The sequence below is a fragment of the Allobosea sp. 2KB_26 genome, assembly GCF_052115715.1.
Classification (GTDB): domain Bacteria; phylum Pseudomonadota; class Alphaproteobacteria; order Rhizobiales; family Beijerinckiaceae; genus Allobosea.
Genome location: NZ_JBFRHE010000002.1, coordinates 285,000 through 400,342, shown reverse-complemented (window position 1 = coordinate 400,342; position 115,343 = coordinate 285,000). Strand labels below are relative to the sequence as shown.

Annotated in this window: 96 protein-coding genes and 2 pseudogenes (1 of these 98 only partly in view); 41 read left to right on the top strand and 57 right to left on the bottom strand. The window is 64.2% G+C overall.

The features are described 5' to 3' along the window. Positions 1–613 precede the first annotated feature (613 nt). Positions 614–802, bottom strand: coding sequence for a hypothetical protein (locus AB4099_RS10020; RefSeq protein ID WP_162768251.1), 189 nt, complete (start codon positions 800–802; stop codon positions 614–616). Positions 803–897: 95 nt separating this feature from the next. Continuing rightward, the gene (locus AB4099_RS10015; protein WP_441477945.1) at positions 898–1,656 is read right to left on the bottom strand and encodes an SDR family oxidoreductase; all 759 of its coding nucleotides are present in this window, start codon (positions 1,654–1,656) and stop codon (positions 898–900) included. Between the two features lie 172 nt (positions 1,657–1,828). Here AB4099_RS10015 and AB4099_RS10010 point away from each other — a divergent pair, with 172 nt between their 5' ends. Continuing rightward, the gene (locus AB4099_RS10010; RefSeq protein ID WP_441477944.1) at positions 1,829–2,053 is read left to right on the top strand and encodes a hypothetical protein; all 225 of its coding nucleotides are present in this window, start codon (positions 1,829–1,831) and stop codon (positions 2,051–2,053) included. 873 nt (positions 2,054–2,926) lie between these two features. Here AB4099_RS10010 and AB4099_RS10005 read toward each other — a convergent pair. Beyond that, a complete protein-coding gene (locus tag AB4099_RS10005; RefSeq protein WP_441477943.1) occupies positions 2,927–3,274 on the bottom strand; it encodes a hypothetical protein in 348 nt (115 codons plus the stop codon). Between the two features lie 254 nt (positions 3,275–3,528). On the opposite strand from AB4099_RS10005, the gene AB4099_RS10000 reads away from it, so the two are divergent. From AB4099_RS10000 to AB4099_RS09990, 3 genes are all read left to right on the top strand, one after another. Next, the gene (locus AB4099_RS10000; RefSeq protein WP_069881075.1) at positions 3,529–3,780 is read left to right on the top strand and encodes a hypothetical protein; all 252 of its coding nucleotides are present in this window, start codon (positions 3,529–3,531) and stop codon (positions 3,778–3,780) included. Between the two features lie 115 nt (positions 3,781–3,895). Continuing rightward, positions 3,896–4,135, top strand: coding sequence for a hypothetical protein (locus AB4099_RS09995; RefSeq protein WP_441477942.1), 240 nt, complete (start codon positions 3,896–3,898; stop codon positions 4,133–4,135). Between the two features lie 677 nt (positions 4,136–4,812). Next, a complete protein-coding gene (locus AB4099_RS09990; protein ID WP_441477941.1) occupies positions 4,813–6,012 on the top strand; it encodes a M14 family metallopeptidase in 1,200 nt (399 codons plus the stop codon). 118 nt (positions 6,013–6,130) lie between these two features. On the opposite strand, the gene AB4099_RS09985 is transcribed toward AB4099_RS09990, so the two are convergent. The 8 genes and pseudogenes from AB4099_RS09985 to AB4099_RS09950 form a co-directional block, all read right to left on the bottom strand. Further along, positions 6,131–7,579: a hypothetical protein gene (locus AB4099_RS09985; RefSeq protein WP_441477940.1), complete on the bottom strand. Its 1,449-nt coding sequence runs from the start codon at positions 7,577–7,579 to the stop codon at positions 6,131–6,133. A 190-nt stretch (positions 7,580–7,769) separates the two neighbouring features. Further along, complete coding sequence (locus AB4099_RS09980; protein ID WP_113516559.1) at positions 7,770–8,138, bottom strand: SpoIIAA family protein; 369 nt, start codon at positions 8,136–8,138, stop codon at positions 7,770–7,772. Positions 8,139–8,322: 184 nt separating this feature from the next. After that, a pseudogene (locus AB4099_RS09975) lies at positions 8,323–8,487 on the bottom strand (IS630 family transposase); the annotation flags it as partial. Between the two features lie 307 nt (positions 8,488–8,794). Then, complete coding sequence (locus AB4099_RS09970; RefSeq protein WP_162768249.1) at positions 8,795–9,052, bottom strand: hypothetical protein; 258 nt, start codon at positions 9,050–9,052, stop codon at positions 8,795–8,797. A 423-nt stretch (positions 9,053–9,475) separates the two neighbouring features. After that, positions 9,476–11,176, bottom strand: coding sequence for an adenylate cyclase (locus AB4099_RS09965; protein WP_441477939.1), 1,701 nt, complete (start codon positions 11,174–11,176; stop codon positions 9,476–9,478). Positions 11,177–11,460: 284 nt separating this feature from the next. Next, the gene (locus AB4099_RS09960; protein ID WP_113516555.1) at positions 11,461–12,693 is read right to left on the bottom strand and encodes an HlyD family secretion protein; all 1,233 of its coding nucleotides are present in this window, start codon (positions 12,691–12,693) and stop codon (positions 11,461–11,463) included. After that, a complete protein-coding gene (locus AB4099_RS09955; protein ID WP_441477938.1) occupies positions 12,686–13,147 on the bottom strand; it encodes a hypothetical protein in 462 nt (153 codons plus the stop codon). The genes AB4099_RS09960 and AB4099_RS09955 overlap by 8 nt, the downstream gene beginning before the upstream one ends. Before the next feature lie 76 nt (positions 13,148–13,223). Next, positions 13,224–13,805, bottom strand: coding sequence for a hypothetical protein (locus tag AB4099_RS09950; RefSeq protein ID WP_113516553.1), 582 nt, complete (start codon positions 13,803–13,805; stop codon positions 13,224–13,226). A 330-nt stretch (positions 13,806–14,135) separates the two neighbouring features. Between AB4099_RS09950 and AB4099_RS09945 the strand changes: the two genes are divergently transcribed. The 6 genes from AB4099_RS09945 to AB4099_RS09920 all read left to right on the top strand — a co-directional run bounded on the left by AB4099_RS09945 (position 14,136) and on the right by AB4099_RS09920 (position 18,287). After that, the gene (locus AB4099_RS09945) at positions 14,136–14,384 is read left to right on the top strand and encodes a hypothetical protein (protein WP_113516552.1); all 249 of its coding nucleotides are present in this window, start codon (positions 14,136–14,138) and stop codon (positions 14,382–14,384) included. Between the two features lie 37 nt (positions 14,385–14,421). Beyond that, positions 14,422–14,913 (top strand): hypothetical protein, encoded by a 492-nt coding sequence (locus AB4099_RS09940; protein WP_113516551.1) that lies wholly within the window; start codon positions 14,422–14,424, stop codon positions 14,911–14,913. 20 nt (positions 14,914–14,933) lie between these two features. Then, on the top strand, positions 14,934–15,725 hold the full coding sequence (gene ppk2 / locus AB4099_RS09935; RefSeq protein ID WP_113516550.1) for a polyphosphate kinase 2: 792 nt from the start codon (positions 14,934–14,936) through the stop codon (positions 15,723–15,725). Between the two features lie 35 nt (positions 15,726–15,760). Further along, positions 15,761–16,819: a sensor histidine kinase gene (locus tag AB4099_RS09930; protein ID WP_441477937.1), complete on the top strand. Its 1,059-nt coding sequence runs from the start codon at positions 15,761–15,763 to the stop codon at positions 16,817–16,819. 9 nt (positions 16,820–16,828) lie between these two features. Beyond that, positions 16,829–17,440: a response regulator transcription factor gene (locus tag AB4099_RS09925; protein ID WP_441477936.1), complete on the top strand. Its 612-nt coding sequence runs from the start codon at positions 16,829–16,831 to the stop codon at positions 17,438–17,440. Positions 17,441–17,606: 166 nt separating this feature from the next. Next, positions 17,607–18,287: a hypothetical protein gene (locus AB4099_RS09920; RefSeq protein ID WP_441477935.1), complete on the top strand. Its 681-nt coding sequence runs from the start codon at positions 17,607–17,609 to the stop codon at positions 18,285–18,287. Here AB4099_RS09920 and AB4099_RS09915 read toward each other — a convergent pair. The 5 genes from AB4099_RS09915 to AB4099_RS09895 all read right to left on the bottom strand — a co-directional run bounded on the left by AB4099_RS09915 (position 18,284) and on the right by AB4099_RS09895 (position 24,707). Beyond that, positions 18,284–19,978, bottom strand: a complete 1,695-nt coding sequence (locus tag AB4099_RS09915; RefSeq protein ID WP_441477934.1) for a SulP family inorganic anion transporter — start codon at positions 19,976–19,978, stop codon at positions 18,284–18,286. The genes AB4099_RS09920 and AB4099_RS09915 overlap by 4 nt on opposite strands. 51 nt (positions 19,979–20,029) lie before the next feature. Continuing rightward, complete coding sequence (locus AB4099_RS09910; protein WP_441477933.1) at positions 20,030–21,649, bottom strand: CYTH and CHAD domain-containing protein; 1,620 nt, start codon at positions 21,647–21,649, stop codon at positions 20,030–20,032. After that, on the bottom strand, positions 21,649–22,578 hold the full coding sequence (locus AB4099_RS09905) for a DUF2950 domain-containing protein (RefSeq protein WP_441477932.1): 930 nt from the start codon (positions 22,576–22,578) through the stop codon (positions 21,649–21,651). The genes AB4099_RS09910 and AB4099_RS09905 overlap by 1 nt, the downstream gene beginning before the upstream one ends. Further along, the gene (locus AB4099_RS09900) at positions 22,575–24,320 is read right to left on the bottom strand and encodes a DUF3300 domain-containing protein (RefSeq protein WP_441477931.1); all 1,746 of its coding nucleotides are present in this window, start codon (positions 24,318–24,320) and stop codon (positions 22,575–22,577) included. The genes AB4099_RS09905 and AB4099_RS09900 overlap by 4 nt, the downstream gene beginning before the upstream one ends. A gap of 111 nt (positions 24,321–24,431) precedes the next feature. Then, the gene (locus tag AB4099_RS09895) at positions 24,432–24,707 is read right to left on the bottom strand and encodes a hypothetical protein (protein WP_441477930.1); all 276 of its coding nucleotides are present in this window, start codon (positions 24,705–24,707) and stop codon (positions 24,432–24,434) included. 332 nt (positions 24,708–25,039) lie between these two features. On the opposite strand from AB4099_RS09895, the gene AB4099_RS09890 reads away from it, so the two are divergent. The 5 genes from AB4099_RS09890 to AB4099_RS09870 all read left to right on the top strand — a co-directional run bounded on the left by AB4099_RS09890 (position 25,040) and on the right by AB4099_RS09870 (position 33,469). Beyond that, complete coding sequence (locus AB4099_RS09890; protein ID WP_441477929.1) at positions 25,040–27,802, top strand: decarboxylase; 2,763 nt, start codon at positions 25,040–25,042, stop codon at positions 27,800–27,802. Between the two features lie 58 nt (positions 27,803–27,860). After that, positions 27,861–29,552, top strand: coding sequence for an aspartate-alanine antiporter (gene aspT / locus AB4099_RS09885; RefSeq protein WP_113518149.1), 1,692 nt, complete (start codon positions 27,861–27,863; stop codon positions 29,550–29,552). 52 nt (positions 29,553–29,604) lie between these two features. Next, positions 29,605–31,227, top strand: a complete 1,623-nt coding sequence (gene aspD / locus AB4099_RS09880; RefSeq protein WP_113518150.1) for an aspartate 4-decarboxylase — start codon at positions 29,605–29,607, stop codon at positions 31,225–31,227. 120 nt (positions 31,228–31,347) lie between these two features. Continuing rightward, positions 31,348–33,030 (top strand): aspartate-alanine antiporter, encoded by a 1,683-nt coding sequence (aspT, locus tag AB4099_RS09875; RefSeq protein WP_441477928.1) that lies wholly within the window; start codon positions 31,348–31,350, stop codon positions 33,028–33,030. Between the two features lie 121 nt (positions 33,031–33,151). Further along, positions 33,152–33,469, top strand: a complete 318-nt coding sequence (locus tag AB4099_RS09870; RefSeq protein ID WP_113518152.1) for a hypothetical protein — start codon at positions 33,152–33,154, stop codon at positions 33,467–33,469. A gap of 362 nt (positions 33,470–33,831) precedes the next feature. Here AB4099_RS09870 and AB4099_RS09865 read toward each other — a convergent pair whose 3' ends face one another. The 13 genes from AB4099_RS09865 to AB4099_RS09805 all read right to left on the bottom strand — a co-directional run bounded on the left by AB4099_RS09865 (position 33,832) and on the right by AB4099_RS09805 (position 54,910). Then, entirely contained in the window at positions 33,832–34,641 is an 810-nt protein-coding gene (locus tag AB4099_RS09865; protein ID WP_113518154.1) for a class I SAM-dependent methyltransferase, read from the bottom strand. A 33-nt stretch (positions 34,642–34,674) separates the two neighbouring features. Further along, positions 34,675–35,355, bottom strand: coding sequence for a peroxiredoxin-like family protein (locus AB4099_RS09860; protein WP_113518155.1), 681 nt, complete (start codon positions 35,353–35,355; stop codon positions 34,675–34,677). A gap of 18 nt (positions 35,356–35,373) precedes the next feature. After that, on the bottom strand, positions 35,374–38,667 hold the full coding sequence (locus AB4099_RS09855; protein WP_441477927.1) for an adenylate/guanylate cyclase domain-containing protein: 3,294 nt from the start codon (positions 38,665–38,667) through the stop codon (positions 35,374–35,376). Positions 38,668–38,857: 190 nt separating this feature from the next. Next, complete coding sequence (locus tag AB4099_RS09850; RefSeq protein ID WP_441477926.1) at positions 38,858–45,481, bottom strand: autotransporter domain-containing protein; 6,624 nt, start codon at positions 45,479–45,481, stop codon at positions 38,858–38,860. A gap of 20 nt (positions 45,482–45,501) precedes the next feature. Further along, the gene (ampH, locus tag AB4099_RS09845) at positions 45,502–46,713 is read right to left on the bottom strand and encodes a D-alanyl-D-alanine-carboxypeptidase/endopeptidase AmpH (RefSeq protein ID WP_441477925.1); all 1,212 of its coding nucleotides are present in this window, start codon (positions 46,711–46,713) and stop codon (positions 45,502–45,504) included. A gap of 171 nt (positions 46,714–46,884) precedes the next feature. Next, positions 46,885–47,865 (bottom strand): LytTR family transcriptional regulator DNA-binding domain-containing protein, encoded by a 981-nt coding sequence (locus AB4099_RS09840; RefSeq protein WP_441477924.1) that lies wholly within the window; start codon positions 47,863–47,865, stop codon positions 46,885–46,887. A gap of 143 nt (positions 47,866–48,008) precedes the next feature. Further along, entirely contained in the window at positions 48,009–48,884 is an 876-nt protein-coding gene (locus AB4099_RS09835) for an ABC transporter permease (RefSeq protein ID WP_441478061.1), read from the bottom strand. Between the two features lie 7 nt (positions 48,885–48,891). Further along, positions 48,892–49,824, bottom strand: coding sequence for an ABC transporter permease (locus AB4099_RS09830; RefSeq protein ID WP_113516010.1), 933 nt, complete (start codon positions 49,822–49,824; stop codon positions 48,892–48,894). Then, positions 49,824–50,549: a glycerophosphodiester phosphodiesterase gene (locus AB4099_RS09825; protein ID WP_441477923.1), complete on the bottom strand. Its 726-nt coding sequence runs from the start codon at positions 50,547–50,549 to the stop codon at positions 49,824–49,826. Before AB4099_RS09825 ends, AB4099_RS09830 begins: the two co-directional genes overlap by 1 nt. Next, positions 50,546–51,538 carry an ABC transporter ATP-binding protein gene (locus AB4099_RS09820; protein ID WP_113515959.1) on the bottom strand — a complete coding sequence of 331 codons (993 nt, stop codon included), beginning with the start codon at positions 51,536–51,538 and terminating at the stop codon, positions 50,546–50,548. Before AB4099_RS09820 ends, AB4099_RS09825 begins: the two co-directional genes overlap by 4 nt. Beyond that, positions 51,535–52,398, bottom strand: a complete 864-nt coding sequence (locus AB4099_RS09815) for an ATP-binding cassette domain-containing protein (RefSeq protein WP_441477922.1) — start codon at positions 52,396–52,398, stop codon at positions 51,535–51,537. Before AB4099_RS09815 ends, AB4099_RS09820 begins: the two co-directional genes overlap by 4 nt. Beyond that, positions 52,395–53,999, bottom strand: a complete 1,605-nt coding sequence (locus AB4099_RS09810) for an ABC transporter substrate-binding protein (RefSeq protein WP_441477921.1) — start codon at positions 53,997–53,999, stop codon at positions 52,395–52,397. Before AB4099_RS09810 ends, AB4099_RS09815 begins: the two co-directional genes overlap by 4 nt. Before the next feature lie 71 nt (positions 54,000–54,070). Then, positions 54,071–54,910: a MurR/RpiR family transcriptional regulator gene (locus tag AB4099_RS09805; protein WP_441477920.1), complete on the bottom strand. Its 840-nt coding sequence runs from the start codon at positions 54,908–54,910 to the stop codon at positions 54,071–54,073. Positions 54,911–55,031: 121 nt separating this feature from the next. Between AB4099_RS09805 and AB4099_RS09800 the strand changes: the two genes are divergently transcribed. Further along, entirely contained in the window at positions 55,032–55,766 is a 735-nt protein-coding gene (locus AB4099_RS09800; RefSeq protein WP_441477919.1) for a glycerophosphodiester phosphodiesterase family protein, read from the top strand. Positions 55,767–55,934: 168 nt separating this feature from the next. Here the strand turns inward: AB4099_RS09800 and AB4099_RS09795 are convergent, their stop codons facing one another. Genes AB4099_RS09795 through AB4099_RS09785 form a run of 3 tightly spaced genes read right to left on the bottom strand, consistent with a single transcriptional unit; the run spans position 55,935 to position 59,322 of the window. Then, on the bottom strand, positions 55,935–57,197 hold the full coding sequence (locus tag AB4099_RS09795) for a class I SAM-dependent methyltransferase (RefSeq protein WP_441477918.1): 1,263 nt from the start codon (positions 57,195–57,197) through the stop codon (positions 55,935–55,937). Continuing rightward, positions 57,194–57,997 carry a DUF1365 domain-containing protein gene (locus tag AB4099_RS09790; RefSeq protein ID WP_441477917.1) on the bottom strand — a complete coding sequence of 268 codons (804 nt, stop codon included), beginning with the start codon at positions 57,995–57,997 and terminating at the stop codon, positions 57,194–57,196. Before AB4099_RS09790 ends, AB4099_RS09795 begins: the two co-directional genes overlap by 4 nt. Then, positions 57,994–59,322 carry an NAD(P)/FAD-dependent oxidoreductase gene (locus AB4099_RS09785; RefSeq protein WP_441477916.1) on the bottom strand — a complete coding sequence of 443 codons (1,329 nt, stop codon included), beginning with the start codon at positions 59,320–59,322 and terminating at the stop codon, positions 57,994–57,996. The genes AB4099_RS09790 and AB4099_RS09785 overlap by 4 nt, the downstream gene beginning before the upstream one ends. Positions 59,323–59,469: 147 nt before the next feature. Here AB4099_RS09785 and AB4099_RS09780 point away from each other — a divergent pair, with 147 nt between their 5' ends. The 6 genes and pseudogenes from AB4099_RS09780 (at position 59,470) to AB4099_RS09755 (ending at position 63,568) form a co-directional block, all read left to right on the top strand. Further along, positions 59,470–60,072, top strand: coding sequence for a hypothetical protein (locus AB4099_RS09780; RefSeq protein ID WP_441477915.1), 603 nt, complete (start codon positions 59,470–59,472; stop codon positions 60,070–60,072). A gap of 31 nt (positions 60,073–60,103) precedes the next feature. Next, positions 60,104–60,475 carry a DUF2147 domain-containing protein gene (locus AB4099_RS09775; RefSeq protein WP_441477914.1) on the top strand — a complete coding sequence of 124 codons (372 nt, stop codon included), beginning with the start codon at positions 60,104–60,106 and terminating at the stop codon, positions 60,473–60,475. 31 nt (positions 60,476–60,506) lie between these two features. Further along, positions 60,507–61,127, top strand: a complete 621-nt coding sequence (locus AB4099_RS09770) for a sigma-70 family RNA polymerase sigma factor (RefSeq protein WP_441477913.1) — start codon at positions 60,507–60,509, stop codon at positions 61,125–61,127. Further along, positions 61,124–61,750 carry a ChrR family anti-sigma-E factor gene (locus AB4099_RS09765; RefSeq protein WP_441477912.1) on the top strand — a complete coding sequence of 209 codons (627 nt, stop codon included), beginning with the start codon at positions 61,124–61,126 and terminating at the stop codon, positions 61,748–61,750. Before AB4099_RS09770 ends, AB4099_RS09765 begins: the two co-directional genes overlap by 4 nt. Continuing rightward, entirely contained in the window at positions 61,747–62,541 is a 795-nt protein-coding gene (locus tag AB4099_RS09760; RefSeq protein ID WP_441477911.1) for a DUF1295 domain-containing protein, read from the top strand. Before AB4099_RS09765 ends, AB4099_RS09760 begins: the two co-directional genes overlap by 4 nt. Positions 62,542–62,545: 4 nt before the next feature. Then, a pseudogene (locus AB4099_RS09755) lies at positions 62,546–63,568 on the top strand (SAM-dependent methyltransferase). Between the two features lie 29 nt (positions 63,569–63,597). Here the strand turns inward: AB4099_RS09755 and AB4099_RS09750 are convergent. The 9 genes from AB4099_RS09750 to AB4099_RS09710 all read right to left on the bottom strand — a co-directional run bounded on the left by AB4099_RS09750 (position 63,598) and on the right by AB4099_RS09710 (position 74,826). Then, positions 63,598–64,011 carry a DUF2177 family protein gene (locus tag AB4099_RS09750; protein ID WP_441477910.1) on the bottom strand — a complete coding sequence of 138 codons (414 nt, stop codon included), beginning with the start codon at positions 64,009–64,011 and terminating at the stop codon, positions 63,598–63,600. A 168-nt stretch (positions 64,012–64,179) separates the two neighbouring features. Further along, positions 64,180–64,911 (bottom strand): outer membrane protein, encoded by a 732-nt coding sequence (locus AB4099_RS09745; RefSeq protein WP_162768185.1) that lies wholly within the window; start codon positions 64,909–64,911, stop codon positions 64,180–64,182. A gap of 324 nt (positions 64,912–65,235) precedes the next feature. Next, positions 65,236–66,180: a GGDEF domain-containing protein gene (locus tag AB4099_RS09740; protein WP_113515965.1), complete on the bottom strand. Its 945-nt coding sequence runs from the start codon at positions 66,178–66,180 to the stop codon at positions 65,236–65,238. A 308-nt stretch (positions 66,181–66,488) separates the two neighbouring features. Continuing rightward, on the bottom strand, positions 66,489–68,738 hold the full coding sequence (locus tag AB4099_RS09735; RefSeq protein WP_113515966.1) for an amylo-alpha-1,6-glucosidase: 2,250 nt from the start codon (positions 68,736–68,738) through the stop codon (positions 66,489–66,491). A 62-nt stretch (positions 68,739–68,800) separates the two neighbouring features. After that, complete coding sequence (locus tag AB4099_RS09730) at positions 68,801–69,853, bottom strand: glycosyltransferase family 4 protein (protein WP_113515967.1); 1,053 nt, start codon at positions 69,851–69,853, stop codon at positions 68,801–68,803. Between the two features lie 42 nt (positions 69,854–69,895). Next, a complete protein-coding gene (locus tag AB4099_RS09725; protein ID WP_441477909.1) occupies positions 69,896–71,143 on the bottom strand; it encodes an MFS transporter in 1,248 nt (415 codons plus the stop codon). A 221-nt stretch (positions 71,144–71,364) separates the two neighbouring features. Beyond that, positions 71,365–72,660, bottom strand: coding sequence for an NRAMP family divalent metal transporter (locus AB4099_RS09720; RefSeq protein WP_113515968.1), 1,296 nt, complete (start codon positions 72,658–72,660; stop codon positions 71,365–71,367). Between the two features lie 230 nt (positions 72,661–72,890). Then, the gene (gene ald, locus AB4099_RS09715; protein ID WP_113515969.1) at positions 72,891–74,012 is read right to left on the bottom strand and encodes an alanine dehydrogenase; all 1,122 of its coding nucleotides are present in this window, start codon (positions 74,010–74,012) and stop codon (positions 72,891–72,893) included. Positions 74,013–74,160: 148 nt separating this feature from the next. After that, entirely contained in the window at positions 74,161–74,826 is a 666-nt protein-coding gene (locus tag AB4099_RS09710) for a DUF1989 domain-containing protein (RefSeq protein WP_441477908.1), read from the bottom strand. A 394-nt stretch (positions 74,827–75,220) separates the two neighbouring features. Here AB4099_RS09710 and ligD (AB4099_RS09705) point away from each other — a divergent pair, with 394 nt between their 5' ends. Next, entirely contained in the window at positions 75,221–77,842 is a 2,622-nt protein-coding gene (gene ligD, locus AB4099_RS09705) for a DNA ligase D (protein WP_113515971.1), read from the top strand. A 72-nt stretch (positions 77,843–77,914) separates the two neighbouring features. After that, positions 77,915–78,703 (top strand): non-homologous end joining protein Ku, encoded by a 789-nt coding sequence (gene ku, locus AB4099_RS09700; RefSeq protein WP_113515972.1) that lies wholly within the window; start codon positions 77,915–77,917, stop codon positions 78,701–78,703. Here ku (AB4099_RS09700) and ku (AB4099_RS09695) read toward each other — a convergent pair whose 3' ends face one another. The 3 genes from ku (AB4099_RS09695) to AB4099_RS09685 all read right to left on the bottom strand — a co-directional run bounded on the left by ku (AB4099_RS09695) (position 78,704) and on the right by AB4099_RS09685 (position 80,339). Next, positions 78,704–79,528, bottom strand: a complete 825-nt coding sequence (gene ku / locus AB4099_RS09695) for a non-homologous end joining protein Ku (RefSeq protein WP_441477907.1) — start codon at positions 79,526–79,528, stop codon at positions 78,704–78,706. It lies immediately after the preceding gene. Between the two features lie 334 nt (positions 79,529–79,862). Continuing rightward, positions 79,863–80,060: a hypothetical protein gene (locus AB4099_RS09690; RefSeq protein WP_441477906.1), complete on the bottom strand. Its 198-nt coding sequence runs from the start codon at positions 80,058–80,060 to the stop codon at positions 79,863–79,865. Positions 80,061–80,147: 87 nt separating this feature from the next. Continuing rightward, entirely contained in the window at positions 80,148–80,339 is a 192-nt protein-coding gene (locus AB4099_RS09685; RefSeq protein WP_113515974.1) for a hypothetical protein, read from the bottom strand. A gap of 210 nt (positions 80,340–80,549) precedes the next feature. On the opposite strand from AB4099_RS09685, the gene ligD (AB4099_RS09680) reads away from it, so the two are divergent. Then, positions 80,550–81,602: a non-homologous end-joining DNA ligase gene (ligD, locus tag AB4099_RS09680; RefSeq protein WP_441477905.1), complete on the top strand. Its 1,053-nt coding sequence runs from the start codon at positions 80,550–80,552 to the stop codon at positions 81,600–81,602. Positions 81,603–81,858: 256 nt separating this feature from the next. Here ligD (AB4099_RS09680) and AB4099_RS09675 read toward each other — a convergent pair whose 3' ends face one another. The 6 genes from AB4099_RS09675 to AB4099_RS09650 form a co-directional block, all read right to left on the bottom strand. After that, positions 81,859–82,275: a DUF1236 domain-containing protein gene (locus AB4099_RS09675; protein ID WP_113515976.1), complete on the bottom strand. Its 417-nt coding sequence runs from the start codon at positions 82,273–82,275 to the stop codon at positions 81,859–81,861. A gap of 123 nt (positions 82,276–82,398) precedes the next feature. Further along, positions 82,399–82,650: a hypothetical protein gene (locus AB4099_RS09670; RefSeq protein WP_113515977.1), complete on the bottom strand. Its 252-nt coding sequence runs from the start codon at positions 82,648–82,650 to the stop codon at positions 82,399–82,401. 178 nt (positions 82,651–82,828) lie between these two features. Then, a complete protein-coding gene (locus AB4099_RS09665; protein WP_441477904.1) occupies positions 82,829–84,901 on the bottom strand; it encodes an ATP-dependent helicase in 2,073 nt (690 codons plus the stop codon). A gap of 133 nt (positions 84,902–85,034) precedes the next feature. Beyond that, positions 85,035–86,048: a DNA topoisomerase IB gene (locus AB4099_RS09660; RefSeq protein WP_441477903.1), complete on the bottom strand. Its 1,014-nt coding sequence runs from the start codon at positions 86,046–86,048 to the stop codon at positions 85,035–85,037. Between the two features lie 30 nt (positions 86,049–86,078). Further along, positions 86,079–86,303, bottom strand: a complete 225-nt coding sequence (locus AB4099_RS09655; protein WP_113515980.1) for a hypothetical protein — start codon at positions 86,301–86,303, stop codon at positions 86,079–86,081. A gap of 72 nt (positions 86,304–86,375) precedes the next feature. Beyond that, positions 86,376–87,092, bottom strand: a complete 717-nt coding sequence (locus tag AB4099_RS09650; RefSeq protein WP_441477902.1) for a fumarylacetoacetate hydrolase family protein — start codon at positions 87,090–87,092, stop codon at positions 86,376–86,378. Between the two features lie 171 nt (positions 87,093–87,263). On the opposite strand from AB4099_RS09650, the gene AB4099_RS09645 reads away from it, so the two are divergent. The 4 genes from AB4099_RS09645 to AB4099_RS09630 are packed head-to-tail and all read left to right on the top strand — an operon-like array spanning position 87,264 to position 90,686. After that, entirely contained in the window at positions 87,264–88,277 is a 1,014-nt protein-coding gene (locus AB4099_RS09645) for an ABC transporter substrate-binding protein (RefSeq protein ID WP_441477901.1), read from the top strand. Continuing rightward, positions 88,274–89,074: an ABC transporter ATP-binding protein gene (locus AB4099_RS09640; RefSeq protein ID WP_441477900.1), complete on the top strand. Its 801-nt coding sequence runs from the start codon at positions 88,274–88,276 to the stop codon at positions 89,072–89,074. The genes AB4099_RS09645 and AB4099_RS09640 overlap by 4 nt, the downstream gene beginning before the upstream one ends. Further along, positions 89,071–89,943, top strand: a complete 873-nt coding sequence (locus AB4099_RS09635; protein ID WP_441477899.1) for an ABC transporter permease — start codon at positions 89,071–89,073, stop codon at positions 89,941–89,943. The genes AB4099_RS09640 and AB4099_RS09635 overlap by 4 nt, the downstream gene beginning before the upstream one ends. Positions 89,944–89,966: 23 nt before the next feature. Beyond that, a complete protein-coding gene (locus AB4099_RS09630; RefSeq protein ID WP_441477898.1) occupies positions 89,967–90,686 on the top strand; it encodes a GntR family transcriptional regulator in 720 nt (239 codons plus the stop codon). 111 nt (positions 90,687–90,797) lie between these two features. Here AB4099_RS09630 and AB4099_RS09625 read toward each other — a convergent pair whose 3' ends face one another. Further along, the gene (locus AB4099_RS09625; protein WP_113515984.1) at positions 90,798–91,028 is read right to left on the bottom strand and encodes a hypothetical protein; all 231 of its coding nucleotides are present in this window, start codon (positions 91,026–91,028) and stop codon (positions 90,798–90,800) included. 316 nt (positions 91,029–91,344) lie between these two features. Here AB4099_RS09625 and AB4099_RS09620 point away from each other — a divergent pair, with 316 nt between their 5' ends. Next, positions 91,345–93,435, top strand: coding sequence for a catalase (locus AB4099_RS09620; protein ID WP_441477897.1), 2,091 nt, complete (start codon positions 91,345–91,347; stop codon positions 93,433–93,435). Positions 93,436–93,492: 57 nt separating this feature from the next. Here AB4099_RS09620 and AB4099_RS09615 read toward each other — a convergent pair whose 3' ends face one another. Then, the gene (locus AB4099_RS09615) at positions 93,493–94,737 is read right to left on the bottom strand and encodes a benzoate/H(+) symporter BenE family transporter (protein WP_441477896.1); all 1,245 of its coding nucleotides are present in this window, start codon (positions 94,735–94,737) and stop codon (positions 93,493–93,495) included. A 115-nt stretch (positions 94,738–94,852) separates the two neighbouring features. Between AB4099_RS09615 and pdxR the strand changes: the two genes are divergently transcribed. After that, positions 94,853–96,343 (top strand): MocR-like pyridoxine biosynthesis transcription factor PdxR, encoded by a 1,491-nt coding sequence (gene pdxR / locus AB4099_RS09610; RefSeq protein ID WP_441477895.1) that lies wholly within the window; start codon positions 94,853–94,855, stop codon positions 96,341–96,343. A gap of 254 nt (positions 96,344–96,597) precedes the next feature. Further along, a complete protein-coding gene (locus tag AB4099_RS09605; RefSeq protein WP_441477894.1) occupies positions 96,598–97,398 on the top strand; it encodes a YggS family pyridoxal phosphate-dependent enzyme in 801 nt (266 codons plus the stop codon). 125 nt (positions 97,399–97,523) lie between these two features. Here the strand turns inward: AB4099_RS09605 and AB4099_RS09600 are convergent, their stop codons facing one another. The 4 genes from AB4099_RS09600 to AB4099_RS09585 all read right to left on the bottom strand — a co-directional run bounded on the left by AB4099_RS09600 (position 97,524) and on the right by AB4099_RS09585 (position 103,163). Then, positions 97,524–98,276 carry an SDR family NAD(P)-dependent oxidoreductase gene (locus AB4099_RS09600; protein WP_113515989.1) on the bottom strand — a complete coding sequence of 251 codons (753 nt, stop codon included), beginning with the start codon at positions 98,274–98,276 and terminating at the stop codon, positions 97,524–97,526. Positions 98,277–98,507: 231 nt separating this feature from the next. Beyond that, positions 98,508–99,686 carry a GAF domain-containing sensor histidine kinase gene (locus tag AB4099_RS09595; RefSeq protein WP_441477893.1) on the bottom strand — a complete coding sequence of 393 codons (1,179 nt, stop codon included), beginning with the start codon at positions 99,684–99,686 and terminating at the stop codon, positions 98,508–98,510. Between the two features lie 163 nt (positions 99,687–99,849). After that, a complete protein-coding gene (locus AB4099_RS09590) occupies positions 99,850–102,630 on the bottom strand; it encodes a hybrid sensor histidine kinase/response regulator (RefSeq protein ID WP_441477892.1) in 2,781 nt (926 codons plus the stop codon). 272 nt (positions 102,631–102,902) lie between these two features. Continuing rightward, positions 102,903–103,163: a hypothetical protein gene (locus AB4099_RS09585; protein ID WP_113515992.1), complete on the bottom strand. Its 261-nt coding sequence runs from the start codon at positions 103,161–103,163 to the stop codon at positions 102,903–102,905. 247 nt (positions 103,164–103,410) lie between these two features. Here AB4099_RS09585 and AB4099_RS09580 point away from each other — a divergent pair, with 247 nt between their 5' ends. After that, positions 103,411–103,707: a hypothetical protein gene (locus tag AB4099_RS09580; RefSeq protein WP_441477891.1), complete on the top strand. Its 297-nt coding sequence runs from the start codon at positions 103,411–103,413 to the stop codon at positions 103,705–103,707. Between the two features lie 141 nt (positions 103,708–103,848). Here AB4099_RS09580 and AB4099_RS09575 read toward each other — a convergent pair whose 3' ends face one another. Beyond that, entirely contained in the window at positions 103,849–105,750 is a 1,902-nt protein-coding gene (locus AB4099_RS09575) for a hybrid sensor histidine kinase/response regulator (RefSeq protein WP_441477890.1), read from the bottom strand. A 256-nt stretch (positions 105,751–106,006) separates the two neighbouring features. On the opposite strand from AB4099_RS09575, the gene AB4099_RS09570 reads away from it, so the two are divergent. The 8 genes from AB4099_RS09570 to AB4099_RS09535 form a co-directional block, all read left to right on the top strand. Further along, entirely contained in the window at positions 106,007–106,921 is a 915-nt protein-coding gene (locus AB4099_RS09570) for a LysR family transcriptional regulator (protein ID WP_441477889.1), read from the top strand. 231 nt (positions 106,922–107,152) lie between these two features. Further along, positions 107,153–107,641, top strand: a complete 489-nt coding sequence (locus AB4099_RS09565) for an NAD(P)H-dependent oxidoreductase subunit E (protein WP_441477888.1) — start codon at positions 107,153–107,155, stop codon at positions 107,639–107,641. Further along, positions 107,638–109,224, top strand: a complete 1,587-nt coding sequence (locus tag AB4099_RS09560; protein WP_441477887.1) for a formate dehydrogenase beta subunit — start codon at positions 107,638–107,640, stop codon at positions 109,222–109,224. The genes AB4099_RS09565 and AB4099_RS09560 overlap by 4 nt, the downstream gene beginning before the upstream one ends. Positions 109,225–109,234: 10 nt before the next feature. Further along, complete coding sequence (gene fdhF, locus AB4099_RS09555; RefSeq protein ID WP_441477886.1) at positions 109,235–112,114, top strand: formate dehydrogenase subunit alpha; 2,880 nt, start codon at positions 109,235–109,237, stop codon at positions 112,112–112,114. Beyond that, positions 112,101–112,943 (top strand): formate dehydrogenase accessory sulfurtransferase FdhD, encoded by an 843-nt coding sequence (gene fdhD / locus AB4099_RS09550; RefSeq protein WP_441477885.1) that lies wholly within the window; start codon positions 112,101–112,103, stop codon positions 112,941–112,943. The genes fdhF and fdhD overlap by 14 nt, the downstream gene beginning before the upstream one ends. Further along, positions 112,940–113,215, top strand: coding sequence for a formate dehydrogenase subunit delta (locus AB4099_RS09545; RefSeq protein ID WP_441477884.1), 276 nt, complete (start codon positions 112,940–112,942; stop codon positions 113,213–113,215). The genes fdhD and AB4099_RS09545 overlap by 4 nt, the downstream gene beginning before the upstream one ends. Before the next feature lie 112 nt (positions 113,216–113,327). Beyond that, positions 113,328–114,986, top strand: a complete 1,659-nt coding sequence (locus AB4099_RS09540; RefSeq protein WP_113516000.1) for an OFA family MFS transporter — start codon at positions 113,328–113,330, stop codon at positions 114,984–114,986. A gap of 282 nt (positions 114,987–115,268) precedes the next feature. Beyond that, on the top strand, positions 115,269–115,343 hold the 5' end (the start) of the coding sequence (locus AB4099_RS09535; protein ID WP_441477883.1) for an ArsR/SmtB family transcription factor. The gene runs 270 nt beyond the window's last position; only the first 75 of its 345 coding nucleotides appear in the window; its start codon is at positions 115,269–115,271; its stop codon lies beyond the right edge, outside the window.

Here is a 115,343-nt window from a genome sequence, read left to right as displayed (position 1 = left end):
CACCGATACTGCGGCTGCGGCGCCATCTCAGCCGTCCGCGTTTGCGCAACCTGAACGGCCGCCTGGAAGCTCCATTAAAGACCAGGAAACGCCATTCCTCACCTTCATCGAGTTTGGGAAGTTCGGCGGATATCGAGGCTGTCATCGCGCCCGGAAACCAGCTGTACGTTGCGCTGCCGCTGGTGCGTCACCGACTGCTGGCCATTGGGCTTCAAGCCGCTCTACCAGCTGACTTCGATGCCGAGCCGCCGCCATAGGCACGCTGGTAGCAGGTGGTGGCAAGGAGCGCTCCCATAATCGCCTCGCGCCTGCCGCGATCGATCCAGCCTTTGGTCACACGGCCGCCTCCGATCGCAAGCAGGATCTGGAGCATGATGCGCCGGGCCTGCCATTGACCATGCTGATTTCGATGATCTTGCTTGTGATGAACGGATTCAGCGGCCGCCGGAGGCGGCCTCGATCACGCGATGGGCGGCGGCGCTGACCAGTGCTTCGGCAAGGCTACGCGACCCTTGCGCAGGCCGTCGCGAGAGAGGAAGGGCGCCCTTGTGCGGCTTAGGCGACCCTTCGGAACTGGTCCGGCTCGAACCGATATAGCCGTCGACGCCCTCTCCTACTGCCGTCTCTTCTTTGGTGCTCCAGGCTTGACCGGGCTCTGCGCGGCGACCGGGTCGCTCGCGGGGAACGTGTCCTTCAGAGCCTTGTCGAGCTGCTGTTCCGGCGTGCTTTCACGCTCGGCCTTTCGCTGCTGCTTCTGCTCCTTCCGGAGGCTTTCGACCGCCGGGGTTGTGTGCTCCCGCATTGCCATGCCTCTGCCGTTGGTGAAACCGATAGACGACGAGGTAACGCCAGCGAAACGCATACGTTCCCAAACAGTGCGGCTCCTCCAGAGCCGCGTCAGGCCAGCCGCACGGAGATGCCTCCATCCACAAGCATCGGGCTTCCCGTCACGAAGCTCGACCGGTCGGACAACAGGAACAGGGCTGCTTGGGCAATCTCCTCTGAACGCGCCATGCGCTTCATCGGGTGCAGATTGGAGACGAAATCCAGGACGGCCGGCTGCCCCTCGCCGCCGCTTGGCGTGATGGTGCCGCCCGGCAGGAGCGCATTGACGCGGATGCCGTCCGCGGCATGCTCGGAGGCCAGCGACTGCATCAGGCCGATCATGCCGGCCTTGGACGCCGCATAGGCTGCCATTCCCGGCAGCCCGCCATTGCTGAATCCGACGAAGGAGGAGGTAAAGACGATCGAGCCCCGCCCCCTCTCCTTCATCACCGGGATCTGGGCCTTTGCGGCCAGGAACGCGCTTGTCAGATTGACCGCGATGACATCGTTCCAGTTGGCCATCTCCATCTCGGCGACGGGCGCCATGCCGCCTACGACACCGGCATTGTTGAAGGCGCCGTCCAGGTGACCGAATTCCGCGAGGGCGAGAGCGACGAGAGCATTGGCATAGTCCTCGTCCCTCACGTCGCCAGCCAGAAACACGACCCTGCCATGGTTTCCCCGGATCTGCGCTGCCAGGGCTTCCATCTCTGCCCCGCGGCGGGCTCCGAGAACCAGCTTGGCTCCTTCGGCTGCGAACAACAGAGCCGCGGCAGCGCCGATTCCGCTGCTCGCTCCCGTGATGATGATCGACTTGTCTTCCAGTTCCACAGCTTGCTCCTCTGATGGTGTCGTCGGGGCGAACTAGCGATTGGCCGGAGGGTGTAGCCACCCGTTTCCTGGGGGCCTGATCGGACGCGCGGCGGAACATGATGTCCGGCGGCATCGTTGTTTCGTCATTCGCGGATGACCGCGAGCTCGGAACCTTGCAGAGGAAAATGCCATGGAAACGGAGACTGAACGACGGGCTGAACGGCAATCGGCGACCCGGGGCGGCGACCCGATCTCTCCTCTCCGCCCCGACGATCACTCGACCAGCCATCCCGCGCAGGAAACGCCGGTCGAAGCACGGCAGGGCTTCCTTGGCCGGCCGGTTCTGAAAGTCCTGATCGCAGGCCTCGTCCTTGCGGCATTGGCCTGGATTATGGTCGCGTTCCTGATCGACTGACCCCCAGTTCGCAGAGGCCCCGGACTGCGCGCCCCTGAGCCGAGGTCTGCCGACGCCTCGCCCGCTCCGATCCAGAAAACAGAAACCCGGCCCCCCATTCGGAGAGCCGGGCCAAGTTTGGGGTCACTAACTCATCTGAACTACGCGCCGCGAACGATTTGGTTCCGATGGCCCATGCGAGATGTGCGCGCTCCGATCCACGCCGCTCTGCCATCAGATTCGCGCCCGGCGACATAGTCGCGATGACGTGATGACGCTCGACTGCGCTGTGATCTCTGGCTGCGACAATGCGTCGTATATTGCGGTTATTGCCGAGGTTGAGGGGGCAATATCGTCTCACCTTTCACGATGAGGTGTAGTGATGACCCATGTACTTCGTCTTTCACTGGCCGCTCTTGTCTTACTACCGCTCGCTGGATGCATGGAACAACAGGCGAGCCGCTCGATGTCCACCCCTACGACAACATCCTCCATCAGAACCTGGCAGTATAAGCCTGCTCCAGACTCAGTGAAGCTGATGGAGGAGCGCACGTTCTGACGGCGCGATCGCGGAGCGGGCCGCACCGGGGTTTGTTGAAGCGATTGGTCCGGAACAGCGTTTCCCTGTGAAATTCTGTTGCCGCCGGATCGTCGTCGCCCAGGCTGAGCGTATTCATTCACCTCGAGACCTTCCCCCGCATTGCTTGCACCATGGCGGCGTCGGGTTTCCGGCCGCAGAACGAGAACGAGCCCGCTGCACCTTTCGGCGCAGCGGGCAAATCCGTGTCTGTGAGTGATCGTGCCCGGCGTGGTTCGGCTCGGGGGGCCCATGACCCAGATCCCCAACCCCCAGAGGACAGGCGCGGCAGGATCTCGGAAAATCCCCGCGCAGCATCAGCGCTGCGTGAAGAAGGTCAGCAGGACCTTGCCCTTTTCGCCGATCAGGCACAGGAACCGCCGCGGCTTGTCGGTGCGGTCGGTCCGCAAATAGGCTTCGCCCATGATGATGCGTGTGATCGGCGTATCCCCGACCTTGGTTTCGGAGGTGGCGATCGTCGCCCCGTCCTCGTCGATATAGATGTCCTTGATCTCCGGCTCCCGCGCCGAGATCGTGTGGAGCGCCGTGGCCTTGCAGGCGACGATCTCTGGTGAGGACGGATTTTCTGCCGGAGCAGTCTGGCTGGACGCCGCGCCCGAGAGCAGCGCCAAGGCAATCAGGCTATGGAAAGTCGAACGGATCATGATCGGCACTCTGTTGAGGTCGATGCTAAACGCATGATCCTGGCGCCGGTTCAAAAATGCCCGACAGGAGACGTCCCACTCTTGCCAACGCACAGGCTCGCTGCGCTATCGCCGCAATCGGTGGGAGCCGCTGTGTTTGACGTCGTCGGTCACCACCAGGTCGGCGGATCGCCGACACGGATGGCCCCGAGATTTTGACTCGCACTCGAGAGAGAACATAACTAGAACGATCCGAGATCGCGGAGATTCACGCCATGAATGTCGACACCTTCATCATCCAGGAATTCGTCACCCGCCGGAAACGGCTGGTGCCAGGCAACAAGACGCCGGCCAAGACCAAGCACCACGCTCTGCGCGATGCGGAGCGGCTCGCGGGGCGGGCGGAAGGCGTCGCCGTCATCCATGTCGTGGCCGATGACGAAACCAGCGAACTCAGCTCGATTGAAGTTCTCGCCCGCCATGGCGCCATTCCCGAGGAATTCGAGGAAGGCATCAGGGCCGCATGATATGTCCCAAAGGGTCTGGGGTCTTAGGGCTTGGAAGACACCGGCCGTAAGTCTCTACCCGCGCACGCTCAGGCTGCATCATGCTCATGGTCTCCCGCAGCCGGCGGTGATCGTTATGCAACCTGTCTACGACGACCTGATCCTTCGCGCGCGCAAAGCCGTCGTGTTTCTCAAGCAATGTGGTCTCGATCACAGCGCCGAAATCGTCGATGAGATGGTCGACGCGGTCAATGAACTCACAGGGAGGGTCTCGCTGCTGATCGCCTTGAACATCTCGCTCCAGACGGGGGAGGACAACGAGGCGGGACACGGCCGGCTGGGAGAGCCTGGCCCGTTGCCCAATCCGGAGAGCTGACCGCTCCCCCAGGCGAGCCCGGCGCCAAGGCGAATCTCAGGACGTTCCCGAGAACCCCTGCTGCAGCGATCGCGCGAGCAAGGGCATCAGGGCCGGAACGTGCGGGCCTGCGTCAGATCAATGGAGAGAGGTCACGCTTCATGCCGCTCCATCAGCGATGTAGAAGCCGATGGCTGATGCACATGCCAGTACGATCGATAGCTCGAGAATGCCCATTGTCGCCCCCGAGGTTTGCTCAGCTTCAACTGCGGCAGCACTGCCCAAGTTCCGCCTCAGCTTCGCCCAAGATGAGAAATTTCTCCAGCCCTTTCGGAGCTACGGATTTCTGGCGCTCTCCAGCAAAGCTGATCGCCAGGGCGAGAGTCCGACGATCAGAAGAAGCGTTGGCAGTGTCGCCGTAGACCGTGCGGCTTCGATCGCCTCGTTATCGGCCAACGCATCGAGGAAGCTGAGCAGCAACATGACCGGGAGAAGTCCAGGACAGGCCTGCGGGCCGTGCCTGGCGCCTGCGGCATGACCGCCCTGCCCCGCAGCGTACGCGCCTGCCTGTCCACCGCAGGCAGAAAGCGGCAGACTACAAGCGGACCCACCCGGGCGGCGGCTCACACGGATCTTGCGTCGGCGCTCGGCCGGGAGCAGATCGTCCCCATCGGCGTACGACACAAGGACCGATCGCCATGTCAGACGAACCGGACGGCCTCGATCGCCGTGACTTCATGAGGGCAACCATTGCCTCGGTCGGCGCGTCGGCTGCCCTTGCTGCCCATGCCAGTCCGGCACGAGCTCAGGCCGCTTCGGCGCCGGCGGCCCGCTCGGCCCAGGTCGCGTCGCGCGGAACGGTCTTTACCGGAGACGTGATCGGCGGGAAGAGGGTCATCAGCGCACTCGACCTCGAGGACCTCGACCCCGGCAGGCACCTTTTCTATTTCCAGGGCGTGCAGATGCCGACAGGGCAGCACTGGTACGTGTCCGTGATCGTCGCCAAGGGAGCGGCGCCAGGCAAGCGCATCGCGCTCATCAGCGGTGTGCACGGCGACGAGATCAGCCCGATGCACATGATCCAATCAGTCATGGCTCAGCTCGATCCGACCACGATGTCGGGCAGCGTCATGGCTGTTCTCGACGTGTCGCGTCCGGCGCTGGAAGGCATGGCGCGCCGCTGGCCCAATTCCGGACGGGGCATAGATCTGATCGACATCAATCGCGAATGGCCTGGAAACGAGAACGGTGCCAGCGCGCCCAGCCGGCATGCCGGCTTGCTGTTCAACAAGCTGTTCAGGCCGAATGCCGATTTTGCGATCGACTTCCACACCGGGACCACCGGAATGGATCTCACGGGATTCCATCTCGCCCGAATGGACCTGCCCGAGGTCAGGGCCATGGCCGAGCTCTATCCGATCGACCAGATATTCGACAATCGCGCCTATCCTACGCTGCTGGCGAACGCCCTGATCGACGCAGGCATTCCAGCCTTCACGCCCGAGATCGGGGCCGCGCGGATCCTGGACCACAGCCTGATCCCGCTCTTCACCGAGGGCACGATGAATGTGCTGAAGCATCACGGCATCATCGCTGGTTCGATCGGGCGCACCGGCCGCGATTCAGGCGTGTTCGTCGCCAATAGCGGGCACGCCATTCTTTCAAGCCATGGCGGCTTCGTCGAGATTCTCGTCAAGCTGAAAGACAAGGTCAAGATTGGGCAGAAGGTCGCCATCCAGCGCAATGCATTCGGCGAAGTGGTCGCGGAATACACCTGCGATGTGGCGGGCGAGGTTTGCGGCCGGCGCACAGACGCCACAGCCGAGCCCGGGACACCACTCGTGTTCATCTTCTATAACACAGCGTCAGCCGAAGCCCCGGTCGACTATTCCGAGTAAGCGGCCAGCTGCCCGATGATATCGCCCCGGGCCGATGGGCCTGAAGCCGGCGGCCCTGGAGTGGAGACCATGAGGTCACGCAGGCACTGCCGGCCGCCAGGCCGGTTCGCTATCGCGCCTATTGGCCGGCAGCGACCAGCCGCATGACTTCCGACATGACGGGATCCTTGCCGGCGGCATAGTCCGCGAAGGTCGGTGCAACCGTCAACGTCGGCTGAAGCGATCCTGCCGGCACGGCATAGGCATAGTTCAGCAGGAAGCACGTCATGATCTGCGAAAGACTGCAGCCGTTTTCCCAATCGTGATAGGCCGTCGTATAGCGCAGCGTCAGTTTCGTGTTCGGCAACAGAGTGGTTCCGCCCTCGCCCCAGAACTGGGACCGGTCGCCCATCGCCTCCCCGATCAGGAGCGCGCGGGAGCCGGCGAAATATTTCAGCCGTGCCGCGGTGCTGATCGCCGCGGAGAAGGTGTTTGCGCTGGTCAGGATGAAGAGCCTGCCACCCGGCGGCAGAAGCTCAGGCAAGCGGCGCGAGAAATCCGCGGTCAGGACATAATCGCCGCCGCGGTTGAAGCGCAGGTCGACGACGGCGTTTCGAATGGATTTCCTGCCCGCCTCGTCGAGCATGTCCGACAGATACCGGGAGGCGGAGACCGGACCCTTGTCGCTCATCCGGTTGATCTGGACATAGAGCAGGTCCTGCGCCGGATAAACATGCCAATAATTCTCGTCGGGGCGCGAGAGATAGAGCGGCAAGGCAACGCCATCGAGGACGTGCCGCCATTCGGCCGCGCCAGTGGCTGGCGCAACGGGGCTGAGATGGCGCTTCGGCCAAAAATTGCCGCTCAACGGCGCCTGGCTGGCAGGCAGCGCAGCGAGCTTCGTGCGCCTCATGCTCCCATCTGCGGTGCGGATGTCGAACATGCTGCTGCTTGCCGTGTCGGCGAGTCCCGCGGCATGGAGAAGTTCAGGCGAGATCAGGACATTCGGCACGAACTCCTTCGACAGATTGGCGGGGCCGCCGACATAGGGGCGCAGCGCCTCCACCAGGGCCTCAGTCGGGCGCTCGTTTGCGCCAATGACCTGCCCCCCGAGAAGCTGACGCTGGCTGTCGGTGGCCGCGATCACGAACAAGCCGTCAGAAAACCATCCCAGGCGAATAGGCGCGGCATTGAAACCATGATCCCCGGCCAACCCGACAATGTTGGTATGGCCGTTATCGGCAAGAGCCACGGCCTTTGCCGTCGCCATCGCCATCGCCGCCCTGTCGAGATCGCCTGCGCGCCGCTCGATCGCATCGAGCGCTTGACCAAACGCCGCACGGGTTTCGTTGGTGAAGCTGCGCTCGACCTCGGGCAGACGCCGCAGATGCGCCAGATCCTGCCGATTCCTTTCGGCCTGTGAAGCGGCGGCCTGAAAATCCGTCTTCGGATAGGGTTTGAGCGTCGGATAGAGAATGAGGGCGAGCGGCAGCAACATGAGAAGAAGCAGCGCTGCTATCGCGATGAGGGAGACCTTGATCCAGCGCCGGCGCAACAACTGCCTGGGAGCATTACCGTCTCGTCGCATTGACCTGGCCAATCCTGTGCACCCTGTCGATCACGCGGCTGTGACATGGCCCCGACTCGCTCCGTCAGCCTGATCGCAAAGGTTGTAGCAGGAGTATGAATACGGCTGTCGCGTGTTGCAATAACGACGCGAAGCCACGGCCTCACCGCCGACGCTCGACGCCGTCGCAGCGGTCGATCAATCGCCGCAATCAGCGTGCGGCTTCGAGCCATGCCAAAGCCTGCGCCCTCTCATCGAAGGGAAATTGCCGAACCTCCGCTGAAACGAAATGCTTGGCGATATGCGGCATGATTTTCAGCAACTCGCTATCGGTCACCGCCGCGATCCGATCGATCTTGCGGTGATGATCCCTGACGAAGCGGAGATGGGACACGAGCGCGCCGAAGCTGTCCCAGCCCGGAAAAGCCCTTGCGCAGATCATCACCCCAGCGAGCCTGCCATGGGATGCGATGAACGGATCGACCTCCCGGGCGATCCGTTCAAAATCGGCTTGTTCAAGCGGTCCGTCCGGCGACAGCACAAGCACAGCCGGGTCGCGCAGCAATTCGAACTGGATCATCGTTCCCTCTCGATCTGGCGTTCGAGGCGGCCCTGCTCATCAGGAAAGCCCTTGGCGTCTTCCTCCGCGGGGAGCCTATCGCGAGTATGTCATGGCGCGCATGCGGTTCCCATGCCGGCGAACCGCCGCTTGCGGGGCCGGCCCTGATAATCGCTGAATCCCTCCAATGGCTCCTGCGCCGCCGGGCGTGTTTGAAGAGGTTCTGGCACTCTTGCGGCTTGAAGAGGTCACAGATGCTGCCGACGGCCTTGCAAAGGGCATCGAAGGTTCTGGTCTGCGCCCTTCGGAGATGCGCCTTGAGCTTGGCGAAGGCCATCTCAATGGGGGTGAGATCTGGGCTGGTTGACGGCGGTTGAGAGGCGGCGCTGCTCACGCACATCCGCGCGTGCGCATTCCGACGCCATCAGCGCGCAGGATCGACCATCATACCGGTCGCCTGCGCCAGACGCTTCGGAGTACCCTAACGAAGGACGACGGATGCAGATCTCGCGACCTGGCGGTCGCATCCACTCCTGGCCAGCCTGCGGGCCAGCGACGTCACCGCATCGTCATGACAACGGTACCGGTGACGCGCCAGTCGTGATCTCCGCCTTCATCGACCAGCCCGGCCAAGCAGCGCGAGAACGGGTCGATCACATCGCGAATGCGATCGGTCATTATGAGTGGTGATGGACGGGCGCTCCGCTATGCCTGAGCTCCCACTCTTTTAACGCATGAAACGCTGCGATATTCGCCTGTCCTTCTTCCATCGCCCTCTGCATTTGGCCGTTATGCATCATGTCGTAGCTTTCATAGATGGCATCCATCGTGCAGCCCTTGGGGCTGTTGCACGAACCCTGACTGGGCAGAGGAACCCAGGCGGCCAATGTGACAGCCGCTACCACAATCGCTGCGCGCGTAATCAGCTTGCTCATCGTCACAGCCTCCATGCTCGGTTCGCGTACTGAACCTAGCAGGCCGCCACGCGAACCGTATCTATTCGTCACCCTGACGCAGAGTATACACCCGCACTGGTTTTGCTCCCTCTGCGGCGAATTCTCGCAGACTTCAAAAAATCGCGAGCGATTGAATAGTAATTTCTTGCGAATGAGCTGATCGATATTTGCCATCGCCTCAGGATTTTCAAACGCGCCATTGCCTTTCTGTAGGTCGCGTGGTTCGGGCAATGCATGAGGAGATCGGTTGAACGGCCACTGGCGGCTCGTACCCCCGCTACCAATGGCGTGCCCGGGACCGAGGGTTTGTCTGCGGCCAATGGCGAAGAGGCTGCCCCAGAGCGGAAACGGTTCAGCTTCGAGCGGGGCGCGTGCCCGACGCGGATTTCGCGGCCCAGCGGTCTAATCTGCGTGGGTGAAACGATGCCGGACCGGGAACCCGGCCAGCCGCGCACCTTCGATCAACACGGCGCGATCCCTTTCGTTGAAATTGCGCTTGGCGAGCTCCGCATCGAAATTGGCGAAGAAGTCGGGGCGCATCTTGAGAAATTGGGACCGACTCGCGCCTGCCTCTGCGTCATGTCCGGCTCGGGCATAGATGAGTGCGGCGACAAAATGATAGAGGGAGAAGCTGGCGAGATCGGCCCGCTGGATCAGTGAGAGGGCCAACTGGTCGTCATTCAGCATATAGGCGGCAAGCGCCTGAACCCCGACATAGTAGCTCGATCGGCCTGGATTGCGCGCAACGGCCTGATCGAGCAGATCGAAGCCGCGCTTCCACTGGCCCGCCTGCGCCAGGCGGCTGCCATATTCTCCGAGCAGTTCCGTGTCGTTCGGGTTGAGTGCCAAGGCGCGCTCGCCGATCCGTAAGGCCTCGACCGGCTCCTGGCTGAAGTACAGGACGGTCATCAGCGCCTGTTGAGCTCGCACATTCTCCGGATCGAGCTCGACGGCACGCAATGCGGCGTTCCGAGCCCGGGAGATCGGATCCGGAGCTCCTGGCCGGCGGTTCAGCTGGAAGCGATCCTCATCGAGATAGAGATAGGACAGCATGGCCCAGCCCGTTGAATAGTTCGGATAGCGGGCGGTGGTCTGTTCAAGGCATTGCCGTGTCGGGACATGCTCGGCTTGACTGAGGCTCTGCTTGTACCGGTAGAAGCGGAGCGTGCACTGGTAGGCATCGAAACTCTCGGGCCTGCCGTCCTCCGCCCTCACCTGCGAGGTGTCGAACACGATCCCATAGGGTTGGGCGACGGCTGTTGCGACCTTGGCGGCGATATCGGATTGGACGCCCAGGATATCACTGACGCGCAAATCCGCGTCATACACCCGGGACCAGAGAATCGCCGCCGTCGCGCCATCGAGCAGGCGGCTGGAGACCCGGAGCCTTCCGTCGGACGTGCGTATGCTCCCTTCAAGCACGAACTCCCTGCCCCTACCTGCGGCCACTGGCGCGGGAACCGCGGAAGGCGTCTTGCTCGGCGCCTCCCGCACATAGACCGACAATTCCTTGAACCTCGCCAGTTGTACGAGCACCTCTTCGGTGACGCCCGCGGCGAGGAGCCCGGCCTCGGAGCCGGGAGAGAGATTGGCGAAGGGCGTTACGACAAGGGCTGGCCGAACCGGCCCGTCCGTCCGATCGCTGCGCCAGACCTGGCTCATCCCGACGCCAACGACGACCAGCGCCATGACGCCGGTCAGCGCCCAGACCCAGGGCGTCCGCGGCTTCGGCCAGGTCGAGACGGCCAGAGCCGCATGCTGCGCAGTCTGCACGTGCCCGGTCGATGGATCGAGTGACCGCCATGAGAAGTGCGGAACGTAGCCGCCCTTTGGAATCTCGATGAGGACGCGATCGCCCTGCCCCGCGACAAAGTAATAGCGCTCCATCGCGCGCCGGAGCCGCCCGGCTTCGATGCGCACAACCGGATCGTTCTGGAGATCGAAATTCGGATCTCGACCAAGAACCTCGGTCGCTATCGAATAGGCCTTGATGCGTTCGGCGCGACCGGCGAGCGTCTCATTGGTGACGTAGATCAGAAATCTTCTGATCCTGTCGGATACCTTGAACTCGGGGCTTGCCAGGATCAGCTCAAGTTGTTCCATGATATCGCTGGGTGATGGGCCACCCCAGTCCGAACTCAGAAAGGCGCTTCCAGAATTTCTCCGCTGCATGGACTTGGCCCCCTCCGACCAATATCTCCAAGTACGGGTCTGAAATCGGTAACGATTTTAGGAAAGCACGCGGGAGCTTACGCCGACCCGACGTGATCGGCCACAATTTTCGTGGTGCCTCGTGCGGCCGCTATGCCTCTGCAAGGGCCAGGAACCGCGAGTTGGCCGAAAGGCGGGCGCGAGAGGAGGATCGATCAGTGGCGCGAGCGGCCGGATCAGTGTCCTGTGAAAACCAGTGTTTGAATGGGCAGGACCAGCGCCTGGATCCTCAGGAGCATGGCATGAACAAGCCCGACCGCATCGACCGCATGAAGCACGATCTTTTTGACGGATCCTGTCTCCTTGGACTCGATGCGATCGTGATTGCTTGAATAGGCATTGGCGATACAGCTGCTGCCTGGCGTCACCCCGTCGAGCCCATCGGGATAGAGCGGCTCCAGAAATGTCAGGATCGTACCGGGCCTTGCCACCTGCTGCACATCGATCAGCTGCTCGCCGCCGCGGAACTGCCCGGCTGCAATAAAGTCCTGCACCCCGGTCACGACCATCGGAATGACGACCCAGGGCTTCGAAATGCAGGTGGCTTCCGCAACCATGCCCACCTTCATGACCTGCGCCTCGATCTGAGAGAAGCCTGCCTGCAGGGAGGATCGTCCGGCCTCCTCGGGGATCAGGACGCCGCCCGGGCGCAGAAGCGGGTTGACGATGTCACCGACTCGAAGGGCAAATTGTTCGACACGTCCGGTCACTCCGGCTCTGATCACGGTCTTCTCAAGATCGACCTGTGCCTGAGCCAGGGCGGCCTGTGCACTCTCCTTCTCCGCCGGCAGCAGCGTCGAGATGCGCGTTTGCGCCGTATCCCGCGCCGCGATCGCCGAATTGACCGCAGCTTCCTTTCCGGCGACGAGGACCTCCAGCCGCTCGATCTCACGCTGCGCGACCACATTCGCGTTCCGTCGCATCAATTCCTGCTTGGTCCGCAACTCATCCTGAGCCTGCTGGAGGTCACTCCTTGCCTCCTGGATCTTGGATTCGTTCGAGGCGAGTTCGGACCGGGCGACAGCAAGCGCGGCCTCCGTCTCGACAATCTTGCGGCGGGCGGTTTCGGCTGCCGCTTCCTGCCGGCTGCTGTCGAGACGGAAGATTGGCGCGCCCTTTTCGACCTTGCCGCTGCCCCTGACATAGACCTCGGCGACCCGCCCATTGATCTCGGGCACAATCGGCACGGTTCTGAAGAACAAGGTCGCGTTCGTGGTCGAGGGGTGATTGTAGAAGATCACCGTGATCAACCCGATGGTCAGCATCGCGCAGGCAGTGATGCCCCAGCGCAATTCGAACCAGACCGAGTAGAGCGTGATCTCCTTGCCAATGCGCTTGCCCTGACCGTAACGACGAAAGAGGTAGTCCGGCAGGATCGTCAGAAGCGAGCAGAACATGAGCTCAAGCATGGGTCGACTCCTTCCGGCCGCCATGAAGCTCGGGCTCGCGATCGGCCGGCGTCTCCCGGGAATCAGGCGAGTCAGGTGGCTCTGTTGATGAACTGCCGCCGCGGCGGGGCGCGGTTCCTGCAATTCGCTCGAGAGCGTGAGCCATGCGGCCGAAGAGGCCGGAGAAGTCGGGCAAGTCGATCAGCGCCAGCAGGAGCCCTGCCACCCAAAACAGATGGACATGCGTGAACAGCGCCAGAAGCCCAAGGACCGCGACGATCTCGAACTGGAGCTTCTGGGACTTGTGTGCCATCCGCTCGGGCAAGGTGTGCAGGCGAAAAAACACCACGCCAACGGCCAGGATCGCAGCGATGAGGAGCACCGCCATCGCGATCATGAGATAGTCGGTCTCTCCCGGAGCCGTGATGAAGGCCGGCAAGGGATGCGGGGCGGCGGGATGAATGTTCGGCGACATGACGGCTTCCACATCCGGCCCTTGTGGCTGGCGTGACGGTATCCGTCTCAGGCCCGAAACGCCAGCCCGTGACCGTTCACTTGAGTGTCACCTGGAACGCTTCGGTAAAGACGAGCTCGATCATGTCGCCGCGCTTCAGCTTCTGGAGATCCGCGACCAGGGTTGGATCCGCAACCGGTAGCGAACGCCGGCCATCCGGACCGTCGATCGTGACAATCTTCTTGGCAGGGTCGAAGCCGTTGAATTTCGCCGTCACGGTCGCGGTCCGGGTGACGAAACGGGAGGGAAGGTTCTGGAAAACCGCATCCGACTTGCCTTCGGAGTAGCGGATGCCGGGCTTGAGTCCCTTCTTGCCCCGGGTGACGGCCGCGATCGCTCCGTCGATCCGCCTGATCTCGAGATTGTCTCCAACCTTGACCTTGGAGAGGTCTCCAAACACCTCGGGTACTTCCACAAGCCAACGGTGGCTTCGCTGTTGCACGATCATCGTGCGATTGGGCCGGTCGACCGCCGCAACCTTGACATTGAGTTCGTCGATGGCCGCCGGGCCGACGCCTGCGACGATGACCGTCTGCGCTGCAGCCGGCTGGCTGCCGGTCCAGGAGGCCACACCGCCAAGAAGGGCGAAGGCAAGCGACCAGTGCTTCAATGTCGACATGTTGTGGCCTCCGGGTTTGCCCGCTTGGCAGCCGCTTCATCCGCCTCTGCGGCCGCGGTTGGGAGCGGAGCTTCGGTGAAGGCGCAACGATAGGCGACGGCCCAGGGGAGCGGGAGTAACTAACGGGAGGTTACGTCCGCACGAGGTTGTCCAGTGGCCGGGACGCCGCTCAATCCGCCACAAGTCCTGCTCCGTCCACCAGATTGAACAGGCCGCACGCGTCGCTTGCGGTCGCGAGGCGGGCGTAGCCTCCCGTTAGTTACTCCCGCCGGCGCGATCTTTCTCCATAGTGGTCGCAACGTAGCGCTCGTCGGCGGGAGTACCGTTGCGATGGATCAGGGCGTGATGGCCGCCATTCGGCATCTTCCGGCCCATGGAAGGTCGATTAAGGAAAGAGCACTCCGAAGCGAGAGTTTTCGTACGCTCTGCGCAGATCTGGCCGAAGCCGAACGCGCGCTTGCGGAATGGGAGAGTTCGCTGCTGCCCATCAGCAAGGCGCGCTGCATCGACTACCGACAGCTCATCGAGAGCCTCGAAGCCGAGCTCAGGGAAGCCCTCGGTCGTCCCGACGGCACGTGACGAGGCAGGCAATCGCGATTTTGCAGAGGAGATGGCAATGTCCCAGACCGCGGCGCCCGGTGTGAAGACCGACATTCTCGCCGACGAGAGTTTCATGTCGGCCGACGATCTGAATGCCTACATGGCGGAACTCGAGATGGCCAAGGCATCCAAGATGCTGAGCGCCATGGATAAGGCCGAGGAGGCGCGCCAAAAGCTCGTCAGAACGCTTCAGGACGAGATCGAGGTCACCCCGGACAAGATCGCCGAGATCAAACAGAGCCTCGCGGTGAAGACGCGGGCGGCCGCCGGGCGTGGCGAGCGCGAGGTGATGGTGATGCGGTTTCCGAGCGCGCTGTGCAGCGACAAGGGCCGCGCGCTCAACAATGCGGAACCGGACTGGCCCAGCACCCTCACCGGCCGGCCGCGCCAGGCCTATGAATTCTGGAAGGAACATCTGAAGCCCGCCAATTATCGGCTGCGCGCGATGATCATCGACTGGCCAGGCGGGTTGCCGGGCGATGTCGCATTCTTTTTGGCCTGGTCCTAACCGAACGGGAGGGCGGGATCATGGATGCCCCTGCCAGCAAGGCCATGAAGCGTAAGCCCTATGAGCGCCAGTTGAAGGACTTTCACGGCGAACTGGTCAAGGTCCAGGAATGGGCCAAGCATACCGGCGCCAAGATCTGCATCCTCTTCGAGGGCCGTGATGGCGCCGGCAAGGGCGGTGTCATCAAGGCGATCACCGAGCGGGTGAGTCCGCGGGTCTTTCGCGTCATTGCGCTTCCCCCGCCGACCGAGCGCGAGCGTTCGCAGATGTATATCCAGCGCTATCTACCCCATCTGCCGGCAGCGGGCGAAGTCGTGATCTTCGACCGCAGCTGGTACAACCGCGCCGGTGTCGAGCGGGTGATGGGGTTCTGCACGGAAGAACAGGCCAAGGCCTTCCTGTTCGCAGTCCCGAGCGTCGAGAAAGTCATCGTCGAATCCGGCATCATCCTGCTGAAATACTGGCTCGAAGTCAGTCCGGAAGAGCAGACGCGCCGGATCGAGGAGCGCATCACCGATCCGCGCAAGATCTGGAAGCTGTCGCCGATGGATCTGAAGTCCTATAGCCGCTGGTACGACTATTCCCGCGCCCGCGACGACATGTTCCGGGCGAGCGATACGAGTTGGGCGCCATGGTTTGCAGTGCGCTCCGACGACAAGCGCCGCGCCCGGCTGAACATCATCTCCCATATCCTGTCCTCGATCCCCTACGAGGCGCCACCACGCGAGAAGATCAAGTTGCCGAAACGCCAGAAGCCGGACGGCTACGAGGATACGAACTTCGCGCGCCACTGGGTCGCGGAGACCCGCTGAAGCGGAACGGGTGAGGCAGCGACAAGGAGGCTACATTGCAGCGCTCCCAGGCGGCACTGGGCGTTCGACTTCCCGCGGGGGCGGAGGCCGCCACGGCGACGTTGCCTGCTGTCCGGCACCGATACCTGATCCTGTGCGGGGTCTTCATACTGGCCGCGATCTCCGGCCTGCTTCTCAATCTCGTCCTCGGCTCCAAACCGGACGGAGTGCCGAATGCAATCAGATACGCAGGCATCACCGCTCGTCAGCCCACCGCCTGGAACCAATATGGCTGGTCGATCGCAGGTGTCTCGATCGCGCTGTTCCTGCAAGCAGTCCTGATCGTCCTGCTCCTGTTCGAACGTCAACGGCGCGCTGCTGCAGCGCGGGAGGCAGGTCAGTTCCTGTCCGAAGCCATAACGGTTGATCGGCGAATTTCCTTGGGAGAAATGTCCGCGTGCATTGCCCACGAACTCAAGCAGCCGCTCAGCGCGATCCTCATCAATACTGAAGCGGCCGAGATCATCCTCAAGAATGCAGCCCCCAGCATCGCGGCGCTTCAGGACATCGTCGCGGACATCAAGCGGGACGAGATGCGCGCGGTCGCGATCATCGACGGCGTGCGCAGCATGATCCGACCGACACTGGCGCCCGCCCGTACGATCGATCTGAATCGCTGCATCCGCGATACATTCCGGCTCGTTTCCAGCCGCGCTGCGGCAAACGATATCGTCCTGAAATCAGAGCTGGACGAGAGGCTTCCAGAGATCCCGGCCGATGCCATCCAAATTCAGCAGGTGATCCTCAACATCACCATCAACGCGCTCGATGCCATCATCGGCCACGACAGTTCTCGACGGGAAATCGTCGCAAGGAGCGTGGCCCGCGGACGAAATGTCATTGAACTGTCCATCATCAACTACGGTCCCTCGGTCCCGCCCGATGCATTGGGCAAGATCTTCGATGAGTATTACACCACGAAGACCGACGGCATGGGGCTCGGACTGGCGATCAGCAGGAAGATCATTCTCGCGCATCGCGGGCGGATCTGGGTGGCCAACCGCGATGATGGCGGGGTTGCCTTCCATATCCATCTCCCCGCCATGAAGACATGAGGGGCCTCGATGCCAGCCAATATCTACCTGGTCGATGACGACATCTCCTTCAGAACCGCCATGGTTCGCTTGCTTGAAGCCTCCGGCTTCCAGGCGAAATCATACGGAACCGGAGCCGAGCTCCTGGACCAGCTTCCCGAAGAAGGAACTGACGGTTGCATTGTGCTCGACGTCGATATTCCGGGCGTAAGCGGCCCCGATCTTCAGATCCGCCTGAATGCAGCCGGATCACGATTGCCGGTGATCTTCCTGACCGGTCACGGCGACATTCCAACCAGTGTCCGCACGATCAAGGCAGGCGCAGAAGATTTCCTGACGAAGCCGGTCACCAAGGACGTGCTGTTCAATGCGATAGACCGGGCGCTGGCCCGGTGTCGCCGCTCCAGGCACGATGACGATGGCGCCGTCTTGCGAGCGCTCCGGCTCGGCAGCCTCACCCCGCGGGAACGCGAAGTCTTCGCTCTTGTGGCGAGAGGCAGGATGAACAAGCAGATCGCTTACGAACTTGGAACCACCATCCGCACCATCAAGGCCCATCGGCACAACGTGATGGAAAAAATGGCCGCACGCTCCATTGCCGAACTTGTCCTGTCTGCGGAGCAACTTGGTCTCATCTCCTAGCCAGGGGGATGACCAGTCCGGTGGCATCAGTGTGCCCTGCCTTGTGTCCGTACAGGTTGAAGGGCCCCCAACGAATGGCCGAGAAACGCGGCGCCTGGCAAATGACGCGTTTCTCGGAGGTCTGCGAAAGCTCTGTGGCAGTCTCGAGAAGAGGGGTTGGACCGCGATGACAACCGACCCGCAGCAGAGTGGTCTCGTCCCACATCCGGCAAAGGGCCTGAAAACCCCGAGAGCCGCCGCCGCCGCGGGAATCCTGTTTTCGGTGCTGCTGCTGACCTCGCTTTTCCTGCTCCTTGATACAGTACGGCTGGACCCGCGGGACCCTGGCGAATGGCTGGGCCCGCAATCTTGGAAAGTCGCGCTCGCACTCAACCTGATCCCGTTCGCGGGCATCGCGTTCCTGTGGTTCGTCGGGGTTCTTCGCGACCGGATGGGGGCAGCCGAAGACAAGCTGTTTGCAACGGTTTTCCTCGGAAGCGGCCTTCTGTTCATCGGCCTTCTCTTCGTCTCCGCTTCGTCGATCGGAGCCATCCTCATCGCCTATTCGGCGCTTCCCAGGGATCTGCCGGGATCGGTGACCTTCATGCTGGCGAGGTCGCTCGCCTATCACCTGACCAGCATCTACGCCCTGAAAATGGCGGGCGTTTTCCTGATGACGGCCTCGACGATTGTCCTGCGTACCGGGATCGCCGCACGCGCAACGGCGATCATCGGCTATATCGCTGCCGCCACCATCCTGATCGGCAGCCAATTCATGGATTGGACCGTGATCATCTTCCCGGTCTGGGTCTTTATCGTCAGCGTCGACATCCTCATTCGGGAAGCCCGCTCGCGGGCGGCCGGTTAGGTCCCCTCGCCTGCTGGAATGACGCGGTGTTCGGTTTCGAAGGCCCCGACGGCATCCTGAAGCTCGTCGAAGATCCGCCCTGGCCCAAGCGCATCGACGAAGCCCGAGCGCCTGAGAATATCCATCGGATCCCGGTGCAGCTCCGCCACCGCCAGCGTCACGCCGCGCTCGGCGAGCGCTCTCTGCAACTGGTCGAACATGACCGCAGCGGTTGAATCGATCTGGGCAATCGCACTGGCGTCGATCACGAGCCAGCGCGTTTCCGGCGGCGCGGCATCAATGATGCTCTCGATCCGGGCCTTGACGTATTCGGCGTTGAAGAACAGCACGTTGCCCTGAACCAGGTAGATCACCAGCCCGGGAACGGGCCGCGCCTCCGGCACCCGATGCAATTTGTAGAAGCCCGGCCTGCCGGCAGCGCGCCCGAGCAGGGCATCGCGCGGTCGCATGTCCTTCAGCAGCAGATGCAGCAGCGTCCCGGCAATGGCGATCACCACGCCGCTCAGCACGCCCAGGCTGATCGCTCCCCACATGCTGATCAGCGCAAAGAGGAACTCGACCCGGCTGATGCGCCAGGTTTCCCTCAAGCCGGACAGGTCGATGAGATTTAACGCCGCGGCGACGAGAATGGCGCCGAGCGCCGGCACCGGCAGCACTCGCAGCGCCTGATTGAGATAGAGCAGCAGCGCTGTCAGCGCGCCGGCAGCGACGAGCCCCGACAGCTGCGATCGTCCGCCGGCCGAGAGATTTATCGCCGTGCGCGAATCCGAGACGGTGACGGGAAACCCGCTGAACAACCCCGATGCGATATTGGCCGCGCCTATGCCGACGAGCTCGCGGTTCGCATCGATCGCAAAATTGCCGCGTACCCCGAAACTGCGCGCGCCAACCAGCCCTGAGCTGACGCTGACGAGCCAGACGGCCCCGGCGCCGAGCACGAGCTCGCGCAGCGGCAAGACCGCCCCAGTGGGAAACGACAGCGCCGGGAGCGTGTTCGGCAGGCTGCCGACGACCTTGATGCCCATCCCCTCGAAATTGAACAGATAGGAGGCGATGGCTGCAACGACGACGACGACGAGCGGCCCCGGGATCGGAAAGCGCAGGCGCGGCAGGGCCAGCAGAAGCGCCAGCATCGCTGCTCCCAGCGTGACCGAAGGCCAATGGATCAAACCCGATCTTCGCAGCAATTCCAGGACGGGGGCCAGCAGGCCGTCGGCATCGATCTTCACGCCGGTCAACCGGCCGATCTGCCCCACCATGATCGATATCGAGATGCCGCTGATGAAACCGATCAGGATCGGACGGGACAGGAAGGCCGCGATGGCGCCAAGCCCGACCGTGCTGGCGAGCAGGCTAAGGATGCCGACAGCTACGGCAAGCGCGGCGGCCGTGGCGACCCGCTCCTCGGGAGAGGCAGCAGGCAGCGCGGCCATGACTGCAGCCAGGACCGTCATAGTCGCCGCATCGGGGCCGAGGATGAGCTTGTGAGAGGGGCCGAAGAGCGCATAGCCGACGAGCGGCAGGATGCTCGCATAGATCCCCACCTCGACGGGCAGCCCCGCGATCGCGGGATAGGCAATGGCGCTTGGGATGGCGACCGCTGCCACCGCAAGGCCTGCGGTCACATCAAAGCGCAACCAGTCGGGCGAGTAGCCGGAGAAGCCGCTCAGGATCGGAAGGCGACCGAACATCGTTGCTCCCTTGTGCCTTGCCCGGCGAGCCCACAGGCTCGGAGAAACGGGCTATGCCGGATCGGAAACTTCCCCCTCGTCGAAATCGAGATCGGCCCGCTCCAGTCTGGAGCGGGCAGCCGCCGCGCTATCAATCACGTCCTTCGTGTCGGAGGCGCGACAGAGCGCAGTTGCAAGGCCGGCGGCGAAGACAATGCGGCCGACCCCGCTGTCCCCGCCCAGCACCTCCTCAGCATAGCTCATGAGCAGGGCCTCGCCGGTCCTGCGATCATTGAGGTCGCCAAGGACGCGCTGAATCGTCTGGAGAGGCTCGACGACACCGGTAAACCTTCGCCGGGGCAGCAGCGCGCCAAAGGGGTCGATCATGTAGCGGAGCTTCTTGGCGCGAACCCGAGCCTCGTGCTGTTCGGATGGATCGAGCCGTTCGATGTGCCGGCAGCGCTTGAGGAACGATTTCAGTCGCGGCCGAAGTGCGCGTCTCAGATAGCGCCCGATCGGCATCTGGAGCAGATCGGCCTGCTCCGGCGTCGGCGAGGTTCGTGCCAGCGCGGCATCCAGCGCGCCGAGCAGGTCGAGGCTGAGATCCAGGGCTGCCGGCGACCTGAGATAGGCGATCGCCGCTTCACGAGCGTGCTTGCCCCGGGTTTCAAAGACCGCTTTCAGATCCGCAACGCCCGGGGCGCTGCCATAGCTCGCGCCAAGCGCGGCCAGGAGGCTCTCGCAGAGGACATCGACCTCGCGGGATTCACCGAGAAACTGGGTCAGCCAGCGAAGTCGCGGCGAAAGGTCATTATCACCTCGCCATTCCAGGGCCGGCTCGAACAATGAGGCGAGCGCCCGTATCCGGCGAATACAGACCCGTGCCTGATGCAGCGCCTCAACGCCGCCGCCCGCAGCAAGCAAGGCAAAATTATCGAAAAGCCCGGTGAGGCAGGTGGAGAACGCGCTCCGGATGGCCTGGCCGGTGCTCATGCCCGGCGTGACATCGAAGGACAGTTCGCTGACGGCCTCCTGTTCGGCATCGCCTCTCAGCCGGAAGCCCCGCTCGCCCTTGGACGACAAGATCGGCAGCGAGGGCACGACAGCCGCCAGATCACGGGCACAGCTCAGGAGCGCGGCCGGCGTACCGCTTGTGAGCTCGAGCTCGGCCTCGCAGATCGGCAACGACCGGTCGTCGCCCTGGATCTCTCCGATATCGAGCGCCAGTTCCACCGTCGCATCGGGGCGCACGATGACGAAGGTCCTGCGCCTGACCTGCGTGCTGAAGACCGGTCGCAAGTTGTTCAGGTCGCGGTCGCCCAGCACATCGCACAGAGGCGTCCCTGCGAGCGTATCCTTCGACGGTGCATCGGCCGTGACGACAGATTCCCACTCGCCACGCAGGATCGCTCCGGCGCCACTTGACTTGACCGTCTGGATGGTCTTCCGGCCATCATGCCGGATGCGAAGCGAGTAGCCCTTGCGCCGCAGTTTGAGCTTGGGGGTATCGAAGTAGACGGAGTGCAGACGCTTTGTCCTGCCCTTCCCACTTGTCCCCAACGCCTTGGCCGCCCGGGCATAGTGCTCGAGGTCCCCACTCATGGGAACGAGTTTCAGCTCGACCTCGCGATTGTCCGGCATCATCGGCCCCCAGAGCCATTCCCGGTCGTGTCCGCCAGGGTGGACCGCCATCAACCCTGCGGCACAGAAACCTTCTCCCAGGTCTTGTCGGGGTCGTATGAGCGCATCCGTGTCGCGATCCGGCTGGTCCTGGGCCCAAGATCCTTCTGATACACCGTTCCGTCGTGGTTCACGATGAAGCTCATGACGCCGGAATTGCCATATTCGGCGGGATAGGCGAGCAGGGCGAAGCCGCCGATCATCTTGCCGCCGACGACATAGTCGAGGCTTCCACCAGGTGCCGCGGCCCCCTGGCGCTTCAGGATTTTGTAGAAGTAGCCGTGATAGGGCGTCTTGACCTGCCCGCCCTTATAGCCTTCGCGCTCGGCCTGCGCGGCGAGAGCGCCGAGCGGACTGGCCTCTTCCCCTGCCCCCGTGGCCCAATACAATCCGTCGCGCTTCCCGGGGCGGCTCGCGACCCGCTGGGCATAGGAGCCCGCCCCCGCGCCGGTTCTGTCCTTGCCCGCATACTCGTTTTGAGCGTCGACATAGGCCAGGCTGACCTGGATCGCATCGAGTTCATTGCGCCCGAGGCGCCTGAACAGGATTTCCTTACGCCCGGCCTCGGTGTCGAAGCGCCACTCACCATCCTTGCGCAGGATCGGGATCGGGAACGGGAAGTCATTCTGACCGACGAGCAATGTCGCCTTGTCGCCGTCGACCGTGACCTGGTGCTTGGCCTGATAGGCAGAGAGAAAGCGCTCCCTGTCCGCCGCGTCGGCGACCTCGTCGCCGGAAAAGACGATGTCGCGCCCCTTGAGCCCGAGAACGCCGAGCATCGGGCCGGTCTCGCTGGTGCGGACGGCTTCCACGAGGGCTGCGGCAGCCGCCTCAGGCGTCTTGAAGCGCTGTTGTGCGCTGGCTGCTGACATCCCGACCAAGGTGGCAGCCGCGATTGCAAGGCTCAGCGATAGCCGACGGATCCGGTCGAGGCGCATCATGGCAACGTACCTCCGGACGTCTCCGGGACAGTGGCGCGACATCCTGCCGTCGCCAGGCATTCATGGCGGATGGTTCCGGTCGGGACATGCGAACCGGATGCCAGCCACTGATCGTAGGTCTGGAACGGCACTCCGATGCGCTCGTAATACACTCGCAGGAAACCGTCGGCGCCCCGTGTCACGGCCTCGGGCGCGACCTCCTGGACCTCCTGCGCCATCACGCCGACATAGCGCCTGTCGCTGCCCCGGTAGGCAAATCGGTAGAAGCCGATGCCATTCCAAAGCCGGCCGAGCTCGACGATATGATCCTTGAGCGCGATGTCGGAACGGCGACCGCCGCCGCCACCCCGGCCGCCGCCTCCGCGGCCACCGCCGCCAAATCCGCCCCCACCCATGCGCGCGCCACCGCCGCCGCCCATGCGGGCCCCGCCGCCGCCAAAGCCGCCGCCTCCCATGCGTGCTCCGGCATGAGCAAAGCTCGCCTGTCCGCGCTGGGCTTGCAGAGTGGCAGCTCTGCCGGGCTGCATGTTGCCGAAGGCATTGTCGCGGCGCGGCGCGGCCCGGTTGACGTTGCCGCCGCTGGGACGATTGGCCTGCGCGGGCCGCTGTGCCGGCCTTTGCGCATTCGGACGATTCTGGCGCGCCCGGTCGGCAGTGGCAGGACGGTTCCCGGCCCCGCGATCGGGACGCGCAGCACCGGCGCCAGCATTGGGGCGATTGCCCGCATTGGGCCGGTCGGGCCGATTGGCCCCCTCCCCGCGATCCGGCCGGTTGCCAGCTCCGGCATTAGGGCGATCGGGCCGGTCAGGGCGGGCCAGATTCCCGTCCCGCCCGCGAAAGTCCATGCGTCCGTCGCTCCCCGGACGAGAGGTGTTGGCAAAGCGCTGCTGAACCTGCGAATTGCCGTATCTGACCCCCTGCCTGTGCTGGGGGTTGTGCTGCCAGTGCGTCACGCGATCGCGGTTGATATTGATGTTGTTGTTGTTCCAGTTGATGTTGCCGCCCCAATAGCCGCCGGTCGCCCAGCGGCCGAGCGCGTAGGCGGTGCCGAAGGCGAGCCCGGTCGCAACGACGCCGGCCGCGATGTAGCCCGGGGCCGGAAAGTAATAGGGCGTGCTCTCGGGATAGGGCCAGGCGCCGTAGACGACGCCGGGATCATAATAGGGCACATAGAGGGTGTCGGATGCGGCTGACGCAATGGCGATGGTCTGCCTTGCGCCCTCCTGCTGCACCGTCACCGTCTGCTGCGTACCCGATGTGAGCTTCTTGTTCTCGTAGGCCCGCGACCTCATCCGCTGGACAGCGTCCATGACGTCGGTTTCCTGAGCGAGAACGGCATCGCCGAGCTTCTGCGTCCATTCCAGGTTCTTGCTCATCATCTCGAGCACCGACGGCGTAGCGACCAATGCCTTGATGCTGTCGTCCCAGGCCTGTTTCTCGGCGGCCGCCTTGAGGGCGTCTCCCTTGAGCTTCTTGTTCTCGGCAATCCAGCGCTCGGCCTGAACGACTTCGAGCGGATAGGTCGAGGCCATCAGCACCTGAGCCAGCAGGCTGTCGGGATAGAGCGCGATCGGGGCAAGCAGGGCGTCGAGCTGCGCTGCCGCGAGTGGGGCCTGGTCGACCGGCAGGGTCGCTGGCGTCGCTGCTGCGCCTGTGGAAGGAACGGGCGCCTGCGCTTGTGCGAGGGATTGAAGGGGAGTGCCCAGGGCCAACACGCCCGTCAGCACGAACTGGAGAATCATCGCGCTCTCCCGATATCCGCTCCTTCGGAGCGCTCGCACCACCAAAGGGTATTCTGCCGGAGGGGCGCGGCCGGTCTCAGCACGGCCCCGGATGCCCAATTCGAACCGTGGCTAGCGCGGGTTGCTCGGTGCGGCGCCATGGGTGCGCTCCCACTCTCTCAGCCTCTCGAACGCCTCCTTGTTTGCGCGGGCCTCCTCCATTGCTTTCGTCATGAGGCCGCTCTGCATCATCATCTGGTTTTCGTAGATGAAATCCCACTGGCAGCCATTGATCTTGTTGCATGAATTCGGTGTTCCGACAGTCTGCGCGGCAACCACTACCCCAGATGCGACAAGAACCGCGACGGCCATTACGCCCGACGCTGCAAGGCTGATCAGCTTTCTCATCATCAAAGCCTCCACAATCAATTCGCGTATCGGGCTTGGTAAGCAGCCGCGCGAACCGTCTCTGCTCATCGACTTGGTGTCGCAGCATACACCCGCGCAGGACATCGCGATGCGGTCCGACCTGCCCGGTGAATTCTAGCGAATTCCTGCCGATAAGAACCTGTCCCTAAGGACAATACGCCGACGCCCCTCGATGTGCTGTTCTCAGCGCAGGATTTTTCCAGCGGCAGTCTGCGCGGGCGCGGCCATGCTGCTCGCAGACGGTCGGGTCCGGTGGAACGTACCGAAAGCGATCTGAACCTCGACCTCGTTCAACCAGGGAAGGATTCGGAATGTCCAGCGCTGCCAAAGATGCGCGGTCGATCGACCATTTCTTCTCCGCACCGTCCGGACGCCATGATCGGTGGCGGGACCTTCATTCACTCGCGAGATCCTGGGCCAATGGCGACGCCAAGCGAAACGCGGTCGAGCAGGCCCTCGAAGACCTCGGCGTGCTCGAGGAGTTCCACGCCTTTCCCGGCACGGACCTCATCGCGGCGCTGCGCGAGCGGCTGAGGAATGAGGACAAGGCCGGCTTTCTCGCGCTGGCAAAGCGCATCTCGCTCGACATCATCACAGGCAACTATAAGCAAGATGCCGGCGAATGGCAGGCGGCCGACCTCGCATTGCCGGATCCGGCCGACGTGCTGCCGCCATCGCTTGGCGATAGCCGGACGCATCGGCCCTATTTCGAGCTGCTCGCCGTAACACCCGCGCCGGCTTCCCGCTGGCCGCATATTGCCGCCGAATTTCGCCGGCTGCGACGGCAGGAAGATGCCTTCATCTATGAAACCGTCCTGGTCGGAAGCCTCGAGGACGCCGTCTGTGCCGCGGTGATGAACCCCGACATTGCAGCGGTCGCGATCTATGAAGGCTTCGCGTTGCGCTCTCGCCATGACGCGCCGGTGTTGAGAAACGTGCTCGCCACCCAGCACCCCTTGCTGCTGGAGACGGATGAAGCCGATCTGTCGCTGCGCCTGGCTGCGGGATTGAAGGCGATCCGGCCGGAACTCGATATCTATCTTCTGTCGGACCGGCGGGTGGAGAAGCTTGCCGGCGATCCGCGCGCGGCCATCATCCGACGGATCATGTACCAGATCGAGGAGCCGCTCGAACTCCATCTCTCAGTGCAGGAAGGCATCAAGGCGCGCTTCGAGACCCCCTTCTTCGACAATCTCAAACTCTACGCGCAAAGGCCGATCGCCACCTTCCACGCGCTGCCGATCGCGCGCGGCAAATCCGTCTTCCGCTCGCCCTGGATCCGCGACATGGGGCAGTTCTACGGAATCAACCTCTTCCTGGCGGAGAGCAGCGCGACGACGGGCGGGCTCGACAGCTTGTTGGAGCCGACGGGCAACATCAAACGCGCGCAGGACATGGCTGCGCGGGCCTTCGGTGCCGAGCACGCGTTCTTCGTCACCAACGGCACCAGCACCTCGAACAAGATGGTGCTGCAGGCGCTGGTCGCACCCGGCGATATCGTCATCCTCGACCGCAACTGCCACAAATCGCACCATTACGGGCTGGTGCTGAGCGGAGCGCAGCCCTTCTATGTCGAAGCCTTCCCGATGGCGGAATTCTCGATGTATGGCGCGGTCCCGCTGCGGACCATCAAGAAGGCGCTGCTCGACCTGAAGTCCGAAGGCCGGCTCGACCGGGTGAAGATGCTCGATCTGACCAACTGCACCTTCGACGGCCACATCTACAACACGCGGCGCGTCATGGAGGAATGCCTTGCGATCAAGCCCGACCTGATCTTCCTCTGGGATGAAGCCTGGTTCGGATTCGCTCGCTGGTCGCCCTTCCTCCGGCCCCGGACCGGCATGGGTGCAGCCGCCGACATCGAAGCCTGGGCGCAGACGCAAGGCGCAGTCGAACAGTTCGAGAAACAGCGCGCCGAACTCGGCAATGCGCCATCCGCCGACAAGCTGCTGCAGACGCGCCTCATTCCCGATCCTCGCGCCATTCGCCTGCGGGTCTACCAGACCAACTCGACCCACAAGTCGATGTCGGCGATCCGCCAGGGCTCCATGGTGCTGGTACGGGATGTCGATTTCCACACGATCGAGGCCCAGTTCCACGAGGCGATCTTCACCCATGCCTCGACCAGCCCGAACCAGCAGCTGATCGCAAGTCTCGATGTCGCCCGCCGCCAGATGGAGCTCGAAGGCTACGGGCTCGTCATGAACGCCATCGAGGTCGCCCTCGACATTCGCCGCGAGATCAACTCGCATCCGCTGATCTCCACGTATTTCAGCATCGTCGGCGCCGACGGCATGGTGCCCAAGGAATACCGCTCCAGCGGCTTTATCGATTTCCTGGCGCCGGGAACCCGCTGGGACGATCAGTTGCGCAGCATGCGGGAGGATGAGTTCTGCCTCGATCCCACCCGCATGACCCTGGTCTGCGGCACGGCGGGCTTCGACGGCACCAGCTTCAAGGGATTGCTTGCCTCCGAATACAACATCCAGGTCAACAAGACCTCGCGAAACTCGGTCCTGCTGCAATCGAACATCAACAACACGCGCAGCGATGTCGCGCTTCTGATCAGCGTCCTTCTGAAGATCTGCCAGAGCATCGATACGAGGCTCAAGCACGGGGGCGAAGCGGAGCAGAAGGCCTTCGCGGCGCGGGTCAAGGCGCTGATGAAGGACGTGCCCGATCTGCCGAATTTCAGCCATTTCCACGAAACGTTCCGGCAGGACGCAGGCGACAAGACGCCGGAAGGGGACATCCGCACCGCGTTCTTCGCTGCCTATTCCGAGAAGCAGTGCGAGTATCTGCCGATCGACAGCCCGGAATGCGACCGACGCCTCAAGGACGGGCCGGACATGGTCTCGGCCAATTTCGTGATCCCCTACCCGCCCGGCTTCCCGATCATGGTGCCCGGCCAGGTCATCACGCACGAAACGATCACCTTCATGCGCAAGCTCGATGTGAAGGAGATCCATGGCTACGAGAAGGCCAAGGGCCTGAAACTGCTCAGAACAGACGTGCTCGCCGGCAAGAAGAGCGCCAATCACGAAGCCGCCCGCAAGAGACCTCGGGCTGCCTAGCACCCTGGCCGGCCGGCGACTGCGCGGCCGTCCGGCGCCGCCAAATCGGGAGATCGGCATGTTCGACTGGTTCGCTAGTACGCTTCGTACCTATCCGGAGATCGCGCTCTTCCTGTCCCTGGCGATCGGATATTTTGTCGGTGGCTTCTCCTATAAGGGCTTCAGCCTCGGGGCGGTCACCTCCACGCTGATCGCGGCCGTCATCATCGGCCAGCTCGGGATCACGATCTCCCCGAACGTCAAATCGACGTTCTTCCTGATGTTCCTGTTCGCCGTCGGCTACGGCGTTGGCCCGCAGTTCGTGCGAGGCATCGCCAAGGACGGCGCTCCGCAGGCGATCTTTGCGGTCGTCGTCACCGTCTTCTGCCTTGCGATACCCGTCATCATCGCAAAAATTGCCGGCTACCATCCAGGCTATGCGGCGGGCCTCTATGCCGGCTCGCAGACGATCTCGGCCTCGATGGGCCTGGCGACCGATGCCATCAATCGCCTCGGCCTCTCGCCGGAGAGGACGAAGGAACTGCTCGACGCGATGCCGGTCGCCTATGCGGTGACCTATATCTTCGGCACGGTCGGATCGGCGGTCGTCCTCGCCCAGCTTGGGCCCAAGCTTCTCGGCATCGACCTTGTCCAGGCCTGCAAGGACTATGAGGCACGGCTTGGCGGCGACAAGGAGCTTGGCGGCCCGGGCTCGGTCTGGCGGCGCTTCGAGCTACGCGCCTTCCGGGTACGAAGCGGTGCGAGGGTTGCCGGCATGCGCGCCGTAGACGCCGAGGCGCTGGTTCCGGACGCACGCGTCTTCGTCGAGCGCATCCGCCGCAATGGCGTCATCGAGGACGCAACCAGCGATACGATCCTGCAGGAGGGCGACATCGTCGCCATCGCAGGTCCGCGCGAGGTCCTCGTCAACCTGATCGGCCAGGCGGCCGAGGAGGTCGAGGATGCCGAGCTCCTCGACGTCAAGGCCGAGGGTGTCGACGTCTATGTCACCAGCAAGGATGTCGACGGCAAGACGCTCGCGGAGATGGCGCATATGCCGGCGGCCCGCGGCGTCTTCCTCCGGAAGATCGTACGCGGCGCGACCGCGACCAGCATCCCCATCCTCGCCAACACCGTGATCCATCGCGGCGACATCCTCACCATCGTCGGCCGGACCCAAGACGTTACGGCCGTCGGCAAGGTCATCGGCCATCCCGACCGAGCCAGCGACGTCGCCGATGTCGCCTTCATCGGGGCTGCCATCACACTAGGCGCGCTGGTCGGCGCTCTCGTCTTCAAGGTCGGCGGTGTCCCCCTGACGCTCTCGACTGCGGGCGGCGCGCTGATTTCGGGCCTGTTCTTCGGCTGGCTCCGTTCCGTGCGCCCGTTCTTCGGCCGCATTCCAAGTTCGACCGTCTGGTTCATGAACTCGGTCGGCTTGAACATCTTCATCGCATGCGTCGGGATTTCCGCCGGCCCAGGTTTCGTCAAGGGGCTGCAGACACAGGGCGTTGGTCTCTTCCTCTGGGGCGCATTGGCCACCACGATCCCGCTCGTCCTGGCGATGTTTGCCGGCAAATACATCTTCCGGTTCGACCCGGCCATTCTGCTCGGGGCCTGTGCCGGTGCCCGCACCACCACGGCGGCGCTCGGCATGATCTGCGAGACCGCAGGCAGCCAGGTCCCGGCCCTGGGCTACACCGTGACCTACGCGGTCGGAAACACCCTTCTGACGATCTGGGGCATGGTGATCATCATGCTGCTGACCTGACGGCGACACGTACTGACGCATTTGCTGCACATGAAGAACATGGGGAAATGCCATGGACCTGGTGAAGTTACGCAGTTTCGCAACCCTCAGCCCCTTCGAGATCAAGGACGAACTGATCCGTCTCGCAAAACAGACGGCGCAAACCTCCTCGATCGCCCTTCTGAATGCCGGTCGCGGCAATCCGAACTGGGTCGCGATGACGCCGCGCGAGGGCTTCTTCCTGCTCGGGCAATTTGCGATCACGGAAAGCAGGCGCGTGATGCACAAGGCCGCCGGCATCGGTGGCATGCCCAAGGCCGAGGGTATTGCCGAGCGGCTGGAGAGCTGGCTGGCTGATCACAAGGACTCGCCCGGCGCCACCTTCCTCCGTGACATGGTCGCCTTCGCGATCAAGAGGTTCGGCTTCAAACCCGACGCCTTCGTGCACGAGCTCGTGGACTCGATCATCGGCGACAATTATCCGGTGCCTGACCGCATGCTCGTGCACAATGAGCGCATCGTGCATGAATACCTGATGTGGGCGATGTGCGGGGAGCCGCACCCATCCGGTCAGTTCGACCTCTATGCCGTCGAGGGCGGAACGGCGGCGATGTGCTACATCTTCAAGTCGCTGAAGGCCAACCGGCTGCTGAACCCGGGCGACACGATTGCCCTGGCGACCCCTATCTTCACGCCCTATCTCGAAATGCCGCATCTTGAGGATTACGGCCTCAACATCGTTTCGGTGGCCGCGCCTCAGGAAAACCGCTGGCAGTTCACCGACGAGGAACTCAAGAAGCTGGAAGACCCCAAGGTCAAGGCCTTTTTCGTCGTCAATCCGGGCAATCCCTATGCCGTTGCCCTGAGCGAGGAGACGATCGCCAAGATCGTGAAACTGGTCCAGACCAAGCGTCCCGACCTGATCATCCTCACCGATGACGTCTACGGCACCTTCGTCAAGGGTTTCCGGGGCCTGCTCGGCGCGCTCCCGCACAATACAATCGGGGTCTACTCCTACTCGAAATATTTCGGGTGCACCGGCTGGCGGCTTGGCGTCATCGCGATCCACCGCGACAACATCTTGGACAAGGCCATCGCGAACCATCCGGAGAAGATCCTGACGGTGCTCGATACCCGCTATGGCCCGATCACGCTCAAGCCGCGCGAACTGAGGCTGATCGACCGCATCGTCGCCGACAGCCGCGACATCGCGCTGAACCACACAGCCGGCCTGTCGCTGCCGCAGCAGGTGATGATGACCATGTTCTCGCTGTCCGAGATGATGGACGAGGCCAAGCTCTATCAAAAGACCTGCATGGATATCGTGAAGTCCCGCGTTGACCGGATGATCGAAGGATTGGGCATCGATGTGCCCGACAACCCCCTGCATGATCGCTATTACGGCCTGATCGATTTCGAGTTCTGGGCGAACAAATATGTCGGCCCAGAGGTGGTGAGCTACATGAAGGAGCACGTCCACCCGCTCGACATCGTCTTCCGCCTCGCCGAGGACCACGGCATCGTTTTGCTGAACGGCGGCGGTTTCCACGCCCCCGACTGGTCGGTGCGGGTCTCCTTCGCCAATCTCGACGACGAGGTCTACAGCCAGATCGGACGCGCGACCCGCGCGGTGGCGCGCGGCTACCGTCAGGCCTTTGACGCCTACAATCTCGCTCTCTCCAAATCGAAGTCCTGACGCGCGACAGCTGCGGGAGCGAAGGCGTGCGCGGGGTGATTTCGTCCGTTCGGCAACCATCGGACATTCGACCAGACACCACCTGATCGCATGTCCGAGTTCCATGCTGCGAGGCAGAGCATGAACTACGTCGTCGAAGCCCTGCGCAACAATCCCGAGCTCGCCATTTTCCTGACGATCGCTCTCGGCTTTCTGATTGGAAAGGCGAAAATCGGAGGCTTCAGCCTCGGCGTCGTCGTCGGCTGCCTGCTGGCGGGCGTCCTGGTCGGCCAGCTCGACGTCAAGGTGCCCGCCGCCGTGAAGACGGTCTTCTTCGACCTCTTCCTGTTCACGACCGGCTACAAGGTCGGCCCGCAGTTCTTTCGCGCCTTGAAGCGCGACGCGCTCCCACAAATGGCGTTGACGGTCGTGCTGTGCGTCACATGCCTGCTGGTGGCGCTCGGCTTCGCAAGGCTCCTGAACTTCGACATGGGCACGGCGGCCGGGCTTCTGGCCGGGGCGTTTTCCGAATCGACGGTCATCGGAACCGCGGGTGAAGCGATCCAGCGGCTCGATCTTCCGCAAGCGGAGCGGACCGCGCTCATCAACAACATCCCCGTCGCCTACGCCGTCACCTATCTGGTCGGGACGGCGGCGCTGGTCTGGTTCCTGCCCAAGGTCGGTCCCAAACTCATGGGCATCAACCTGCGCGAGGTTGCGGCGCAGCGCGCCGAGAAGGCCGGTCCGGGCAGCGATGCGGAAGGCGTCACCTCCGCTGCCCGCTTGTTCGACGTTCGCGCCTATCGCGTCGAAAATCCGGTCCTGACCAACAAGACGATCACTGAGATCGAAGCGCTCATCAAGGAGACCCGAGCCTTCATTCTGCGCGTTCGGAGCGGTGTCGTGCTGTTCGGCCACGCGTCGGATCGCAGGATCCAGGCGGGCGATATCATTGCCATCATGGCACGACATGAAATTCACGCCGCCCGCGGCGACCTGATCGGCCCCGAAGTGAGTGACCCCGAGCTGCTCGACATTCCGCTCGAAGCGCTCGACGTCATCGTGACGTCCCGCAGCATCGACGAGAAATCGCTGGGGGAACTGGCCCAGGCCGAATTCGCGCGTGGCGTCTTCCTGTCCAAGCTGACACGCTCCGGTATCGCGATGCCGATCGAGCCGGCGACACACGTCAATCGTGGTGACGTCATGTCTCTGGTCGGGCCGCTGCCGGAAGTCGAGCGGGCCGCAACCGAACTCGGTTATCCCGACCGCCGCACCTCGGCAACCGACATGGTCTTCGTCGGCTTCGGGATCTTCCTGGGCGGCCTATTCGGTTTGCTGACCTTGGTCGTCTGGGGCGTGCCGCTGACCCTGACCGCCAGCGGTGGCGCGCTCTTCATGGGGCTCGTCTTCGGCTGGCTGCGCTCGGTCTACCCGTTCTACGGGCGCATTCCCGAGCCGGCGATCTGGATCTTCGATACGGTCGGGCTTTGCATGTTCATCGGCATCGTCGGGCTCGGCGCCGGACCGAGTTTCGTCTCGGGCCTGAAGGCGACCGGCGTCAGCTTGATCGTCGTCGGCCTCATCTCCGCGCTGCTGCCGCATACCATCGGCATTCTGTTTGGGCGCTACGTTCTGAAGATGGACCCGCTCATCGTTCTCGGCGCCTGCGCCGGGGCCGGCACCATCACGGCGGCCCTCAGGGCCATCCAGGACGAGGCCCAGAGCAGTATCCCGGCCCTGGGCTACACGGTGCCCTATGCCATCGGCAACATCCTGCTGACGGCCTGGGGCCCGATCCTGATCGGCATCATGTCGCGTTAGGCGCAGCCGATCTGTTGCCTGGCGACATTGGATCCTTCCTGAACAGACCCGAACGATTCCGTTCATCCTGCGTTCCCTCTCGGAAGGCTTTAATCGTCGAGAGGAAACAAGGAGAACCCCGATGCGTCGGTTCTTGATCACAGCCACTATCGTCATTGGCGCGGCCGCAACGATGGCGGGCCTCGCGCCTGCAGCTCAGGCAAGCGAAGCGATTGCGCCCGCTATCGCGCAGCAACTCGACAGGCAACCGTTGGCGTTCGCCATGACTGATGCGAAGCGGGAACGCCTGATGATCATTCAGGACAACATGAATCGTCAGAGATATTACGGCCGGCGCGATGGCTACAGCCACGGTTACGGCTATGGCCGTCGTCATGGTGGTCCGCCGCCTTGGGCGCCCGCACATGGCTATCGCCGGCACCACTATGAGCGCTGGTAGTCGCGACCTGCGGGTAAATTCACTCGTGACATGCGGGTGGCCCTTGTCCGGTTAGCCCGAGGCATCGTCGCCTGCGTGTCTGCGCCGACTTCGTGCGTGCCGCCAGAAGGCCACAAGGGCAATCAGGGCGGTCACCACGAGGAGCGCAACGCCCATCTGGACGAGTCCGAACTTATGTGCGCCAGGAGGAACAAACCAACCCGCGACGACGGCGGCGAGGTTCAACACGGACTGAACGAAGCGGTCCAACATCTTGATTCCCCTCCTCAAAACCCGCTTCAGAAGCAAGCCGCTGGACGGCGGCGAGCGAAAGCTCGCGAGGAGGCGAGCGAACGGCTAATCCAGGCGTAGGCAGGTGGCGCTCATCCACCGCCGGGAACCACCCCGCGGCAGGCCCAGGCGACGGCCGCAAAGGAGCGTGGACCATCGGGCTGCCCGGCTTCATAGGCGTCCCGGACAGCCTCGCCAGCCCTTGCCCGGGACGCCGGATCGAGCCCCGCGACATATTTGCCGAGCGGCCCCTCGCCGGCGGCGAACGGGTCCCAGTAGTCGGCGAAATTCTCGTAATCCATCCTGATCATCAGCGAGGTCTGCTCGACCTCCTGAAGGCCCTGCGCCATGAACGTCTGCCGCATTTCATCGGGCCTCATCATGGGCTGGAAGCAGTAATGAGCGCGCAGGCTTCGCGCCTGCTCGTCCTGCGCGGCGACGGTGTCCAACATCATGCGCATCCCGGACATTCCGCCGAGGTGATCCCAAACGGCGGCTGCGACAACACCGCCCGGCCGCACCACACGACGCATTTCGGCAACCGCCTTGTCGGCTGCCGGCACGAAGTGGAGGACGAGCAGCGACAGGGCCCGGTCGAATTCGTCGTCGGGGAAAGGGATGGAGCAGGCATCGCCCTCCTTGATCGTGATCCGCGGATCACTGTTCCGGCGCCGGGCCTCCGCGACGAAGATCGGTGAAAAGTCGATCGCTGCGACCTCGGCGATTTCCGCAGCCTGGGGCAGCGCGAAGGTCAGGCTGCCTGTCCCGCAACCGACATCGAGAACCCGCTCGCCATGGGCGATACCGGCGAAATCAATGAACGGGCCGGCAAGCTGACGGCTCCAGCGGCCCATGAGCTGCTCATAACCGCTGGCGCTGCGGACGGTGAAGCTGGACGGCATGGTGGGGCTCTCCTTGCTCGCTGAAGAACCTCTCTACTGCGCAACCTGGGAAACCGCCGACATGAGCTCCTGGGGGTTCGGCGCCCCGAACATGTAACGCCCCCCTTCCGGAACTTCGGTGAAGCACCAGCGCACGATGCCTTGCCGGTCGAGCAGGAACTGGCCGACAAGCTGGCCAAGGCCTGTCGCCTTCATCTCCAGGTCGGCCTCGGTCAGTTCGTAACCGTCCTTGTTGTCGAGGAATTGCGACCCCGCCAACGGGTCGAGCGGTCCGGGCGTCTCGCCGGGAATCTCGACCCGCATGCCAAGTACGGCAGCCATCGAGACCTTGTGCGGCCATGCCGTCTCGTTCTCCGTGAATTCGAGATTTGGCAGGCCAAATGCCTGGTGGGAGGTTCGTTTGGGATCGGAGGCGGCGAGAAGATTGGGCATCGGATGATAACGGAAATAGAGTCGCGCGCGTTCAATCGGCGTGTTGACCACGGTCAGGCTCTCGACGCCCGCAGCACGGAGCGCCGGATCGAGCTGCGCCTGGGCGGCGATATGGCGCCGGCAGAAGGCACAGTGCAAGCCGCGGTACAGGCCGACCAGCACCGGCTTTTGACCGCGAAAGTCGTCGATTGCGATCTTTCCCTCGCGGGTGATGGCGTCGAGCACGACGTTCGGTGCCCTGTCGCCGGGTTGAAGAGGAACCATGTCGGCCTGCGCGAGCATATCCAACCTCCTCCGCGGTCAATCGAGGAAAGGCAGCACCACGAGCGCTTCCGGGTCGAGCCCGTGCCGGGCGCAGACATCTTGCGCCAGCGAAAAGTAACGGTCGGCTTCCGCCAGATCGTCACGGTCGAGATTGAGTGTTGCGAGACCATCATAACATGGAAAGAGCAGCTGCGGCTCGCCCGTTTCGCGGGCAACGTCGAGCGCTTCGTTGTAGAAGCTGGCCGCGATGTCTGGTTGCCCCTGGCATTGGTGGATCTGCCCGAGCACGATCAGGGGCACAGGCAGGTGCTCGCGCTGGTCGAGCGCCCGGTCGATCTCCACCGCTTTCTCCGCCGCCGGAACGCCCTCTGTCGGGCAGCGGTCCGTGAATGTGCAGCAGGCGACCGCCAGATTGGTGAGGAGGCGTGCCTGGAAACCCAGATCGCCGATACGCCGCGATATCTCGAGGCCGCGCCGACACACCTCCATCGCCTGCACGGGATTGATCGTTGTATAGAGCACGCCGAGATTGGTGTAGCCGCGGCAGGCGGCGCCAGGCAGGTCGGCAGCTTCTGCCACCTCTATGCTTCGCTCCACCTCGCGCACTGCTTCGCGGTTCCGCCCGAGCCGGGCCAGCGCGACGCCCTTGGTGTTGAGCGCTTCTGCAGTCACGAGCGCTGCCTCGCGCCCGATCCCGGAGGCCTCGTCCCGGGTCAGCGTGCACGCGCATGCGAGCGCAGCGTCGGCCCATTCTGCTGCACGCGCGTGATCGCCGGTCCGGAACGCCAGGCGGCCGCGCTCCTGCCAGAGATGCGCCTGCTCGATCGGCGCGTCAGCTCCGTCGAGAAGTGTCGCGGCCTCGGCGTAGCAGGCTTCGGCCTTGTCGCGCTTGCCGACATCCCAGAGCAGGCGGCCGATCTTGCGAAGAACCCGGGCCGAGGCGACGCGGTCGCCGTTCTCGCGATAGACCCGCAGCACCATCCCATAATGCTCATGCGCCAGCGCACGGCGGCCGGTCGGGCCACAGAGATCGGCAATCCGCTCGCCGAGCTGCAACCTGACCCCTGTCGGTTCGGCCGTCGCCAGCGCCGCTAGCGCCTGCTCGTAGAAGCGAAGGGCGTCGTCATTTGCATAGATCATGCGGGCGCGATCACCGGCCTCGCGCAGGTATTGCGCGCCCTTTTCCCGCTCTGCGCTCAGCCCGAAATGATGACCGAGCACGGTCAGATCTTCGAGCCTTTCTGGACTTTCGCCGCACAGGCCTTCGAAGGCGGTGGCGATCTGCCCGTGCAGTTCGGTCCGTCGTAGCAGCAGCAGATTCTGGTAGATCACATCGTGCAGCAATGTCTGCGTGAAGCGGTAGCACTGCGACGAGATCGCGCCTGTCCCGGCCTTCTGGATGATTTCCGCGTCGCCAAGCAGTTCGAGCCCGGCTTCGAGCCTGGCGGGGTCGGCGGTCACCGCTGCAAGCAGCGTCGCATCGAAGCGAGGGCCAATGACCGCGGCTTCCTGCGCGAGACGCCGCGCCTCCTGCGGCAGCCGGTCGAAGCGGGCGAGCAACATCGCCTGGATCGTGTCCGGGATGCTGACTGCCGCTTCGCCCGCCACGATCTGCCAGTGCTGGCCGTCGCGCTTCAGCACGTCGAGCTCGATCAGGCTCCGCACGATCTCCTCGAGGAACAAGGGGTTGCCGCCGGCGCGCTCGAGGATCCTCTCAGGCAGCGCCCCGATGGAGCTCAGCCAGCCCTCGCCGAACAGGGCCGCGAGCAGGCGGCGTCCGTCGCTGTCTCCAAGCTGCGTCAGCCTGAGCGCGGTATGGCTGAAGCGGCTTGAGTCCAGCGGATCGTTTTGCTGCGTGGGGCGATGAGTGACCACCAGCATCAGCCGCGATCGGTCCAGCCTGTCCATCACGAAACGCAGCGCTTCCAGCGATACCGTGTCAGCCCAGTGCAGATCTTCGACGACGATCAGCAGCGGCGACAGAGCCAGGCGCCGCTCGATGATCGTGCAGACAGCATGGAGGATTTGCCGCCGCAATTGCTCGGGCTCGACATGCTGCAAACTTGCCTTAGGGTCGCCCAGGCCGAGCACATGGTAGAGCAGCGGCATCAATCGCTCCGCCTCTTCACCCGCCATGCCAAGGTTGGCCAGCAAGGCTCCGAGCTTCAAGCGCATCTCGTCGGGAGCATCGTTCTGCATCACCCCGGCAGCGCTGCGCACGACCGCACCGATGGCGCCGAAGGACTGTTCGCCAAGCGGCGAGCAGGCGGCCTGCCGTACGGCAACGTCGCGAAAGCGCTCCTCGCAGCCGAGGCGGCCGACGAACTCGTTCACCAGCCGAGATTTCCCGATGCCGGCCTCACCGACAAGGCGCAGAAGCTGCGCCTGGCCAGCACAGGCCTGGTCGAGGCTCGCCAGCATGCGCTGGAGCTCCGCATCCCGGCCGATCAGCGGCGTGCTGAGGCCGAGCGCATCAAGTCCACGCGCTGCACGCGGCGATGCGAGCGGCCCGCCCAGCCGATGCACCAGAACGCTGCCGGACTTGCCGCGAAGTGCGATATCGCCGAGCGAGGCATAGGAGAAGGCATGCCGGGTCAGTCGGTAGGTCAACGGCCCCACCAGCACCTCGCCTGGGGCAGCCAGCGATTGCAACCGTTGGGCTGTGTTCACCGTGTCGCCGGTCACTGAATAGGATTTCGCCGTGCCGACCCCGAGGCCTCCCGCAACGACCGGACCGGTGTTTATCCCGATATGGAGAACCATTTCAGCACTTGCGGCGGCGGAGCTTTCGCCGAGCCGCGCCGTGCGGGCGATCATGTCGAGAGCGGCACGGAGCGCGCGTTCCGGATCATCCTCATGCGCGATCGGTGCGCCGAACAGAGCAAGCAGCGCATCGCCGATGAACTTGTCGACGAAACCGCCAAAGCTCTGCACGGCCGCCGTCAATTCCGTGAACAAGGCGGTCTGCAAGGTCTGAACGACCTCGGGGTCAAGCCTCTCGCTGAGCGTGGTGAAGCCGCTGAGGTCGGCGAACAGGATCGTCACCGTCCTGCGATCCGCATCGGCGACAGGCTGCGCCGCGACCTGTTCCCTCTCGACGTCCGTGATCGGTGCTGGCATGCGGGAGCGAACGGCAGTGGCCGCACTCGGCGCCGGTGCGGTCTGAGGGATGGCTTTCGCGGTGATGCGGGCGCCGCATCGCGGGCAAAAGGCGAAATCCGGCGCGCAGAGAAAGCTGCAACTCGAACACGGCACGGGCTGGCGCACGCCGCATTTCGGGCAGAAGGCAAAGCCGCTTTCGATCTGGAAACCGCAACCCGAGCAGTCCATCGACCAAGACCTCGCGGGGCCGTAAAAGCCTGCTCTCGCCTCACGCCTTGCGGCACGGCCTTCACAAGGTTGAACCCATAACGGCCAGGCTGCAAGCGACGGCGCGATAACGGAAACGGCCGGCCGTTCTTACGAGGCGAGTTGGCGGGTCGGGCCGAGAACGTTCCTGCGTGCGCGGTCGTCCCTGCCCTCAGAACCTGATTCCGACCCTGGCGTTGAAGCTATGGTCGGTGGCGCTCCGCGCGAGCTGGCCGTCATAGGCGATGCTGAGCTCGGCCGCGGGTGTGAGCTTCATGCCGATGCCGGCGCCGAGCACCAGCGCATCGCGGGCGATCGGAACGCCCGCGATCGAGAACGGGGCGCCGCCGGCGAAGGCCTGGAGCGAGAGTGGCGTCAGGTCGCCGCCAGCATGGCGCCAGCCGAGCGTGCCGTTGAGCTGCACCGTGCTGCCGCCGAGCTCGACACCGGTCTGCGCGCGCAGCCCGAGTGTGGCGAAGGTCACGGCGGTGGTCTGCGGGCCGGCGGACAAAGCTGCGATACCGCCCGTTTCACGAAAGTCATCGCTACGCAGATTGACATAGGCCAGATTGGCGAAGGGCTCGAACACACCCGGCCCGAAATCGAGACGATAGGCGATCTCGCCAAAGGCCTGCAGGGTGTGGGCACCATAGCCCGACAGAAGCTGCTCGCCGCCCCCCGGGAAAGAGACCGAGCGGCGCATTGAGAGATCGTGCCAGGTGAAGTTCACCGCGCCGGTCAGGCGGAGACGATCGAAGCGGGCCCCGCCATAGACGCCGATCGTATAGTTGTCCGCGTCGCCTTGCGACCTGCGGCGCGCCACCTCGAAATGTGAGCGCGAATATCCCGCCATGATGCCTGCCCGACTATCCGCCGTGGCGGCGAGGTCGAGGCCGGCGATGAGGCCGTTGGTCGAGCGCGTCAGCGAGGCGGCATTGCCGTCCCCTTGGGTCTGCCCCCAGGAGCCGAAGCCGCGCGCCCATAGCGCCAGGTTTTCCGCCGGGGCCGTCGAGATCCCCCCCTTGCCGGAGGCATAGGCCAACGTCGCGATATGCGGCGCACCGATTCCGTCGAAGGCAGCGCGGATCCGGTCGGAAACCGCACTGCGCACCATCTGACTGCCTTCGATCAGCGCGGTCTTGGCCGAAGCGTGAATCTCGCCGGATAGGCTGTCAAAGGCGCGTCGGCCCTCATCCGCGTCGCGCAGTTGCGTGAAACGCTGCCAGAGCGGACTGGCCTCGTCGAGGCTCTCCAGGCCGAGGCTGGTCTGGGTCTGGTTGCGGGTCTGTGCGAGGGCGGCGAAAGGCAGGTCGTTGCGCAGCAAGGTCAGCGTGACGCTGGTCGCATCATAGCCCAGCGACGGATCGAGGAAGAGATAGCGCGAGCTCACGTCGTCGAAACGGCCCAGCACGCCCCGATCGGCGGTCAGGATCGTATAACGCTGGTTCGCCCGATAATTGCCGTCCTCACCGAGATGCACCACCGAGCCGCCGCCGAGTCGTGCCATCCCACTCGCACGGATCAGGTCGCTCGCCATGCCGCCGGCATCGACCTCGACCTCGTAGATCGCGCCCCGCTCGAACGCGACATCGCCAGCGACTGTCAGCGTGCCGATCGAGTTGCCGGGCGCGATCGTCGCGCCGGAACGAATCGTCGTCGCACCGACGGTGCCGCTGCCCTGGAGTCGGGCGCCACTGAGGACATCGATCTCGCCGCCGAGGGAACCATTGACCACGAGCATGCCCGCCGACACCGTGGTCGTTCCGGAATAGGCCGCACTGTCGCCGCGCAGTTCGAGCCCGCCGCGGCCGGTCTTGTCGAACCGTCCCGTGCCGGAGAACACGCTCGCGATGCTGGCATCGCTGCGCTGATCGAAGACGACCGTACCGTTATTGACGATGTCGCCGGAGATCGAGGCTGCATCGCCGACGAGCCTGCCCGCCGCGATGACGGTGCGGCGATAGAAGTTGCTGCCGGTTAGCGTCAGCGTTCCCGCCCCGGTCTTGATCAGATCGCCGAAGCCATAGACGCCACCCGTCAGCGTCGCGTCGCGGCCATTGGTGTCGACGGTCCCGTTGCCCAGCAGCAGCACGGTGCGGCTGGTGTCGAACGCGGTGTCGAAGCGCAGGGCGCCGCCGAAGAAGCTGATCGCCGTGCCCTGGGCGCCGAGATTGCCGTCGGATGCGACCTCGAGCACGCCGGCCCTGATCACCGTGCCGCCGGAATAGCTGTTGTTGCCGGTCAGGATCGTCGTGCCGCCGCCGGACTGGACGACGCTGCCGCTGCCCGAGATGGCGCCGGCGAAGACGTAGTCGTTCGTGCGGTTGAAGCTCAGAAGCGCGTTGTTGACGACATTGCCGGCGAGTTCGCCGGTAGTCCCGCCATTGCCGATCTGCAGAATGCCGGCGGCGATCGTCGTGCCGCCGCCATGGCTGGCGCTTCCCGTCAATGCCAGCGAGCCCCAGCCGTCCTTCACCAGACTCCCAGTGCCGCTGATCGCCCCACTGAGCGCGAAGGTCGTGCCCGCCATGGTCTCGATCGTGCCCGAGCCTGTGAGCGTGATCGCGCGGGAGCTGGTGATATCGGCGAGTGTCGCCAACCGGCCTCCCCCGCTCAGTGCGAGGTTCGAGGAGGCATTGCCGAGATTGGCGTCGGCGATGATGGCCAGCGTGCCGCCGCGGATCGCGGTGCCCCCGGAATAGCTGCTCGTTCCGGTTAGAAGCAGCGTGCCCGCACCTGCCTTCTCGATCCGTCCGGCGCCGGTGATGCCGCCAGCGAAGGTACTGTCCTCGCTCTGGTCGACGGTCAGCGTAGCCGTGCCGAGCGCGATCTCGCCGCCAGTGCCGGCGAGCAGGCTCATCGCCAGATTGTAGCTGTTGAGATCGAGCTTGCCGCCGGTCAGGACATATCCGGTCATCCCTGGGAGGGCTCCGGCGCTGTCGGCGAACAGCGTTCCGGCCGTGATGAGCGTGCCCCCGGACCAGCTGTTGCTGCCTGTGAGCGCGAGCGTACCGGCGCCCCATTTGATCAGCCCACCCGCGCCGCTGAGCCCTCCGGTGAGCCGTAGCGTCGTGCCGGCATCGGTGTCGATGGCGCCGGTGTCGTTCAAGGCGATGCTGCGGGCAGAGACGATATCGGCCGTCGTATGGAGCGCGCCATTGTCGAAGGTCAGACTGCCCGTTCCCCCGAGATTGCGGTCATCCGAGATCTGCAGCGTCCCGCCAACGATCATGGTGCCGCCGGTATAGGTATTGGCTCCCGACAGGATCAGCGTGCCGTCGCCGGTCTTGCCGAGACCGTCAGAGCCAGTGATCGTCAGGGCGACCGTTGCGGTCTCGCCGTCGAGGACGCGGATCTCCGGCGTCGTGATGACGAAGCTGCCGTTACTGTAGCCGCCCAGGTTCAGGCTGCCTCCGGCCCCGTCGACCAGCGTGTAGCTGCCGCCCGCGAATTGCAGCCCGACGAGGTTCTGCTGGCCGTCAACGGTAACGGTGCCGCCCGGACCGCGGAAGACACCGTAGCCGCTGCCCCATTGCGTGGGAGCGGCGCCGGCATAGTCGAACCAGTTCTGGCTTCCGGCATTCCAGGTGCCGGATGCGCCGCCCGCCGATGTCGTGCCCCAGAGTTGCAGGATGTTGAGGCCGTTCTGCTGGACGAGCAGGTCGACCTTGCCCGCCTGCGAGATGTCGATTCTGTAGTCATAGGCGAACGGGCTGGTCGCCGGCGTACTCCCGATGCCAAGGCCGCCGCCTGACAAGGTGCCGGTATAGGTGAAGACACGGTGGAAGCCGATCATGGGCTGCGAACCGGCGCCGATGTTCAGTATCCCGCCATTGAGGGCGAGGTTTCCATTGACCTGTGTCGTGGCGGAGTCGATCGCGGGGGCGTCGGCGCTGCGCAGTTGGTAATCGTAGTTGCCGCCGGCGTTGAGTGTCAGCGTGCCGTTGACGATGAGCGGGGCGGCATCCGATGGCCTGATGGTGCCGCCTGCATTCGCCGTGAGGTTGCCGTTGACGGTCAGCGAGGTCGGGCCGGAGGGCGCCAGGGTGCCCCCATTGCCGATCGTGATCGCACCCAGGCTGCCCTCGCCTTCGACGCGGCCGCCGGCATTGATCGCGATGGCGCCGCCGAGACGCGCCGAGCCCGCCATCCTGAGCGTGCTGCTCGCCACCGTCACAGCGCCCGAAAAACCCGAACTGTCGCCCGTCAGGATCGTCGTGCCCGAGAGCAGCCGGATCGTCCCCGCGCCCGCGCCGGCGCTGGAGAGCGCCGCATCGAAGCGATAATCCGACGCCGTGTGGTTGAAGACGAGCGCACCGGCTGTCGAGATTTGCACGCCACCGGTCTTCAGGAATCCGGGAGCGGCTGCCGGAGCCCCGGCACCAGCACCGATGTTCAAGGAGCTGGGGCCGTAATCCTTCAAGGCGATGACATATTTGCCGGTATCGATCAGCCCACCATCCGAGACCGTTGCGGTTGCGGCTCCGCCGCCGAGCCCCGACAGGGTGAAGGCCTCGACGCCATGATAGAGGGCATCCGAATTGACCGTGGTCAGCACGGAACCGGCGCCCGTGACGATGAGGCTGCCGGCGACCGCCGCCGTGTCGCTCTGGACCCGACCATCATCGGAGATGAGCAGCGAACTCGTGCTGCCGACGCCAAGTTCGGCGCGCTCGAGATAGCCGGGGCCGCGATGCACGGTCCAGCGCGAGCCTGCCCCCGTGACGACCGCATCGGAGCCGGGCGCGCCGGGCTTGCCCCCGATGATCGTCTCGCCATAGCTGTCGAGGCTGCCGCCATTGGCGATCGTCATCTGACCTGAGCCGTCGATCCCGAGGTACAGCGCCGAATAATTGCTCCAGTGCGCCCCTGAGCCGGAAATGAGGACCGTGCCGCGAGAGCCGGCCTCCTTGCCGATGATCGTGGCGATCCCGAGCTGGGGCTGGAAGAGCGTGAACAGGCTGGTCAGGGTGCCGCCATTCGTGATGGTCAGCGATCCGTCGCCTTTGTCGCCGATGACCATCGGCACCGCGTTGTTCCATTTCGCGGCGGAACCGGAGATCGTGACCGCAGCGTTGGAGCCCGCCTCAGGCGCGATGACTGCCGTGGTGCTGGCGAGCTGCGCCGCGCCGGACAAGACGAGCCCGCCATTCCTGATACTGACGTTGGCGAAGCTCGCTGCACCCGTCACGGTCCAGGTGCCCGGCCCGTCCTTCGCGAAAATGCCGAAGGCCTGGCTGGCATTGCCCAAGGTGGCGAGGTCGAAACTGGCATTCTGCCAGCCGCCGAGGACGAGCGTGTTCGGATTGCTGTCGTCGCGCGTGAGGGCGACATTGCCGAGGATGCGATAGCCTGGCTGCAATTCCAGCGTATTGCCGCCGCCAGTCAGACTGATCGCATCGGCATGCGACCCGTCCGCATTGAGCCCGCCTTCGATTTGCCCGGCCGTGACGATCCTGACGCCGCCGCCCCCCGCAACGGCGCGCCCACCGCGCCCGCTTTGGCCCGCCGTGCCATAATGCCCGGGATCAGTGTTGTACGAGCCGTAACCTGCCGCGCCGGCCGCTCCGCCGGCGCCGCCCTTGCCGCCGGTAATGAGCCCTCCGGCCTGGACCTGGAGCCTGCCGCCTGCCGCAAGCACGAGACCGTCGCCGCCATTGCCGGCATTGCCGCCATGGCCGCCGTCGCCGCCGTTCTTGCCGCCACCACCCGTCCCTCCGACACCGCCGGCGCCGCCGTCGCCGCCGCGAATGGCCGACTGGTTCTGGACGATGACCGGGCCAGAGCCGGAGGCATAGAGCCCGACCGCGCCATCGCCGCCATTGCCGCCGCTGCCGCCATAATACCCGTCCCCGCCATCGTCTCCCCAGAGGAAGCAGGGCAGGCCCTGCGGGCAGTTCTGGCCGAGCACACCTCCGGCGCCGTCCCCGCCCGTACCGCCGGCACCGCCTGCGCCGCCATTACCGCCCGAAATCACCGACCTGACGAGGACTTCTCCGGACTGCAGCAGCACCAGCCCGACCCCGCCGCCGCCACCGCCGCCGCCACCGCCGCCCGCACCGCCATAGCCCGCCCCTGGGATCGGTCCGACCAGGCCGACGGCACCGGTGCCGGCCTTGCCGCCTTTCCCGCCCGCGCCACCGCTGCCACCGAGAATCGGCGCGGTGACGAAACTCGCGTTCGGATCACTCAGGATCGCGCCGGTACCGCCGCCGCCACCGCCGCCGCCGCTGCCGCTGTCATGCCCCCAGATGCCACCGAAGGGCTGGCCGTCGCTGCCATCTCCACCAATCGCGCCTGCCCCGCCGGCACCGCCCGTGATCGCCTGGCCGCCCGGTAGCATAACGGAACCATTCCTGCCGTCGAAGCCGATGGCACCGGTACCGCCGCCATCGCCGCCGCCCTTCGCATGCGCGCCGCTACCGCCGGCTCCGCCCTGGCCGCCGTTGGCAGTTCCGCTGCGCCTGTCACCGTGCCGGCCGCCGCCGCCGCCGCCTCCGCCGCCCGCGAACAATCCCGAGCCGGCGCCCGCTCCGCCAGCGACAGGCTTGCTGACGCCATGGCGGCCGCCCGCGCCGCCGCCGCCCAGCGACTGGGCTGCGGCCGGAGATGCGCCGATCAGGATGGCGCCGAGCATGACGCTCCCGGCCAGAACTCCGGCGATGGCCGTGGACGAGCGCAGCGCAGCCCGCTTCTGCGACAAGGCCGCGCCATGATATCCGCGCAGGCTTGCAGCCGGCGTCAGGTCAGGACGCCGGCTGATTTCAAAGGCCAGGTTCGGCCGCGCCGCCGTCATGCCCTTGCCGTCCGCAACGCTCAGCGCCCTTCCGCCGCGGGCACGAGTTCGGCCGCAAGATCCCGGACCGCCTGCCGTATCCCCCCGAACATGGCGAAGTCGACGCGGCTGGCGACGACGAAGATGCCGAGCTTGCGGTTGGGCGAGAGCACGACATAGCTCATGAAGCCGCCGATGCCGCCGCTCTTGCCGAGCAGCAGCGGCACGCGTTCGCGCGCCGGGCTAACGATCCAGCCCAGCCCCATCCCGTCGGAATCCGTGGCCTCGACGCCGACGAGGCGCGCAAGCCCGTCATGGGGCCGCCAGAGCGCATGCGCGAGTGTCCGCGCCGGGCGCCCGGCCGCGTCATCGGCCAGATGCCAGCGAATCCATTTCACCATGTCCTCGGCGGTGGTGTAGATGCCGGCGCTGGCCTGCATCACCTCGCTCGCCTCCCAGTTCGGATCGGGCTTGCCGAACGGGTCGAGCCCGGTCATCAGCCGGGGCTTCTGAGCCTCCGAGAGACGCAGCGCCGTGTCCGCCATGGCGAGCGGCGCGGTGATGCGCTCGCGCACCAGTTCGGCAAAGGGCTTGCCACCGGCCCTGCCGAGCGCATCGCCGAGCAGGCCGAAGCCGAAATTTGAGTACATCGCGGTGGTGCCGGGGCGGTAGGCCGGGCGATGACCCGAGACCCAGTCCCAGTAATAGGATGCCTTGAAGGTCGCAAACGGGTTCTTCTCTTCCGCCGGCGTCGCTGGATCGGCCATTTCGCGCGGCAGTCCGGCCGAATGCGTCGCGAGGTCGAGCAACGTGATTGACCGGTCGGCCAAATCCAGCGGAGCCTTGCCGGGCGGGGCATAGCGACTGAGCGGAGCGTCGAGGGCGAGCTGCCCGGTTGCGGCCATCGCGGCAAGCACATCGGCCGCGAAGACTTTTGAAACCGAGCCGACGCGGACGATCGATCGGCCGTCGGGCTCCTTGCCGTTGCCTGGCGCCGTTTCGCCGTAGCCTGCGATGACGCTGTCCTCGCCCCTGACGATGGCGAGGATCAGCCCCGGAGCGCGCGCGTTCAGGAACATCGCGACGCCGGCCATCGATGCCGCGTCCTGCAGGGCCAGATCTTCGGCAGCGGCCTGGCGCTGCCAGCCTGCGGATAAAAAGACGGTCACCAGGGAGCAGATGGCGAACCTTGCCGCCTTGTGCCCCAGGACACGTTTGGAGGTCGGAGCAGTGACGGTGCGGCGGAGGGGCATGGGCAAGCGTGCATTGGTTGATCGGCATGCCATCGGGTTTGCGTGTCAGCCGGGAGGCAAGTGGAATTCGACCAACCGACATGCCGGTTCGATGAATCCCCCTGCCGATCGGTTTCATCGTGAGAAATCGGTAAACCGGCAGGAGGTTACGTTACGCGAAGCGGCCGGCGCTCAAATCCCGAGTCGCTGCCGCAATTCCTGCCGGTAGGGGCGCGACACGGGCCAGGCCTCGGCGAGCTGGCCGAGCGCGATCTTCCAGCTATTCCCGTCGCGTCGGTCGAGCCCGCTAACGTGCTGCAGGTTGATGATCGCGGTGCGGTGGACGCGCAGGAAGGAGCCCGGAGGCAGCAACCCGGTCCAGAGCGCGAGCGGGCGCAGGTCGAGGACCGTCGAGCCGTCCTTCAGCCAGACCTTCGCATAGTCGCGCGCCGAGCGGACGCCGAGAATGGCGTGCGGCTCCACGCCGATGATCTGCCCCTGCCGACGCAGATGGATCAAGGGTGCAAACGCCCGCGCCTTGTCGGCGAATGCCTGCTCGTTGCGGTGCGCTCCGTAACGCGCCAACGCGATCAGCTCCGCGCATCGAAACAGCGCCCTGATATCCTCCTGCGGCCAGCGCCGGGCTGCGGTGGTCGCGTCGAAACCGATACAGGCGCGCAACTGCCCGCCATGGAAGACCGGCACGCTGAGCACGCTCTGGTCGCCCTGGCGCAGCATCTCGACCTGGAGCTGGCGGGCCGGGCGCGGCAGATCGACAACCCGATTGATCATCACCGCCTTGCCCGAGACCAGGAATTGCTGCAGCCAGGCGATCATCGTCACCGGCGTGTTCTGCAGGTCTTCGACGAAGGAGCGAATGCCCTGCCTGCTCCATTCATGGGTGTTCCGGAAGCGCAGCAGCGCTGAGTCGTATTCGAACATCCAGGCCCGATCGGCGCCGGCAAGCTCGCCGATCTCGGCCAGCGCAGCCGTGATCGCAACATCGGCCGGCTCCTGAATCAGCCGTTTGGCCATGCGGTGGGGCCAGTCCGGCCCTGCCATGTCGCTGCAGTCGGCGAACGCACACGTCTCGAAGACGGCGGCAGGCGGATCGCCTGTCGCGCGACCTGCCTCCGCTTGCGCAACGACCCGCTGGCTGCCAGTGCCGCGCACGGTGATTCCTCCTGCTGCATCCGCACATTTGGCGGAGCCAACTGTGCAGGTGCAACCGAAATATCGGCAGTGACCCAACCAGTCTGAACGCCCCCTGGCAGGTGTCAGGAGGGCGAGCGATGGCGGCCGCCGTGCTTGCTCGCTCAGCGCGACTGCAGCGTCGGGTCGAGCCTGTCGCGGACCCAGTCGCCGATGATCGAAATCGACATGGTCGTCAGGAAGATCGCCATGCCGGGCAGGATCGCGATCCACCATGCGGTGGTCAGATAGGCGCGCCCTGCCCCCAGCATCTGGCCAAGGCTGGTCAGAGGCGGGCGGATGCCGAGGCCGAGGAAACTGAGCGAGGTCTCGAGCAGGATCACCTGCGGAAAGTTGAGCGTGAACTGAACGATCAGCACGCTCAGGATGTTGGGCAGGATATGCCGGAGATAGACATGGCGCGCGGGAGCGCCGAGCGCGACCACGGCCGTCGCATAGCCTTGCGTGTTTGCGGCGATGACGACGCCCCGCGTCAGCCGCGCAAAGACCTCCCAGCCATAGAACCCCATGATGGCGATGAAGAGCATGAAGCCGCCGCCGAACATGGCGATCAGCGCGAGCGCGATCATCATGAAGGGCAGCGACGCCTGGACGTCGGCCAGCATCATGATCGCTTCCTCGACGAAGCCGCGGAAATGCGCCGCGATGAAGCCGAGCGCCGTACCGATCAGTGCGCCGATCAAGGTGCCGCCGAGCGCAACAAGCACGCTGAAGCGGATGGCGTAGATCAGGCGGCTCAGGACATCGCGGCCGAGTTCGTCGGTGCCGAGCAGGTGATCCGTCGTCCCACCCAGGAATACGGGCGGCCTGAGGCGCTTGAGCAGCGCTTGCGCGCGGTAGTCATAGGGCGCCAGCCAGTCCGCGAAGAGAAAGACGACGACGATCAGCGCCAGCAGGACAAGGGCGACGACGACGAGGACGGGATAGCGCGCTTCCGCACGCACCGGAGTGTCGTCAGCCCGACGGAAGGACCATGGCATCGCCATCTCAGTTCTCCGAACGTGCAGCGCGCATGCGCGGATCGATCAGGGTGTAGATCGCGTCGACCGCGAGATTGGCGAGGATCATCGTGACCGAGACCATGATCAGGATCGCCTGGACCAGCGCGAAATCGCGCGATGTCACCGCGTTGACGAGAAGCCGACCGACGCCGGGGACCGCAAACACCGTCTCGACGATGATCGAGCCCGCGACGAGATCACCGAGCTTGAGCCCGATGATGGTGATGATCGGGATCGCGGCGTTGGGCAGTGCGTGCCAGAGTACGCGGCGCAGGCTCGGCACGCCCTTGGCGCGGGCCGCCACGACATATTGCTTGTTGAGGACCTCGAGCATCGCCGAGCGGGTGAAACGCGCGAATGTACCGGCGAAATGCGTTCCCAGCGTCACGGCCGGCAGGATCAGGTGCAGGGCCGTCGCGTCGCCCGAGCTCGGCAGCAGCCGCCAATGCAGCGAGAACAGCAGGATCAGCAGGATGCCGAGGAAGAAATTCGGCAGGCTGAAGCCGAGCACGGCGAAGCTCATCACCAGCCGGTCCACCGGCCGGTTGCGGTTCAAGGCCGCGACGATGCCGAAGCCGACACCGAGAATGAGGCCGAGCACGAAGGCCGTCAGCCCAAGCCGCAGCGTATGGGGGAGCGCACCGGCGATCAGTTCAACGGCCGGGCGCTGATCGGAGAGCGAGAGGCCGAAATCGCCCTGTGCGATACCGGCGATATAGGAAACGTATTGCTGCCAGAGCGGTCGATCGAGCCCAAATTTCTCGCGGTAATGCGCGATGAGTTCGGGCGAGGCCTGGTCTCCGACCAGCGCGTCGATCGGGTCCCCCGACAGGTTCAGCGCGACGAAGGTCAGGGTCACGATCAGCCACACCGTCAGGAGGCCGCGCGCCAGCTTCACCAGGAAATGACGGCCCGGCATCATGACGCCACGCGGTTTTGTGCCCCGACGAGCAGGTCGGGGTCGTTGAGCAGCACGGCCTGCGGGGATTTCCCGAGGATGGCAGCAAGGCCATCGGCATCGACATCCCCGACGCGGCGCCCGGTTCCGGTCCCTCCCGCTGTGACCCAGACCGGCGCATGGCCGAGCAGGCCTGTCGCGACCTTTCCGTCGAGAGCGCCTTCCCAGATACGGAAGGCGCTCGCTCCCGCCGCCGCGAAATGGTCCGGATTTGCCGTGTCGGGAAGGAAGGCGAGCACCCGGATACCCGGCATTTGCAGCCGGGCATGGGCGACCTGCAGGACGTCGCGCACGCCGATCCATACCCGGTCGCGCAGGCCTGCCCCATTGATCACCGCGATCACCGCGTCGATGATCGCCAGGTCCTGCGTCTTGACGTCGATCAGGGCCTGCCGATGCGGGCAAATCGCTGCGAGTGCCTCGGCCAGGGTCGCGAGCCGGATGCCGCTCGAGCGCGCGATCGCCACCAGGGCCGCGTGGCTCGTCGTCGCGATGGCCGCGTTGCTGCCTGCGAGCCGCGCCAGATCCGGGTCATGCGCGGCGATGACGGCGCCATCCGCCGTCAGGCGCGCATCGGTCTCGACGAGATCGGCCCCGGCGGCGATCGCCGCCCGATAGGCCTCCAACGTATTCTCCGGGTAGCCGGCGGAATGGCCGCGATGGGCAATGACAAGCGGCCGGTTCACGATTCTGCCCTCAGTTCTTCGGCGAAATGGCAGCGGACGCTGCGGCCCCCCTGGACCTCCCGCAGCACCGGCATCTCGGCGGAGCAACGCGGGCGGGCATAGGGGCAGCGGGTGTGGAAATGACAGCCCGGAGGCGGATTGGCAGGCGACGGCGGATCGCCCATGAGGCGGCCCGATCGCGTGCGCCTGGGCGCGGAGAGATCGGGAATCGCGGCCAGAAGCGCCATGGTGTAGGGGTGCAGCGGCTGCCGGTAGACCGGATCCGTCGGCCCCTCCTCGACGATCTGGCCGAGATACATCACGGCGATGCGGTGCGAGAGCTGCTTCACGACGCGTAGATCGTGAGAAATGAAGAGATAGGCGATGTCGAACCGCTCCTGCAGCTCCTGCAGGAGTTCGGTCACCTTCGATTGAACGGAGACATCGAGCGCCGAGACCGGTTCATCACAGACGATCAGGCTGGGTTTCATGGCCAGCGCGCGGGCGATGACGACGCGCTGCGCCTGGCCGCCACTGATCTGGTGGGGAAAGTGCCCGGCCGTTTCCGGCGGAAGGGCCACCGCCTGCATCAGGCGCGCGACCTCGGCATCCCGAACGGCCCGATCCCCGATCTCGTGCAGGTCGAGCGGCTCGCGGATCTGCCGGCCGATGCTCAGTCGCGGATCGAGCGCCGATTGCGGATTCTGGAAGATCATCTGGATGTCGCGGCGCTGCCGCTGCCAGTCGCCCGGGCTCAAACCGGCAAGGTCGCGCCCCTTGAAGACGATCTCGCCGCCGCTCGGGCGCTCGAGCCCGACGATCATCCGGCCGGTCGTGGACTTGCCGCAACCGGATTCCCCGACAAGGCCGAGCGTCTCGCCGACCCGCAGCATGAGCGAGACATCCTCGACGGCGCGGATCGTCCGCTGCGACCGGAAGAAGGAGCGACCGCCGCCGAAATGGCGACGCAGCTTCGAGACCCGCAGCAGCGGCTCCGACCGTTCACTCATGAGGCAACCCGCTCGCGATAGACCGGCGCGGAGACATCGAGGCGCGGCATGGCGGCCAGAAGCTCGCGCGTGTATTGCGCCTCCGGCGCATGCAGGACGCGCTCTGCCGGGCCGGCCTCGACCACACGGCCATGGCGCATCACGACGACATCGTCGGCCATCTCGGCCACCACCCCGAGATCATGGGTGACGAACAGGATCGCCATGCCCAGCTCGGTCTTGAGCCGGTTGAGCAGGTCGAGGATCTGCGCCTGGATCGTCACGTCGAGCGCCGTGGTCGGCTCGTCGGCGATCAGCAGGCGCGGCTCGCAGGCCAGCGCCATCGCGATCATCACGCGCTGCGCCATGCCGCCGGAGAACTGGTGGACATAGGATGCCAGGCGTTGTGCGGGCTCAGGGATTCCGACCATGCGCAGCAGCTCGAGCTCGCGCGCCTGGCGCTGCGGCTCGGAGAGCGAGCTGTGCAGCCGCAGGGTCTCGCGCAGCTGCGTGCCGACGGTGTGCAGCGGATTGAGCGAGCCGAGCGGGTCCTGGAACACCATGCCGATGCCGCGTCCGCGGACCGTCTCCAGCTCACTTTCGCTGGCCAGGGCGAGATCGCGCCCCTCGAAGAGGATGCGCCCGCCGACGCGCCGGCCGTTCCGCGGCAGCAGGCCGAGCACGGCCTGGCAGGAGACGCTCTTGCCGCTGCCGCTCTCGCCAACGACGCAAGTCGTGGCGCCGCGGCGCACGGAGAACGAGACGGAATGCAGGATGTCGGCATAGCCGGCGGCGGTGCGGAAGCCGACCGTCAAATCCTCGACGGAGAGGAGCGTGTCGCTCCCCTCGCCCGCTTCCGTCATGCGGACAGTGCCCGTCACTTCGCGCCGATCGACAGGTTCGAGGGGCGGAAGTCCATGTAGTACTGGCTATAGGGCGTCCAGTTGATGCCCTTCTTCAGCGCGTAGCCGGTGACGGGGTTGTAGAGCATCGTCATCGGCATATCGTCCTCGAAGGCAACGAGCAGCTTTGCGAACTGCGCCTTGCGCTTGGTCTCTTCGGTCTCGGCGAGCAGCTCCCTGGCGGCCTCGTTGAATGCAGCGCTCGCGCCGTAATATTTCCAGGTGTTCTGGTTGTCGGTGTCGGGACCCCACAGGGCCAGGATCGCGCCTGCCGGATCAGGCACGCGATAGGTGTTCGACCAGGCGAAGACCTGGGCACCGAGCTTGCGGACATCCTTGAAGCTGTCGACGAAATCGATGCGCGCGTTGATGCCGACGGCGCGCCACATCTCCTGGATGACCTGCGCCGCCTCGACATTGTAGAGGTAGTAGTTCGGGATCAGCCGGTAGGAGATTTCCTGGCCCTTGTAGCTGCTCTCGGCGAGGAGCTTTTTGGCGAGCGCGGGATCATAGGGATAGCCCTTGTTTTCCTTGACATAGATCGGCCCGAAGCTCGGCAGCTGGTGGCCGTTGGGCGCATAGGTCTGGCCCTTCCAGAGGGCATCGATCAATCCCTTGCGGTCGATCGCCAGGCTCATCGCGTGGCGCAGCTTCTTGTCGGAGAGCACCGGGTCGTTGGTGTTGAACTGGAGCACATGGCTGTTCTCCAGCGGCTCCGTCTTCAGCGTGACATCCTTGTAGCGCTTGAGGCCGTCCCACTGGTCCGGCGGGATCTCGACGGCGATATCGAAATCGCCCGCGACGAGGCCGGCAACACGGGCCGCAACCTCCGGAACCGAGCGGAAGGTGATGGATTTCGCCGCGGGCGCGCCCTCGAAATAGCGATCGAACGCGGCAAGCGTGATGCGGTCGTTCTTCTGGTAGTCGACGAAGCTATAGGGGCCTGTGCCGACGGGCTTCCAGCGCAGCGCCTTGGCCGCCTGATCCATCCAGGTCTTCGCTTCGACACCGTCCGCCCTGAACTTGTTCCAGGCCTCGTCGCAGATGACGAAGGACATGTAGCTCGACAGGCGGTGCTCGATGATCGGGTCGTGCTGGGCCGTCGTGATCCGGATCGTAAAGTCGTCGAGCTTCTCGACATTGGTGAAATTGCCGAAATAGACGCGGCCATCGGGATAATAGGGCTTCGCCCCCCAGAGACGGTCGGCGGAAAACGTCGCCAGCACGTCATTGGCATTGAACGGGCTGCCATCGTGGCAGACGACGCCGCGGCGCAGCTTCATGTCGAAAGTGGTTGGCGTGCTCCAGGACCAGCTTTCCGCCAGCCCCGGGACCAGCTTCGCACCGCCATCAGCCGTCGGATGCGCGAAATCGCGGCGGATCAGTGTGTCGAAGATCGAGTAATAGACCCGGACGTCGACATTGCCCGTGTTCTCGCCGGGGTCGAGCGAGCGCGCAAGTTCGTTCACTGCCACGGTAAGCGCTGGCCGCTCTGTGGCCGCCGCGCCCAGCTCCACAGATGCCACCAGCCCCGCGCCAAGCACGGCCCAAAGCCCAGTCTGTCTCGTCGCTCTTGCCATTGCATCCTCCCATGGGGGGGCCCGTTGAAGGGCCTTGTTCAGTGGTCCGATCACCCGCGACGCCGCAGCCGCTATCCCGGCTTGCCGCGAAACATCCGCTGCAGCGTCTCGACCTTCGCCAGGGTCTTGAGCGAGCGACCGCGGTCGGTGCGCGATAATTCCAGGATCAGCGTGTTGCAGATCGCCATCGGGACGGTGAGCGAATGGAATTCGCCCTGCTCGCCACGGTCGGCGACGAGTTGCGCGTCGCAGTCCGGCACGCCCGTGCGCCTGTCCGTGATCAAGAGCGTTCCGGCATTGATGCCCTGCGCATAGGCGATGATCCGCGCGGCCGCCGGACTCTCATGGCGAAAGACCAGGGCGACGACGACATCGCCGGCGGCGAGGCCGAGCAATTGGTCAGCCGCCTGCCAGTCGGCATGGGCGACCACTGCCGCCCTGTAGCCGGACCTGACGAGACGGCGCACGAACAGGTCGGCGAGGCTGCTCGCATGCCCCTCGCCGACCACCAGGATCCGCCCGGCATCGCGCAGCAGACCGGCGGCCGTGATGATATCGGCATCTGAAATCTGCGCGGCCAGCGCGTTCAGGGCACGGATTTCGCCGTCGACGACAGAGCCCAGCAGGGAATCTCCGCGGACGCGGCTGAGCCGGCGCCGGACACGAACGGACGCATCGAGATCGGCGACGACGGCGTCCTGCAATGCACCACGCATGTCGCGATAGGTGGCAAAGCCGAGCTTGCGCGCGAGCCGGCCCGCCGTCGAGGGATGCACGCCGGCCTGTCCTGCAACCTTGTGCGCCGGCAGGAAGCTGCCGGCCGTCCGGTCAGCCAGGAGAACCTCGATCAGCCGCCGATCGGCTTCGGTCAGCTCGTCCCGGTGCGCTGCGATAATCTCCGTCAGGCTCATGCATCCCTCCCATGCCATCCAAGGTAGACAAGCTCTCCGCCGCTATGCAAGATAAATTGCTGAATCGTGCTAGCGCATTTTATCTTGCAACGCAGAAAACCTCTTGGACTGTGACGGTGACATGACAGACATCGCCTCTCATCGCGGCGGCGCCAGACTCTGGCCCGAGAACAGCCGCCTCGCCTTCCGCAATTCCGCCGCGATGGCCGTCGACTTCATCGAGTTCGACATCCATCGCAGTCGCGACGGCGTGCTGGTCGTCCATCACGATCCGCTGCTCGGCCGCACCTCCGCCGGCACCGGAGCGATCGCAGACAAGGACTGGTCCGAACTCCGGGAGGTCGCGCTGCTCCGCACCAGCGACGAGACCATCCCGAGCCTCGACGAGGTGCTCGACATTCTCGAGCCGAGCGGCATCAAGCTGCGCATCGAGCTGAAGAACCGCGGGGATGGCAGCCGCTATCCGGGAATCGAGGCCCAGGTCGTCGAGTCACTCACGCAAAGGCGCCTGCTCGACCGCACGACCTTCACCGCGTTCGACCTGGCAACGCTTGAGCAGCTCACGATCTCAGCACCAGCCACGCCATTGATCTGGCTGATAGCGGAAAAGACCCTGGCCGCACCGGCGCGAGACCTCGGCGCCCTGTGCCGGAAGGCGCGCATGGCCGGTGTTCCAGAGATTGCGGTGCGGATATCGCAGGCTGAAGAGAACGACGCGGACATCTGCCGACGGGAGACGATCCGCTATGGGCTCTTTGCCGTGCATGAAGAGGCGGAGATCCGGAAGGCCTTCGCTGCAGGGGTGACCGCCTTCACGACGGATCGGCCGGACCTGGCGGTCGCCCTCAAGCCCTAGCAGATCGGGCTGCGTGCGGCAGGCCTTCTCGGGACATCGAGTGGATTGCCCCGCGTCGATCATCCCCAACGATGGTGCGGGCTTCGTCCCGGTGTCGTTGGGGGCTTCAGGATCCGACGCATCCTGAGGAAGACGAGGATGTGCCGCCGAGGGCAATTGGGGGGCCGCCTATCCCGCCTGCTGCGCAACGCTGCAGGGGCTCCCGACCAGCTTCAGGAGCCGGACATCGGTGGTGCCGGCGCGGAATCCAGCCTCGCAATAGCAGAGATAATACTCCCAGAGGCGCCGGAAGGGTTCATCGAAGCCGAGCGGAGCGATCTGAGCCCAATGCGCCTGGAAGCGCTGGCGCCATTCCTTCAGCGTCTGCGCGTAGCTCGCGCCGAACTGGTGATCGTCATCGACGGAAAGGCCGACGCGAGCCATCTCACTGTCGAGCACGCTCACCGACGGCAGGCAGCCGCCTGGGAAGATGTAGCGCTGGATGAAGTCGGTTCCATCGGCATAGGACCGGAAGAGCCCGTCGTCGATGGTGATGGCCTGAAGGACGGCAGAACCTCCGGCTCGCAACGACGTCTGCAGCTTCGCGAAATAGGCAGGCCAATAGGCCTTGCCGACCGCCTCGATCATCTCGATCGAAACGATGCGATCGAATTGCCCGGTCACGTCGCGATAATCCTGGAGGCGCAGGGAGACCCGATCGGCAAGGCCGGCCGCGCTGACCCGCTCCTGCGCGAAGGCGAGCTGTGCGGGCGACAATGTAATCGCGGTGACCCTGCAGCCCTCGCGGGCGAGCCGTTCGGCAAGCGCGCCCCAGCCGCATCCGATTTCCAGCACGTGCTCGCCACCTCTCAGGGCGAGCATCTCGACGATCTTGTCGAGCTTGCGCTGCTGCGCCATTTCCAGCGTTTCCGCCGGGGCCGCGTAGAGCGCGGAGGAATAGGTCATGCTTGCGTCAAGCCAGCGGCCATAGAACGCATTGCCGAGATCGTAATGCGCCATGATGTTGCGCCGACTGCCGGCATAGGTATTGGCGTTGAGCAGATGGCGGAGTTGGTTCAGCCGACGAGCGAGCCATGAGCCGGAGATGAGCTTGCGAAGGGTCGCATCGTTCTGGGCGCCGAGTTCGATCAGTGCCGTCAGATCCGGCGTATCGAGATCGCCGTCGCGATAGGATTCGGCCAGGCCGATATCGCCGTCGAGCAGCAGGCGCCTGATCGCTCGCCAGCGCCTCAGAACCATGGTCGCATGCGGCCCGGGCGCACCATGTCGACTGCGGAGGCGTTCTCCTTCCGGCGTCACGACCGTCAGACTGCCAATCTCGATGCGCGAGAGCAGCCGGCGCAGGAACCAGCGCACCGGACCGAAGCCACGCGGCACCGTGAGATGCTCATCTGCGCCGGAGTGATGCCGTTGGGTTTCGGGCAGGCTCATGATTGCACCGGTTCTTTCGCATGGCGCGGCAGAGCATCGCCGAGGCTGAGAGGCCTGGCCGGTGGTGCCGGGTGAGGCCACAACGGAATGCGCTTCGCCAACAGCCGCAGCGCGTGCCAGTGGATCGCGGCGGTCACCTTCAGCGTGAGTAGTGGATGGCTGGCGAGCAGGCGTAGCATCGCCCCGTCGCTGAGTTCCCGACGCTTGCCGGTCAGCGCCGTGGCGATCAGGCGTCCCCGGTCATCATCGCCATCGATCGCGACCGAAACGCGCGCAGCCGGCGGAGAGACCTGGAATGCGTAGCGCATCGACAGCCCCATGAAAGGCGAGACGTGGAAGGCCTTCCGAGCCTCCTGCCGTAGCCGCGATGCTGTCGCACCGACCGGCGCGACATAGCTGTGAATTTCTCCAAAAGTGTTGTGCACCTCGTAGACCGTTGCGCAGAGGCGGCCGTCGCGCCGGTAGCAGAAATAGGTGCTGAGCGGATTGAAGGCGTAGCCGAGGATACGCGGCATCGTCAGCAGCCGGATCGCACCACCATCCCAAGCGATTCCACCCTCAGCCAGTGCGTCTTCGACCTGCGCCCGCAAGGGGCGCCCGCTTCGGTCGCCATAGTCGGAATCCCGGAAGGCATAGAGATTGAAGCGATTGTGCGAGAAGAAGCGAAGCTGCGTCGCGAGGTCGTCGAGCTCGTCGAGGTCGAGCAACATCCAGTAAACGCGATACGCCAGGGCATGACGCCTCGGACGGAAGCGACGATGCCGGACCCGGCCGACGTAAAGGCAGGATTGCCGGGTCATGCCACTTGCTCCCTTGCCGCCACGAAGGGAATGCGTCCCGACGCATCGGCGACCTGCCACGGCCGGCGAGCGGTGCTTAAGGATTCAGCGACCGCGAGCCCCGCCTGAAGTCCGTCCTCATGGAATCCGGCACCGAAATAGGCTCCGCAGAACCAGCTGCGTCTCTGGCCCTGCAACGCCCAGAGGCGGGTCTGGGCCGCAAGAGCTGCGGCATCGAAGAGCGGGTGCTCATAGGTTTCCTCATGGAGGATGGACCCGGCATCCAGCGTATCCGGCGGGTTGAGCGTCACGAAAACGGGGTGATCGTCCGGCAGGCCCTGAAGTCGGTTCATCCAGTAGGTGACCGTGCAGGTCTCTTCCGGCCGGCTGCGGTCGCCGAGATGGTTCCAACTGGCCCAGGCGCGCCGGCGCTTCGGCATCAGGTTGGCATCGCTGTGCAATACGGTGCGGTTGCGGCTGTAGCGGAATGCGCCGAGCGAAGCAGCCTCAGTGTCGCTGGGGTCGGAGAGCATCGCGAGTGCCTGGTCGGCATGTGTCGCGAAGACGACCTGATCGAACCGTTCGCTCCAGCCATCGCCTGAAAGCATGACGTCGTTCGGCGATCGCCGGACCTCCCGCACCGCGGTGCCGACCCTTGTCTCGCCGGCGAAGTCGGCCCGCAGCTGTGCGACATAGGCTGCGCTGCCGCCGGAAACCGTCCGCCAGATCGGCCTCCCGGTCAGCCTGAGCAGACCGTGATTATGATGGAACCGCAGGAATGCGGTCGCCGGGTAAGATAAGATCTCGGCACAGGGCGCCGACCAGATGGCGGCCGCCATCGGCAACAAGTGATCGACACAGAACGCCTGGCCATATCGACCATTGGCGAGATAGTTGCCGAGCGAAACGGCGCTCCCCGGCGCGACTTGCGCGTCCACGGTCGCCTCACGATAGAAGCGCCGAATATCCTGAAGCATCGACCAGAAGCGTGGGCTGACGAGGTTACGCCGCTGGGCGAACAGACCGTCCAGGCTCGTGCCGCTATATTCAAGCTTGCCGCCGTCGAGCGAGACCGCGAAGGACATTTCCGTCGGTTGGGTCGCGACGCCGAGATGCTCCATCAGAGCGATGAAATTCGGGTAAGTCGCTGCATTATAGACGATGAAGCCGATATCGACCGGCGTCTCCTCGCCGTTCAGGCTGCGGATGGTGACGGTATTGGCGTGACCACCGAGCCGCGGGGCGGCCTCGAACAGGACCACATCATGGGTTCGAGCGAGCAGCCACGCGGCCGAAAGGCCGGAGATGCCGCCGCCGATCACCGCAATTCTGGTTCGCTGCACCATGCTCCGTCTCCTCGTCTCACGGTGGATATACGCGGCAGGCATCGCCACGGATTTGTGGTCGACCAGGAAAACGCCCGCCGATGGTGAGCCGGAGCGATGCCCCGCACGTAAGAGCGAAGGAGAAGACGGCAGCTTGGGAGATGAGCCATGACGGAGAGCGGTCTGAGCGGCGTCATCTCACGCATCGGCGGCTATGCGGCCCATCACGATCGGCGGGCCGCGCTTGCCAATACGGTCGCGCTCGTCGTTGCGTCGAACCAGCCCTTCTATCCGCTCTACATATACTGGGCCGTGTCGCAGACGATCTGGCCGGCCCTTGCAAGCTTCCTGTCGACGCCGTTCTTCCTTGCGGTTCCGGCGCTGATGCGGCGCAGCCCCGTGCTCGGCCGGACGATGCTGGTGCTCGCAGGAATAGGAAACACCCTGCTCTGCCAGGCGGTGTTCGGAGCGGCCTCGGGCGTGGCCGTTTTCCTGTTTCCCTGCATCGCGCTCGCGATCCTGCTGTTCCGGCGGACGGAACGGGCCATCGCTTTCGGCCTCGCCGCTGTGGCTTTCGCCACCTATCTCGCGCCCAGCGGGATTTTCGGCGCTCCAGCCCATGTCTACGGTTTCGAGGAATATGCCGCTTTCCGGCGGCTGAACTTTCTCAGCGCAGCGACGTTGACCGCCCTGATAGCCCTGCTGTTCGCCAACGCTTTCGATGATGCGAATGCGCAGCCCGCTGAAACCGAAGAGCCGCACCAGACGTAGGCAGGTTGGGGGAACACGAAAGGGTCTTGCGATGGCGTGTACTCGAACCCTCCTGATCATCGCCGGTATGATCGGGGCACCAGCCGCGGGAGCTGCGGAACTCAACGGAACCTGGCTGCGCGATGACGGCAACGCTCGCGTGCGCATTGCGCCCTGCGGCGACAATACCTGCGCGACGAATCTCTGGATCGGCGACACCAGCAAGGGCGAGGCGGCTGGCGACAGGCTCATCATGACACTTGCCCGCCAGCCCGATGGCAGCTTCTCCGGCACCGCCTACGATCCCAAGCGTGACTGGCGCTACTCCATGACGATCAAGGCGACGACGGGCGCGCTGAGCACGCATGGCTGTGTGCTCGGCGGGCTGCTCTGTCGCAACGTGAACTGGAAGGCCGCCGAGTGATCCAGGCGGCGGTGCCACCCGTAGATGGAGCATGGTTGCCGCACTCGCCCTGAGAGCCGATGAGATGCGCCGGGCGAGGACGGTGGCGCAGAGAGGCCGGTTCGTTTCCGTGTTCGACCCCAACGCACTCATCGCCGCGATTGCGCGCTCGGGCGACCGGGCGGCGTTTGCCGAACTGTTTGACCATTTCGCCCCGCGGGTGAAGGGCATCCTGATGAAGGCCGGAGCCCCGGCCGATCTGGCCGAGGACATGGCCCAGGAGACCCTGCTCGCCGTCTGGCGCAAGGCTGCGCTGTTCGACCCCGGCAAGGCCAGTGCCGGAACATGGATCGCGACGATCGCGCGCAATCTGCGCATCGACGTCGCCAGGCGCGAGACGCGTTCGCGCTTGTCCGAGGTCTACGAGATCCTCGACGAGGATGGTCCGGAGCAGCCCGATGATGCCGTCTCGGGTGCACAACGCGACGCACGCGTCCGTGCCGCAATGACGGGCCTGTCGCCCGATCAGTACCGCGTCATCGAGCTCGCCTTCCTCGAAGGCTTCACCCATCAGGACGTGGCGCAGCGCCTCGCCATCCCGCTCGGAACGGTCAAATCCCGATTGCGATTGGCCTTGTCCCATCTGCGCGGAAAACTGGAGGATCTGCGATGAGGGCCGCACATTGCCCCTCGGACGAGACGCTTGCCACCTTCGCAGCCGGAGGGCTGGACGAAGGTCTCGCGCTGGTCGTCGCCGCACATATCGAGGCCGACGCGCAAAGTCGGCGTCGCCTGCGTGACCTCCAGTCGTTGCAAGGCGCGTTGCTCGATGCGATCGCCCCGGTTCCAATGCAGGCAGGCGCCTACGATGTGCTTGCCCGGGAGGTGATTCCACCACCGCCCCAGCGCATTGACAGCGCGTCGGACCCGGGGCTGCCGCGCGTCCTGCGGCCCTATGTCCTTGGTGCCTGGCGACCGATCGGGATCAGGATTGCGATGCGTCGCGTCGAGGTTCCCGGCGCCGAAGCGCGGGTCTTCCTGCTGCGCGCCGGGCCAGGTGTCACCCTGCCGCACCACAAGCACAGTGGGCTGGAATGGACGACCATTCTGTCGGGCGCCTATGAGCACGAATATGGTCGCTACATCGCAGGCGATTTCGACGAGGCGGATGCCGAGCATGATCACACGCCGCGCGTCGATCCCGTGCAGGGCTGCACCTGTATTGCGGCCGTGACCGGCGAGGTCTTGTTCCAGGGCTGGCTCGGGCGCCTGCTGCAGCCCCTGGTGCGGTTGTGACGGCGGTATCCTTTGCGGCGGCGGTCGCCTTTGCGGCGCTGGCCATGTCGAGCGCCATGGCCTTGGCGACGATCATCGAACGCCGCACCGGAAATTCCGGTTGGATCGATGTCGTCTGGACTTTTGGCCTGGGCCTGACCGGCGTGCTCGGCGCGCTCCTGCCCTTCGGAGGTGGCCCGATCACGCGCAGTGCTCTCGTGGCAACCCTGGCGCTCGCCTGGGCCTTGCGGCTCGGCCTCCATATCGTATGGCGGACGCGCGGCATCACGGAGGATCCGCGCTATGCCAGGCTGAAGCGCGACTGGGGTGCGCAGGCCAATGTCCAGATGGTGCGGCTGCTGCAGATGCAGGCGCTGGCGAGCATCCCGCTTGCGTTGGGCATGATGCTCGCGGCCCACAGCCCCTCGCCCGCGCTCACCTGGCGGGACGCTGTCGCAATCATCGTCTTCCTGGTGGGGATCCTCGGCGGAGGCATCGCCGATGCGCAGCTTCGGGCCTTTGTGCGCTCGGGCCAGTCCGGCGTCTGCGCCCGGGGCCTCTGGAGCTGGTCCCGCCATCCCAACTACTTCTTCGAGTGCGTGCTTTGGTGCAGCTATGCGGTGATCGCTCCCGCGACCTCCTATCCCTGGGGATGGCTCGCCTTGCTTGCGCCGGCAGCCATCACGCTGCTGCTGCTGTGCATCTCCGGGATACCGCCTCTTGAGGAGCACATGCTTGCCAAGCACGGCGCGGCCTATCGAGCCTATCAGGCGCGGACGAGCGCGCTCTTCCCATTACCGCCGAAAGGGTGAGGCCATGACAATCGCGCGAACGCTCTCCAGCTGGGGCGAAGCCCTGCCGGTACCGGATGTCGTGAGCCGCGCGGTCATCAACTCCCTTGTCACGCGGACAGACCGAGCCCTCACCTCGGAGCGAGGCGATGCCGCCGCCTTTGCCCGCGCGATGGCGGAGCGTCCCATCGCGCAGCACACCGGCGCGGCCAATGCCCAGCATTATGAGGTGCCCACTGCCTTTTTCGAGCAGGTACTCGGTCCGCGCCGCAAATACTCGTCCTGCTACTATCGCTCCCCCCAGGATGGTCTCGCCGAAGCGGAGGAGACTGCACTTGCGCTCACCGCGGACCATGCTGACCTCGCCGATGGCCAGGCCATCCTCGAGCTCGGCTGCGGGTGGGGCTCGCTTTCCCTCTGGATGGCCGAACGGCTGCCCGGATCGCGTATCGTCTCGGTCTCGAACTCGGCATCCCAGCGCAGCTCTATCGAGGGGTAGGCCAAAGCGCGCGGGCTTCGCAACCTGGAGATCGTCACCGCCGACATGAACGATTTTGCCATCTCGGAGCGCTTCGACCGCATCGTCTCGGTCGAGATGTTCGAGCACATGGCGAACTGGCGCGCGCTGCTTGCGCGCGCCAGTCATTGGCTGAAGCCGGATGGCAGGTTGTTCATCCATGTCTTCGCCCATGCTCGTGGCTGCTACCGTTTCGATGTCGCCGACAGCTCCGACTGGATCGCCCAGCATTTCTTTACGGGCGGCCTGATGCCGAGCATGCAGCTTGCCCATCAGTTTCCGGACCTGTTCGTCGTAGAGGAGGAATGGCGCTGGAGCGGCGAGCATTATCGTCGCACGGCCGAGCACTGGCTCGCCAATTTCGACCGCAACCTGCCGGCTATCCGTCCGATCCTGCAAGAGGTTTACGGCAAGGATGCCGCGCTTTGGTGCCGGCGCTGGCGCTTGTTCTTCCTGGCGACCAGCGGTCTCTTCGGCCATGCTGGCGGCGATGCGTGGGGCCTCAGCCACTACCGGCTGAGGCCGGCCTAGCCTGGCCCGCCAACGGTCATCCGTCGGGGCTAGCCGACGCCGTCGCCCTCGATCCGGCGAACGACGACATAGGCGATCCAGCTGCAAAAACCGACCACGACCGTGCCATAGGCGAGATCCGCCAGCGTGATCGTCAATGTCCATGCCCGTAGCGTGGCGTAATTGGTCAGATCATAGGTCGCATAGGCCAGGAGACCGACCAGCGCACCATTGATCAGGGCTGCACTTGCCGATCCATCGCGCAGCGCCGGCATCAGCGCGAAATGCACCACGCCGAGGGGAAAGCCGAAATAGAACAGCGCGGCCGGAAGATAGCGGATCTGCTTGAGGAGCCCCTCACCCAGCGTCGGGCGATAGAGCCTTGGCGTCATGGTGCTCAGCCAGATGGCGTCACAAATTCCGAATGCGACGAGAAATGCGATGTAGCCGGCGACAAAGCGCATGACGACCTCCAAAGGCTGCATGAACCTATACGGCGGCGGCGGCTCACCGGTTCTGCTGAGGGGTAGCCTTCGTGCGAAAGTCGCGCCTGCCCTGCCGGTCGCGAGGTCGGAGAAACGGAAACAGCCCGGCGCATGGGCCGGGCTGTTTGCAGATCCAGGATGCGCGGCTCAGAACTTGTAGTTCACGCCGACGCGAACGATGCCGCCATTGCCACCGCCATTGGTGGTCGCGGTATAGAGACCGGCCGGGAGTACGCCACCCGCCGGGTTGATGAAGGCCCGGTTCCGCCGACCTTCGCCCGTATCGACGTAGAGACCTTCGAGCTTGACCGTCCAGTTATTGGTGAAGGCATATTCGACGCCGCCACCGACGGTCCAGCCGGTATTGCTCGTCGTGTTGCCGGTCAGCGGGCTGCTGTTCAGGCCGCCATAGGCGAGGCCACCCGTGATGTAAATCAGGGTCCGATCGATGGCGTAACCGACGCGGGCACGCACGGTGCCGAAATAGCCACCGTCATTACCTCTGTCTGCCCACCAGGTGTATTGCCCCCAGGACACGTTGCTGTTCGATCCGACATACTGGATATCGGTCTCGAGACCGTAGACCCATGCGCCGGACTGCCAGTTATAGCCGATCTGGCCGCCGCCGACGAACGCGCCGTCGCCGCCACCGCCACTCAGAACGCCCGAGGAGCCGACCGTCGGCCCGGTGACGGTGACGTCGCGCGAGCCGCCCCAGCCCACACCGGCGTTGAGACCGACGTAGAAGCCGGCCCAGGTAAAGACGGGAGCGTAGACGATCGGGGGCGGGGGCGCGGATCGGCTGGGAAGATCGGCGGAGAAGGCAGACGTAGCCAGGCAGGTTGCAAGGACGGCGGTGGATGCAAGCCCTAGTCGCATGGTGTCCTCCGAGGTCAGCATTTCACCGCTCGATTGTTGCACAACAATCGACAGCGGTGAACCTCAATAATCGGACGGCATTTACTCGGAGATCGACCTAGTATTCCGTATCGGATACTTTGGCCAACCAGCCGATTCCAAACGGGAAATTTGCAGCGCCACGCGATCCCGATCCGGTGGCCTCTTCAAGGGGGCGGCGTCCAAAAGGCGCGCCCTTCAGTCGAGACCCGGCCGGCATCGCCCGGCCCGGGCGGCCTTCGGCTTGTCCCGGCAGGACGCTACGACCAATTGCGGGACCTCCCGGTTGCGAATGAGAATTGTGCGCTACGGCGCGACCGATTGAGGCGATCGGTCGGCTTCGCTCTCGGCAACGACAATGCAGTTTCGGCCGCCCGACTTGGCGGCATAGAGGGCCTTGTCGGCGCGTGCGTACAGGCTCAGTGAAACATCGGCCGTGTCCGTCTCGGCGATACCCGCCGAGAAGGTGCAGCGAAAATCGCCATGGCCGCCGCCGAGCGGATTCATCCCCCGAACGACGCTGAGCATGCGTTCCAGGACCAGCGCTGCCTCCGCAGCGGATGTCCTGGGCATGACCAACACGAATTCTTCGCCCCCGACTCGGCCAAAGCAGTCCGAGCGCCTGATATTCGCGTGGATCTCCTTGGCAAATCGACACAGGATTTCATCCCCTGCCGCGTGCCCGAAGCGATCATTGATGACCTTGAAATGATCGATATCGAGAACCGCCAGGCAACCTGAGAGGCGAATGTCGAGGCGCCTCTGAAGTAGCATATCGTCGATGCGGGCCATGACGAACCGGCGGTTGGCGACCCCTGTCAATTCATCCGTGTAGGAGGCCTTGACCGCATTGTCCCGGTCCTGGCGAAGGGATCGATTGTCGGAATGCAGATCGGTCGTGACGCTTGCGACGCAGAGCATCCAGCCGTCATCGCTGACCGTTTCGGTCATCCAGAGCCACCGTCCGTCATGCAGATCGGTTTCATAGGCGCGGTACCCGACCTTGCCGCGCCGCGACTGCGTCGAGATCAACCATTCCTCGAAATTCGTGGTTCGAACGACCGTCCCCGTTTCCGCGGAAAAATTCCGGCGCATGATCTCCGACCAGGTCGGATCCTCATTGGAGCGGATGGAATAGGCCTGGCGAAAGGCTCTGTTCGCTTTTCGAAGCCGATCGAACTGGTCATAGAGGCCAACCAGGACCGGGGAGCCTTCAAGCATCTCAATGAGCTGATGAGTCGTCTCATCCATCAGTCGGGAGCCTAACACGTTACCGAGAGGGGAAGCAGCCCCTCCCCCGACGCATGACCGGCCCGGGCTTCTCCCCCACGAGCACGGCATCGCGGGAAAGGGACTGCCGAACAGGCAGGCGGGCGGAGGGTGGCAGCATACGAGGTCAGTACGCAGTGACGATGGTTCACCGTACCCAGCCCTCGTAGTGCCGAACACCCAGCCCATCGCCAGGAGGCCGTCGAGCGCCCTTCTACTGGGTTTGCAGGCGCCGCGCCTCTGGCACTGGCGCGTAATGCCTCGATGAGATCAACCACCTTGGCTCCGGGTCACTTGGTTTTGACCAGAACGACGCGAGCGTTGCTGTCTTCCCATCGCTTCAAAACACTGATCGTGACATCGCTCTCATGTCGATGCACCCGCACGTCGAATTGCGAGGCGCCCAGTCTCAGCCCGCGAATTGTCACGTCGTCGAGAAACGAAGGGAGGATGGGATCCAGGAGTTTGACCTCGTTCGTCGCGGCCGGCAATTGCAGACCGAGGCAAGCGGCCAGCATCGCGAAGGGCGCGGCTGCAGCCCAGGCCTGAGGCGAGCAGGCCACGGGATAGGAAGTCGGTCCACGTCGACGCCTTCTCAAGAAACCGCAGAAGAGCTCCGGCAAGCGACGCTGTTCCTGGTAGGTCGCCGCATCAAAGATCGCCTCGAACAGTCGTGCAGCCTCGGCCTTCAAGCCGTATTTGCCAAAGCCGAGGGCGATCAGCGCGTTATCATGAGGCCATACCGAGCCATTGTGATAGGACATCGGATTGTAGCGGGCTTCATTGACATTGAGCGTGCGAATGCCCCAGCCGCTGAATCCACCTTCACTCATGAGTGACTGGGCTACCTGCGCCGCCCTTGAGGGGTAGGCGATGCCGCCGAACAGAGCATGACCGGCGTTGGAAGACCGAACGCGACACTGTCGCTTGCTTCCGTCCAGCGCCAACGCATAGGAGCCGATTTCCTCGCACCAGAAAGCCCGATCGAACCGCTCCTGCAAAATCGATGCTTCACGCCGCAACGCGTGGGCGCGCTCGCCCAGATCGAGAGCGCTCGCCATGGTGGCTGCAGCTTGCTTCGCGGCATAGACATAGGCCTGAACCTCGACGAGGGCGATCGGCCCCTGCGCCAAGGATCCGTCGGCGTGCGAAATCGAATCGTGACTATCCTTCCACCCTTGATTGGTTAGGCCATTGTCCGTCTCGCGATAATATTCGACAAATCCGTCGCCGTCGCGATCTCCGAATGTGTCGCACCATTGAAGCGCCGCCTCGATGTTCGGCCAGATCTGTTCGATCGCCGCCCGGTCGCCGGTTCGATCAAAATACTGGCCTGCCAGCATGACGAAGAGCGGGGTGGCATCGACGGAGCCGTAATAGAATCCGAATGGAACCTCACCGAGATTGGCCATCTCTCCGCTTCGTCGTTCATGCAGGATCTTGCCCGGCTGCGCATCGGCTTCAGGGTCAGGGGCGACGGCCTGTGCCTTCGCCAGCTGAAGCAATACGCCCCGCGCCACCAAGGGATCGGTCCATAGCAACATCATGGCCGTGATGATGCCGTCGCGCCCAAACATCGTCGAAAACCACGGAATGCCGGCATAGGGATAAACTCCGTCGGCACTCCGGGTCATGAGCGTGTAAAGATCCGATGTCGAGCGATAGATAAGATCTGAAAAGAGTGTATTCGTAGACTCTACCTTGGCAATATTGGACGTAAGCGCGCGCAAATCTCGGCGAGCGTCCTGGTAGGCCTTGGCAAAGCCCTGAGGTGGTGCTCCGGGCGCGTCCTCTCCGGAACGAACGCCTCGGTTGGGTGCATCAATCACGTCGCAGGCGATGGCGATGAGGAGCGAGGTTCGCTCCCCTGGCTTGAGAGAAAATTGAAACGACGCAAAGTCCCTGGTCAGTTGAACAGGCTCGGGCTCGAATCGGAGAACGGTTCGACGCACCTTGTTGTCGAGGCCGCGATAGAGGAAACGCGCAATCTGCGAAGACATGAGGACGTCGACTTCGCCGCGATGGGCGCGCTTCACACCCCTAACTTCGAAGAGATCTCGAAAATCCGCCGTAAAGGACAAGAAAAGCTTGAATTCGTGCGTAACGCGGTCGAAATTGCGCAACCCGACACGCTCATAGCAGACGGAATTCCAGAGAAATTTGGTCCGCTCGATGGCGATCGCATCGCGTGGAATGATCGTCGTGCCATCATCCCGGGCAATCTCAGGATTGGCCAGATCGACGGTCAAGGACGCGTTGTCGTCCTGGATGACCGAGCTGAGTAGGAGTGGCCGCTTGCCTTCGAAGAACAGTTGCAGCCGCGAAAGATGCCTGGTGTCGTTGCAGAAGAGCCCCTCCGATGTGTCCGGGGTGATGCCCAGGTCGCCATAGCTGTCGAGAACAGCAAACGCATCGCCCGCCTTCAGGGTGCGCAGTGGGCGCTCTACGAGCGACGGCTGGGCATCGAGGGCGTGCTCCGCCAATTGTTCCTGCAGTGGCGGGATCGGGCGCTCGCTTGCGGCGACGCTGCGCTCATTCATCCCACTGCTCCTCCTCGCTCGAGATCAGGCAGGTCCGTGCGGATTGGGTCATGGTTCTGCGTCTATTCTGCGGCCCTTCGGGCGCCGCCCGACGAACGCAGCAAATGGTCGAAGGCATCGAGATAGTCGCTCGCCATCCGCGCTGCGGTAAAATGCCCTTCGAAATACCGCCGGACCTGGGCGCGATCCATGGCAACGCTGTGTTTTGCAGCGGCGACGGCTTGCGCGATGGAGTCGACGAGGATCCCCGATACCCCGTCCTTGACGACTTCAGGCACTGAGCCGTTGCGCCAGGCGATAACCGGCGTTCCCGCCGCCATCGCTTCGATCATCACGAGTCCGAACGGCTCGGGCCAATCGATTGGAAACAGCAGCGCGCGCGCGCCGCCGAGAAACACAGATTTCTGCGCCTCGTCGATTTCCCCAATGAACTCGATCGAGGGATGATCGAGCAACGGCATGATCCGGGTTCTGAAATACTCTTCATCAACCGGATCAACCTTCGCCGCGATCTTGAGGCGCATGCCGGCACGCCTGGCGATCTCGATCGCCCGATCCGGTCGCTTTTCCGGCGTGATGCGGCCGAGGAAAGCCAGATACTCCCCTCCCCGCGCGTCGAACGGACAAAGGCCCGGACCTAAGCCGTGATGGACCGTCGCCAGCCAGTTCGCAGTCGCAGGCATCGGTTTCCGTTGGCAATCGGAAATCGATATCAGCGGCATCTGCGGGAAGGCCTCATAGACCGGGAGAAAATCGGGCAGATCCAAGCGACCATGGAGCGTCGTCACGCATTTGTGAGCGAGATCCGTGAACAAGGCATGCTGCAGCAGGTCGAGATGGAAATGGATGATGTCGAAGGACGCGGCACGCTCCCGGACCTTCGCAAGCATGGCAAGGTGGCTCGCGGTGTGATCGCGAATGCCTGCAAGTCGTAGGCCCTGCGGTGTGCAAGCGACAAGCTCGGCGGACGTGTTTGAATCGGCCGATGCGAACAAGGTGACTTGATGTCCCTGCCGAACGAGCTCTTCGGTGAGCCAGGACGCAACGCGCTCGGTCCCGCCATACATTCTCGGCGGAACCGACTCGGCCAGCGGTGCAACCTGCGCAATCCGCATCCGATTTCTCCAAAGGCCGCTGGCGCCAGCCAGGGCAGCGAGCTAGCAACTCCGCTCGGGCGGAAAAGTTCGGGCTTCTTGACTGCCGACACTCTGCCCGGCCGGGATCCGGGGGACCGTTTCCGGCATTGCCGTCACCATCAGGACAAGGGCGACCAGCCCCACTCCGGACAGCACGGCAAAGGCAACGCTGTATCCGGCCCAGACCACGAGGCTGCCGGCAAACACATAGCTCGACGCACCGCCAATGCCTTGGATCGTGCCGATGATTCCGCGAGCCAGGTTGTAGCGACCGCTGCCACGGACGGCGCCATAGAGAACAAGCGGCAGCAACACGTCGAACAACCCCGCTCCCACACCGTCGAGAATCTGGAAGCCGATCATCCAGTAGGGGTCATCGACGAGTGCAAACAAGATGCCGCGCAGAGGCACAGCGGCGAAGGCGAGTATCAGCAGCCACTTCCCACCGATGAGATTGGCCCGCATGACAAGGAAAGCCATCGGGATCGTCGCGAGCTGCGCGACGATGATCGCGGCGGACGTCACAGCCGACTCGAAGCCCTTGGCCTCCAGGGCAAGCTTTTGGCTTGCGAGCGCCAACATCGGTGCATTGGCAAAATGGAACAATGCCGCTCCGATCGCGAGCACTGCAAAGGGCCGCTCGGCCAATAGCCGTCGCCAGGCATAGGGACCGCCCCGGTCGAGGCCCGGTTCCCCGAGGCCGCGGGCCGTTTGATGGTCGATCGCGTTTGCGGGTATCGAAAGGGCGGCAATCGTCGCCAACCCGGCGAACAGCGGAAGCATGTAGAAGACGCCGCGTTGTCCGAAATGGGTGCCAATCAACGCAGCAATTGCAGCAATGAACACATTGCCGACGCGGTCATACGCGGCATTGCGCCCCAGCTGCCGGGCAATTCCGCGGGGCCCGAACAGTCCCACCGTGATCGCCGCAATCGTCGGTGCAAAGACGGCTCCCAAGAGCGCCATGCTGATGTCCGCGACGAAGACGACCGCGAGTGTCGGGACCGCCGCAATGGCCGCGCCCAGCGTCGCCAGGACCCAGGCCCCGCCGACAATGAGGGCCCTCTTGGCCCGGGTGGCATCGATCAAGGCGCCGATCGGGGTGTGAAAGGCAATGCCGATCAGCCCACTTGCGGTCAGGAGAGCCCCGATCGTCGCTTGATCCCACCCGACATCCGTCAGGAGGAACACGTTGACATAGGGCCCAAGGCCCCCTCGCAAGTCCGCCAACAGGAAGTTCAACCAGTCCAGGCTGAGCCGATGAGACACTGAAACCTCGCCGCGGTTTCCCCGGATGCCAATGATCGCGCGGACCGCAGTCGGCTCCTCTCGGTGGCGCCGCGGTCCGTTTCGTGAGGCCCTTCGGACTTTGCTTCTTCCGTCAGGGCCTGATCGAGCAGGGTTGCCCCGCTCTCCCTTCAGAGCCTTCTCACCGAGAGAAGCGACCTTACCGTGCAGCTCCCATGAACACTCACTCCAGGCCCAGCGCGCTACAGGACGCTCGTAGCCACCATTCCAATGGCGGTGACGGCCATCACAGCGGTTGCAAGCCAACCAAAGAATGTGAGCCCGCTCCCGATCGTTTGCCTGCCCATCACGCGTGCCTGAGTTGCCATGACCATCATCAGCACCATGATGGGAACGGCCACGATGCCGTTGATGACGGCGCTCCAATAAAGCGCCTTGATCGGATTGATTGGCGTCAGATTTAACGCCACACCGCACAGGGTCGCGACCGCTATCGTGATGTAGAAGGCCTTGGCCTGCTTCGGCTTGCGATCGAGCCCGATCGGCCAGCGCAGGGTTTCGCCGACGGCATAGGCTGCCGACCCGCCGAGAACCGGGACAGCCAACAGGCCCGTCCCGATAATGCCAAGCGCGAAGAGCCCTTCGGCAAAGACGCCGGCGATGGGCTTCAAGGCCTCAGCAGCTTGCGCAGAGCTCTCGATGTCCGTCACGCCATTGGCATGCAGGGTGGCTGCGGCGGTCACCATGATCGCAAGCGCGATGAGATTCGAGAATCCCATGCCCACAAAGGTGTCGAGCCGGATTCTCGACCCGGCCCCCTCGGCTTGTTCGGGGGCGTCCTTGAGCGGCTCGCGCTTGGGATTGGCGTTGATATCCTCGACTTCCTGGGAGGCTTGCCAAAAGAACAAATAGGGACTGATCGTCGTTCCCAGGATTGCCACAACGGCAGTCAGGTAATCGGCCTTGAAGGATATCTCGGGCAGGATAAGATTCCGCCCCAGCAGCGGCCAATCAATTCTGACAAAGAACAAAGCCCCGACATAAGCAAACAGAGCAAGAGTGAGCCATTTCAATACACTGACGTAGCGCTTGTATTTCAACATGATCTGCGTCACGACACAAATAATGCCGAAGGCCAAGACATAGGCAACCTGCGGACCCGACACGAGCAGATGCAAGGCATCGGCCATCGCGCCGATATCAGCCCCTATATTGATGATATTTGCCAGAAGAAGCAGTGTTACGCCGCTATAGACCAGCCAGTTCGGATAATGCCGACGCAGATTTCCTGCGATCCCATGTCCCGTGGTGCGCCCGAGCTGGGCACTGATGATCTGGATCGCGCACATCAACGGGTAGGAAAGGATAAGCGTCCAGCTCGTCGCATACCCAAACTGGGCTCCGGTCTGGGAATAGGTCGCAATCCCGCTTGGATCATCGTCTGAGGCGCCGGTAATCAGTCCAGGACCTAGAACCTGCAAAAACCGCGGCTTGCTGGGCTGCACGACTGGGCTTCGAGGTTCATGCGTGACAGCCATCGTCGTCTGGCTCCTCCGGCTACCTCCATAAGCGGCGAGACGCCGTGATGTTCCGAATAGTCGGATGAGGACGCGCAACGCGCCGGATGACCGGGATGACAATCGCGGTCATCCGGGCCTGGCAATCACCGGAGTGTCGTGCCCGTCGTCGAGACAGCTCCGTCAGAGGCCGGGGCTGATATTTGCTCCACATGGTGCGCCGTTCCGGAGCGGACCTTGGCTCGCTCTCCTCAGAGGCCGTCGATGACCGCGAGGGGCTCGACGAATGGCAGGCCTTGAGCCCTGGCTACGGGCTCGCAGGTGACCTGCCCGACGCATACATTGAGGCCTTGGCGCAAGTGGGGATCCTGCCTCAAGGCCTTGCGCCAGCCGTGATTGGCTATGGCCAGCACGAAGGGCAATGTCGCGTTGTTGAGCGCGAAGGTGGAGGTGCGAGCGACTGCGCCAGGCATATTGGCGACGCAGTAATGCACGACCCCATCGACGATATAGGTCGGGTCGGAATGGGTGGTGGCCCGCGATGTTTCGAAACAACCGCCCTGATCGATGGCCACGTCCACGACGACGGCGCCCTTCTTCATGGTGCGGATCATATCGCGGCTGACCAGCTTGGGCGCCGACGCGCCGGGGATCAACACCGCACCGATCACCAGGTCCGCCTGCCTCACGAGCTCCTCAATCGCCGCCTGGGTGGAAAAGACGGTGGTGATCGCATTTCCGAACTGGGTGGCTAGGCGCTTCAGCGGCTCTCCTGACCGATCCACGACCGTCACCTGCGCTCCCATGCCAATGGCGATCGTCGCGGCATGCGTGCCCGACACGCCTGCGCCGAGAATCACGACAGAAGCGGCCGGAACACCGGGAACCCCACCCAGCAGGATGCCGCGCCCCCCTTGAGCCTTCTCCAGGGCATGCGCGCCGACCTGCGGTGCGAGTCTGCCCGCCACTTCGGACATCGGCGCCAGAAGCGGCAGGGTGCCAGAGGGTGAGGTGACGGTCTCATAGGCGATACAGATCGCCTTGGATTGAATGAGATCGCGGGTTTGCGCAGGATCGGGTGCAAGGTGCAGATAGGTGAACAGGATCTGGTCAGGCCGCAGACGCTTCCGCTCCTCCGCCAAGGGTTCCTTGACCTTCACCACCATCTCGGCTTCTGCGAATATTCTCTCCGGCCCGTCGACGATTTCGGCGCCGACTGCGACGTAGTCCTCATCGGTGATGCCGGCACCAAGACCTGCACCGGATTGAACCATGACCTGGTGACCATGATGGACCAGCTCCCGGACGGACGACGGGACGAGCCCGGTACGCGCTTCGTTGTCCTTGATTTCGCAGGGCACGCCGACGAGCATCGAATTCTCCTCCCGTGGAGCCAAGGCCTTTATGTGCGGCCCAAAATTGCGCGTTTGATTGCGCGACTGGCAGGATCATTCACCAGCCCGCGCTCGATCATTGCGTCAAATGGGCCCGCTGGCCAGTGCGCGGCGATCGGGTCGCCCCTTACGAAGGGCGTGAGCTGCGAACGACTTCGACTTCGATTTCGGTACAGCACTCGCCGTTCGTTGGATGGAAATCGACGGAGCACGCCGTAACGACCAGCAGAAGATCGCATTCGGCTCGGACGACGACGTACCCGCCGGGCGGGTTGATCGACGGCAGAACCTCAAGTCGACCGTCTGGTTGCGGAGGCGAGTTTTGGAACAAGTCGACCGGATCGGGTACGAAGGGAAGCGCAACGCCTTCGTCCCGAAGGACTGACAGCAGGTTGTCTCTGCAATTTGGGTGATCGTGCAGCCCGGCCCGCTCGTAGAGCTCTCGGTTGCAGGCCGGAAACAGCATGTCGTGCGGACCGGGTGATCCGTCCTCGACCAATGTCAGCAACGGACGGCCGCGGTCGCTGTAGAAGCTCTCTCCGACCTTCGGAAACAACCGCTCGTTGATGTCTCGGGTTTGGGCCGTGCTCAGCCAGTCAAGGTGCGGCGAGATCGCAAAAGCCCATAGATCGGCGACCTGCTGCCCCTTCGGATCGATGATGCGAATGATATCGCCCTCCGATACGCGAACGGATCGTCCGGATTGGGCCGGGACGACAATGGACAGGTCGCTCGGCTCACGCTTGACAGAATTCGACTGCATTCCAGATCCCCCAGCTTCATTGGCGCTCATCCCAAGGTGCGGGTGCTAATCGAGAATCAGGATGGCTTCTTCATGGTCCGGGGCCGATCATGCAGCCGCGAGGGTGCGGATCAGCCAAGTCAATCTCCGCGTCCCCGGGGCTCGACGTTTCGGAACAATCATCTCGGGTGCCTGTTCCTGTGGTGACTTTGCATTGGCTGCCGTGCCCGGAGCGGATTGGGTTTCGAAAGGTCGCCCCCAACTCAGCACTGGCCTGCGGCGGCATCGATTGGGAGGGCCTGCAAAGTCCATGACATGCGAGGAGACTTGTCCTGTCGACACCGTGTCGGCTCCGCCATCGATACGAAACATACCGTCCCAACTGGGATGTTCTTTGCAGTGACGGTTTGGAGCGCGCAGCTCAGCCGCGAACGCGGAGAGTCACGTGGAAAAGCTGAAGGCGTATCGCCAAAAGCGCGATTTCGAGAAGACCAGGGAGCCTGCCGGAGACGCCGCGGTTTCGAAATCGAACCGCCTGCGCTTCGTCATCCAGAAGCATGATGCGACCAGGCTTCATTATGATCTGCGCCTGGAGTTGGACGGGGTTTTCAAGTCCTGGGCGGTCACCAAGGGCCCATCGCTTGATCCTGGCGACAAGCGCCTCGCAGTCGAGGTCGAAGACCACCCCCTCCCCTATGGCGATTTCGAGGGGACCATACCCAAGGGACAATATGGCGGGGGGACGGTCCTGCTCTGGGATCGCGGCTATTGGCATGCGGAGGGCAAGATCAGCCCGGAGAGGCAACTGGAAACGGGCGAACTCAAGTTCGTCCTTGACGGCGAGCGTCTCCAGGGCAGCTTCGTCCTCGTTCGGATGCGTCATGATCGGGATGGCGGCAAGCGCACCAACTGGCTGCTGATCAAGCACCGGGATGAGCATTCCGTGGATGGCGCCGGCGATGCGGTTCTGAAGGCCGACACGTCCGTTGCCTCCGGCCGCAGCATGGACGCGATCGCGGCAGGCAAGGGGCGCTCGCCCAAGCCATTCCTCCTCGCGAAAGACGCCCTCGCCGCCGACGCCGAATGGGACAGCCGCAAGGGGCTGGCCGCGCAACACAGGCGGAGCCCGGACAGATCCGGACCACCGAAGACATCTCGCCCAGCCCCCATGCCGCCGTTCATCGCGCCGCAACTGTGCCGAAGCGTCGAGCGCCCTGCCAATGGTGGCGGGTGGGTGCATGAGATCAAGTTCGATGGCTATCGCATCCAGATGCGGATCCAGGGCGGGACCGTCACGCTCAAGACCCGGAAGGGGCTCGACTGGACCTCGAGATTTGAAGCGATCGCAAAAGCCGGCGAGGGTCTGCCGGATGCCATCATCGATGGCGAGATCGTCGCGCTCGACAAGCATGGCGCGCCGGATTTCGCTGCCCTCCAGGCCGCTCTTTCTGAGGAAAGGACGGAGGATCTCATCTTCTTCGCCTTCGACATGCTGTTCGCCGTCGGGGCGGATCTCCGCGAACTCCCGCTCCTGCATCGGAAGGAGCTTCTCAAGGCCACGCTCGACGAACACGGCGACGGCATCATCCTGCGCTATGTCGAGCATTTCGAGACCGGCGGCGACGCCATCCTGAAATCGGCCTGCAAGCTGTCCCTGGAGGGCATCGTCTCGAAGGCGGTCGATGCGGCCTATGTGTCAGGGCGCAGCAACAGCTGGACGAAGGCCAAATGTCGCGCCGGGCATGAGGTCGTGATCGGCGGGTGGTCCACGACAGCCGGCAAATTCAAGTCGCTTCTGGTCGGCGTCAATCGAGGGGCAGATCTTGTCTATATCGGACGGGTGGGCACGGGCTACAGCGCCTCCAAGGTACAGGCGCTGTTGCCAAAGCTGAAGGCGGCCGCCGCGACAACCTCGCCCTTTAAAGGGGCCGGCTCTCCAAAGCGCGAGCCTGGGGTCACCTGGTTGAAGCCCGAACTTGTCGCGGAGATCGAGTTTGCCGGCTGGACGGGGGATGGCATGGCTCGTCAGGCCGCCTTCAAGGGGTTGCGCGAAGACAAGCCTGCCGACGAGGTGGAAACCGAACTCCCCGCCGACCCGGAAGACACCGAGACGCCGCAACCGAAACCGACGTCCTCCCGCCGTCGGGGTGAGAGAGCCCAAGTCATGGGGGTCGGCATCAGCCACCCCGAGAAGACCCTCTGGCCGAATGCGGGGGATGATCGGCCCGTCTCCAAGCAGGAACTGGCCGAATATTTCGCCGCGGTCGGCGACTGGATAATGCCGCATATCAAGGGCCGGCCCTGTTCGCTTGTGCGCGCACCCGATGGCATAGAGGGCGAGATGTTCTTCCAGCGCCATGCCGGCATGGGAACCTCGAACCTGTTCGAACTCGTCCGGGTCTTTGGCGACAAGAAGCCCTATCTCCAGATCGATCGGATCGAGGCGCTGGCGGCCGCGGCCCAGATCGGCGGCATCGAGCTTCACCCCTGGAACTGCTTGCCCGGTGATCCGGAGACGCCGGGTCGCCTGGTCTTCGATCTCGATCCGGGGCCCGATGTGACGTTCGGTGAGGTGATCGACGCTGCAACGCAGATGCGCGAGCGGCTGGATGCGCTTGGGCTGGTCAGCTTCTGCAAGACCACAGGCGGCAAGGGCCTGCATGTCGTCACGCCCTTGGCGGCCGGAAAGCGAAATAAGCTCGAGTGGCCTGCGGCGAAGGATTTCGCTCGTCGGATCTGCACGGAACTGGCCGCCGATCAGCCGTCGCGCTACGTCGTCAACATGGCCAAGCGTCTCAGGAAGGGACGCATCTTCCTCGACTATCTGCGAAATGATCGCATGGCCACTGCGGTTGCCCCCCTGTCGCCGCGGGCAAGGCCCGGAGCGCATGTCTCGATGCCGCTGACCTGGTCGCAGGTCAAAGCCGATCTCGATCCCGCGCGCTTTACGGTGCGGACCGTACCGGGCCTGCTGAAGAAGACCAAGGCTTGGGAAGGCTACGATGACGCGGCGGGTTCACTCTCCGACGCGATCAAGAATCTGGGCAAGCGCACGACCGCGGCGTGATGGGTCCCGAAGCCTCGCCTGGAACGATCAGCCACGTCACCGCGTTCACCGGGCGTATCGGGAGATGTGACCATGGCGCCGCGGACGTTCTGGAAGGGCTATCTCAAGCTGTCGCTCGTGACGTGCCCCGTGGCGATGATGCCGGCCCGATCGGACAACGAGAAGGTCCGCTTCCATACGCTCAACCGCAAAACCGGAAACCGTATCCGCAGCCGCTTCGTCGATGCGGTGACCGGCAAGCCCGTCAGCGACGACGACGAGGTCAAGGGCTATCCGAAAGGCGATGACGATTACGTCATGCTGGAAGAGGACGAACTCGACGCCGTGGCGCTGGAGAGCACCAGAACCATCGACATCCAGACTTTCGCCCCGCGATCGTCGGTGGGCTGGATCTGGTATGACACGCCTCATTTCCTCATACCCGACGCAAAGGTCGGGGAAGAGGCATTCTCCGTCATTCGCGAAGCGATGAAGCGCACAAAGACGGTTGGGATCTCGCGGCTCGTCCTCTATCGGCGCGAGCGGGCCGTGCTGCTCGACGCCCGCGATAACGGCATCGTCTTGTGGACCTTGCGCTATGGCGATGAGGTCCGACCCGAGAAGGACTATTTCGCTGGGATCGGCAAGGCTGAACCGGACGCTGATCTCCTGCCCCTGATGGACAAGCTCATCAAGACCCGCACCAAGGAGTGGTCGCCGGAGCTTGCCAAGGATCCGGTCCAGGAGGAACTGCTGGATATCATCAAGGCCAAGGAGAAGGGCCGCAAGCCGACCATGCCGTCGCCGCGTCGGGCCTCCGAGGGCAATGTCGTCAACATCATGGACGCGCTCAAAAAGAGCCTGGAACCCCGGCGCAAATAATCAGCTGGCCTTCTTGCGTGGCTCTTGCTTCGCCGCCGCTGGCTTCTGGCCGCCGGCCTTCGCACTTTGACGCAACGCCTCCATCAGGCTGACGACCTTGGAGGGCTCGGGCCGCTTCTGCGGCTTGATCTTGCGACCTTCGATCTTGGCCTGAACGAGCTCGGCCAGCGCAGCTTCATAGCGATCGTCAAACTGCTTGGGATCGAACGCGCCAGCCTTCGTCTTGATGATGTGCTCGGCCAGGTCAAGCATCTCAGCGTCGATCTTGATGGTCGGGATCTCGCTGAAAGCGTCTCCGGCTGAGCGGACCTCGTAGTCGAAATTCAACGTCGTCGCGACCAGGCCCTCGTCCTGAGGACGGATCAGGATCGATCGCATCCGGCGGAAGATGACCGTCCGGGCCAGCGCGGCCGACTTCTGCTCCTTCATCCCGTCGCGGATCAGCGCGAACGCTTCGGACGCCGCAGGTGAGCTAGGCGCGACATAGTACGGCTTGTCGAAGAAGATCTCGTCGACCTCGTCGCACCGCAGGAAGGTCTCGACGGTGAGGGTCTTGTCGCTCTCAGGGATCGCGGCGGCGATCTCTTCCGGCTCGAGGAGGACGTAATCGCCGTTGCCCTTGTCGTAGCCCTTGACCTGATCCTCTGTCTCGACCGGCTTGCCCGAGACCTCGTCGATATACTGGCGATGGACGCGATTGCCGGTCTTGCGGTTCAGGGTGTGGAACGAGATCCGCTCGGCGGTCGAGGCTGCCGTGTAGAGCGAAACCGGGCAGCTCACCTCGGCGATCTTCAGAACGCCTTTCCAGACAGCGCGCGGCGCCATGACATTCCCCCATAGCGTTTCAGCGGACGCGAGCGAGGAACGAGCGGGCGTCCATGATGGTTCCAGTTTGCACCGCACCAAGCGACCAGAGAAGCACCGCAACCGTGATGGACGTCGGCGCTCGGCGGCACTCGTTCACGACAGAAACGGCGGCTGCAGGGAACACGTTATCGTGAGATCGTTCCGCCTTTATGCGCCCCGGGCAGATGCCCGAGCACCTGAACGGGGCTTGCCCGACCGGAGCGTCGTAACGGCTCTCACTCGCTTCCGTTTCGTGGACGGGCTGGTCGCACGGTCCTGCCAAGCGCGGGAGCCCCAACCGGGACTCACGAAGTCATCGCGACGTCCGCAATGGCGTCTGCCGCGGCTCGTAGGCGTGGATGGCCGCTCTAAGCGCGGCGAGCTGACGATCTCGGGCGGCGCTCGGCCTGATGCCTTCCAACTGGCCGATGCGCTCACAAGCATCGCGATAGTCTTCGTGCGTGCGGAGTGTCACCGTCACTGGTTCTGATCTGAAGAGGGTATCGGACATGCAAAACACCTCCCTGTGGGGAGCAACCTAAACCTGGGAGCGCTTCCGGCAATGTCATTTGCTGGATGCGGCAACCCTTGGCCGAATTCACTCCAGCCGCGTGATGATCAGGCCGGTTCTGGCGACCTCGAACCTGCGCTCGTCGACATAGTTCACGAGCGCTCCGCTATCGAGCGTGTAGGTGATGCTGCGGAGACCGGGATAAAGCCGCCAGACGATGACCGCATAATGCCTGCCGTCCTCGTCCTCACAGATCTCGCGCGACAGCTCGGTCGGCATGATGGGAGCCGGCCGAGGCCGAGCATTCAGCGGCCGTCGATCGGAAGGGCGTCCGGGTTTCCGCTTGGGATGAAAAGCGCGGGGTAACGAACCCATGTCAGCACTCCCATATCACCACTATATCCCAACTGCTGAGGCGGCACGAAGTTCCACGTCGCCGGAACGAGTGGCCGCTGCCCGACGTTTTTCTGCGGTGGAGGAGAACCCGTCATGCGCGCGCGCCAGATGTCGCGGCCCGGCCCCGGTTCGGAGGCGTTGAAAGGCACGGTCGTGTCGCCTGTTGCCCTGTCGGGGGAGACCCGTCTCCCTGACGACAGCGCGCGAGATGACGATCCGATGCCGCGACATGTCGAGCCATGCCTTGCCAGTGAGGCGGCAAAGCCGCCCAAAGGGTCCAACTGGTCCTTCGAGGTGGCATGGGACGGCTACCGGCTTGCCATCCATATCGAGCCTTCGCGCGAGGTGCGCCTGCTCACGCGAGATGGCCGCGATTGGACGGCCCGCTTTCCCGCGATCGTGGCGGCTGCGAAGCAGATCGTCGTCGACAGTGCCATCCTCGACGGCGAGGCCGTCATGCTCGACCGGAGCGGAAAATCGGATCTCGCGGCACTGGAGCAAGCGCTCGGCGGGCGAGATGGCAAGGGCAGCGCCGAACTCGCGGTCCTGTTTGCCTTCGATATCCTCTACCTCAATGGACAGGATCTGCGGCACCTGCCGCTCTCGCAGCGGCGCGAAGCACTGGCCGATGCAATCGACGGCGCGTCTCCCGGTATCCTGCTCAGCGAGGACGTGATTGCAGACGGAGAGGCGTTCTACACCCTCGCCTGCAAGCTCGGCCTCGAAGGCATCATCGCGAAACGCCTTGATGCACCCTATCGCTCCGGCCGGGATGGTGAATGGCTCAAGATCAGGTGCATCCAGTCGGAGAGCTTCGTCATTGTCGGATATGAGCCTTCGATCGGCTTTGGAGGAATCGGCAGGTTGTTGCTTGCGGCGGAGAAGGCCGACGGCCTGGTCTATGTCGGCGGCGTCGGCAGCGGCTTCACTGAGGCGTCCGGCGCGGCCTTGAAAGCGCGGCTCGACGCGAGACTGGTTCCGCGACCGCCCCTGGCAGTGCAGCGGACAGCTGCGCGCTGGGTTTCGCCTGTGCTGGTTGCCGAGATCGAATTCCGGGGCTGGACCGATGACGGCAAGCTTCGCCATGCGACTTACAAGGGCCTGAGCGACGAAGCCGGTGCTGCAAAGATCTTTCGGTTCGATTGACGCGTAAAGCATCGGCCCGAAAAGTGGATTGCGGTTTTCGAGAAAGCCGATGCAAACGCAAAGGGTCTGATCATCGGATGGATACGATATCCGGTCCGATGATCTGGGAGCCTGCCCCTTCGCACCGCCTCCGGCGTATGTGCGCATGGCGGAGCACGGGGCCGAGCGTCACGGACAAGGCCATGCGCTCGCCAGGCAGCAAATGGCCCGCCAACGGAACCGCTGGCGGGCCGAACGCTTTCGACAATCGCGCCGATCACTCGATGATCTGAACGATCCGGCGGGTGCCGGGCTCGACCAGCACGGTGCGATTATTCACGACCGTATAGCGGTACTGGGTCGCGCCATACTCGCGCGGTACTTCGCGATAGGTCACGCCCTCATTGGGGAGAACGGTGCCGACCGCGATCGGCTCGGCATAGGTGTAGGATGGTACACGCTGCTCGACCACATAGGTCTTGAAGCGAGGGGTGTTGTCACCGACGATGCCGCCCACGACAGCGCCGCCCACGCCGCCGACGACAGCCCCGACCGGCCCGCCGACAATCGCCCCGCCCACTGCGCCAGTCGCCGCGCCGGCAGCTGCACCACCCTGCGCGCCCTGCGGATTCTGGGCGAAAGCTGCAGCCGGGACGAGAATGAGAGTCGTTACGAGGGCAAGTTTCTTCAGCATCACAGATCTCCTTCGATGAGGGGTTCTGTGGTCAGGAACGGGCTTGATTCCGGTTTGTTCCGCCGAGAGGCGTTTGAAGGCGCGCCGGCAGAGAGAGACTGGGGCCTCGCCGGGGGGCCGAAATCAGGTCTCGGCCTGGGTCACGCCGAGCTTGTGCCAGAGCTGCTCCCTGTCCATGCAGGAGACGTCGTAAGTGACCTGTCGACCCTTGAATTCCGGTCGTTTTCCGAACTCCACCGTCATCGCGCGCGCGATGTCGTCAATGCGGGCTTCGCAGGCCTGCACCGTCGTGAAACCCTGTTCGCTGATCCGGGTGGCGGTGCAGGTGGGTTCGCCGGAAATGCAGGCAACAATCACCATCGTGAAGGCATCCATGGAGGCACTCCGAGTGAAATCGAGGCAGGCCAGCCATGAAGGCTGGGGTTTCAGGGTTACCGAGAGCTTAAGGGGAGTAAGCAAGATGCGAGCCGGCATTGCCGGCGCAGGCAGATCGCGCCTTCTGTGATCGCACCGGCTTGCCCGAAAACGGCAATCCATCCTTCGGGCCGATGCTTCAGCGCCACATGCCTTTGAGCCGTGCCGAGACGTCAATTCTCACGCCGCTGCGGTGTTGCATGGCGGCCTGAGCCGGCTCGATAGGCCAGGTCGCCTGCTCGAACAGGTGCAGCAGGGCGTGCGGGATGAACCGTGTGCGTGCGGCGTAGACATGCCGATCGCCTCGCGCGGCCTGGCCGTGGGTGAAGAAGCGCTGCGGCACGACCAGATGCAGATCGTCCTTGGCGCGCGTCATCGCGACATAGAGCAGCCTGCGCTCCTCCTCGATCTCGGCGGTTTCTCCCACGGCGAGGTCACTGGGAAGACAGCCATCCACCGTGTTCAGCACAAAAACCGACTTCCATTCCTGTCCCTTGGCGGAGTGGATGGTCGAGAGGATGAGAAAATCCTCGTCCAGCGATGGCGGCCCCGCCTCGTCGCTCGTCGCGTCGGGCGGGTTGAGCGTGAGCTCTGTCAGGAAGCGTTCTCGGGAGGGATAGCCGGAGGCGATCTGCTCCAGTTGCACCAGATCGGCACGACGCGTCGTGAAATCCTCGTGAATCCGCTCCAGATGGGGATCGTACCAGAGACGGGCCCGCTCGATTTCGGCCGGCCAGCCCATCCCGGAGCGAAGCGCGCGGAAGGTCGCGACGAAATCGGGCCAGGCATCGCCCGAGCGCGCCGGCGCCGAGACCGCCGCAAGGCCCGCAGCAAAATCATCTGCCGTGCCGGCGTGATCGAGCACGCGTTGCGCAGAGGTCGGCCCGACGCCCGGCAGCAGCTGCAGCAGGCGGAATCCGGCGACCCTGTCGCGCGGATTCTCGGCGAAACGCAGCATCGCGAGCATGTCCTTGACATGGGCGGCATCGAGGAATTTCAGCCCACCGAACTTCTTGTAGGGGATATTGCGCCGCGTCAGCTCGACTTCGAGCGGGCCGCTATGATGCGAGGCGCGAAACAGCACGGCCTGCTGCTTGAGCGTGTGCCCCGCCTCCCTGTTCTCCAGCACACGCGTCGCGACGAAGCGCGCCTGGTCGGCTTCGTCGCGAACATTGACGAGTTGGGGCTTGCCGGCCGACTGGCGATCGGTCCAGAGGTTCTTGGTGAAGCGTTCGCGGGCGAGCTCGATCACCCCATTCGCAGCGGCCAGAATGGGCTGGTTCGACCGATAGTTCTGGTCGAGCGTGACCACCTCAGCCGGCGGGCTGAAGACCTGGGGGAAATCGAGGATGTTGCGGATCTCGGCGGCGCGGAATGAGTAGATCGATTGTGCGTCGTCGCCAACGACGGTGAGCCCCTGGCCATCGGGTTTGAGCGCGAGCAGGATCGAGGCCTGCAGCCTGTTGGTATCCTGATACTCGTCGACGAAGACATGATCGAAGCGGCCGCCCATCTCGGCGGCGAGCTCCGGCTCGCTCGCGGCCTGGGCCCAGCAGAGCAGGAGATCGTCGTAATCGAGGACGTTCTGCGCCTGCTTGGCCTCGACATAAGCCGCGAAGAGTTGCTTCAGCTCCCCTGCCCATGATGCGCACCAGGGAAAAGCAGCGCCCAGCACGGCCTCGATTGGCTCTTCGGCGTTGACGCAGCGCGAATAGATCGCGAGGCAGGTGCCCTTCTTGGGAAAGCGCTCTTCCGTCTTCGAGTAGCCCAGCTCGTGGCGAGCAAGGTTCATCAGGTCGGCGCTGTCCTCGCGATCATGGATCGTGAAATTCGGATCGAGCCCGAGCTCGGGCGCATACTCCCGGAGCAGCCTTGCTCCCACGCTGTGAAAGGTCCCGGCCCAGGTCAGCGCGTCGGTCATGACGGCAGCCCCCTCGCCCAGGACCTCGCGCGCGATCCGCTCCACCCGCCGTGCCATCTCGGCTGCGGCGCGTCGGGAGAAGGTCAGCATCATCATGCGGCGCGGATCGGCACCGTTCAGGATCATATGCGCGACGCGGTGCGCGAGCGTATTGGTCTTGCCGGATCCCGCCCCCGCGATCACCAGCAAGGGGCCGGGCCGCGTGCCGACGCCGTGCTCGACCGCGCGGCGCTGCGCGGGGTTGAGCCTGTCGAGATAGCTGGGCGGCGCGAGCGAATCGAGAGCGAACATGTCTCATATTCGATCATTTTTCGCGTTTTGTTCGCAACGCAAAAGATCGGGAATGGGGCAGCCGTTCTGGGCCGGATCGCCGCACCACGCTGACAGGAGCTGTTTCGGCCTGATCATGCGGCAGGGGCGCGTCTCACGCAGCCAGCAAGGCAAGCGCTCTCTCGATCCGGGAACAGCCGCCCCTGGCACGCGCCTTTTCAAAGGAGGCTGCGAGTTTGCCGTTGGCATAGGCCTCCACCACGATGGCGTGGACATAGCTCTTTCGTGTCACGGCAGGCGTGTTCGCCAGTTGCTCCGAGACGGCGCGCATGATCTCGGCGAGCTGACGCTTCTCGCTGCCATCGCGGATCATGATCTGGCTGGCCAGCAGCAGCTCCGCGGCCGCAGCGTTCCCCGCCAGCATCCTCAGATCCTTGGCACTGATGGCGAGGCCCGAGATCTCGCGGAGATAGGCATTGATGTCGCCGGCATGGACCGGCATCACCTTGCCGTCATCATCCCGGTATTGCAGCAATCGCCGGCCGGGCAACGCCGCAATCCGGCGAAGGGCGCGGGCAAGCGGGCCATCCTGCCGCGAGCATGCGATCTGTTTTCCGCCCTTGCCCCGAAACAGCAGATCGATCCGCGACGCCGTCAACGCGACATGGCGCTTGAGGAGTGTCGACGCGCCATGGCTGCCATTGCTCTTCGCATAGGCCTCGCCGCCAACGCGCAGATGGCAGCGGTCGATAATGGCGATTGCGCAGGCCAGCGCCTTTCTGCGGCAGAGCGGACGCGCTTTGAGATCGTCGGCGACCACTTTGCGCAAACGGGGCAACGCCTCGATCAGCAGTCGCAAGCGCTTCAGCTTGCGGCGTTCGCGAACCCGCTCCCATTCGGGATGATAGAGATATTGCAGCCGCCCGGCCTCGTCCCGCCCGATCGCCTGGAGATGGGCCCGCGGGTCGGTCGCGATGCGGACCTCGCGATAGGCTGGAGGAACCGCAAGGGAGTCGATCCGCTCAAGCAAGGCCGCGTCCCGGACGGGCTCATCAGTGGCGTCGAGATAGGCAAAGCCCCTGCCGCGCCGGACCCTGCGGATCGTCAGATCTCGGGGATTGACGATCCGCAGCCGACCAGAGGCGGCCGATGGCTTGCCGGCGACCATGACGTTACTGCTTGCCCAGCGCTTCCTGCATCAAGCCGCTTCCCGGCGGTTGTGATACCGGCGCACGAGTTCTTCCGCATGGGCCAAATCAGCCTGCGTGAAGGCCGGCACCGGATCCGTGAGGATGGCGGTGAGGACATCCCGGTCGCGCTGGCCATTCGCAATCACAAAGGCGAGCGCATCCCTCGTCTCGCGTTCGGCATGAAGCTGGGCCACGAGGGCCGCAATCAATCTGTCCTTGGCCGATAGCTGCATGGCAAAACCTCCGGAGGAAGCTTCGCGATAAACACGGCCGGGCCAGCGCTTGTTCCGCCCAGGCCCAATCGGTCAGCCCGCCAGCGGCGACGCGCCGATCGTGACGGTGAGCGCGCCGAGGCTCTCGATGCTCCCGACGAGAACATTGCCCGGAAGGACCGCACCGACGCCATGCGGCGTGCCGGTCATGATCACATCGCCGGGTTCGAGCGAGTAATATTTCGAGAGCGTCGCGATGATCTCGGGCGTACGCCAGATCATCAGGGACAGATCGGAATCCTGGCGTGCGAGGCCGTCGACCTCAAGGCGGATCTTTCCCGCGGACGGGTGGCCCACCTGTCCAACCGGGTAGATCGGGCCGCAGGGCGCCGAGTGATCGAATGATTTCTTGAGCTCCCACGGAATCCGCGGGCCGTCCGGCGTATTGAGCAACCTGCGGCGCGTCATGTCGAGGCAGATGCCGTAGCCGAAGACATGCTCGAGCGCTTCGTCCTGCGGGATGTCGTAGCCGCCGGACTTCATCGCCACCATGAGCTCGAGTTCGAAGTGAAAATCGTCCGTCATCGGCGGATAGGGAACGACTCCACCGTTGTGAACGATCGCATCGGCCGGCTTCTGGAAGATGAGTGGGAAATCGCGCGTCTCGTCGCCGCCCATCTCCCTGACATGGGCGACATAGTTGCGACCCACGCAATAAATCCGCCGGATCGGAAATCGCGCCGTTGAGCCCTCGATGGGCAGCGACTGGAGGGCCGGTGCCGGAACGGCGAAGTCTGCGAGTGTCGTCATCTGGGAAGCCATGCGCTGGGTCACGATCGGGACAGCATATGGGCCATGGCGCACCTGTCCAGATAAATCTGCATATTTTTACTCTCATGCTAATAATATGAATTTATTTGACACCCATGACCGATAATGCATCGTTCATTCATCCGTATCAGAAAAACGCAGGGGAACGGGATGAAACGTAGGCAGTTCATGGCAGCGGCGGCGGGTCTGCCGCTTGCGCTCGCAGCGTCGCGTGTCCATGCGCAGGCGCAGGACGAGCTCACGATCGTCTATCCGAGCCCGGGCGGGCTGGGCTATTTCGCCCTCTATGCCGCGATCGGCGAAGGTTACTTCGCCGAGGAGAAGCTCAAGATCCAGCCGCGCAGCGTCAATGGTTCGGCCCAGGCCATCCAGGCGCTCCTTGCGGGCCAGGCGCAACTCGCCCATCCCGGCCCGGGGCCGCTGATGGCGGCGCGCGAGCGCGGTCAGGATCTGGTCTACATCTACAATTACTTCACGCGCAGCCAGTTCAACCTCGTCGTGCCCGAGGCTTCGCCGTTCCAGAAGCCCACCGACCTGAAGGGCAAGGTCATCGGCGTCGGTACGGCAGACGGGGCGGAGGTCGCGTTCGTGCGCTCGATCTTCGACGCCGAGGGCATGAAGGAAGGCCAGGACTACAAGTTCATCACGGTTGGCGAGGGCGGCATGGCGGTTGCCGGCTTCATGCAGAAGGCGATCGATGCCTATGCTTCCGACACGGCGGGCGCGGCCACGCTGACGCTGCGAGGCGTCAAGCTGCGCTCGCTGACGCCTCCGCCCTTCCAGTCCTTCTTCGGCAACGGCTATGTGGTGACGCGCAAATATCTCGACGAGAACCGCAGCATGCTGGAGCGCTTCGGGCGCGCGCTGGTCAGGGGCACCAAATTCGGGATCGACCCCGCCAATCGGGCCGCGACCCTGAAACACGCGCGAATGGGCAATCCGCAGCAGTTGGAAAACATGCCGTTCGCCGAGGCTTTGCTCGACGTCTATTACAAACTGACCAGCCCGATCGATCCCGCCAAGGGCTTTGGCTACAACCACCCCGCGGCCTGGGAGATGTGGCAACAGACACTCGTTGCCTCGGGCGACCTCAAGAAGCCGCTCGCCGACCTGACCAAGGCCTATTCCAACGATCTCGTCACGGCCTGGAACGCTCCGCGATGACGGTGGCGGTGACTGTATCGGCCGAGGCGCGACCTCGGCCGGTCTACGAACTCGCGCAGGTTTCGAAATCCTATGGCGAGCGCGTGGTGGCGTTGGAGAGCGTCGACCTGGTTCTCCGGGAAGGCGAGTTTCATTCGGTCATCGGTTCCAGCGGCTGCGGGAAGTCGACGCTGCTCAAGATCATGGCGGGCCTGACTCCGCCTTCGAAAGGCCGGGTGATGCTCGCGGGGACGCCGGTGCTCGGAGCGCGTGCCGATATCGGGATGATGTTCCAGCAGGCGACATTGTTTCCGTGGCGGACGACGCTCCAGAACATCCTGCTTCCGGTCGAAGTCCGCGAAGGGCGCGCTGCAGCCGAGACGGCCGCGGCGCGTGCTCGCATCCTGCTCGAACTGGTCGGGCTGAAAGGATTCGAGGACACCTACCCGTCGCAGCTCTCCGGCGGCATGGCGCAGCGCGCCGCGATCTGCCGGATGCTGATCTCGGAGCCGAACGTACTGCTGCTCGACGAGCCGTTCAGCGCGCTCGACGAGATCACCCGTGACTTCATGAACATGGAGCTGCAGCGCATTTGCCGGGAGCGCAACGCCTCGGCCTTCCTGGTGACCCATTCCATCGCCGAAGCCGTCATCCTCTCCGACATCGTGCATGTGATGTCGTCGCGCCCTGGGCGGATCGTGCGCAGCATCCCGATCGCGCTGCCGCGGCCGCGGACGCTCGACATGACCACGCTGCCGCTCTTCGGTGAGTATGTCGGTGTGATCCGCGGCCTTCTCGACAAGGGAGCATTCCTGTGAGCCAGGTCGCGGAGAAGCCGCTGGTGGGCGCCCTGCCCGCCGACACGGTCTGGATCGAAAAGGTTTCGTGGATTTCCAAGGCTCCGCGCTGGGCCTCGATGCTGGGGCTGCTCGTGCTCTTTCTCGGGCTTTGGCAGGGCATCACCTCCGCCGAGATCGTCTCGCCACTGATCCTGCCCACGCCGGGCGATACGTTGCGCGATATCGGCTTCGTCGGGCGCAACCTGATGGCCGGAGACTATATGCTGCCGGCCTTCTGGGTCACGGCAAGCGAGGTCCTCGTGGGCTTCTTCGTGGCGCTGACGATTGGCGTCACGCTCGGCGTCGTGGTCGGGGAAACGAGCTTCGGCGAACGCGCGGTGATGCCCTACATCGTTGCGATCGACACCATGCCGAAGCTCGCCTTCGCCCCTCTCTTCGTCGCCTGGCTCGGATTCGGCATCATGTCGAAGGTCGCGCTGGCGGCCTTCATCTCGGTGTTTCCGATCATCGTCGGCACCGCTGCCGGATTGCATGCGGCCGACGAGAATGCACGCATGCTGTTCAAGAGCATCGGCGCCTCGCGCCTGCAGACGCTGGTCAAGCTGAAGATCCCGACCGGCCTGCCGCAGTTCTTCACCGGCCTGAAGATCGCCGCGATCAGCGTGGTCTCGGGTGCGATCGCCGGCGAGTTCCTTGGCGGCGGACAGGGCTTCGGCGAGCTGATCCGGGTTGCCGCATCGCAGCTCGACACCCCACGCGTCTTCTCGCTGATCATCTATCTCAGCCTGCTCGGGCTTTTCATGTTCGGCGTCGTGTCCTGGATGCAGTACAGGTTCGTCTTCTGGCAGCGTTCGAGTAACACCATCTCTTCCAGGGCATCCCGGTGAGCGGCAGCAGGACAGACACGACCATGGCAAAAGCTGCCGAGAAGACCACGCTGTCGACGACGGTCTACCAGAAGCTGCGCAGCGATATCATCCAGGGCGAGTTCAGGCCGGGTGAGAAGCTGCGCATCGAGGGCATCGCCTCGACCTATGGCGTCGGCAGCAATGCGGTTCGCGAGGCCCTGTCGCGGCTGTCATCTGAGCGGCTGGTCGAGCGGCACGAGCAGCGCGGCTTCTCCGTGCCGACGATCGCCCTCGATGATTGGCGGGTCCTGGTCCGCACGCGCTGCTGGCTTGAAACCAGGGCGCTCGAGGAAGCGATCAGCCATCGTGACGAGCGCTGGGAGGAAGGCATCGTGCTCGCCCTCCACCGGCTGTCACGCTATCGCTCGGATCTTCCGGCGGAGCGCGCCGCCTGGGAGGACGCCCATCGCAATTTCCACCGGGCGCTGCTGGCGAATTGCGGCTCGCCCTGGCTGCTCGAGTTCTGCGAGATCCTGGCCGACCATGCCTCGCGCTATATCTCGATCTCGCACGCCTTTGGCAGGATGCCGCGCAATGGCCAGAGCGAGCACGAGGAACTGATGAAGGCGGTGCTCAACGGCACCCCGCAGGAGGCCTGCGCGCTGCTCGTCGCGCACTACACCAAGACGCTCCAGACGATCGAGGAACTATTTGCGGAGGAGCGCTTCGCCGCCCTTGCGACCGGGCCGGGGACCCCACGATCCGCGGAACTCGCGGACTGATGGGACGACGCGACGCGGAGGTTCGCTCCCCGCACCAACGGGAGCGCCGGATCGCTCCCGCAGGGCCGAGCAACGATGACGGCTCGCCTGCTTCTCGGGCGAGCAAACCTGTCACAGGTCGCGAGTGCGATCGGGCAGCTTGTCAATGGCCTCGTCGGCGCCTTGATCCTTATGAAGCACGCCCTCCCGCAAGACCTTCGTTGCGGCGTCGGTCTTGAGCTTGGGATCAGTGGGCAATGCCTTTGTTTCGGGCGTCGCCTCCAGCCCGATCTTGTCGGGCTTCTTCCCGTCACCGCGCGCTGCCGCTGCGAATGTCGCCAGTGCTTCCGGTTGCTTTGCCATGGTGTCCTCCCTTGTTGTCGGGTCAACCCAGGACGGCGCTCGCTTGTTCCGTTGGACTGGGGCTGGTCGAGCCTTGCCACCTGGCGGTCAAGCCCGCTTCATCTGCGCGATCACCGGGGCGTCGCCTGACGAGCGGCCCGAGAGAGCATCGATGCCCACGCGGACAATGGCCTGCTGAGCTTGTGTCTGGCTGCATCTGGGAAACCAGATGGGAGGAACGGAACGGCCGTCGCTGAGAAACGTTGCCCTGACAACGCATCGCGATCGAGACCGCGCCGTGGTCGTCGCGCATGCGCAGAAAGCGGCGGACATACTCATGGCCACATCAAAGGCGCGCGGAACCCGGACCGGCAATTCTGGCGAGGGTGGCGAAATCCATCAGACGGCCGCGGCGCCGGATGAGAGGATCACGACCAACCACGGTGTTCCGATCAGCGACAATCAAAACTCGCTCAAAGCCGGAAGGCGCGGGCCGACCTTGCTGGAGGATTTCGTCCTGCGGGAGAAGATCCAGCATTTCGACCATGAGCGCATCCCCGAGCGCATCGTCCACGCCCGCGGTTCGGCTGCCCATGGTTTCTTCGAGCTGACGGATTCCCTGGCTGAATTCACCCGCGCCAAGATCCTGACGGAAATCGGCGTGAAGACCGAACTCTTCACGCGCTTCTCGACGGTTGCCGGCGGTGCCGGCTCGGTCGATACCCCGCGCGACGTTCGCGGCTTCGCGGTCAAGTTCTATACCAACGAGGGCAACTGGGATCTCGTGGGCAACAATATCCCGGTGTTCTTCATCCAGGACGCCATCAAGTTTCCCGATCTCATCCACGCAGTGAAGATGGAGGCCGATCGCGGCTATCCGCAGGCAGCCAGCGCGCATGACACGTTCTGGGACTTCATCGGCCTGATGCCTGAATCAACCCACATGATCATGTGGGCGATGTCGGACCGCACGATCCCGCGCTCGCTACGCATGATAGAGGGGTTTGGCGTCAACACCTTCCGGCTGCTCAACGACAAGGACGAAGCGACGCTGGTCAAGTTCCATTGGCGTCCCAAGCTCGGCACGCAATCGACCTGCTGGGACGAAGCCGTGAAGATTGCCGGCGCCGATCCCGACTATCACCGTCGCGACCTGCACGAGGCGATCGCGGCGGGGAACTTCCCGGAATGGGAGTTCGGCGTCCAGCTTCTGAGCCAGAAGCAGGCAGACGCCCTGCCCTTCGACATTCTCGACGCGACCAAGGTGATCCCCGAGGAGCTCGTGCCGATCCGGTTCATCGGCCGCATGGTCCTGAACCGGAACCCGGACAACTTCTTCGCCGAGACCGAGCAGGTCGCCTTCCTGCCGACCAACATGCCACCCGGCATCGACGTGTCGGAAGACCCGCTCCTGCAGGGCCGCCTGTTCTCCTATCAGGACACGCAGCTCTCGCGCCTGGGAACCGTGAACTTCCATCAGATTCCGGTCAACAGGGCCAAGGGCTGTCCTTTCCAGAACATGCAGCGCGACGGCCAGATGCAGACCCAGGTCTTCAAGGGGCGGGCGAATTACGAGCCCAACAGCCTGAGCGAGGCGGGCGAAGACGGCGGGCCGCGCGAGGACCCCGCGGGCGGCTTCCGGACATTCACCCTGCCCATGGAAGAGGCCAAGGTCAGATTGCGCTCGGAGAGCTTCGCCGACCACTACTCGCATGCGCGGTTGTTCTTTCAATCACAGACCGAGATCGAACAGGCCCATATCGCCAGCGCATTCGTCTTCGAACTGTCTAAGGTGTCGCTCGAACATGTCCGGCTGCGGGTTCTCTCCAATCTGCTCAATGTCGATGAGACGCTCGCCAGGCGCGTCGCGGACGGCATGAACATGGACCTGCCCAAAGCATCGGCTCCGGCAGTCGCGCCGCAGGACATGAAGGCGTCTCCCGCGCTCCGCATCGTCGGCAAATATCCCGTGACCCTGAAAGGCCGGTCGGTCGGCATTCTGGTTTCGGATGGAGCCGATGGCGCCGTGATCGACGCGGTCAAGAAGGCGGTCGAAGCCGAAGGGGCATCGGTAAAGATCGTCGCCCCGAAGATCGGTGGCGTGGCCTTGAAGGGCGGCGCCAGGCTGAAGGCCGACGGACAACTGGCAGGCACCCCTTCCGTGATGTTCGATGCGGTCGCGATCGTCGTCTCGACCGAGGGATGCGCCGCGCTGATGAAGGAGGGCGCGGCGATCGACTTTGCCAAGGACGCCTTTGGCCATCTCAAGGCCATCGGCTTCAGCCCGGAAGCCAAGCCCCTGCTCGACAAGGCAGGCGTCGTTGCCGATGCCGGGGTCGTCAGCCTCGACAATAAGGCGAGCCTCTTCCTGGAGCCCGCCCGGACGCGGCAATGGGCCCGTGAGCCAAAGGTGCGCACATTGGCGTAGAGCACCCATCGTCAGACACCGCCCGAGCTCCGGGCGAGGTCGAACCCTGCATGGCCGTTAGCCAGCCGGGCCGCTGCCGACAGTCAAGGGACCAGCGCCCTCGACAGTCTCACGGCGCGGCAAACGGCCCTGCAGAACCCCATAGGCGATGAGACCGATCACCAGCCCCCAGAACGCTCCGCCGATGCCGAGCAGGCTGATCTTGGCCGAGGAGGCAAGGAACGTGATCAACGCCGCCTCGCGGGACTTCGGATCGGCCATCGCGCCGGCGAGGCTGCCGCCAATCGTTCCCAGCAGCGCGAGCCCTGCGAGCGTTGTGATGAAGGTCGCCGGGAATGCCATGAAGACCGCCGCCAGAGCCACGCCAAAGACGCCGACAAGCACATAGAAAACGCCTGCGGCGATCCCTGCGATCCACCGTTTGGACGGATCCTCATGCGCTTCCTTGCCCGTGCAGATCGCCGCGGTGATCGCTGCGATGTTGAAGGCGTGGGAACCGAACGGCGCCATGATCAGCGAACCGAGACCTGTCACGGTCACGATCGGATTGGCGCTGGCCCTGAAGCCGTCATTGCGCAGGACGAGCATCCCCGGCATGTACTGCCCGGTCAGCGTGATCAGGAACAGCGGCAGCGCGACGCTCAGGAGCGCATTGAGCGAGAACTCCGGCGCGGTGAACATCGGAGCCGCAAACTTGAACTCAATCCCCGAAAGATCCACGCGTCCCTGCACCGTCAGGAAGGCGAGGCCGAGCACCAGAATACCAACGACCGCATAGCGGGGGGTGAAGCGCTTCAGCACGAGATAGGTGATGATCAGCAGCCCAACCAGCAGCGGATCGACGCTCGCGCCGCCAAACGCGCCGATGCCGAACTGCAGCAGGATACCGGCGAGCAGGCCTGATGCGATACCGGGCGGGATCAACCTGACCACCTTCTCGAAATAGCCCGACAGTCCGAGGGCGACGAATGCGGCTGCCGAGATCAGGTAAGCACCGACCGCCTCGGCATAAGGGGTCGTGGCGAGTGCCGTGACGAGGAACGCCGCCGCCGGCGTCGACCAGGCCGTGATGATCGGCTCACGATAGCGCCAGCTCAGATAAAGCCCGGTCAGCCCGACGCCGATCGAAACAGACCAGACCCAGGATGCGGTCAGCTCGGGACTGAGACCCGCGACCTTCGCAGCCTGAAAGACCAGAATGAAGGTTCCCCCATAGTTGACGATGACAGAGATCAGCCCCGCAACGATCGGAGGCATGAGATCACGGGGATTGAGCCAATGTGGTGACGAGACGGGCGGCATGATTGTCTTCGTTATCCTGAAAGCCCGCATGGCCTGGGCCAGCAAGGCGGGCTTGACTCCTAGCGGGTCAATGGTCTGTTGATCCCATCCACTTTCTTCGAGAAGCTCAGACCAATTGTTCAAGCATTCTCAATTGCAATCCGTGAAGGCCTGGCTTGCCCTTCCCGCCCACGCGGAACTGCCGATTTACGCGCGGATCCAGCGGGCCGTGCGGCAATTGATCCTCGATGGTGCGGTTGGCCCCGGCAAGCCGCTGCCGGCTTCGCGCGCGCTCGCCAAATCGCTCGGTGTCTCCCGCGACACGATCGAAACCGCCTACGCCCAGCTCCATGCCGAGGGCTTTATCGATCGGCGGGTGGGCAGTGGCAGTTTCGTCGCTGAGATGACGGAGTTCTCTCCTGGCGAGAGGCTCTCTCGTCGCAGCGCGCTTCTGCGGAGCCAGGCGCCGAACCTCAGCAAACGTGGAGCGGCGATCTTTCGCAGCGGCGGCGTTCGCGAGCAGCTATCGCCCCGGCCGTTTGCGCCGGGCATACCCGAGACGCGCAGCTTTCCGCTGCCGCTCTGGCAACGCCTGGAACGGCAGGTGCTGAAGGAGACAGGCACGCGGGCGCTGCTTCACGGAGACCCCCAGGGCGCGGAAGCGCTCCGGCGCGCAATCGCTGACTATGTCAACCTGGAGCGAGGTGCCCGCACCCACGCGGACCGCGTGCTTGTTCTGACAAGCTCACAGCAGGCGGTCGCGCTCTGTGCCACCATGCTGCTTGATCCTGGAGATCGCATCTTCATCGAGGATCCGGCCTATTACGGGGCGCGCAAGGCGTTCGATGCCGCCGGTCTGGAATGTGCACCCCTCCCCGTCGACGATCAGGGTATTCTGGTCGAGCAGCTCCTTGCCGATCAGCGCGGGGCGAAGGCCGTCTTCCTGACCCCGTCCCATCAGTTTCCGACGGGCGCGACCCTTGCGCTCGACCGGCGTCTCTCGCTGATCGAATGGGCCGCGAAGCATCAGGCCTGGATCATCGAGGACGACTACGACAGCGAGTTCCATTACGCCGGTAAACCAACCGCCTGCGTGCAGGGCCTCGATCCTCATGACCGGACCATCTATATCGGCACATTCACGAAATCGCTCTTTCCTGGATTGCGGGTGGGCTATGCCGTGCTGCCTCGGCAACTGGTTGCACCGATGACGGTTGCACGCTCGCTCCTCGACGGCCACACCGCCTCGATCACGCAATTGACCCTCGCCCGTTTCATGGAGGGGGGACATTTCGGCGCGCATGTCCGCGCCATGCGAGGCGTCTATGCCGAGCGGCTCGAAATCCTGACCGGCCTCGTGCGGACCCAGCTTTCGGCTTTCGTCGAGCCGCGGGTTCCGGTCGGTGGGCTCCAGATGCCATGCGTGCTGACCATCGACCTTCCGGAGCGTGCTGCCATCGACGCCGCGGAACGCGTTGGCGTCGAGCTTCTGGGCCTGTCGGCGCTTCATGCATCAGGCCATGGCGAGGCGGGCTTTCTGATGGGATTCGCCGCCTATGCCCCGGGAGAGATCGAAGTCGCAGTGAAGAGGCTCGCTCGCGCGTTCCGGACCCTGAAGAGCACCTAGCCTCCCAGAAACCGGCATTCGCAAATGGCCTGCCTCATCCTCTGCAAGTGGATGGGTACAGCAGGCCACTTTCAAGATAGATACCGAGAGGACCGCCACGGCGGAATGCACGACGCCGATCAGCAGCAGATCAACACTCGCATGCGCCAGGTCCGCGCTTCATCGACCCGCCTCGAGGCGGGATCGTGGGTTTCCGCCCTCCGCAAGGTCTTCGCCCGGCCTGCCCGGCGGCGTCATCGGGAGCTTGTTTGCGCATGAATGCACCATCGACGACCGCCCTTTCGAGCGAGGATATCGCACGCTTCGGTGACGACCCTGCCGAAACATTTGCGAAAAATCTGAAAGCCGTTCAGGAGCGCATCGCTTCAGCCTGCCACCGCAGCGGGCGAAACCCCGACGATGTGCATCTGCTGCCGGTCACAAAGACAGTCCCCGCCCATATCCTGCGGCTCGCCTTTGGCGCAGGCATCACCAGCTTTGGGGAGAACAAGCTGCAGGAGGCCCGAGACAAGCGAGCTGTGCTTGGCGACTTGCCGATCCGTTGGAGCATCATCGGTCATCTCCAGACGAACAAGGTCAAGTATCTCACCCGCTTCGCCATGGAGTTTCACGCTCTCGACAGCTTGCGATTGGCCGATGAACTCAATCGCCGGCTGGAGGCCGAGGGACGTGATCTCGACGTCTTCGTTCAGGTGAACACGTCAGGCGAGGCCAGCAAATACGGCCTGCATCCCGACGAGCTTGTGCCGTTCGTCGAACGTCTGCCTGAGTATCCTCGCCTCAAGCCGCGCGGCCTCATGACGCTGGCAATCTTCAGTGCGGATTCCGAGCGCGTGCGCGGCTGTTTCCAGCTGTTGCGTACCCTGCGGGACCGGGCCGTCAGCATTGATCCCGGCCTTGTGCAGTTGTCGATGGGGATGTCCGGGGATTTCGAGAACGCCATCGAAGAAGGCGCCGACGTCGTTCGGGTCGGCCAGGCCATTTTCGGAGCGCGACCGACCAGCGACGCCCTCTACTGGCCTGGCCTTGTCCCGCCCTCGCAGCCGGGAGCGTGACGACACCAAGCCGGCAGCAGATCGGCTTGAGCCAGGCGCCCACTCACCGCTTGCATGTCAGCGCAGTCCTCATCCGGCGACAAGACGGGTAGCCGAAAGGTCAGGACGGGGTCTTCGCGGCTGATTCAGGTCAGCAGCTGCCCGCCATCGACGACGATCGTCTGCCCGGTCACCCAGCTCGCCATGTCGCTCGCCAGGAACAGGGCGACATTGGCGACCTCCCCCGGCGCCCCGAAGCGCCCCCAGGGAATGCTGCCGAGCGTGCGCTCGTAGAGCTGCGGATCGGTCGTCTTTCGGCTTTCCCACGAACCGCCTGGAAACGCGATCGAGCCAGGCGCGATGGCATTGACCCGGATGCGCTTTGGCGCGAGCGCCCGCCCTTGCCCCATCGTGTAGTTGACCACTGCCGCCTTGATTGCTGCATAGGGCAGCGAACGCGGCACCGCCGTCAGGCCGGAAATCGACGAGATGTTGATGATGGCGCCGCCGCCCGCTTCCTCCAGGAATGGTATCGCCGTCTGGGTGGCGCGCACTGTCGCCATCAGGTCGACATTGATGCTGGCAAGCCAGCCGCTCTCGTCATCCTTCGAGCCGAAGCCCGACGCGTTGTTGATCAGGATGTCGATGCCACCGAGAGCGCGTGCGGCGTCAGTCACGAAGCTTGCGGCCGCAGAGCCCTCGCCGAGATCGCAGGCCATGCTGAAAACCGCCCCACCATGCCGCTTCAACTCGGCTTCGACCGCGCTGAGCCCCTCCGCATTGCGAGCGCAGATCGCCACATCGGCGCCTGCCGCCGCGAAGGAGAGAGCGATGGATCTCCCAATGCCGCGGCTGCCGCCTGCGACGACGACCTTCTTGCCCCTGAAGGAGATTTCCATTCCGTAGCCCCGTGCAAACCAATTGGCAGATCAAGCCATGGTGCGCCTTCGGCAAACCGGCCTCAATCCGAATATGGCCCGGCGTCGCTGTGTCCACACCCCAGTGAGGATCGGACCATGCCGACCTAGCCCATGGCGGGTGCGAACGCATTTTGCGGGGCAAGGAGCCGATCTCCGCTGCCCGTCTCCGGCGGGTCTACCGGGAATGGCGCCGGCTGGAGCCCGCGTCGCTCAGCGGGCAAGCGGCATCCTGAACCTGAACTTCGTCCCCTCGGACGTGGAGATAGCGTCCAGGGTGCCCGCATGTGCCTTGGCGATCTGCGAGCAGATATAGAGGCCGAGACCGAGGCCCTGCTGGTTGGCTCGGGCGGAGGCACGCACGAAGGGTTTGAAAAGCTCGGCCATGATCCCGGGCGGGATCGGCTCTCCGGCATTCGATACCGACAGCTCGAAATAATCGGGAGACCGATGGGCTTCCACGATGACCGGGCCATCCTCGGCACCGTGCCTCAACGCGTTGGCGATGAGGTTTGACGCCATCTGGGCGATGCGCGCCGGGTCACAGTCTATGACGCCGTCGAACCGCAGCGCCGTCCGGATCTCGCGCTCGGGATATGCGGTCTGGAGTTCGCCGATGACCTGCTCGAGCGCGGGCTTGAGGTTCGTCTCTGCGTCGCGCACGAGAATGAATCCGCCGCCCAGCCGCCCGCGTGCGAAATCGAGAACGTCGTCGATCAGGCGCGACATCCGGCCGACGCTGCTCTGCATCATCGTCGCCAGCGTGCGCACCTTCGCCATGTCGTCGCTCTTCAGCACCATGCGAAGGCCGGAATGGATGGAGGCGAGCGGATTGCGCAGGTCATGGCCGAGCACGGCGATGAACTGCTCGCGGATCTCGCTGTTCTGTAATTCCCCGACCAGCCTGGCCGCGCTGTCGGCGAGCTTGCGATGGGCGTCGAGGTGAAAGGCGATCAGCTCCGCGAAGAGCTTGAACATGGCGGTGACGGCTGGGGTGCTGACGACATGCGGCCTTGGATCGATGGCGCAGAGCGTGCCGAAGAACGTTCCGTCGGAGAGGATGATCGGCGTCGAGATATAGCTCTGCAGGCCATAGGTCGCAGGCGTATGATGCTTGCGATAGACGGGGTCTGCGTCGACATGGTCGATGACCACCATCTCGCGGTGATCGCGGATTTCATTGCAGATCGTCGTCTCGATCTTGAGCTCGCCGCCGGGCTGCAGGCCGAAGGCGATTTCGTCGCGGACGCCACAGGCGACCCAGCGATCCTCGGTCACCCGCGCGACGGCCGCAAAGCCCATGCCCGTCGTCCGGCAAACCACCTCCAGGATGCTCGGCACAGCGGCAATGGACGAGACCGCGGCAATATCCTCAGAGAAATCGTGACGCATCAAACCCCGCCCGGAAAAAGCGAGCGGAAACACAATCGTGACGAAGCGTCCATGTCAAAAGACCATTCACGCTTGCCCATCCACGCCCGGATGGGCGGCTGAGACGGTTCTCCATAGCCATGATGATATGTGGTCATTCCGGATGCATACCATCGGATAGAGCCTAGCCGATGACGCGTCCCAGCACCCGTCCAAGCAGGTCCAGACCATAGGGCTTCTTGAGCAGCTCGGTGCGCGGCTCTGCCTCAAGCCCGTCGACCTGGTCCCGCCCTGTCGCAAAGACTATCGCGATCGCCGGCTTGAGCTCACGCAAGCTCCGGGAGAGCTCGATGCCCGAAATGTCGGGCAGACCGACATCGGTCAGCAGAATGTCGATCTCCTCCCGCGATGCGATCTCGATCGCCTCCCGCCCGCTATCGGCCTCGATCGCGACATAGCCGAGTTCGCGAACCAGGTCGGCCGTGTCCATGCGAATGATGGCGTCGTCTTCGCAAACGAGGACCGTGAGTTTCCGTGCTGGCTCAGGTGCCGCGAGCGGGGCCGGGCTGGCCGCCGGCTGCGGCGTCTCGCCAGACGGTTTCCTGCTACCATGCGACAGGACCTGCCTGATCTTCCTGGCCAGAGCCTCGCGCGTGTAAGGCTTCGACAGCAAGTTGACGCCCTCGTCGAGCCGCCCGCCATGCACGATGGAGTTTTCCGTGTAGCCCGAGGTGAAGAGCACACCGAGCTCCGGCAGCCTCTCCTTGGCCTTGCGCGCCAGTTCGGGGCTCTTCAGCGGCCCCGGCATCACGACATCCGTGAAGAGCAGGTCGATCGGAATTCCGCTCTCGATGACCGCGAGCGCGCTTTGCGCGTCATGCGCCTTCAGGACGCGGTAACCGAGTTCACCCAGCAACGCGATCACCGTATCGCGAACGGCCTCATCGTCCTCGACGACCAGAATCGTCTCGCTGCCGCCGCTGACCGGCCCGGTTTCGCTTTCGACCGGCATGTCCTCGACCTGGGTCGAACGCGGCAGGTAGAGCCTGATCGTCGTGCCATGGCCCGGCTCGCTGTAGATCTTCACATGACCGCCGGATTGCTTGACGAAGCCGTAGACCATGGACAGGCCGAGACCTGTGCCCTTGCCTTCGGGCTTGGTCGAGAAGAACGGCTCGAAGACGCGCTCCATTACCTCAGCGCTCATGCCCGAGCCGGTATCCGTCACCGCGACCATGACATACTGGCCGGCCGAGACATCGGAATGCGCGCGCGCATAGGCGTCGTCGAGAAAGGCGTTGCCGGCTTCAATGGTGAGGCGACCCTGCCCGTCCATCGCATCGCGCGAGTTGATCGCGAGATTGAGGAGTGCGTTCTCCACATTGGTCGGATCGACCAATGTGTTCCAGAGCCCGCCGGCGATCATCGTTTCCACTTCGACGGCTTCGCCCAACGTGCGGCGAAGCAGGTCGTCCATGCCCCGGATCAGACGGCCGACACTGACGACCTTGGGCTCCAACGCCTGCCGGCGGCCGAAGGCCAGCAGCTGAGCGGCGAGCTTTGAGCCGCGCGCCACGCCCGCCATGGCGTTCGCGGCCCGTTTTTCGGCTCTCTCATTGCCGGTGATATCGCGCGAGAGAAGCTGCAGGTTCCCGCTGATCACCTGCAGCAGGTTGTTGAAATCGTGCGCAACGCCGCCGGTCAGGTTTCCGATAGCCTCCATCTTCTGGCTGTGGCGTAAGGCATCCTGGGCCCTGGCGAGTTCGGCCGTGCGGAGTTCGACGCGATCTTCCAGAGTCGTGGCGAGGTCCGATAGCGCGGCTTCAGCGGTCTTCTGATCGTCGATATCGGTGTTCGTGCCGATCCAGCGCGCCACCGCGCCGTTCTCATCCAGGATCGGGACGGCGCGGGCAATGTGCCAGCGAAAGGCCCCGTCATGGCGCTTCAGCCTGAATTCCGTCTCATAGCGGACCCCGTCGCGGCGGGCATTCTCCCAGGCTGCGGCGGCACTCGCGAGGTCGTCGGGATGAACGATCGATGCCCAGCGCTCGTCGTCCAGCGCGCCTACCCCTGTTCCAGAATAGGAGTAGACCTGCTCGTTGAACCAATCGAGCATTCCGTCCGGGGTCGCGGTCCAGACATGGTTCGGCATGGACTGCGACAAGGTGCGGAAGCGGCTCTCACTCTCCTGCAACGCGGCCTCGGCCTTCTTGCGGCCGGTAATGTCCTGGAAGAGCACCGCGACCTGTTTCGCGCTGGCCGGCTCGATGCGGAAAGCCGAGAGCTCAAGATAACGGCCGGTGGCGACGAGCTCGCGTTCGAAGCGGATCGGCTGGCCGGTGCGCAGCACGCCGCCATAGAGCTCGACCCAGCCATCGGCCTCGTCCTGCACCATTTCGCGAAGCTTCTTGCCGACGACATCGGGAATGCCGGCATGAACCGCGTAGGCGGGGTTGGCCTCGATATGGACGTAGTCGCTCAGCGCGCCATGCGGCCCGTCGAAGAACTCGATGATGCAGAAACCCTCATCGATGCTGTCGAACAGGGTGCGATAGCGCTCTTCGGTCGCGACCAGTGCCTCTTCGACCGATCGTTGCACCGTGATGTCGCGGGAGATCGCCAGCAGCCGCTCCGGCTTGCCGTGGGGACCCGGGACGGGCGTGATGCGGACATCCCACCATTTGGGCGTGCCCGCGATCGTCTTGGCGAAGCCCACGAACTGGCCGATGCCGCCGGCCCTGGCCGCAGCGACAGCGGCAATCGCCCCTTCCCGGTCCTTGCCCTCCCAGAAATCGGTCCAGGTGCAGCCATCGATTGCTCCAAAATCGGCAACCTCCATGACTCGCATCCCGCCTTCGCTCATGAAGGTCAGCTTGCCGTCGAGGTCGAGAACCTTGATGCAATCGTCGGATATCGCGAGCACGCTCTGGATCAAGCGGCGGTCGCGCTCCACGTCTGTCGTCACAGTCAGGTCCCCGCTCATCGCGCTGTGTTGGGCCGGGAGGCTGCGAGGGCTCCTACCGGCATTCGGCATCAATTGACATGGAGGAGATCATCGCGGGGCACCAGGCTGAGCAGGATGGGAGGAAAAGCCGGAGATAGACTCGCCAACAGGTCGCCGGGGAGACGAGCGATCTCGACACCTGCAACCAACTGGCGATGCTCAACTGCGATGCCCTTCTCCAGGTTCCATCTCTCCGAAAAAAAAACTGCGACGAGGTCGTCCCGTGCCAACCCTCATTCTGATCCAGCTTGGGATTCGCCCTCGCCGTCCCCGCCATTCCTCACGCCGTAGGAACTGGATTTTGCGCCCAGCACGAGCGTGTAGCCGACGGCTTCCAGCCCTCGCCTGAGCAGTTCGCGTACCGCCGCAGCACGCGTCGGCATGCGATTATTGAACCGGAAGTCATCGATCACCCTCAGTTCGTCCTCGTCGAGCATGACCTGGAGTCGCTCGCCGCGGCTAAGACTGGTTCCCTTGATCGTCGTCTCGCTCATCGTTCGACCCTGCGCTGACTCGGGATCACTCAATCGACGCAAAAGCATCACTCCCCTCAGAATGCGCCACTTACTCATTTGTTCCAAGTGAGCCATCGCCTCGAAATAAGCAGGCGGCGCGCACACCTCCCTATAAGCCACTGCACCAATTGGTTTTTCATCGTATCGGCCGGCGAGACACGGTACTCTTGCGGAAATAATTTCAGGGAGGGCGCCGGACTAGCGCCGTTCCGGAACAGGAGCAGCGATGCCAGTTGCAGGAAAAATCGTACTGAAGAGCGGAGCACAGCTTCCGCTGGAATACCGCATGGTGACCCAGCCGGACGGCCTCTTGTCGGGAGAGCTGATCGGAGATCTGGACGCCTGGGATCCGTTGGTCTTTGCCGATCGCCTGAGACTGGTCTGCAATGACGGGCGATCCGTCGAGGTGCTGATCACGCATGTGACCGACAAGGGCGCACTCTTCATCGCCGCGATGGAAGCGGCCGCCACGCACTCCGACTGCCAGGATGTGGCGCCGGCGACGGCGGCCATCGCTGGCTAGTTCACCGGACCTGATCTCGTATCTGGTCCGCTGATCTCACCTCAATGTGTTTGAATCGGCCTTCCCGAAAGCCGCCGTCCACGTTTTGGGCCGATGCGTGGGATTGGGCCGCGGCGTGCCCGGATCTGCGCGCCGCCGGTTTCAGCTTGTTGCCGCGTCGACGGCACGCTGGAGATCGACTTGCCAGAACGGCTTTGAGAGCCGAGGCAGTTTCTGTCCCTGGTCGGTTGGCAGCTCCGCATAGCCGGTCGCCAGGATGATCGGCAGGCTCGGCCATTTCGCCCTGATGATTTCGGCGAGCTGGGCCCCCGTCATCCGGGGCATCGCATGATCGGTGATGACGAGATCGACCTTCGCGCCGCCGTCGAGAACCTCGAGCGCCTCCATGGCCGAGGCCGCCTCGATCACGCTGTGTCCTAGATCCTCGAGCAAGGCTGCGGTGTTCATCAGGATCAGCGCGTCGTCATCGACGGCGAGCACGAGCAATGAGCGCTGGGGCGTGTCATCCACCGGATGCGATCGAGCATCAGGCAAGACTTCCGCTGTCGGCAAGCGCATTGCGGCGGGAAGCCAGATTTCGGCCGTCGTTCCCTGTCCGGAGCGGCTATTCAGGACAAAGCGCCCCCCGGATTGCTCGGCCATGCCATGGACCATGGAAAGTCCGAGCCCGGTGCCCTTGCCGACCCCCTTGGTCGTGAAGAACGGTTCGGTGGCGCGCGCCAACGTCTGCTCGTCCATTCCCTCGCCGACATCGCTTACCGACAAGCAGAGATAGCGCCCGGGTGCCAGGTTCGAGCGCCCGCCTGCCGAAATATCCTCGGCGCGCGCCGCAAGGATGATCGTCCCCCCACCTGGCATGGCGTCCCGCGCATTCATGGTCAGGTTCAAGAGCGCCAGTTCAAGCTGATGCGGATCGACGCGCGCTGCGTCCAAGGCGAGCGGAAACCGCGTTTCAATGCTGACGAGCGGACCAAGCGAGCGCTGAAGCAGCTCCGACATGCCCGAGACCAGCTTGGGCAGATCGACCGTCGCCGGGGTAAGTTCCTGGCGGCGCGCGAAGGACAGCATGCGCTGCGTCAGGGAAATTCCCCGACGTGCGCCTTCGATCGCGTTATCAGCGAGAGCCGCGACTTTCTCGTTCGTGGCCTGTTTGCGGATGAGTTCCAGGCTGCCCAGGATGGCGGCCAGCAGGTTGTTGAAATCATGTGCAACGCCGCCCGTGAGCTGACCGATGGCCTCGGTCTTCTGGCTCTGAAGCAGCGATTGTCGCGCTTCATCCAGCGCCTGCTCGTGGCGCCGCCGTTCGGTCATGTCTCGGGTGACCTTGGCGAAGCCGATGACGTCGCCATTGTCGCCCTTGATCACATCGATGACCACGCTTGCCCAGAACGGCGTCCCGTCCTTTCGGACGCGCCAGCCCTCCTTTTCGAACTTGCCCTCGCGCATGGCCGTATCGAGGGCGCGCTGGGGCTCGCCCTTCTCGCGGTCCTCTGCCGTATAGAACCGGGAGAAATGCTGGCCGATGATCTCGTCGGGGGTGTAGCCCTTGATCCGCTCGGCACCCTGGTTCCAGTTGCTGATGATGCCGTCGCGATCGAGCATGTAGATGGCGTAATCGGTGACGCCTTGCACCAGGAGCCGGAAGCGCTCCTCGCTTCGACGCAGGGCATTTTCGGCCTCTCTTCGCTCGGAGAGATCCCGCGTGATCTTGGCGTAGCCGAGAATATCGCCGTCTGTTCCATAGATCGCATCGATGACGACGCTGGCCCAGAAGGTCGTGCCATCCTTGCGGACGCGCCAGCCTTCGCTTTCGAAGCGGCCCTCGCGCGCCGCCGTGCCCAGCGCAAACGCGGGCAGGCCGCGTGCGCGATCGGCATCGGTGTAGAAACGCGAGAAATTCGTCCCAAGGACCTCGAGCGCGGTATAGCCCTTGAAGCGTTCGGCGCCGCGGTTCCAGCTGCTGATCGTGCCCGCCGGGTCGAGCATGTAGATCGCATAATCCGTGACGGCCTCGACCAGGATGCGATAACGCTCATCGCCCATTGCAGATTGTTCGGCCTTGCCCATAGCGTCCCCGCGCATCACACCGGAACAGGGAACGCCGGGGAATCGAAACTGTTCCGTCGCCGGAACGAAAAAACGGCGGGCGCCTCGCCGTAGCGCAGCATGCGGCCCGGGCGTCAGAGTTGCTCCTCTGCACGATCGACCGCCTGGAGTTCCGGAAGATCTGAGCGTGCTGCGCAGGTCCTCGGCGCATTTTCAGATTGAACCGAACGGCTGCCGCGCTAGCCTAGCTGCAATGATCATTCGTCAGCTCGTCTATCTGGATGCCCTTGCCCGCGAGAAGCATTTTCGGCGCGCAGCCGAGGCCTGCCACGTCTCCCAACCCACCCTGTCGACCGCCATCGGACAGCTGGAGGAAGAACTTGGCGTGCTCATCGTCGAGCGCGGACGCCGGTTTCAGGGACTGACCAACGAGGGCGAGGTCGTCCTTGCCCATGCCCGCCGCATCCTGGCGGAGGCCGACCTGCTGAAGGAATCGATCGCGGAGCTCAGGCAGGGCGTGAGCGGCCGAATCCGGCTCGGCGCCATTCCGACAGCCCTGCCGATGATCGCCCATATCACCGCGCCATTCTCCGAGCGCTACCCGGCCGTCTCCCTGACCGTGCTGTCGCTGACCTCAGCCGAGATCCAAAGCCGGATCGACAATTTCGAGCTCGATGTCGGTCTCACCTATCTCGACAACGAACCGCTCGACCGGGTGATCTCGAAACCGATCTACCTGGAATCCTATGTGCTGCTGACGCGCGAAGATGGCGCGCTCGGCGGGCAGGACACCATCACCTGGGCGGAAGCGGCAGAACTCAAGCTCTGCCTGCTGACCTCAGACATGCAGAACCGACGGATCATCGACGGCATCTTCCGCTCCGTCGGACACTCGCCGCGGCCGGCGATCGAGACCAACTCGATCTTCAATCTGTGCTCCCATGCCGGCATTCAGGGCGTCTCGAGCATCGTGTCGCTGCAACTGCTCGAGTTCTTCGGCGTGCCGCTCGGAACCAAGGCGCTGCCCCTGGTGGAACCCGACGCCAAGCGCACCATCGGGCTGATCGTGGCGGACCGCCAACCCTTCGCGCCGCTGGCGCGCAATCTGCTGATGATGTCGCGCCCGATCAGCGAGGCCGGGCTGCCCCGACTGCCAATCGTCAGATAGCTGGGTTCTATCTAAGACGGCAGATCCAGCTCATCCCAGAGGGAACTATAATCGTTTGTCTGCGTTCTGTTGATCGGCACGCAAGGAGATGCGGCGGGCATCCCGATAATGCGGCTTTTTGATAGCTAGAAACTATCATGTAGTTGGAACAAACGATTTGAAATCGTTCCAACCTTGGCCACCCTGACCACAAGCACGACAGCCGGTTCAACGGCGCCGCTTGGAGGAAATATGGCTGAGTTTTCGGCATGGGACCGGGACGAAGCACGTCGAATCGTCGGCGGGCTCGTTCATTTGGAAGGCGCAACCCTGCCCCTCCTGCACGCCTTGCAGGAGGAGTTCGGCTATATCGACGCCGAAGCCGTACCGCTGATTTCCGAGGCCTTGAATCTGTCGCGCGCCGAGGTTCACGGCACGATCAGCTTCTATCACGACTTCAGGGCCGAGCCGCCGCCGCGCCGCGTCGTCAAGCTGTGCCGGGCCGAGGCCTGCCAGGCGCTCGGTTGCGAAGATCTCGTCGCACATCTCGCCCAGGCGGGCGGGATCGCGGTCGATCACGCCTCTCCCGACAGCCCCGTCGCGGTCGAGACGGTCTATTGCCTCGGCAATTGCGCGCTCGGGCCCTCGGCGCTGGTGGATGGCGAACTGATCGGGCGCGTCGACGCGGCGCGCCTGCTGGCGCTTTGCGAGACACAGCCCGGCTCCAGGGGGCAGCGATGAGCCAGGAGTTCACGAGCAGCCCGGTCCCCAGCATCCGCGTCTTCGTGCCGATCGATGCGGCCGCCCTATCGGTCGGGGCCGAGGCGGTCGCGCAGGCGATCCTGCGCGAAGCCGCAGAACGCGGCATCGAGATCGAACTCGTCCGCAATGGTTCGCGCGGCCTGCTCTGGCTGGAACCGATGGTCGAGGTTGAAACCAGCGAAGGCCGCGTCGCCTATGGCCCGGTGACGGCGGCTGCCGTGGCAGGATTGTTCGATGCCGGTTTCACCAGCGGCGACGCGCATGCGCTGCGCCTTGGGCCGGTCGCTGAACTCGACTGGATGAAGCGCCAGCAGCGCCTGACCTTCGAGCGAGTCGGCGTCACCGATCCGCTCTCCCTGGCGGATTATCGCGCCCATGGCGGTCTCGCAGGATTGCAGGCGGCGCTCGCGCTTCAGCCGGCCGAGATCGTCGAGACGGTGCGCGCGTCTGGCCTGCGCGGCCGGGGCGGCGCCGGGTTCCCGACGGGGATCAAATGGAAGACAGTCCAGGATGCCAGGGCCGAGCAGAAATATATCGTCTGCAATGCCGATGAGGGCGATTCCGGCACCTTTGCCGACCGCATGCTCATCGAGGGCGACCCCTTCCTCCTGATCGAAGGCATGGCGATCGCGGCCGTTGCGGTCGGCGCGACGCGTGGCTACATCTATCTGCGTTCGGAATATCCGCATGCCTATCGCGCGCTCTGCCGCGCCATTCTGAAGGCGGAACATGCCGGCCTGCTCGGCGACTCGGTCCTCGGTTCCGGACATGCTTTCCACCTCGAAGCCCGGCTCGGAGCGGGCGCCTATATCTGCGGGGAGGAGACCTCGCTGCTCGAAAGCCTTGAAGGAAAGCGGGCGATCGTCCGGGCCAAGCCGCCCCTGCCCGCGCTGCAGGGCCTGTTCGGCAAGCCCACGATCGTCAACAACGTGCTGTCCTTCGCAGCCGTGCCCTGGATCCTGGCCCATGGTGCGCAGGCCTATGCCGATTTCGGCATGGGTCGCTCGCGCGGCACGCTGCCGGTCCAGCTCGGCGGCAATATCAGGCGCGGCGGGCTGATCGAGCTCGCCTTCGGCATCTCCCTGCGGGAGATCATTGAGGGGTTCGGCGGCGGCACGCTGAGCGGCCGGCCGATCCGTGCCGTCCAGGTCGGCGGCCCGCTCGGCGCCTATCTGACCGAGAAGCAGCTCGACACGCCGATGGATTACGAGGCGCTGGCGGCGATGCGGGCGATGCTCGGCCATGGCGGCATCGTCGTCTTCGACGACACGGTCGACATGGCCAAGCAGGCGCGCTTCGCCTTTGCGTTCTGCGCCAAGGAAAGCTGCGGCAAGTGCACGCCCTGCCGGATCGGCGCGACACGCGGCGTCGAGGTGATGGACCGCATCATCGCCGGCCAGGAGCGTCCGAAGAACATCGCCGTGCTGCGCGATCTTTCGCGCCTGATGACCGACGCTTCGCTCTGCGCGATGGGTGGCCTGACCCCCATGCCGGTGCTGAGCGCGCTGAACCATTTTTCCGAGGATTTCGACCGGCCACCGCTGCCGATGGCCGCCGAATGAGGAGCGCCTGATGAGCCTGATCAAGGAGATCGATTACGGGACGCCGATCCGCGTGGCGGAGAAGCTGGTCACGCTGACGGTCGACGGGCAAAGCGTCTCGGTTCCCGCCGGGACCTCCGTCATGGCCGCGGCGATGAGCCTCGGCACCAAGATCCCGAAACTCTGCGCCACCGATACGCTCGAGCCCTTCGGCTCGTGCCGGCTCTGCCTCGTCGAGATCGAAGGCCGCCGCGGCACGCCCGCCTCCTGCACCACACCGGCTGAGGACGGCATGGTGGTCAGGACGCAAAGCGAGCAGCTCTCGACACTGCGCAAGGGCGTGATGGAGCTCTACATCTCCGATCACCCGCTGGACTGCCTGACCTGCTCGGCCAATGGCGACTGCGAATTGCAGGATATGGCCGGCGCTGTCGGCCTGCGCGAGGTGCGCTATGGCTATGAGGGTGAGAACCACGTCTTTGCGAAGCAGGACGGCGCCGCAAACGCACTGTTCCTCAGCAAGGACGCTTCGAACCCCTATTTCACCTATGACCCGTCGAAATGCATCGTCTGCAACCGCTGCGTCCGCGCTTGCGAAGAGGTGCAGGGCACGTTTGCGCTGACGATCACCGGGCGCGGCTTCGAGTCACGTGTCGCGGCCGGCCCGACGGACTTCCTCGGCTCCGAATGCGTCTCCTGCGGCGCCTGCGTCCAGGCCTGCCCGACCGCGACCCTGATGGAAAATTCTGTCATCGCGATGGGCCAGCCGGAGCATTCCAAGGTCACGACCTGCGCCTATTGCGGCGTCGGCTGCTCGTTCAAGGCCGAGATGCAGGGCGACCGCGTGGTGCGGATGGTTCCCTACAAGGACGGCAAGGCGAACGAGGGACATTCCTGCGTCAAGGGTCGCTTCGCCTGGGGCTATGCGAACCACAAGGACCGCATCACCAGTCCGATGATCCGCGAGAAGATCACCGATCCCTGGCGCGAGGTGTCGTGGGACGAGGCGATCGGTTACGCCGCGTCCGAGTTCAAGCGGATCCAGGCCAGCTACGGCCGGGAATCGGTTGGTGCGATCACCTCGTCCCGCTGCACCAATGAAGAGGTCTTTCTCGTCCAGAAGCTGGTGCGCGCCGCGTTCCGCAACAACAATGTCGATACCTGCGCCCGCGTCTGCCACTCGCCGACCGGATACGGACTGAAGACCACGCTCGGCACCTCCGCCGGTACCCAGGACTTCAAGTCGGTGGCCAAGGCGGATGTGATCATCATCATCGGCGCCAACCCGACCGACGGTCACCCCGTCTTCGCCTCACGGATGAAGAAGCGTCTGCGCGAGGGCGCCAAGCTGATCGTCGCCGATCCGCGCAGGATCGACCTCGTGAAGTCGCCGCATATCAAGGCCGAGCATCACCTCCAGCTCAAACCCGGCACCAATGTCGCGCTGATGAATGCGATCGCCCATGTCGTGGTCACCGAAGGGCTGATCGACGAGGATTATGTCCGCGAGCGCTGCGACCTGACCGATTTCGAGATCTGGGCCCGCTTCATCGCCGAGGAGCGTAACTCGCCCGAGGCGAGCGAGGAGTTTACCGGCGTGCCGGCAGCCGAGGTCCGCGCCGCAGCTCGCCTTTTCGCCACCGGCGGCAATGGCGCGATCTATTACGGGCTCGGTGTCACCGAGCACAGCCAGGGTTCGACAATGGTCATGGCCATGGCGAACCTCGCGATGGCGACCGGGAATATCGGCCGCGAGGGCGTCGGCATCAATCCGCTGCGCGGCCAGAACAACGTCCAGGGCTCCTGCGACATGGGGTCGTTCCCCCATGAGTTTTCCGGCTACCGCCACGTCTCGGACGACGCGACCCGCCAGATCTTCGAGATGATGTGGGGCGTGCCGCTGGAGACCGAACCGGGCCTGCGCATTCCCAACATGCTCGACGAGGCGGTCGGCGGCACCTTCAAGGGGCTCTATGTCCAGGGCGAGGACATCGCGCAGTCCGACCCCAACACCCAGCACGTCACGGCCGGCCTCACTGCAATGGAATGCGTCGTCATCCAGGATCTCTTCCTGAACGAGACGGCGAAATACGCCCATGTCTTCCTGCCGGGTTCGTCCTTCCTGGAGAAGGACGGCACCTTCACCAATGCCGAACGCCGGATCAACCGGGTCCGCCAGGTCATGGCGCCGCTCTCGGGCAAGTCGGAATGGCAGGTCACGATCGATCTCGCCAATGCGCTTGGCTATGACATGGCCTATGCCCATCCCAGCGAAATCATGGACGAGATCGCGCGCCTGACGCCGAGCTTCGCCGGGGTGAGCTACGACAAGCTCGACAAGCAGGGCTCGGTGCAATGGCCCTGCAACGAGAAGGCCCCGAACGGCACGCCGTTGATGCATGTCGATCGCTTCGTGCGCGGTAAGGGCAAGTTCATGATCACGGAATTCGTGCCGACGCAGGAGCGCACCGGCCCACGCTTCCCGCTGATCCTGACGACGGGGCGCATTCTCTCGCAATACAATGTCGGCGCGCAAACGCGCCGGACCGAGAACACGGCCTGGCATGACGAGGATGTGCTCGAAATCCATCCGTTCGACGCGGAGAACCGCGGCATCCAGACGGGCGATCTGGTCTCGCTTGCCAGCCGCTCCGGCGATATCGCATTGCGGGCCGAGGTCTCCGAGCGCATGCAACCGGGCGTGGTCTACACGACCTTCCACCATGCCTCGACCGGCGCCAACGTCATCACCACCGATTATTCGGACTGGGCGACGAACTGTCCGGAATACAAGGTCACGGCCGTCGAGGTTCGGCGCACCAATTACTATTCGCAATGGCAGGAGCGGAACCGGGAGGAAGACGTCTCGCTCAGGCTGATCGCAGGCAGGTTGCCGGATGCCGCCGAATAATTCGCCCGCCCAGTCTCCTGCCTCCTGCGCGGTCCAGGTCGAGCCGCTGCGGTTCGACGCCGGCCCGCAGCCGTTCGCGATCGCCGAGGTCCCGGTCGAGACGCCGGTGAATGTCGTCTATGGCACCCTGCCCTATGCGGTGATGATGGCAAGCCCGGCCGACCTGGAGGATTTCGTCGTCGGCTTCAGCCTGACCGAAGGCATCATCACCGGGGTCGAGGAGATCCGCACGATCCAGGTCACGCCACGGGACGACGGCATCGTGGTCTCGGTCGATCTGGCGCCCGGCCGTTTCCGTGAGCATCTGGCCCGGCGTCGCAATCTCTCGGGCCGCACCTCCTGCGGCTTGTGCGGCGTCGAAACCCTTGCTGACCTGCCTGTCGCGGAACTGCTATCGCGCAGCAGGTCCCCGGTCACGGCCGGTGCCATCCGGGCTTCGCTCGCCGCCCTCGAGAGCCACCAACCCCTGCACCGCTTGACGCGCGCCGTCCACGGCGCCGCCTGGTGCGACAGCCGTGGTGCGATCCTGGCTGCGCGCGAGGATGTCGGCCGTCACAACGCGCTGGACAAGCTGATCGGCGCCCGGCTTCGCGCCGGCCATGGCGCCGATGACGGCTTCATCCTGGTCACCAGCCGCGCCTCCTTCGAAATGGTCGAGAAGGCCGCGATCTTCGGAGCCGGAACGCTGGTTTCGGTTTCGGCCCCGACATCCCTGGCGATCGAGCGGGCAAAGCACCTTGGTCTCACCCTGGTCAGCATCGCCCGCAGCGACGCGGCCATGCTGTTCGCTGGCACGCTCGCGCATGAGCCGGAGGCCCACACGTCATGATCACGACCAGCAACACGCCCGCCTTGCATGCCGAAGCGGTGCGGGCCGGCAAAGGCGCCAAGCTCGCGCATATGGGCGGCCAGATCGCCGAGTTCTTCCAATCCTACCCGGACGATCAGGCGGTGCCCGCGATCGCCGACCATATCAACCAGTTCTGGAGCCGGCGCATGCGCGACGACTTCATCGCAGCCTTCGCTGCAAACCCGTCCGGATTGCCGCCACTGCTGCGCAAGGCGCTGCCCAGGATCAAGGGCGCACCCGCCGGACGCTGACATCTCTGCTGTTCAAGGAATGCCACCGGCCCTTCGCGGGAGAAGGCCGGTGTCGGAAGAAGCCGGTGCGGAAACCGGCCAGGACACCAAACGCTCGGGGAGAATGACTGGGATGAGCATCGCACAAGATTTGGGGCAGGTTGCGCCGTCCCCCGGCTTACTGGACCGGGAACGGATCATTGCGACTGCGGGGTTCAATCGCTGGCTGGTGCCGCCTGCGGCGCTCTGCATCCACCTCTGCATCGGCATGGCCTATGGTTTCAGCGTGTTCTGGCTGCCACTCAGTCAGGCGATCGGCATCACCAAGCCCGTCGCCTGCGCGGCGGATGTCGGGCTGATCGGCTCGCTGTTCACGACGAGCTGCGACTGGAAGGTCGCCGATCTCGGCTGGATGTACACGCTGTTCTTCGTGCTGCTCGGCTCTTCGGCTGCCATCTGGGGCGGCTGGCTCGAACGCTCGGGCCCGCGCAAGGCGGCCTTTGTCTCGGCGCTGTGCTGGTGTGGCGGACTGCTGATCTCGGCCTTTGGCGTCTACACCCACCAGCTCTGGCTGATGTGGCTGGGCTCGGGCGTGATCGGCGGCATCGGACTTGGCCTCGGCTACATCTCTCCGGTCTCGACGCTGGTGAAATGGTTCCCGGACCGGCGCGGCATGGCGACCGGCATGGCGATCATGGGATTCGGCGGCGGCGCGATGATCGGCTCGCCGCTGGCAGACATCCTGATGAACTATTTCAAGACGCCGACCTCCGTCGGTGTCTGGCAAACCTTCGTCGTGATGGCCGTGATCTACTTCGCCTTCATGATGGCCGGTGCCTTCGGCTACCGCATTCCGCCCGCCGGCTGGCGCCCGGAAGGCTGGACACCGCCGGCCACGCAGAACGCCATGATCACGTCCGGCCATGTCCATCTCAAGGACGCACACAAGACGCGGCAGTTCTGGCTGATCTGGGCCGTGCTCTGCCTCAACGTCTCTGCCGGCATCGGCGTGCTCGGCATGGCATCGCCGATGCTGCAGGAGATCTTCGCGGGATCGCTGATCGGCAAGCCCGAGATCGGCTTTGCCGCGCTCGATGCCGAGCAGAAGAAGCAGATCGCGACGATCGCCGCGGCCTTTGTCGGCCTGCTCTCGCTGTTCAACATCGTCGGCCGCTTCTTCTGGGCCTCGCTGTCGGATAAGCTCGGGCGCAAGCTGACCTATGCCACCTTCTTCGGCCTCGGCATGCTGCTCTACGGACTCTCGCCCTGGGCGGCGCATGCCGGCTCGCTGGCGCTGTTCGTCGCCTTCTTCTGCATCATCCTGTCGATGTATGGCGGCGGCTTCGCGACCGTTCCGGCTTATCTCGCCGACATGTTCGGAACCCAGTTCGTCGGCGCGATCCACGGGCGCCTCCTGACGGCCTGGTCCACCGCCGGCATCGTCGGCCCAGTGGTGGTGAACTACATCCGCGAGGCGCAGATCAATGCGGGCGTGCCCCGTGCGCAGGTCTATGACCGGACGATGTATATCCTGGCCGGCATGCTGGTGCTGGGCTTCATCGCCAATCTGCTGGTCCGCCCCGTCGCGACGAAGTGGTTCATGAAGGACGCCGAAGTGGCTGCCCTCCAGGCCAAGTCGGCCAATGCCAGCGCCAGCCTGCAATACGGCTCCTTCGGCATCGGCAAGGGTGGACTCGATGGCACCGCGCTGCTCGCCTGGGCCGTCGTCGGCATCCCGATTGCCTGGGGTGTCTGGATCACCCTGTCCAAGTCGCTGGCGCTGTTCCGGTAGCCGACAGTATTCGGACATGATTGTCGAGGCCCGCGGCATGCCGCGGGCCTCGATCCGTTTGGGGAATGCTGGCCAAGGAGACAGTTGTCCGCCCTTCCCGCGATTCAGACGTAAGTACAATGTCCTGTCTAATTTTCTTCGATTGGCCTGTGAGAGAGCGGTCGCTCATGAACCTCCCGTCCCAGGGGCGGCCTGGGAGAGCTGCATGGACAACGGTACGCCCGATCGGTTATATTCCAGAGGATATAACGAAGTTCCCAGATCCCGCGACCATTGGGTGCCATGCCGGATGACAGAGCGACCTCCCACCTGGAACGAGCCGCGACGCTGGAGGCCAGAGCCTTGCAGGCCAGCGAG

Coding starts and splice junctions, on each gene's coding strand:
- AB4099_RS09965 (WP_441477939.1), bottom strand. CDS start 11,176: ATGGAACAACTTGAGCTGATCCTGGCAAGCCCCGAGTTCAAGGTATCC.
- AB4099_RS09690 (WP_441477906.1), bottom strand. CDS start 80,060: ATGTCCGATACCCTCTTCAGATCAGAACCAGTGACGGTGACACTCCGC.
- ald (WP_113515969.1), bottom strand. CDS start 74,012: ATGCTCGTCGGCGTGCCCTGCGAAATCAAGGACAACGAAGCGCGTACC.
- aspT (WP_441477928.1), top strand. CDS start 31,348: ATGAACTACGTCGTCGAAGCCCTGCGCAACAATCCCGAGCTCGCCATT.
- aspT (WP_113518149.1), top strand. CDS start 27,861: ATGTTCGACTGGTTCGCTAGTACGCTTCGTACCTATCCGGAGATCGCG.
- AB4099_RS09735 (WP_113515966.1), bottom strand. CDS start 68,738: ATGAATGAGCGCAGCGTCGCCGCAAGCGAGCGCCCGATCCCGCCACTG.
- AB4099_RS09820 (WP_113515959.1), bottom strand. CDS start 51,538: ATGAGTGAACGGTCGGAGCCGCTGCTGCGGGTCTCGAAGCTGCGTCGC.
- AB4099_RS09870 (WP_113518152.1), top strand. CDS start 33,152: ATGCGTCGGTTCTTGATCACAGCCACTATCGTCATTGGCGCGGCCGCA.
- AB4099_RS09900 (WP_441477931.1), bottom strand. CDS start 24,320: ATGATTCTCCAGTTCGTGCTGACGGGCGTGTTGGCCCTGGGCACTCCC.
- AB4099_RS09575 (WP_441477890.1), bottom strand. CDS start 105,750: ATGGGCGATGAGCGTTATCGCATCCTGGTCGAGGCCGTCACGGATTAT.
- AB4099_RS09955 (WP_441477938.1), bottom strand. CDS start 13,147: ATGTCGCCGAACATTCATCCCGCCGCCCCGCATCCCTTGCCGGCCTTC.
- AB4099_RS09670 (WP_113515977.1), bottom strand. CDS start 82,650: ATGGATGCCTTCACGATGGTGATTGTTGCCTGCATTTCCGGCGAACCC.
- AB4099_RS09830 (WP_113516010.1), bottom strand. CDS start 49,824: ATGCCGGGCCGTCATTTCCTGGTGAAGCTGGCGCGCGGCCTCCTGACG.
- AB4099_RS09570 (WP_441477889.1), top strand. CDS start 106,007: ATGATCATTCGTCAGCTCGTCTATCTGGATGCCCTTGCCCGCGAGAAG.
- AB4099_RS10000 (WP_069881075.1), top strand. CDS start 3,529: ATGAATGTCGACACCTTCATCATCCAGGAATTCGTCACCCGCCGGAAA.
- AB4099_RS09985 (WP_441477940.1), bottom strand. CDS start 7,579: ATGCGACGAGACGGTAATGCTCCCAGGCAGTTGTTGCGCCGGCGCTGG.
- AB4099_RS09980 (WP_113516559.1), bottom strand. CDS start 8,138: ATGATCCAGTTCGAATTGCTGCGCGACCCGGCTGTGCTTGTGCTGTCG.
- AB4099_RS09675 (WP_113515976.1), bottom strand. CDS start 82,275: ATGCTGAAGAAACTTGCCCTCGTAACGACTCTCATTCTCGTCCCGGCT.
- AB4099_RS09595 (WP_441477893.1), bottom strand. CDS start 99,686: ATGCGTCACGATTTCTCTGAGGATATTGCCGCGGTCTCGTCCATTGCC.
- AB4099_RS09585 (WP_113515992.1), bottom strand. CDS start 103,163: ATGAGCGAGACGACGATCAAGGGAACCAGTCTTAGCCGCGGCGAGCGA.
- AB4099_RS09650 (WP_441477902.1), bottom strand. CDS start 87,092: ATGACGACACTCGCAGACTTCGCCGTTCCGGCACCGGCCCTCCAGTCG.
- AB4099_RS09785 (WP_441477916.1), bottom strand. CDS start 59,322: ATGGTGCAGCGAACCAGAATTGCGGTGATCGGCGGCGGCATCTCCGGC.
- AB4099_RS09685 (WP_113515974.1), bottom strand. CDS start 80,339: ATGCCGACCGAGCTGTCGCGCGAGATCTGTGAGGACGAGGACGGCAGG.
- AB4099_RS09990 (WP_441477941.1), top strand. CDS start 4,813: ATGTCAGACGAACCGGACGGCCTCGATCGCCGTGACTTCATGAGGGCA.
- AB4099_RS09600 (WP_113515989.1), bottom strand. CDS start 98,276: ATGGAAATCTCCTTCAGGGGCAAGAAGGTCGTCGTCGCAGGCGGCAGC.
- AB4099_RS09925 (WP_441477936.1), top strand. CDS start 16,829: ATGCCAGCCAATATCTACCTGGTCGATGACGACATCTCCTTCAGAACC.
- AB4099_RS09860 (WP_113518155.1), bottom strand. CDS start 35,355: ATGCTCGCGCAGGCCGACATGGTTCCTCTTCAACCCGGCGACAGGGCA.
- AB4099_RS09865 (WP_113518154.1), bottom strand. CDS start 34,641: ATGCCGTCCAGCTTCACCGTCCGCAGCGCCAGCGGTTATGAGCAGCTC.
- AB4099_RS09560 (WP_441477887.1), top strand. CDS start 107,638: ATGAGCCAGGAGTTCACGAGCAGCCCGGTCCCCAGCATCCGCGTCTTC.
- ligD (WP_441477905.1), top strand. CDS start 80,550: ATGCGCGCGCGCCAGATGTCGCGGCCCGGCCCCGGTTCGGAGGCGTTG.
- AB4099_RS09995 (WP_441477942.1), top strand. CDS start 3,896: ATGCAACCTGTCTACGACGACCTGATCCTTCGCGCGCGCAAAGCCGTC.
- AB4099_RS09960 (WP_113516555.1), bottom strand. CDS start 12,693: ATGCTTGAGCTCATGTTCTGCTCGCTTCTGACGATCCTGCCGGACTAC.
- AB4099_RS09730 (WP_113515967.1), bottom strand. CDS start 69,853: ATGCGGATTGCGCAGGTTGCACCGCTGGCCGAGTCGGTTCCGCCGAGA.
- AB4099_RS09770 (WP_441477913.1), top strand. CDS start 60,507: ATGGTTGCCGCACTCGCCCTGAGAGCCGATGAGATGCGCCGGGCGAGG.
- AB4099_RS09920 (WP_441477935.1), top strand. CDS start 17,607: ATGACAACCGACCCGCAGCAGAGTGGTCTCGTCCCACATCCGGCAAAG.
- AB4099_RS09945 (WP_113516552.1), top strand. CDS start 14,136: ATGGATCAGGGCGTGATGGCCGCCATTCGGCATCTTCCGGCCCATGGA.
- AB4099_RS09740 (WP_113515965.1), bottom strand. CDS start 66,180: ATGGATGAGACGACTCATCAGCTCATTGAGATGCTTGAAGGCTCCCCG.
- AB4099_RS09640 (WP_441477900.1), top strand. CDS start 88,274: ATGACGGTGGCGGTGACTGTATCGGCCGAGGCGCGACCTCGGCCGGTC.
- ku (WP_113515972.1), top strand. CDS start 77,915: ATGGCGCCGCGGACGTTCTGGAAGGGCTATCTCAAGCTGTCGCTCGTG.
- AB4099_RS09940 (WP_113516551.1), top strand. CDS start 14,422: ATGTCCCAGACCGCGGCGCCCGGTGTGAAGACCGACATTCTCGCCGAC.
- AB4099_RS09720 (WP_113515968.1), bottom strand. CDS start 72,660: ATGGCTGTCACGCATGAACCTCGAAGCCCAGTCGTGCAGCCCAGCAAG.
- AB4099_RS09915 (WP_441477934.1), bottom strand. CDS start 19,978: ATGTTCGGTCGCCTTCCGATCCTGAGCGGCTTCTCCGGCTACTCGCCC.
- AB4099_RS09905 (WP_441477932.1), bottom strand. CDS start 22,578: ATGATGCGCCTCGACCGGATCCGTCGGCTATCGCTGAGCCTTGCAATC.
- AB4099_RS09580 (WP_441477891.1), top strand. CDS start 103,411: ATGCCAGTTGCAGGAAAAATCGTACTGAAGAGCGGAGCACAGCTTCCG.
- AB4099_RS09750 (WP_441477910.1), bottom strand. CDS start 64,011: ATGCGCTTTGTCGCCGGCTACATCGCATTTCTCGTCGCATTCGGAATT.
- AB4099_RS10020 (WP_162768251.1), bottom strand. CDS start 802: ATGCGGGAGCACACAACCCCGGCGGTCGAAAGCCTCCGGAAGGAGCAG.
- ampH (WP_441477925.1), bottom strand. CDS start 46,713: ATGCCCCTCCGCCGCACCGTCACTGCTCCGACCTCCAAACGTGTCCTG.
- AB4099_RS09665 (WP_441477904.1), bottom strand. CDS start 84,901: ATGTTCGCTCTCGATTCGCTCGCGCCGCCCAGCTATCTCGACAGGCTC.
- AB4099_RS09810 (WP_441477921.1), bottom strand. CDS start 53,999: ATGGCAAGAGCGACGAGACAGACTGGGCTTTGGGCCGTGCTTGGCGCG.
- AB4099_RS09850 (WP_441477926.1), bottom strand. CDS start 45,481: ATGACGGCGGCGCGGCCGAACCTGGCCTTTGAAATCAGCCGGCGTCCT.
- AB4099_RS09745 (WP_162768185.1), bottom strand. CDS start 64,911: ATGCGACTAGGGCTTGCATCCACCGCCGTCCTTGCAACCTGCCTGGCT.
- fdhF (WP_441477886.1), top strand. CDS start 109,235: ATGAGCCTGATCAAGGAGATCGATTACGGGACGCCGATCCGCGTGGCG.
- aspD (WP_113518150.1), top strand. CDS start 29,605: ATGGACCTGGTGAAGTTACGCAGTTTCGCAACCCTCAGCCCCTTCGAG.
- AB4099_RS10005 (WP_441477943.1), bottom strand. CDS start 3,274: ATGATCCGTTCGACTTTCCATAGCCTGATTGCCTTGGCGCTGCTCTCG.
- AB4099_RS09890 (WP_441477929.1), top strand. CDS start 25,040: ATGTCCAGCGCTGCCAAAGATGCGCGGTCGATCGACCATTTCTTCTCC.
- AB4099_RS09620 (WP_441477897.1), top strand. CDS start 91,345: ATGGCCACATCAAAGGCGCGCGGAACCCGGACCGGCAATTCTGGCGAG.
- AB4099_RS09765 (WP_441477912.1), top strand. CDS start 61,124: ATGAGGGCCGCACATTGCCCCTCGGACGAGACGCTTGCCACCTTCGCA.
- AB4099_RS09565 (WP_441477888.1), top strand. CDS start 107,153: ATGGCTGAGTTTTCGGCATGGGACCGGGACGAAGCACGTCGAATCGTC.
- AB4099_RS09605 (WP_441477894.1), top strand. CDS start 96,598: ATGAATGCACCATCGACGACCGCCCTTTCGAGCGAGGATATCGCACGC.
- AB4099_RS09780 (WP_441477915.1), top strand. CDS start 59,470: ATGACGGAGAGCGGTCTGAGCGGCGTCATCTCACGCATCGGCGGCTAT.
- ku (WP_441477907.1), bottom strand. CDS start 79,528: ATGGCGCCGCGCGCTGTCTGGAAAGGCGTTCTGAAGATCGCCGAGGTG.
- AB4099_RS09710 (WP_441477908.1), bottom strand. CDS start 74,826: ATGAGCGCCAATGAAGCTGGGGGATCTGGAATGCAGTCGAATTCTGTC.
- AB4099_RS09970 (WP_162768249.1), bottom strand. CDS start 9,052: ATGAGCAAGCTGATTACGCGCGCAGCGATTGTGGTAGCGGCTGTCACA.
- AB4099_RS09895 (WP_441477930.1), bottom strand. CDS start 24,707: ATGAGAAAGCTGATCAGCCTTGCAGCGTCGGGCGTAATGGCCGTCGCG.
- AB4099_RS10010 (WP_441477944.1), top strand. CDS start 1,829: ATGGAAACGGAGACTGAACGACGGGCTGAACGGCAATCGGCGACCCGG.
- AB4099_RS09950 (WP_113516553.1), bottom strand. CDS start 13,805: ATGTCGACATTGAAGCACTGGTCGCTTGCCTTCGCCCTTCTTGGCGGT.
- AB4099_RS09800 (WP_441477919.1), top strand. CDS start 55,032: ATGACAGACATCGCCTCTCATCGCGGCGGCGCCAGACTCTGGCCCGAG.
- AB4099_RS09645 (WP_441477901.1), top strand. CDS start 87,264: ATGAAACGTAGGCAGTTCATGGCAGCGGCGGCGGGTCTGCCGCTTGCG.
- AB4099_RS09910 (WP_441477933.1), bottom strand. CDS start 21,649: ATGGCGGTCCACCCTGGCGGACACGACCGGGAATGGCTCTGGGGGCCG.
- AB4099_RS09775 (WP_441477914.1), top strand. CDS start 60,104: ATGGCGTGTACTCGAACCCTCCTGATCATCGCCGGTATGATCGGGGCA.
- AB4099_RS09835 (WP_441478061.1), bottom strand. CDS start 48,884: ATGCCATGGTCCTTCCGTCGGGCTGACGACACTCCGGTGCGTGCGGAA.
- ppk2 (WP_113516550.1), top strand. CDS start 14,934: ATGGATGCCCCTGCCAGCAAGGCCATGAAGCGTAAGCCCTATGAGCGC.
- AB4099_RS09790 (WP_441477917.1), bottom strand. CDS start 57,997: ATGACCCGGCAATCCTGCCTTTACGTCGGCCGGGTCCGGCATCGTCGC.
- AB4099_RS09655 (WP_113515980.1), bottom strand. CDS start 86,303: ATGCAGCTATCGGCCAAGGACAGATTGATTGCGGCCCTCGTGGCCCAG.
- AB4099_RS09545 (WP_441477884.1), top strand. CDS start 112,940: ATGATCACGACCAGCAACACGCCCGCCTTGCATGCCGAAGCGGTGCGG.
- AB4099_RS09630 (WP_441477898.1), top strand. CDS start 89,967: ATGGCAAAAGCTGCCGAGAAGACCACGCTGTCGACGACGGTCTACCAG.
- AB4099_RS09805 (WP_441477920.1), bottom strand. CDS start 54,910: ATGAGCCTGACGGAGATTATCGCAGCGCACCGGGACGAGCTGACCGAA.
- AB4099_RS09615 (WP_441477896.1), bottom strand. CDS start 94,737: ATGCCGCCCGTCTCGTCACCACATTGGCTCAATCCCCGTGATCTCATG.
- AB4099_RS09795 (WP_441477918.1), bottom strand. CDS start 57,197: ATGAGCCTGCCCGAAACCCAACGGCATCACTCCGGCGCAGATGAGCAT.
- AB4099_RS09855 (WP_441477927.1), bottom strand. CDS start 38,667: ATGGACTGCTCGGGTTGCGGTTTCCAGATCGAAAGCGGCTTTGCCTTC.
- AB4099_RS09660 (WP_441477903.1), bottom strand. CDS start 86,048: ATGGTCGCCGGCAAGCCATCGGCCGCCTCTGGTCGGCTGCGGATCGTC.
- AB4099_RS09625 (WP_113515984.1), bottom strand. CDS start 91,028: ATGGCAAAGCAACCGGAAGCACTGGCGACATTCGCAGCGGCAGCGCGC.
- fdhD (WP_441477885.1), top strand. CDS start 112,101: ATGCCGCCGAATAATTCGCCCGCCCAGTCTCCTGCCTCCTGCGCGGTC.
- AB4099_RS09540 (WP_113516000.1), top strand. CDS start 113,328: ATGAGCATCGCACAAGATTTGGGGCAGGTTGCGCCGTCCCCCGGCTTA.